This is a genomic window from Sphingobacterium siyangense (genome assembly GCF_023277505.1).
In the GTDB taxonomy this organism is placed as follows: Bacteria; Bacteroidota; Bacteroidia; order Sphingobacteriales; family Sphingobacteriaceae; genus Sphingobacterium; species Sphingobacterium siyangense.
Genome location: NZ_CP080574.1, coordinates 4,668,045 through 4,783,387 on the forward strand (window position 1 = coordinate 4,668,045; position 115,343 = coordinate 4,783,387).

A 115,343-nucleotide genomic window follows, 5' to 3' on the forward strand; every position below is an offset into this window, starting at 1 on the left:
TTATTTTTAAAATCTCCAATAAATGAGTAATAGACTTATCAATTCTCTGCGGTTAGTTTTACTTTGCAGTACGATATATGGGTGTTCAGGATCTGGTGATAATCCCGTCGAATATAAAGATGAAAACGCCAAATCTTATAAAAAGAGCGCTACGCTAGAATTGACAGATTCTTATCTATTACCCGTTGATGAAAATACAGATAGTAAGATCTACGGTATTGATATTTTTAAGGATAAAAATAACAACACGAAGACGATTTCATTTCTGAATCCTTCCTCAAAGTCTATTCTATTATTCGATTTTGATAAGAAAGCAATTATTAAGAAAGTTCCCTTATTTCAGGAAGGTAGGAATAATACAGGAGCAATTAACCTTCCCTCGATGCATAAAGTTATCTCAAAGGATTCAATTCTCTTTTTTAATATGGATTACCTAAATGTATTGAATACAGATGGGGATCTTTTGGATCGTGTTAAATTGGTAACTGAGAATTCAATAGTTGATAACAGCCCAAAACCTAACCCAAGCACCAATTCGCCAATTATATATAAGGACGGAACTGCCTATTTGTTTTGCGCATATAACGTATATTATTCTCCTCAGAATGAAATCAAAGATCTGTTAAAGGTCAATCTTGCTAATAAAGAAATAAAACCATTATTCAATCGGATCAATCTATATAACTATGGATTTTGGGGCCATAACATGAACCTTTATTACTTATATGGAACTCAGAACTTCAAAGAAAACAGCTTAGTAATGGGTTATGCAGCTGATCCCCATTTATATACATTCAATTTGAATGACGAAAAAGTGACACCTGGTCAATTTATCGGAAGCGAGAACTTCAAAAGTATTGATCCATTTTTATCTAACAAAAATGATAAAACTCTCAATCCTAGTCATGATGACATGGCTAAGTCCGCAGAATTTGAACTGACCAATCCTTCTTATTATTCAGTTTTTTATGATGACATAAATGACGTGTATGTTCGTTTAGCTTATCTACCAAGGACGAAATCAGAATATAGAGATCCATTAACCCGCTATAAATTTAAATATAGCGCAATAATCATGGACAATAACTTCAATAAAATTGGAGAAACCATTTTACCGGACGCAACGGAATTGGATTACAGAATGATCTTTTTTGATAATGGATATATGTATGTATTCAATAAAAAGAAATATAACGAAGATAACAATAACCTATATTTTGATAGATATAAACTGAAAAAAGATGCGAATATTTAAAATAACAGCTTTACTCCTATTATTTGCCTCTTGTTCCGAAGGAAACAAAAATAGCGGCTTGTATAAGAACGCCTTAAATCAAAACCACATCGAGAATCAAAAATATGTAGTGGTAGTCCCTGGCGCAGGGTGCGGCGGATGTATATCTAATGCAACTTATTTTTTAGTGAATAACTATAGTAAAATAAAAGATAGTGTTACCATAGTATTTACAGGAGTAATGGACAAAAAACTTCTAAAAAATGAAGTCGGAGAAGAATTTCTAAAAAATTCTAATGTTAAGATTGATCAGGATAATTATTTCTTGGCACCGGAAATTGTCTCCAACTATCCGCAAGTTATTTCTTTCAAGGGAAATGATGGAGAAATTGGTGAGATTCAAAATTTTGATGATAATACGTATAATTCCATTATTCAATAATGAACAGGAGGATAGCATATTTTCTTTTTGCTTCAATCCTATTTTCTTGTTCTGGAACGCAAGAATCTGAGGTAAAAACGGCCAAATCCACTAATTCCGAAAAACCGGATAAGAATATAGTAGTACACGCTAAAAAAGTAGATGAATCCGATCTTTCATTTTCAATCTATTCGAATGGGAAAATAGTTTCTAAAAATAATTATACTATTTATTCCCCAATAGATGGTATAGTTCTGAGGTCTGAATTAAAGAATGGAAAACATGTGCAGGAAAATAGCCTGCTTTTACAATTAAGAAATGACGAACTGGACTACAGCCTACGTAAAACAAAAGCCTCCTTATTTAATAACAGTTTAACGTATAAAAGTGATTCAATAAGCCAGAGCAGATTAAACAGCATAGATGGGCGACAGTTTACAGACACAGTATTGAAACGGCTTGAAATCGAATCTGGGGTCGCAATTTCTCAAATCGAACTTGATGAACTGAAATCAAAGCAAAAAAAACTAGCGATCGTTTCCCCGGTTACCGGAACGATCTATGATACCAAAATAGGAAATAAAAGTGTAATCAAAGAGGGAGACGAATTATTCAAGATCTATTCAACGTCCAATCTAAAATGTTCTTTTAGAATCATGGAAAGTGAAATCAAATTGATAAAAATCGGAGATAACATTAAAATTGTCCCACAAGCATTCAACGGTACTTTTCAGGCCAAGATCTCAGAAATTAATCCAATAGTTGACGAGAATGGTACTATTGAAATTATTGCAGATATACTAAATCCAAATCGCCTTTATCTCGGAATGAATGTAGATGTTGAGGTTTTAGTCAATCCACAAAGGAGTTTATGGGTACCCAAAAATGCGTTGGTAAAAAGGTCAGGAAAGGATATTGTATTTACTTATGAATCTGGAAAAGCAATATGGAATGAGGTAAAGATAGGTGTGGTCAATGGCGACCAGGTGGAAATAAAAAATGGTCTCTTACCGGGAAGTTCTGTAATTGTCTCCAATAACAATTATCTTTCCCATAATTCTAATGTGGTACTAAATTAAGGCTACATTATGATGAAGTTTCTTTTGCATAAATCCCTGGCCGTATACCTTATTTTTTTAATTGCAGTTGTATGGGGTGGCTTTTGTTTTTTCAACATTCCCGTCTCTTTACTACCTAATATTGAAAAACCTGCCATACAGATAAAAATAAACTATCCAAACCATGCGGCACAATCTGTTGAATCCAACGTTACAAAAATTATTAGGGAAGGGATAGGTTCTGTAGGATCAATCAAATCCATAGAGAGCGAATCATACAGTCACTTTGCATTAGTAAACTTATCGTATGAATTCGGAACAAATATGAGTGATGAATTCATTAAACTAAATGAACGTATTGACCAGTTGCTTCCTGATCTTCCAAGCGATTTTATTAGACCGCAACTAATTAAACAAAATGTTTCAGATGTTCCGATAGTAAATCTACAGATCACACCAAAAGTAGATATAGACCTGTTGGAAGCATCTGATATCACACTTCAACTTATCAAAAGAAGGATAGAAAAAATAGAAGGTGTTTCCCTGGTTGATATCAATGGCTTAAAGACTAGAAGTGTCAGAATAATTCTGGATAAAACAAAGATCAGATATTTAGGGCTCGATGAACAAAAGATAAGGGAAACGGTTCAGACAAGCGGCTCTTCTTCTGGTGCTTTAACAGTAAAAGACGGCAACTACTCCTATCTGGTCAAGATGGCAAATAATATAAGTGACATTGACCATTTAAGGGATATCTCCATTCGGCTCGAAAATAATCGTGTTATTTCATTGAGAGATATTGCAAAAATTGAATCGGTAGCGGCCCAGGAAGTTGGCAAGCATTTGTTCAATAATGAAGAGGCAATTGTATTAGCGATTCACAAACAGGCAAATGCTAGGATGAATGAGGTAATACAGTCTGTCCATGATGAATTGGATTTAATCAGGAATGATTATACCAAGCTAAATTTTGATCTCACTCAGGATCAGACCTATCTCCTAAATGCAGGAATAGAAAACTTGACACAGGACCTTATTTATGGAGGCATCTTATGTGTATTGCTTCTTTTTCTATTTGTCAATAACATATCGTCTCCTATTTTAATGGGCATAAGTATTCCTATATCACTATTGCTGACTTTTATCTGCTTCTATTATTTCAAAATATCATTCAATATCATTTCGCTTTCAGGACTTGCATTGGGTATTGGAATGCTCATTGACAATTCTATTGTTGTTATTGACAGTATTTCAAGAAATTATCTGGATTTTGATCTTGAAGAAGCTTGTATTAAAGGTGCTGGAGAAGTATTCGTCCCTGTTCTGAGTCAAGTTTTAAGTACAATTGTAATCTATGCCCCACTTATTTATTTAAGTGGAATAGCTGGAGAGCTGATTTATGACCAAGCCATTGCATTGACCATTTCCTTGTTAGTTTCGCTATTTGTAGCGTTTATTCTAACGCCTGTCTTATTTTATAGTTTTAATGCAAGAAGTAAAAAGCGAATTAAATCTGGGCAGGAAACCTTTCTATTTAAGTTTATCATGAGATTTTATGATGTTTTATTCGAAGTGATATTTAGAAACAGGAGGAAATTCGTTTTAGGCATTTTAATATTGATTCCTTTAGGTTATCTAATAGCAGTCCGCATTCCGATACGGATCATGCCACAATTTGAAGAGAACGAAACGTCTGTCAATATAGATTGGAACGAACCGGTAGGGATACAAGAAAATGAAAATAGAATTAACGATCTCTCAAAATTACTGCATGGCGCTGTACATTGGGAAGCCGACATCGGTATAAGCGACTTTATGATAGATATAAAAAGACGCAATATCAATAGTTCGGATATTTACTATAAATGTACAGACACCGAATCAAAAAATGCATTAGACAAGAAACTGTTAGCATATTTTAACGTAAATTATCCAAATGCCTTTATAAAAATATCAGGCGCTAAAAATGCCTTTACACATTTATTTGAGAACGATGAGCCACAAATGGAAGTTCGGTTTCGACAGGATGCTTTTTTAGATAGCGGAGATAGCGAAAATAACGTCCAACTTGTTAAAAATGCCTTACCAGAATTGAAATGGGAAAACTCCAGCAATCTATCTAAAGTTACGAATGTAAACCTGCATCTTAATGAACGAAAATTAAGTAGCTATCAGCTGGAAAAAAGTGATGTCATCCATCAATTAAAATCAATCTTTAATGACAGTGAAAAAATTAAATTTACAGGGAACGGTGATGTCTTCACATCTCAGATTGTCGATACAGCATCCTTAAACCAGAAATTTAAAATATCATATTTAAAGAATAGCAACGATGGATACTTTCAGTTGCAAAACTTTGTATCATATGACTATTCAGATGAAGATCAATCCATTTCGGCAGATAAATTCGGATACTATAAATCAATATTCATAAATGAGATCCCAAAAGGGTTTAATATTGATAAGATTCAAAAACAATTAACTAAACTTATTGAGTCCAAAAACTTAAATGCATCCCTTACCGGAGCATTCAAAGCTGAGAAAGAGATCAAAAAAGATCTATTCATAGTTGTTATATTATCCCTAATTCTTCTTTTTGCCCTGCTAGCCATACAATTTGACAATTTCTTACATCCGTTTGTTGTTATGTCATCATTGCCTTGCGCACTGTTTGGTTCATTCTTTACGCTTTGGATTATGGGTGGAGAGTTCGATATAATGGCCGGTATAGGAATTATAGTCGTACTAGGTATAATAGTAGATGACCCTACATTAAAGGTTGAAACAGTCAATAGGTTAATTAAGGAAGCAAAAAACCATGGCAGAAAAATTGATAGGGAGAACCTCATTTCACTTTTACATGATGCAGGGAGAATTTGTTTAAAACCTTTAATCATGGTTTCCCTCACCACAACATTAGCATTGGTACCCGTTTATTTTTCACACGGTATTGGAAATGATATCCAGCGAAATTTTGTAAGTGTCGTTGTGGGAGGTTTAAGCCTTGGAACGATACTTTCATTCTGTTTCATACCATTGATTTATTATGCAGTAACAAAGAAAAATTCATGAAGCTACTGAAATACATTATTATATTTTCTTTTTGCTCGGCAACTAAAGGATATTGTCAGAGCTCGGCAAATGATTATACGCTGGAGAATATCATCGAAATTGCAAAATCAGAATCAATTGCCAATAAAATCTCAGTGGCACATCATCAAAGAAATATTGCTCAATATAATAGTTACAAAAAGCTTTTTTTACCTGAAATCGGCTTTACATCTAATATATTGGATTATAGTAAAGATTACTTTAGTGTAATACAGCCATCCGGTACTATCTCATTTCAATCAAGGTCGCAAAATTATTCCACTCTAGGGTTGGCAATCACACAGATTGTTCCCCAAACCGGAGGAACTGTTTCAGTATCCTCCAATCTTACACGGTTTGATGATTTTATTTTGAAAGAGAAGCAATATAATGGCATTCCCATAAATTTATCTATTCGGCAACCCATTAATGCTTACAATGAATACAAATGGTTAAATATAATTGAACCGATAAGACTTGAAAATACAAAGAGAAGAAGTGTAGCGGAACTAGCGCAAATATCGTTATTAACCACAAAATTATACTTCAATGTAATTGAGGGCAAATCTTCATTCGATCTTTCAGAAGAAGCATACAAAACTTTTCAACGATTATTAAATGAAGAAAAAGAGAAAGTGAAATTCGGGACTACATCTCTCAACAAATATTCCCAGATTGAGATCCAGATGCTAGATGCCGAGAAATTAAGAAATGCTGCATTGGAAGATCTTAATAATTCCATTGTCGAACTATCCGATTATATTGGTATTCACATTTCGAAAGACAATGAACTTCGCTTACCTTCCCAATTGCCTGAAATTAAAATTGACAATATAGACCTGGTATCCAGCATGGAAAAAAACATGGCTGAGTATACCGAATTTAAAATTAAAGCTCTTGAAGCTCAAAGAGATTTGGAAAAAGTCAAAAAAGAAAGATATAAGATAAATGTTGGACTTTCAGTCGGATATAATTCTACCGATAATCATTTAGGCAATGTGTATAGTCGGGCAAATCCAAGACAGAGCGCTACTTTATCTTTAAATTTTCCGATTCTCGATTGGGGAAGATTAAAAGAGACCGCTAAAGCTGCTGAATATAATTTAAAGGAGGTGGAATTAGCTATTGAAAGCGACAAAAAAATAATCCTCCAAAATATGCGGCGCGCAGTTAATGGTATTGAATATAGTTTAAAAGATATTGAAATTTCAAGGAAGATGCTTGAAATTGCCAAACAACGATACTCTTTGCTAATCGACCAATTCTCAACAGGAAAAATTACAGTTACAGACCTGATAAACTCCCAACAGGAAAACAATGTAGCAAATCAGTCTTATATAAGATCATTAAGGAAATATTGGGAGAATTACTACGAGCTAACCGTTTTTGTAAAATAACATTATGGAAAATACAAACAACAATACCGAATCATTTCAAGAAGACAGTTATAATAGGCATTCCAATTGGTATACAAATCTCTTTCCCGAAAAAGAACAGAAGATAGCTTTGTTAAATGGAATAAAGACATATAAAGGAACCATAAATCATTGGTTGCAGAATCAGTTTTTTGAATGTGTTAAACCTATTACAAAATATAAAAATGCATCCTGGTTGACCGTAGGTGACGCTTACGGGCATGATGCAAACTATTTAATCGAGAATGGCGTCCAAAACGTAATTGCTTCCGATATAAGTGATGAATTTCTTGCCGTATCTAAAGAGGTTGGCATTGTTGAGCAATACTCCGCTGAAAATGCAGAAAATCTCTCCTTTGAAAATAATAGCATAGACTATATTTTATGTAAAGAAACTTATCATCATTTTCCACGGCCTTATGCCGCTCTTTATGAAATGATCCGAGTAGCAAAAAAGGGGATTGTTATTATCGAACCGCAAGATCCGATTATGAAAATGCCTTTCTTGTTATTTATTAACAATGTTTTAGAAAAAATAAAACATGGCTTAGTAAATAAGATATGGAAAAACCGCTTTTCTTATGAAGCAGTTGGCAACTTTGTATATAAGGTTTCTGAGAGGGAAATGGAAAAGTTTGCAGCTGGTATTAACTTACCAATGGTAGCGATCAAAAATTTCAATCCGAACTTCTGGTTCCCCGGAAGTGAAAAAATTCCGGCTGTAAAATCAGAGAAGAAGTTTAGAAAAATTCTCTTCAAAAAAGGTCTTAGGGATTTTTTATCAAATTTTGGCATTGTACCAAGTCAGTCTTTAAGCATAATAATATTTAAAACCCTTCCTGAAGTCGAATTACGGGAATCTTTAAAAAAGGATGGGTACAAATTAATTGAAATACCAAAGAATCCATATTTATAAAGTTAAATAACGAGGGAATACTTCTCGTTATTTAACTTTCTTTAATTTCTTCCAAAAGGATTAATTGGAACCCCAATTGAAAACCCCAAGATTCCTTTATCTTTTATTGGAATGTTACTTATGTTATCCCTAATATCAGGAATTTCATATTTCAATGTTAAACTTGCGATATCTTTTTCATTTTTAGTAACAGGAACAGTAACTCCAAAACCTGCATCTAAAGATTTCAGATCTTTAGTTAATGTCTGTTTTCCATAAGTACTTAATCCAATATAGAAGGTTTTGGAAATAGAAAACAAAGTCATTAGGTTATAATTTATACTGGCTGTATTTTCCACTATTAGTTTTCCTTCCTTAACCCTTTTTGTGTCAGAAGATACCTCCATTGTTTTTCCGTTACTATCTGTAATAGTTTCAAAATTTTTAATATTTACAGATTTGAGGAGGAATAATTATGATCATTTGTTTTATACTCAAACCCAGCCTTACCAATAATAGAGAAAAACTTTAAATATCGTCTAGATGGAAAAAAATATAAATTTAAATCAGTCTTTGCAACAAAGCTATTTAGATTCTCCTTACTAAACTTATCTTTATTCAATAGTGCCAAATCATTATTATAAGTTTCTAAAGTAGCATAATTATAGCCCGCCTTTGTATTTAACCATAACCAAAATATTTGGGAGGCATCATAAATTGAAGCATTTTCAACATTTCCTTTATACTTATCCTCAATTGTGTCAGTGTAAAATTTGGTGGTAGTAAAAAAGAAACGGTTAAAATTCAAATTGACTCCAAGATCAGGCAACCAAGCTCCATTTTTAATTAAAGGAGTAAAATCGTTTAATGAAGCAACTTTTCCATCAAAATATAATTGATTAAACATTCCTGGGATTACAGGAACATTTAAAAGCAACTCAGGACTTTTTGAAATATCAAACACAAAACCTCCTTTTGGAACGTTCGTTTTAGTTCCTAAAACTTTTGTTATGAACTCTTTTAGGTCATCTGTCCGTCTTTTGTCACTTTTCTCCTCGGTCTCTTGAGCATTCGCACCTAGGCAGGTCGCAAATACTATTGTTGTTAATAATATCTTTCTCATTGTTTTAAGGCTAAAATGGTAATGTTAATTTACCAAAAAACAATTAATTATTCAAGTACAACAGATATTAACAATTATGATTTTTATATATTTAAAACAACCTTAAATGATATGAAAGCAAATATAAAAATAGGGAAAAGCTTTCCCTATTTTTATATACTAGCGTCCTCTTTTAGTTTGTTGCTCATTATTTGGACCTAAATTCTCTATCCATATTATATTGGCTTTAGGTTGGGCATACTGGCCTTTTTTAAGACCAGATTCCAAAAGGAGTTTTTCAGGAATATTTGAATTTAAAATAATTTTATCGGGCCCTAGTTTTGGAATAATTTTATCTCTTATCAAATTCTTGATATGTTCGATCCCCTTAATATTACTTAGGAATTTTTCCATCGAGTGATTGAAAGTAAAATAAGAATACGAATCATTTGGAATACCATAGGCAATTCCATTGTCGGTTATTTTAGCAAGTTTCTTATTGAATTTTTCGAGGTCTTTTTTCTGTAAATGATCGTAAAGTAGATCATTAATTTTCTCCTCCAAAGCCATATTGATAAAACGATCATCCGGTTTTTTAAAAGATTTCGCATACTCTTCGGCCTGTTTTATAAGATCTTTTCCTTTTGCATCTTTTTCGTAATAATTCGTTTCGCCACCATGCCCTGTATTTTCAGCATATCCGGCATGTTTACCATTAATATATAAAGAGGCTGTAAATGCCTCCGTCTCCTGACTTAAAGAAGGAAAATGTTTAATATTTTTAAGTTCAATATTCATAAAATATTATTTAAAAGGTGAATAAATCCATAAGTTTGAAGGCGGTTAATAATTAATCTTTTTGGGAACTAAATACTATAGGGCGGCAAATAATTTGTGGAAATTCAGAAATCCTTTAATAGGTTTATGAGTTCGAAGGGCGAACCGTTTACCAGAAATCATCTCAAAATAGTTTAGAGAAAACTTCTCAATCAGTAACACAAGACTTTGCGAGTCAAATTCTATTTTTATCAGATCATCATTGATCTGAAATTTTGAGTCAATAGCACGGCTCCAAAGAGCAATCTTGCAGTCGAAGATTTTCCCAATCAAACTATTTTCAGATATAAGATGGATTTTCGCATTAGGGAACTCATAAATGAGTTCCCTATAATTTTCTCTACTTGGTAGATATCCTACCGAAGCAAAAGCGATAGATAGTGCATTATCAACATACTGTGGAAAAAGATGTGCAAAACACAAGATATCTGTACAAGTTGAAGCGATAAACAAATGAATTACAGAATCTGGTATTTGATGATGGGCTTTCCAGATACCACTAGCGACCTCGTTAACATACCCGTTGCTATTCCAAATTTCCTTTGGCTGCTCTGAAAAATATCTATAGCTGAACTCAAAACCGGCAGAAGATCTTTTAAAGAATGGTTCAAAGAATCGGATCACATCCTGATCCAAATCACCTGCATTCATTAACGGGACGATGAACGTCCATATCCCCTAGACTCTTGATTTGGGATATGTTTATTTATTAATTGCTGAATGGTAACATTAGAATCCACTACATTTCCTTTTTGTTTCATATCAGCAATGGCCTGATTATACCCATTAGTATAACCTTCTGATTGAAATTTAGCAGCACGGTTTTTCAGGGCCTGAATCCCTCTATATACAAGGTACGAGATACCAGCATCAAACAGGATCGAAAGTGCGAGTCTTTTGTTATCCGATTTTAATCCCTGAGGGTTAAGCGCTGTATGCTGAAACCTGGTACCATCGGATAATTCCACAATCTGACCATTTTTAAATTTTTTCTTTTGTTCTTCTGTTAGCGTCTCTGAATTTACTGTTAATGGGGCATTTACCTTTTCAGGATCATAGGAAATAAACTCTTTGGTCTGTTCATCATATTCGATGATTATTTTCCTGACCTTACCCTTTTGTACTTCTTGCTCTTTGGCAATATTATCAATCTCGCCATTTTGCAGTTTCTGGCTTTCGTTTTCATCCAAAAGCTCATGTGCTTTTGCCACCTTGTATATTGGATGCACATTCAGGCTTACACTTCCGTCCTGATTTTTCTTTAAAGATAGTTTGGCATCAAGTTCGGGAATAGAAAGCCCATCAAATTTAAGATCTTTAAAATTTGTCATTTCGGTCCTTCTACCCATAAGAAGTGCATTGATATTGTCCCTGGAAAGAAGTATCCGTCCCTGAATATATAGTCCCAATTTTTCAAGTTCACCAAGGGGAAGTTCGTTGTCTTTAAATTGATTCATGCTATTTTCTTGTTATAGAATTAACGTTTTAAACCATAAGAAGCTTTTTGAACTTCTTCATTGCTATTAGAAATTGCTGGAGATTTTATATCATTGCCGTTTTTTACATCTAGCAGCGATTGATAGAGCCTGTCGTTTTTAGAGAGTACAAATTTCTTTCCGGTGTCCTCTACTTCCATCTGAAGCCTTCCTCTTTTCAGTTGACTGGTTACTTTATAAACAGACTCCTTGTACGGAATGGTATCGCCAATAAAGAGTTTGGATTCATTTTTTTGCTGGCTTTTATTAGTGGTATGCTGGTTAAGTTCACGTTTACGCTCAAAATCCAGCAGATAAGAAAATATCTTTTCTGCATCCGTTGCCGCCGCATGGATTTCATAAGGATTATTTTTTAAAATTTCGATCCACCCTTTTACATAAGCAGCATGCTGGCCCGGATCATGACCGATCTTGAACTCATCTCCGATCAACATCGAGGCAATCTCGGCCCTTAATTCTTCCCGTGCGTAACCCTCACTCCCAAATCTGTTAAAAAGGGACCTGTTGAGCCTGTCCTGATGTCCAGTCCAATGTCCAAGCTCATGAAGGAGGGTAGCATAATAGCGGTCAGGAGAGGTAAACTGTTCTTTTAAGGGCATAGTTATACTGTCAGAACGGAGACTATAATACGCCTCATCACCTTTTCTGTGATTGACCACCGCGCCGGAAAGGAGAACCAGATCTTCCGCACGGATTATTGGGTCCCAATCAGATTTCAATTGGGGCTTTAACTCTAATTTAGGAATTCCACTGACCTGTTCAGCATTAAAGACCCAAGCTGCTGTGACAATGGCACGTTCCAAAGGTGTCCTTACTTTTATGCTTTTACCGTTTTCATCAAGGACTTTTTTCCCATTTTCATCTAATTTTGGGATAAGATCATGGGTTTTGACAAATTGAACAAGCGTACCTTTTTCACCCTTGTTTATTTGCCAGCCTTTGGAATCAGCTTGCTTAAAAGTCAACCATCGGGGGTCTTCCCTCCCTGAATTCAGCAGTGAAAAGATATTGATTCCTTTATATCTATTCCCGGTAATTGCGTTATAAGGTAGACTGAAATCGGTTGAAGCGGAATTCCAAGGTTTCTGCCAGGGAGCTGTTCCTTTTTCCAGTTTTTCGATGAGGGCTACGGCAACCTGTTCGTGCAGTGATTTTACCTTATTGTTCATCCTCCTCTCCTTCCTCGCTATTTTCCTCGTCAAAAGGAAATTCGTCACCATAAGATATGCCGTATATGACGGCCTCTTCGGGCGTAAGCCCAATTTCTTCGCCTTCTTTCAGAATTCTAAGTTTCTCGTTGAGGCTTTCAAAAGATTTATTCATTTTTTTTGCTCGTTTAAAGGATTTAAGCTGAACTCATTGAGTTTTTTAAGAAAAAGAATGGGGTCAATAAATTGACCCCGGATTTTGACTGAGAGATGGAGATGCTCTCCGGTCGCCAGACCTGTTCTACCGCTTACACCAAGAAGATGACCGGGCAGTAAACATTCGCCTTTTTGGACCAATAGTCGAGATAGATGTCCGTATATAACCTGGATTTCATCACCTGATTCTATTACCAGAAATTTACCCAGCGTAGGACTTTCCCCGGCATTCACCACATATCCTGAAATTATATTAAAGATGGGTGAACCTCTGGCGGCAAGATCTACACCATTATGATGAATAGGTTTTAATTTTATGGGATGTACCCTAAAACCATAAGGCGACGTAACCCTCATTTTTTCAAGCGGGAGACTAAAATCTATAGATTGCCCAACAGCATTTAAGGAAATAAAAAGCAATAAGAATATCCAGATTATTAGTCTACGGTAAACTGGATAAACGGGGCAACGAATATTTTGCATAGTGAAATTAAACGGGTGATCTGAAAATTATTCCGATGATTTTTTGTATTTATCCGTTAAGGATTCCGTTTCGGTAGGCTGCGTATACCGAAATCCGGTAACCGCTTCGACAACTGAATTAACCTCCTCTTTGATCTTTTTGAAATTTGACAGCAGTATCTGTTCTTTTCTCTCTCCAAAATCATAGAATATGGGCAATTCTCTATAATGCTGTTCTTCCTGTTTTATCGCACCAACATCAATATTTATCCGGCAGTTAACAGCTGAGGTCCTGAATTTTCCGGTAAATTTCTCTATTGCATCAGAAGCGACGAGTCCTACCATCTGGCCAGCAGGGAGTGCTGCGATTTTACCTGCAGGGATAAGAGGTTCGAGTTTTTCTGACAGGGATATGGAAGTTTTATTCCTGTCGATACTGAGGCTTTCGCTCTGCTGTTTTACCTTTCCAAAGATCCGTTCCAACCACTCAAGTGTATCTTTGTTCTGTACGCTTCCTGATAGAACGTTTCCCACGACTGAAGTAATCGTCGCGGATGTTTCTTTGCCATACTGCTGCTGAAACTGCTGTAAACTCTGGATACCCAGGACTGTTGCCACAAGATTACTTCGGGCCTGGCTAAGGACCTGTTCAATACGGTATAAATATAAACTTGGAGCCTCATCAACGACTATTCCAACAGGAAGGTTTCCTTTGGAATTCACCAATTTTGTAACACGGTTCACGACAACTGATAAACATGCGGAATTGATGCTCTGGGTAGCGGGATCATTAGCCAAGATCAGTATTCCGGGATGTTTGGGATTACTGACCTGTAGTTCAAAGTCATCTCCCCCAAACACCCAGAACGTTTCTTTTGTCGCCAGCCTGCTGATAAAGATTTTTAATGTTCCGACCTGTCCCTCCAGCTGCTCAAAAGCACGAGCCTTATAAGCTGTCATAAAGGGAGACAGAAGCGAATTAAGTTCGTCGTTGCTAAAGAGCGTGTCAAAAACATCTTCATAGGACAGGTTCAAAAATGCCAGAACATGTGGCAAGGTTGAATAGCGTCCATTTTCATACTTACAAAAGAAGTAGATACAAGCCGTTAAGAAATTTACAGCAGATTGGGTAAAAAACTGGTCGCTTCCTCCGCTCTTATCACCCTTTTTAAGGGCCTCTACCAAAGCCTCGGCAGTTTCGTTAGCATCAGCAAGGGTCTGCAAATATTCCGGCTTAAATGGATTTGCCCGGCGGCTTCTGGATGGGTCATTCAGGTTAATGACATGAAATTCATAATCCAGCATTTTTCCTTCCTGTTTCGCCAGCAGGTAATGATAGTAGGCAATCTTTCCAAGATCAGGATACTTTAGATCATAAATACACATGGTGAATGAATTGGCGATCATCTGCCTGATAATTGGCATAATGACCCCAAAACTTTTACCACTTCCCGGAACTCCGCAGACCAAACAGCCCCTAAATAAGTTTTCCAGTGGAATATAGCCTTGATTAACCTTTCCCTTATAATAAAACAACATTGGAATATTGACAGAATAAGGTGTGATTTTCGCCTGCGTGGGCTGCATAAAGGATTCTTCCTCGATATTCCATTTATCTTTCCCTAATCTAGAGCTGATAATCTTTGAAATGTTGTCTAGTGCAACATGGATCAGGACAATCCCCAGAAAAGAGCTGAATACATAACCAAGATCATAATAATTCAGCCCATATAGAATCGGTTTCCCCTGATGACCGTGCAGCCATACCGCAAGCGCAATTATTATGAATCCAAGCGTGAGGGGATAAACAATTTGGTTCTTGGGGTTTAGATCTTTCTTCTTTTTACTCAGGGTACCTATAGAAACCAATACGACCAAAAAGACAGTAAATAGCTTACTGGCAAGCAGCCCCGAATAAAAAGGCATCCTTGCCAACTTGGTTGCAAAAAGTAAATTTGTCTTGTTTAGAATCCCATATTCAAGGGATTTCTCAACATAAAGAAAGAGATAGAACTCTAGAAAAATGGAAAGATAAATGGCAAACTGGAAGAATCTATAAAGGCCCTGCTGCTCTTTTGTTTCTTCCATATTTTTATTGGTTATAGAGAATCGGCATTCAGAATATCCTGGTATTTGATTTTCAGGTCAATTGCCCTGCCCGATAGCTGTTTTTCAGTGAGACTTATCCGCAATATTTTACTGCCCGGAAATGTTACTTTTTTAAGAACATAAATATTCCGGTTCTTTTTCTTTAGAAGGTCGAATGGCTGAAATTGCCAGATGGGTTCTATCTCAACCGACTGGACATTTGTTGCCTTGGTGATTCTTTTATCTTCCACAAAAAAACGTAGCTGATCTGGCCTAAATGAAAGGTTCGTTTTATTGACAAATGAAAGATCAAGAAAAATGAAATCCCCGATCGTTCTGATACCGTTCAGATAGATCCCTATTCCAAACTTCTCTTCCTTCCTCTTTGGACGGTTTCCGGATTGGGTTAAAAGAGTATAGGATAAGGACCTCATCTGACTCCTGCTTAGGTTGTTTTCCAAAGGCTCCAGCGGGACCGTAGATAAAGGATTTATTTCATAAAGGACGGGCGAATGTGCTTCAATGTCCTGACCAGATTTCAAGGCTCTGAACTGTGTCATGAAATTTTCTCCGACCACTGTAATGCTGCCGAGTTCTGTCCCTGAATCATCTAGATCCATGCTGTCCGGAACAATTTTAAGCCGAAGCAGATTATCAATAGGAAGATCTGCCGCTACTTTTTTTGAAGATATATCCACGTACTTGATCGGTTCCGGTGAAAGAATGTGAATTGTATTTCCTTTGGAAAACCTGATAGATTTAAGGTCGCCAAGTAAATGGTCACCTCCTGTCTGTGCCATTGTCGGGGTTACGGCGAACAGAAATATTGCCGATAAAAACAGAAATAGATTTCTCATAATTGAAAATGATGAATGATTATTTGTATTGTTTTTGATTTTCACGAAGTGCTTGTGGGTCTATCAGATAGACCAGCGTATTATATTTGATTTTCGCCCTGTTTTTTCTGATATACCTGGAAACTGCTGTAGTAGTCGACTGAAACATCCTTTGGATCACGCCCATAATAATCTGGTTCTGGTTTTCTCCCCCCTGCATTGAAATTCCCTGAGAAGAATTTGCGCCAAGTTCTTTGCTGAACTCCCTGAAAGCGGATGCGGGCACATAAAGGCCCTGAAGACCATCATTATCATACAGATCAAGTTTTATGGGCAGGATCTTACCTCCCTGCATAATTGAGGTAATGCTCAAAAGGACACGTTGGCCGGTAAATCCACTTATCTTTGCGTATAAATAGCTGCCTTTGTGGATCAGATTGCTTCCCACCAATAAATCATCCATGAGCCTGATCCGCAACCTGGAATCCACATATCCGGTCATATTCTCGTCAATTATGGCCTGAATAAAAGAATCGTTCGGATTGTCTCTTACCGTATTGAAAACGGATTCGGTATCGTCGGCCTTTCTGACTTTAAGCAATGGCATTTCAGCTTCCGCTTTTTTCGCCATTTCAATCCGCTGCCTCTCCTCTCTTGCTGCTCTTTCTTCCGGATCATTTGCCTTTGCCAGACTATCGGCAAATTCCATCTGCCGGCGGAACAGGAGCATCGGATCTTCTTCTTTCCGTTTTGGTTCTTTTCTGGATTCTGGATTGGATTTAGGGACAAGGGAACCCAGTACACGGTCCAGGTCTTCATTTCCATGCACAGCCTTTGGTGCATCAACTGAAATTAGCGATTCCTGTTTAAGCTTTTCCCTTATGGAATCTAACTTGCGTTTTTCCTTATCATTGTACATTTCATCAAAACGGAATCCAACTACTTTGTCTTCCTGTAATTGATTCACAGCGGTATAGCCATCTCCTCGACGGTACATTTCCCGGTAAGCATTAAGCTTATCGGTTAAAGCTTTATTTTTCACCTCTGGGGAGACTTCCGAAATTTGTTCTTTTAGCTGGGGCCCATTATCTTTTACAGCACTCTCTTTTGAAAATGCGGATTGGTAAACGTAAAAGAAAATACAGATAAAAGGCAGGGCGATAATCGGTATGATATATTTGGGCCTTTTTAGGTCTAATTTCATAATATAATTTGATTTAGAATTGAGAAATACTAAGCGGGTATAGGGAAAAAATGCTGGATCAATCTTTGGTTATCGAATCCTTCCCATTATGGTTTTCCAGCGACAAAAGCCTATCCTTTATCTGGATAAGGATCATACTGTCCTGTTTATCCAGGTTATCCTTTTTTGAAATCTCTTCTAGGACAGCCTGGAGTTCAAGTACTTCTTTTAGATCGGAGATTGAACCAAATATATTTCCCACTCCATCCGCAATAGGCGCCGATAGTTTCGCATTTTTCCCCATTTTTACTTCCTTTTGCCTTGGCAGCATAAAAAAAAAGCAGATTGAAATCACGATACATAACACCATGAACATAAAAACCTGTTTGGGATATGTGCTCAATTTTGACCTTACACATCTTCTAAGATGGACTGTATATCTGGAAAATTCATTGCCAATCTCTTTCCAGATACTACTTTCGGATTTATTAGAGGTTATTTTTTTGAACATAACTGAGGTCTTTATTTTCCAATGTTTTCCATCTCGTTATCAGAACTGCATGCGCGTTGTTGTCTGTCCTAATTTTAAGGTCCCTTAAATATCCTTCTGTAATGAGACTACGAACGACGGTTGAGCTCCGTCTGTCTATGGTCTGTTTACCATAAAAGCGAAAATAGTTTCCTTCAAGGTGGATTGAATCCGTCTGGACCGTAAGTACCGCACTGGAAGACAAGATGGAATTAAAAAATCCTTTCTCACGGAGGTTATTGTATTGTAAAGCACCTGATTCATCAATCAAATACATCGCCCGCTTCATCTGGTATTCTATAAACTTCTCGTCCGGTGTCAGCGTAAAAAAAAGACTATGGAATAAATTTATATGCGTTCGGTACTCGGCTGAACGGTTCATTTCAACACTGGTCTGCTGCGCGGCCAATGGCACATTATTTATATCCAGTACATATACTGACTTTCTTGCACTTTCCACCTGTTTGAAGGCAAAGAAAGAAACTATGGACACCAGCAGAAAGGCCGTTATTAAACTCCCGACGGCAATAAGGGTTGCCAGACGAATCTTTGATTCTATATTTTTGATAATCATGTTCTTTATTTAAGTTTAGAATTTTGCGATCACTCTCCTAGCTGTTCTTGCCATACCGGATGCCCCACGGCCCATTGTACCCGCGGCAGAAGTGATTCCAGAAGTGGATACAATCCATGTACTGATACTTGGCACTGTGAGCATCGTAAGCCCGCCGATCAGGAAGGTTACTATGACGATCCCAAATGACATTATCCCATTTCCGGCAAGCCAGCCAAGTTTTTCGAGCCTATCGCCAGAAGTCGATAATAATTCCTGATAACGGGTGATCTCAGCTTCTAAGGCATACTGCTGAAAAAGACTGGCTATATGCATCACTAGATAGGCAATCCCAGAATATAGGTTTACGGAAACAAAGCGTGCTATCCAAGTTCCAAAGGAATCCCTGAAAGCTGGAAGAATACTTACCGCAACGGAGAATGGGCCTAAAATGATCAGAATGGTCGAATAGAGTATCTGGATCATGAATATGATATAAACACAGATACGAAGTACCCAGACTGCCAAGGTTTCCAGTGTATAGGTTGCCCACAATTGCAAATTGATCTGCATCCTGTTTCTTAGCTCCACAACATTGTTCCAGACGGAAGTAAACCCATCTTTCACGGTTGAGGTGACCGCATCCCACGCTTTTCCGTACCAGGTATCCGCCTCATTTTTTGCAACTTCGGTTTCAGCCTGGATTTGAGTCAAAGAATTGGCTATGTCATACATGAGTTTTGCACGTTGGAGCCGAAGGCTATTGACTTCGGTCTGTCCGCTATCGAAGAGGCTTTCCGTTTTGGCAGCGACAATATCCGTTGGATAAGCGATCACCCTTGTGAAAGCTCCCCACCAAATAATGACCATGACCAGTCCAAATGGCCTGAGCAAGGGCATAATCTCCATTTTTTTATCGCCGGACATCATTTCATAGCTTTTTATGGCAAAAAATATGAGCATAAAAATTGCCGCTAGTGCCTGTGCGTCTGTAATAAAAGTATCGTAATGGGTCCATATCGTATCTTTCATCCCTTTCAGGAAGTGCATTACCCCTTCCTCGTATACCCCATTTCCCTGCAGGAAAGTGAAAGTATCCTTAAATGAATCAGGCCCCCCCACTGGAGATGCCTGTAAAAAAAATGTGTATGTCATAAAAAATTAATTTATCATCTGCTCTTATTTAGGATTTTGTCCGCAATTTCAATATCAGATTTTCCAGTATGTGGGAACGGCATGACCGGATCTATCTCCTTAATGGAAGACAGGTCACTTGATAGGGATAGAAATTTCAGGGCATTGCTTTTCTTGGATTCCCACCCCGATTCAAGAACCCTATATTCCGACAATAGGCGATGATAGCCCATAATCCTGCTGCCCCTTTCAAGATCTGTTGTTTTAAGGATTTCCAGACGTTCTATGAGGCCCGATCTTTCACTGGTATACCATTCATAAGTACCTTTATTTATCAGATATTCTTTTACCTCTGAACTGAGCCCTTGAAGGATTAGGGATTCATCCTTTTCTAGGGGGGCGAACTCATGTTTATAGTATAGCAACCAAAGTGGATCTGCGGCACTCACAACCCCTGAATAGTTGGTGAGTTCCTTTATAGCTGTATTTCGGATGGTATCGGACTGCTTTTTATAGGAATCATTGGTCTGCTGCATGGCAATCACCAGCCCCATCCGCATGGTCTGGGGGCCGGAACCTGAAAGGGGACGCCTGTCCAGCTTGGGATAATTGGGATGAAGGCCCCAGGTGAGCCAATACTGATAATTCAGTCCAAGAAAGCCAGAGGTCGGGGTAAATTTCTTTCGGTCCCATTGTTTATGTACCATACGCTCCTGCTGATTGATAATATGTTTATCGGTTTGGCGCTTGATCCGCTGCCCAATGACAGCTTTAGATCCAAGCAGTAAAATAACAACAGTTAATATTCTCCACATAATTCAATGTTTTACAGCTTCATAATTCCTTAATATCTCGTTTGCTTTTTGGATGTCCTTATTGACAAAATTTTTAAAAGGATTCACCGTTTTTAATAATCCGTTTATTTTTGTCCAATAAACCGAACGTTCCATACTGAAAAGAAGCGCGCGCATCACCTTTAGTTCGATGATGATCTTCCGCAAAAGAAAATCCCGTTTTTCATAATCCATTAAGACATTTTTGCCTTCCTTGAGAACAAAATCAGAAACTTCCGTAGCAATATTTATCCCCCTTTCTTTTAGTTGCCTAGCTGTTCCTTCCGCTACTAAAAGCAGCCAGGGTTCTTCTTTTGAAATCTCGATAAGGCTATTGGACTGTTTAATAATTTCAGCGATCAGAGAAGAAACCTGTAACACGGATCTACCGGACTTCAAAGCATTGTTTACCTCCGTTAGTGACCTATGGATCACCTGCTGAACGATTACCAGGGAAGACAGGTTGAGATTGATGTCTTCAACATTTTGATTGATCTGCTTTAGCATACTGTTATGCGCCGATTCGGAGGCCAGCCTGACCGCACCGTTTTCATTTACGATTGCCAGATGTTCGGTATCTGAAATTATTGTCACATAACTTTGCCCATACAAAAAATCAAAACAGAAAATAATCAGTGTTATGAGAGAATACTTCATGGTTTCTTTTCTAATTGTCTTAATATATTTTCTACAATTCTTCTGTCGGTGTTTATATACTCGCTAAAGGGATTTAGACCATCCAGTATTTTCTTCTTTGTGGAGTAATAAAGGGTAGATGCCAGTGCCCTGGATACTCCTTCTATCTGTCGAAGTTCAGTCAGTATATGCGCATAAAGCGAACGGCGATCACTGGCTTTCATCTGGTTGAGTTCCCCAATTGTCAAAAACAGGCCGGCAATATATCTTCCCAATTGAACTGACCTATCTACGATTTCCTTTTCGCTATTTAAGGCCAGTGAAATAAATTCAGGATGGTCAGATGCGATACTTATTATTCTGTCCTGATGGGCAATAATCCGTTCAATGATCGGTCTGGATTCAATACCCATACTCAGTCCCTGCAATGCAGTATGCAGGATACTGAACCTTTTCTGGATCTCCCGATACCGCTTTTTGAGCGTTGTGGTGCCCGCAGTATTTACCTGCTCATTTGCCGTGGTTACGCCCTGACGGTCACGGGCCTCTTTCTGCCGTTCATACTCATCCTTGCTGTGACCTACCAGCTGGTGCAAAAGCTGTACATTCAGCTGGCAACTTGCAGTTTTGGATAAGCAGAGAATACAGAAACAAAAGATAATTCTCCATTTCATTGCATTACTTCTTTACAAGTCTAGAATTTCTGATAACATCATCCGCGATCTGTTTATCTATATTGATAAACCTCGCATAGGGATTTAAGGAATTGAGAATCCCGCGCTGTTTTGCCCAATACATATTGCGGTGCATTCCATAAGCTACACCTCTGAGAATGGTCATTTCCGTCTGTATCCGGTTGAGTAATTTTGCCCGTTCACCGGAATCCATCAGATTATCCTTCCCATCTTTGAGTACAAAAGCCCCTACCTCTGTGGCAAGGTTTGTCGCCCTGTTCTTAAATTCCCTTGCACCGGCTTCGGCAAAAAGTAAAAGCACAGGATTCCCCTTTGCAAGTACCATTGCTTTTTCGACATCCTCAATAATATCGACGGTAATTCCAGCAATCTCTTTTATGCTCAGCAGCGATCTGACCACAGAAGAGACCTCGGAGAGTCCTTTATAAATTTTATCCTGTAGATCATTGACGATCTGCAACTGCCCGGTAACAGCAAGCTGGCCCCGCTGGATCAGTGTCAGGTTATCGTTGACATGATCCAATTGCCTATTCATCACCGAGGCATGCGCTCCCGTTGCCGCTGCTACTGCCGGATCGATATAGATCTGTGCTTTCACTGACAAGCTTGGCAATAAGATCAGCAAAATCATAATTAGTCTATTCATTGGCCATAAGATTTAAAGTTTGAATTCCCTTTCTGTTAACTTCCCCAACAAAATCGTTCAGGGCTTTGCCAGAATATTCCAGATCTTTGACGAATGCGGTAAGGCCATCTTTGTAATTTCCAAAATGGTCCGCATAGATTTTTACAGCACTTTTTTCTGGTTTTTCGGTGGTAAATGCGAGATACTGAAATAAGGATACTTCCACGCCATATACTTCGCCCACCGTCCCCCTTCGGATGTAGACTTCCTTAAAACGGGACCTGTCTTCTTTATTCTGTAATTTATTTATGGTAAAGATCTTGCGTCTTTCTACATCGGTAATGGACAGCAGTTTTGCTATTTCATCATAATTGGACTGAAATTTAGACTGGTCAAGTAAACATATTGTATCCGAATTTGCCAGAATGCTGTCCTTGACTATTGGATTGCCCAAAATATCGCCTAGTTCTTGCGTAACGACCATGATTTCACCATAAAATTTTCTTACCGTTTTATACAGGTAAACTATGTAACCAGCCATTAAGGGGCTTGCAATGGCCTTCCATGCTTCTTCGATCACCAAGGCTTTACGCTGGAAAGTCCGGTGTCTCATTTTCTGTAGGAATAGATCCATAATAACCAGCGTAACAATAGGAAAAAGAGTCTTGTTCTCTTTCAAATTGTCGATTTCGAACACCACAAACCTCTCTTCAAAAAGGGAGGAGTCAGCGCTTTTGTTGAGAACGGTACCAAATTCCTGTCCGGTAAAGAATTTCTTCAAAACATACCTGTATTCATCCAGATCAAACTTTAAGGATTCATCTTCCATTATATCCTTGATCCTGTCAACGGAATACATATAAAAAGAATCGAAACTCAATCCGTTTGGACGCCCAGGATTTTGCGGACCGGGATCGAGGTAAAAATATTCATAATAATAGGAGGATATAACGTTTGATAAAAGTGTATCCTCTACCTGGGACAATTTTCCGTCGGCTCCCTTCCAGAGCAGCGCTACCAGGGTTTTTAAGAAATCCTTTTTCTCTAGGTTAAACTCTTCCTGAGTCAGGGCAAAAGGATTCATGGATATCGGGTTTTCCTCAGTATAGGTAAGGTAAGTTCCGCCTAGAAAAGTACAGAGGCCCTGATAGGAATCGCCGGTATCGACGATGACAATATCCATGTTATACCTATAATACTGTTCCAGAAGCGCATTCATGAAGAAAGATTTTCCGGTACCACTAGGTCCCAGCGCAAATTTCGAACGGTTGGAAATACGGTTTGTACTCAGGTCAGCAGGATCAAATGCAAGTGGTATCCCCTGTCGGTCTGTAAACCGGATCAGAAAATCGGTTTTTTCATCGCAGGGCAGTGATTCCTTAAAGAAATAACAGAGCGCCGCATCTACCGGAGTCAAAAACCAGTCATAAACCTGTAGTTCTACGGCATTGCCGGGTAATGAAGACCTGAATAATTCGAACTGGTTGTAAGCATTTCTGTTCGGAATAATCCCCTGCTGAAATAGGGACGATTCAATAAAATTCGATGACCTTTCCAGCAGTTCAGAATCGCAGCCGATCAAAATCGAAAAATGTGTATTTACGAGCAACTGATTGTCTTTTGCCACATCGGCCAATAAATTATCAATATCTTCAACATAGTGCTGATTGGCCGGATCGGGCATATTGGAATGCCTTTTCCTTTTAAGTTCCAGTTTGTTCAGTGTAAACTGCTGAACTGGAATTTCAATCACCTGATTATAGATCATGACCTTATAATCTGGCACCCTGTGCAGAAAAAATAAATTGTCAACGGGAAAATCCATCAAGCCGTTTGTTTCATTCCGTATCGCATACGCACTGATCGTGTCAGGCAATTCAACAATATCCGTATCTATGAGACTAATGCATCTGATGGATCTTTTCCCAAGATTTATCTGATTGTCCTGACACTGATAATTATCCAATACTGTTTCCGTATCCTCAAAATCAAATGAAAGAATCCTGTAAAAAAGACGATTGATTTCTACTTTTCCAAGAACCCTTGGATGAAGACCTGCACCACTTAATACCTCAATTACTTTACTTAGATCCCTTATAAACTTATAGAGCATCTTCTCATCGAAAGTATAGAATGTGCCTTTCTTTACCTGTTTGGTAAAGGTGATGTAGCTTCTGATTTCGGTAAATTCCCGACCGCTAAAATGTTCCTGATATTTTTGTTCCAAAAACACTTCCGATGGAACTGGACGATACTTTCTACGGATAAATACATCCTGCTTTTGGATTATATGTCCTTCCCCCAAAAGTTTGACCACACTGGAGAGTGCATGGTGATAGGCGGAATACTTGGTTTCATCGGCATCATATTGGATGACCGGATTGGTAATACTAAGGATAATTGAATAGTCCCCCTTATCCCCAAAGAGGATCGGGAAACCCATAAATTCATCAATGCCCGCAAAGGGTAGATTAAAGGCATGCTTACTTTGCTTTTTCATTTCTGAACAGTGTTTTGGAAGGATGGATAATAATTCCGTTGTGACGGGTTTTGTCGAATAGCCCCTTTTTCTGCTTACTGATCGTATACACCATTCCCAGAGTCATGAATAAGAGGATGCCCAGACAGCCAAGTATCATGTTGGTAAATGCGCCAATAAGACCTCCGCAGAGCATGCCGCCCATGATGGATATGACAGCGTAATAGATAAATTTCCCTTTAAAACCCCTGTAAATAAGGGGCTTTTGGAGCCCCTTATAAAATTGATAGTTTTTCTGGATCATACGCCAAAAAATGCCTTGATGACCACACTGACTAGAATGAGAAATAGACAGGAACCGCCCCACGACATCAGTTCTTTCGAGATATCCTGGTCTCCGCTGTTCCATTTGATATAGACCCTGATTCCCCCTATCAGCCCGACGACAGCCCCGATACTCAGTATCAATGTCGATATGGGATCGACATAGGTATTTAACGACGATGTGGCGGCGTCAATACCAACTGTTCCTCCTTGGGCGAAGGAACGTTCCGCAAAAAGGCAGATTGCGGATAAAACAAGTAACTTGCTTACTTTTACTCTCATAAGAAATAGGAATTAAAAAAGTGAATGGAAAAAAAGATTGGCGTTTTAGCTGATTCCATAGAGTGCTTTTAGGGATGCACTCAGTAGGGAAAGAAAAAGGCAGGAGAGAAACCAGGCCATGACCTGGGCATCAATATGATGGTCTTTTCCGCTCTGCCAGTTGTAGAAGATCCGAACCCCTCCTATCAGGCCACAGATAGCCCCAAGGACCAGGGCGAAGTCGGAAAAATTAAAATACCAACCCCTGATCTCGGAGCTGACCTGCCTGAATTCGGAAAGGCCCGGCTGAGCGATTAGGTTGTGGACAAAAAAAAAGACGGCAATTGCCGTCCATATCGTTTTCTTATTGTTCATTATTGATTAATAAGCAATTGCTTTAGTATATTCGATCAGGTCATTTTGAGCAAGGGAGAACAATTCTTTGATGGATACGCCACCAGAACTTTCTATCGGGCCACTTGTGATCGCATCTGCATTTTCGAAGCTGTCGTCCAGAATATCTTCCCCCGGTAGGTCCACTTTCGTAGAGGAATGAAATTCAGGAAATGAGATTTCACCATTTCGGACGTTTTTAGGTTCATCACCCCGCTTATTATTGCGATAAAAATCATACATGAGGTTCAGTCCATAGTATCCAAGGTAAAGGGTGGAGAGATAGAGTGTAAATTGAATCCAGTTCATAGTTCGAGATTTTTTAGGGTTTCTTTGATATGATTTGCAATTTGGGGATGTTTTTGGAGGAAGTATTGAAGGGAATAGGAAATGATCTTGTTCATGTCAATTCCTTGGGTAACCTTGAGCTGTTTGAGAAGAAATATGGTTTTATCGTCGAGCCTGATCAGCAGCTTTTCTTTTCCGATCAGTTTATGGTCCCTTATTCCCTCGACGATAGGATCTAATGCGTTTTTTGGGACAGGTTTCTTTTTAGGGACTGTTTTGCCTGTTCCTTCATTATTATCTCTCCGAATGGTTTCCCTCAGTTCATCCGCTAGTGTTTTAATATTCATGGGCATTAGTCACTTTTAAGAAAATGGTCATAGATATGGGAAAGCACCGGATAAGATACCGGACGGATCGTTTCGGGGGTATGTACTGTTGAGACCCTTTGAAAATCTATCCTGTCCGAAATCTCCGAAAGGACTGTTCCAAAATTTCGCAGGACCTTCTGGACTTGTTCTTTGGTTTCGTATTTTACATTTGTCTTGATCCTGTTGGGGATAAAAAGAACCTGTGCCCGGCTGTTCAGTTTTTTGACGACCATTGAAAAGAGCACCGTTGAATCGACTGAAAATTCGTCATATGCAAATGGGCACAGAAAAAGGTCGGCGGAAGTGAAAATTGGAACGAGGCCATCATCATCCATCTTTCCGGGAAGATCAATTAAAATGATGTCCTTTGGAGATTTTAGAAGTCTCTTCTTCATTAATGGAAAATCTTCAAGCGCTGCGGGAACAATTTCATAAAAAGGGTCATTTTCCAGTATTTTAGCTTTTTGCGATTTCGCAAATAGGGACTGTTGATAATCCATATCAAGAATGGTCAGGGGCTGACGTTTCTCTATTGCCAAAAAATTGGCGAGCAGAAGCGCAAGCGTACTTTTACCGCATCCTCCCTTCTGGTTTCCGATAAGTACAAGCATAATTTTAGAGTTTGGTCAATAATGTTTTGCTAACGTGTATTGGTGCGGGATTTTCTTTTACGTCTCCGATTTCTTCCATGAATTGCCTCATCATCGACGTCATCCCGGATGTCGATCTGAAAATCAGGTACAGGAAAACTGCCATTTTCCGCTATGTCATCGAGGACATTTGAATTTTCAGCGCTAAATGATTTATTAGCCGGCGAATTAAAACCGTCTCGCTCGAAATCTTCGACTCTGACAGGTTTTAACGTTTTATCGCTATTATTTGCGGAGATAAATTCTGAAAGTGGCATCAGGTCACCACCTTTATATATGGACCTGCACGCATGGTCAATTACCGTATATCCATAAGGAGGTTTTCCGGCTTTTCCATGAAAATGGATCTGAATACCAAATTTTGATTTGAACAGTTCTGCCAGATCGGATGTGTAACCAACATCAAAATTTCTTTCCCCACCGGGGTTTTCCTGATACAAAGTTCTCACAGATGGATCATGCGCCAATTTATAGCGGTGGAAAATTGCTCGAATCTGGGATAATCTATCAAGGTTTTTCTGAAACTGTCCGATTTTATTGTCAATAACATCCAGAGGTACTTCACCAAGATTTTTACCGAATTTGGAAACCTGATAATTTCCCGCATTAAGCGTAATACTGTAGCCCTGATTTTCCAATATCATCATAAACTGTGCCCGTGTGGAAAAGCTGTATTGAAGGGCATTTCGTATGGATTTCGAAGCTTCGATTTTTTCGTCGTTTCCCATCAGCCGGTTGAGGACTTCATAGGAACGAAGTTTCTCAAAACTATCGCTGATTTTTTTCCCGTCCCTGCCGACACGTGTTGAGACGATATGGATATGATTATTTTTAGTATCCTTGTGAAATATCAGCAAGTAGGGTTGATCTTCATACCCCATTCCTTTTAACCACTTCTCCGCGATTTCTGCTAATTCTTCTTTACTATGGCTGCGGCCCTTACATGAAATCGCAACATGAAATTGTGGGTTCTTTATTTTTTTGTTCGCACTGGTCTGTAGTTCGAGATAATTGATATAATCAGATGGGCGTAAGCTGGTCATGGCTCCAAGCGCACCGAAATTGGCCGCTTTTACCAGTTCACCTTTATCCTGTTGGATCTTGTCCGTATTATAACGGACACCGCCAAAACTTTTAGCTGAAGATAATATTTTAACAATCATCACTGCCCTTTGATCAATCGCATTAGATTTCTGAATTCCTGTTCAATCTGCCGTTGATATTTAATATAATCAGCAATTAGGGATGGGAATCGGGACAGTTCATCGGGTTCCAATTTACCCTGTAGCTTCAATGTATTGATGTGGCGGGCGAGCTGATTGATATTATTTCCAGATCTTCCCAGCTCCAATCCTAGCGTATCGAGCATTTTGAGTATGGTTTTAGAATCGACCAATATCCTGGATGAATGGGATAACACCCTATTGCGGACGATTTCCGACCGGTTTATCCCTAGAGACTTTTCAAGGGCCAAGAACTGTGCTTTCTCGTTTTCTGTTAGCCGCAGTTCAAACCGGCATACTCTATTATTTTTTTGGGTTTCAGTTCTGAAAGGTTTGTTTTTTTCCATATTTCGGTTCTTTTAAATACCAACTGCCTCAATGGCCCTGAAAATCTCATAGGCAACCTGGGGAACTATGGCATTTCCATAGGCCCTGCTGCTTTCCTGTTGCCAGACAGAAAAGGAGATTCCGTCCAGTTCACTGGAAATCCCATCAACTCCGCTAAAAAACGGGGACTCACTAGGCCAATGTTTCCACGAGGGAATTTTGTACCCGAAACCTGTTCCTTGGTGGGCAGTACTCTCAAAAGCATTTCTTGGATTTCGAAAGGCATGGTCTGGTTTAGCTTGGCCGGATCCGTCGACAGTGCTATCATAGCGTGATAGATCAGAAAGTCCGTTAAAGAAATCTGTCCCCCAGTCCCCTTTTCGTTCTTTCTGTCCTTTAGTGGCTGTCTCTCCCTGACCTGTTTCAGGGTTGCTCCCATATTGCTCCTTGCCGTGGCTGTCGGAGTAGGCAACAAACCAAACCCGGTCCCGTTGATGCGGCGCACCAACGGCAGCAGCCGGAATACAGAGAACGACTGGTGTGCCATCCTGCAATTGGGAAAGTACATATCCCGCTTCACCAATTTCTCGAATAATACTTCCGATAACTCTTCGTTGGAGCCGTATGATGGTTTTATTTGCCTGTTGCCTGTCGTCTTCACAAAATAGCTCAACCGCTTCGATTTCCATCTGAGATAGACTATCGGGTTCGAGAATGGTGAAGAGTCCAGTAACATTTTCAAGAACAATCCAGCGCGGTCTTGCTTCTTTAATAATTCGGCAAGTTTCCGGGAAGAGATAGCGCTCATCCTGAATGCCCTTTCTTTGTCCAGCCTGGCTGAATGGCTGACAGGGGAATCCTCCGCTGAGAATATCGAGTTTTCCCAGATACTGAGTTGCCTGTAATTCAAAGATGTCTTCATAGTGTTTGGTTTGGGGCCAATAGTGTTCTAGGATCTTCCGGCAGAATGGATTCTTTTCACAGGAAAAAACATTCTCCCATCCCATCCAGGAAGCAGCCAGATCAAAGCCACCTATTCCCGTAAATAGGCTACCGTGTTTTTTTAACATGCTGTTGGGATTAGATGTATGAAAAATGCCCCAGAAACAAGGGGCAAAGATTTAGAAAGTAGAAAAATGGAGTTGCGACATTTTTCCTTCCCTGTTATGGATCAGCCCAGCGGGTAGATCTATTTCAGGGCAAGTTCGTTTTTGTGGGTACATGATTTGAGCAGCAAATCTGTACGTACAAAGACACAACTTGCCCAAAACAAAACAAGAAACGATAAGGTGGTTTATCTGCGGCGAAATCCTTTCAAAGGATCAATCGGATCAAATTTTAGTCTGGGCTTTGGGAATAGGCTCGGTATAAGTGCGGAACTTGGCAAGTCCCTATTATTCGTATAATTCCGGTACTGTGTAGGTTGGTTGGCGGCAATAGAAACTGCCAGCCTGGAGATCCTTATTCCTGTTCCAATTCCATCCCTGATATATAATTTGCAACTTATGGGATGCTTAAAACGGTTCGAAACAATAGGAGTTTCCAGATAATATTTATTTACATTATTCCCGCCACCAGCTGAATCTGAATAGAGCATTTTTAGGCATTGCGCCAGATCTTTATTTTTACAAAGGGGATGATTATTTTTGATTAAACTAAATGGTCCTAAGTATCTTTTTTCGTTCATCAGACGGACAAAGGATTTAATAGCATCTTCCATATTTTTTCTTTTTGTTCTTCATTTATATACTTAGGTCAGTTTATCTGAATATAAATAAATTCAGATAATTAAACAGCCTGATAAAGGAACATCTGTCGATTTGTATATATGGTCATATACATATTTGGTAATAAATATTAACTTACCCCAATATATTCATCTATAAAATTTCATAACGGAATAGATATTCCAATATGCAGATCATTGAATATACAGAAATCTGATTATTTATAATTCCAGATAGCTATCTATTTTTACGGCTATAGTGATACTTAGTCGAGTCCATTAACATTTCGTTGTAATCCTTATACCCTGAATAGGCATTCGCACGGTCACTCGCATAAGGGTAAGACGCTTTTATCGTTGAGGTACATTGCCGCCCAACTTCATCATTATCCAGATAAAGATCTATCTTATTGAATTCACCCATACACTCAATTGCACGTTTGACCAGAGAAACCGAATTAAGCACAATAACAGTGGGCGGATCACTCATTTTAGTTAATCTCAGCCAGCTTAAAAAATCAAGAAAACCTTCAAATACGGCAAGATGATCTACCTTTCCTCGTATGATTGAAATATCTTTATTTCCGATACTGGCTTTAAATCCCTTTGGGCTGGATATTTCCCAATTGTCTTTTTCATTTTTCCACCCTATCGCATAAAATAATCTCGTAGGATCGGAATAGAGTTTATTAGTATAGTAAACTTCCCAAATCAGTCCGTTTGCAACAGAATCTACTCCCCTTTCTTGTAGGTACCTGAAAAGAACATAATTTCTCCCCAATTTCTGGCTGTGCGAAAATTCTAGGATATTATATGTTTCCCGATCAGGAGCCTTACTGGACTCAAGGGCTGGCATTTCTGCTTTTTCAAAATGCTCAAAAGTAAAGTGGATCTTCTGTAAAATTTCAAAATAAGAATGGTTCGGCCAATAAGCCATCGCAAGTTGGACAATCCCACCGCCATGAATTCCGGTATGATTAGCGCCACCATGATCCATCCATTTTCCTCCTTCGTCCCATACAGTTAGGGACGGTGTGTTTTTACCGGTTTCCCGGAGCATACTATGGTAAAAAAATTCCCTGCCAGATTTTTTGACAGGGAAGTATCCCAACCGTCCGAGAAAATCCACAATGGACAACCCTTCGAAATTTTTTCGGTCGATATAATTTGTCATTAAAAAGATTGGTTTATAGCGGAAGAAAAATACAATTAGGTAAACTGCCCTGTACTTCTATTTTGGACTCTTTATAACCTTCCCGATTTTCATCAAAATAGAATCTTACATTGTCATAACTACCAACTCTTTTGATTGCGGCAGAAATGAATTGTGGAGAGTTAAGCACTAAGATGGAAGAATAGAGCGCATACAATTGATCCCTGTTTTTCAGATAATCTGTAAACTCCTGAAAGATGGTTATATTTCTAGTCGATGCCTGAAAAATGCTCATCCCTTTAGGCCCAATACATGATCTAAAGTTTTTTGCATAGACTTCCCATCCTCCATTTTCGTTTGGCCAGCCTGCTGCGCAAAAATCTTTTCTCTTGCCCATCTGATCAATAACATAATAATGGACCTCAACAAGATTGGAGTCTGCAAATTCCCAAAGTTTAGATTCGTTCAGGAAATCGAAAACTTCACCTGAAAGTTCTAGCTTTCTAATTCGATCAACTTGATAATGGGGCAATTTTATGGGTTTTCGTTTCCTTCTCGGTTTTTCTTTTATCGGAAATAAATGATGGTATTTAAAATTATCAGAAATAGATCTCAATTTCTCATTAATCTCATCTGCATTCAATGTTGGCCAATAATGTTTAGTAAAATCTACTATATTACCTCCTTTTCCCAACGTCTTATCAAACCAGGCATCTAGAACATGGTCTAACCTGAAACTCTTTGGAATAAATTTAGCTGCTTTAAAAATATTAGAATAAAAACTTTCTTTATCATTTGATTCGATGGGCTTAAATCCCAGATGGTTCAATAAAGATTTGATGGATAACAAGTGATTAAGGGAATTACCCTCATTTTGGATATTCGTATTTTCTGTCATATCTAAAGGTTTAAGATTTCTTATAAACTGGAAAGATTGTCGATGGATTCAATCTAGAACCGGCATTGGGTAACGAGCCCAAAGGATTCTTTCATGCCGGTTTGTGTTTTTTCGGGATTACTCACGTCAGTCTGTACAGACCGGGCTGCCAATTGCCTGCCTACGCGTTCTCAGAAAAAAAGTCAACTAGAGTTGGTCTTCTATTTCTTTCGCATAATTTCCTTTTTTATCAGGATAATGCTTCATCCCCATACGTCAAAGAACAAAATCGTCCTGCCCTCGCGGCGGACTGTTTACCTCTCAATTGCTTACTAGTAGGTAGTCTGACCGCAGTGGACAGATGAGTCCGACGGCATATTGTTCGTTAAGTTTTTAGAAGTTGTTTTTGAGATTGGAATTAGGCTCACTTGGATCAATCCTTCGCCATTGGGTCTTCTATTATTAAGCCGGATATTAAGACTAAGGCCAAGTTTTGAACCTATCGTTTCACAAACATTTGCGAGAAAAACAGGGATTGATTCTGACGAAAAAAAAGATAGCACATTCGTTCTCATAACTTCATGGATTTATTGTTCCATTGGTTGCAAAGCACGAAAAATGAGCAAGACGGAAACAGTGAAAGGGGGTGAAAAGAATGCCTTCACCCCACTTAAAAAACCCGTTCAGAAGAATGTTGAATTGGATTTTATTACAAAAAAAGAAATAGGAATATTATCAAAATTTTGATAAAGTAGTCATATTGCTACAATGGATAAATCGCAATAAATGGAGATTGCCTATATTTATAACTGAACTAGTAAAGTATGCACAAACAAGACTTTTTGTGATTGGTATTCCTTAATTTTAGAACTATGACGACGCCAACAATTAACCTTTCTTCCTTTGACTTTGATAAGGAATTTTTATTTCGAGCTCATAAATTAGGTATTACCACAGTCGAAGATATTATGAATGTCAATCTTCCACTTTTACGTAAAAACGAAAATTTCAATTACCATTGGTATTTTGAATTACTACAATTTTTGGAGAATCAGGGTTTAATGGAACAGTTTGTGAGAAAACAATTATAATTCATTATAATTTGAGGTATTATAATGTTCATTAATCCAGTTTACCATTCCAATTAAGTGTCCTTTCATTTTTCTTGCTGTAGAGAATTCAACGTCTAATGATTTCTTCTGCAAACTATCGGCGGAGATAAAACTTGTATTAGGAGTTCTGAAATGTTTAGCATAGTAACTGAATGTTTTTCCGATATCCTCCTTGGGAATTAGACCCTGCTCCATAAATAGGCGAATTAGAAACCCAATTTGAGGGACAGGAAGATTTATTTGAGCCTTCTCATTTTCTTCCCAAAGTTTGGAATCTTGGATTTCCGACCTTCTTAATTCTATCCGTTGTTTGATATTGTCCTTTTTCTCTCGATAAAAGATCTTTAATTGTTCCCTTATTGATTCATCATCCAATTTAAATCGCTGGCCACTCGACATTGGTATTTCATTTAAATAGTCCTCCATAGCGATCAGTAACTCCATTTGAAAGTGCAGACTTGAGTTTTTGAGCAATAGATCGCTACAGCGTTTGGCATGATAATTAAAAAATTCGGGCGAATTAAAATCATAAGTGATTAAAAGCTCTTCAACGTTTTCAGAAACTAAGAAATCAATATTTAAAAGTTTACCTAATATCATATATGCGTATTTTAGCTCTCCTCTTTTAATCTCTTTTCGTTGAACTATGCTAACCATACCATTTATTATCACTTGAGTAAGGGAAGGATCTAATGAGGTATTTTTTAGTTTCGATTTTACTATCTCGACGTTATTTTTAAATATCCCCTTTCCAACAAATGAAGCATATCTCGTTAATGACAATTCACGTAACAACTTTTCATTTAGTTTTTCACAATCATCTAATAGAGATTCTATTATTGATAATATTTGAAGATACAAATTGCGAACTTGAAGGCTCTTCTCAATCTTAATTTCAATCTTTGATATGGTGATTAAATAGGAATATATCTTATCACTGGTCAAAATAAGCTGAGACATCGCAGTTTTTGCCTTTTTTGTCGTCGTTCCTATGATTTCTGTAAAACTAGAAAGAAAATAGATCATCTTCGTTTTAAGCAATTCCAAAAATTCAGTTTGAATGACCATCATATTTTTATGATCAGAATATTCTAGAGGACAAAACACTTCTTCAATTTTAAATAACCATTCACTTGTGGACCAATCGGAATATATAATTTCTTTAGCAAATTGCATAGGTTTAGAATTTGTTAGTCTGATATAATTGAGTATTCGAGTTAAGATTAACCTTCCTAATTTTAATGGGTTAATGCTTTTCGGGAAGATTCTTTTAACATGAGTAAGATTTGCCACTATTGAAGGCTGATCTCAATTTAATTCATCTTTATCGATAAAGTTGGCTTCTAGGTCTATAAATACAGAAAAATGTCAACCTCATATTTTAGAAATCGACATTAATATTCCCGTTATATAAACCGTTATTGATTCGTGCCATACTACTTCGAATACCCTAGTTCTTGGTTACTGTGATCTTAAGGTACATGGATATAAGATTCCATATGATGAAGTAATCCGCTTCCATTTCATTGTCATTGATTATAACACATAAAGAGTCACGAACCAACTTTTCTCGTCAAACTCAATTTTCACCCATCCAAAACAATAGAATTACTCGACAAACTGGAAAAACACAGAAAAAACACCCTTAAAACCTACAAAACAAAGAAATAGGGTAAAATAGGTAGTTCATAATGGTCAAACACGAGTTTGACGAGAATATTTTTTTCGAGTGGATAGTAGGCAGATTTTAGTGAAAAATATTAGTCACTAAACAATAAAAATTATGGAACTATCTAATTCAGAAATTGAACAATTTTTAAAAATTGAAAAGGAAATTATCGGAAGTGCAGATTATTCAAATAGTACAGGTAAAGGAATTTTTGACGAGACAGATGAAACTGGTACAGTCACAATGACAACTTCCTATTCATAAATGATTATTTATTAAAATTTAACATGATGGAGAATGGTTTTTCATGTATACTTATTGAAGATGAAGCATTAGCGATTGAGATGCTACAAGACTATATTAGTCGTAGGAATGATCTAATCCTTATGGGAACTGCTATAGAGCGATCAGAAATCCAAAGTCTACTGAGAATTTGTTCTCCTACAATAATTTTCCTTGATTTAGTTATACCTTATGGAGATAAAAATGATTTCAATTATTCAAAATTTCCAGAGTCCTCAATTTTTGTTATAATTTCTGCTACACCAATAAGCCACTATAATGGAGAAATTCCCAGTGGGGAAATATATGAACTATTGAAGCCGATTTCTTTCGAAGATTTCAATAAATGTATAGACAAAATTTTAAGAAATATTAAGGTAACTAATGTATAGGCTTGTTAAACCTGCAGATTTCTTTATAATTAGAAACCCAAGATTGCCAATTAGCTTTTTCGATAGAGTGAATAATTGCAAGACTGAATTGGAATTTTGGGATTTTATCGTTGAATTTTTCAAAGATCCACAGTTGCTTGATGCAATTGCTATAGCCAGTCAAGACCTTTTCAATCAATTAGAAACATTATTAAATAAACCTTTTACACAGGAAACTAGAAATATATTGCCTTCAATATATAAATACATCAGTAGAATGTCCAACCGCCCTACTCCATTTGGAAAGTTTTCATCTATTTCTATTGGGAATATTTCAAATGTAAATACCAAACTTGTTTTAAACAACAAGTTTCTTTCTAAATACCGCTTGGATTATGCGAGCCAGGAAATAATAAATAAACAGTTATTAAACGATGAAATTACGATTGAGAATATAATCTTTTATCCAAATTCAACGCTCGTCGATAATGGCGACAACTTCTCATACATCGAATATACAGAGCATTTTTCTGACAGAAAATTTAACTGGTCCAGGATTAACTCAAACATTTTAATTAAAACAGTTATTGCCAATGCCAGCAAAGGGCAAACAATCAAACAAATAATAAATTTTATCGGACAGTTTGGGGTAAAAGAAATTCAGGCTAGAAAATTCATATTTGAGCTAATCGAGCATAAAATTCTCATACCAGAAACCGATCCTATTACTACAATTGATAGCTTAAATAATTTTTTCAATAGAGCCCTTAATATATCTAAGGGAACAAATTTTTATAATAGTATTATTGAACTTTCGGAAATTTTAGCTAACAGTGAGTCAGAGGGAATCAGCTCATCGAAATGTATTATCAAGGAAGCTTTTTCGAGTTTATTTCACAAAGATCCCAAAAATTTGTTCCAAGTGGATTCTATGAGAAAAATGACCGAAGGCAATCTAAATGATATAGAAATTTCAATTATAATACGCGAGATATTTGAATTAATACATTTAAATCATAATAAAAAAGCTGACGATCTACAACTTTTCACAAAGAAATTTTACTCACGATATGGAGATCAGGAAATCTCCTTGATGGAGGCTTTAGATTTTGAACAAGGTATTGGATATGGTACTCAAGCCTCAATCTTAGAAAGAGAACTCCCACTGCTAAATGGACTAACTGGCAGTCAAACAAACAATATCCCCGATTATTCTGAATTTGTTGAATCAATTGTAGAAAAGTATTCTGAAAAGCCAGATTATAGTAAACGTTCAATAGAACTGAAAGAAAAAGACTTTGAGATATTTGGGACGAAGAATAATTCAGAAAAAAACAAGTTACCCCTTGGCTTATATATATTCGGAAACCTATTAGAAACAAAATCTGATATTAAGGATTTCAGATTTCATTTAAAAGGTTGTGGAGGCTCATCGTCTTTACCGTTGCTCACCCGTTTTTCATATCTTGATGAGACACTAAAGACCAAACTTTTAAAGCTTGCACGAGAAGAACAAAACCAATTAAATGAAACTATTCTGGCAGAGATCGTATTTTATCCTAAATCCAATGCCGGAAACATTCTTGCAAGGCCAAGTTTATACGAATATGAAATTCCTATTATTGGTCAAGCTGCCGTTGATAAGGATCATACAATACCATTAAGTGATATATATTTAAAAGTAGTAAACGGAAAGGTAATTTTAAGATCAAAAAATCTAAATAAACGTGTACTTCCTAGACTCAGCAGCGCTCATAACTTCCATTATGGAATGACTATTTATAGATTTTTATGTGATGTTCAACAACAAGAAAATTCCATTAAAATTTCTTGGGACTGGCACCCAAACACAAAAAAAAATTTCTTTCCCAGAATATGCTATAAGCATCTTATTCTTTCCCGTGCCGAATGGCATATCCCACATATAGAATTTAGGACTTTGAATCTTAGGGATGCTAATGAGAAAATCGAATATTTTATAAAAAAATACCAGCTTCCTACAAAAGTTTTAATCGCCAATGGAGACAATGAAGTTTTAATTGATCTAGGTAACGAAATTGGGAAACAGATCTTTTTAAAAGAATTGAATCATAAGGGTCTAAGGCTAATTGAAAATATTTATGATGAATTTAGTAGCCCAGTTATTAATTCTGACGGCGAAGTATTGTCCAATGAAGTGATTATTCCAATTATTGGAAATTCCACTAGAGGTTCCTCTTCCCTGCCTATTCAGTCCGAAAGTAATATTAAGCGAACATTTGTTCCGGGAAGCGAATGGCTATATCTCAAAATTTATTGTGGTGAAAGAGAAAGCGATAGGATCATTCAAGAAGAATTGCAACGGATAGTTCAAGGGCTAAAGCAACATGATAAAATTCAAAAATGGTTTTATATCAGATATGCCGATCCAGAACCGCATCTGCGCGTACGATTTCAATTAAATGGAGAATTGGGAAGTACATTTCTAATTGTCTCGAAAAGTATCAACAATATCTTGGAGCCACTAATTACAAGTCGCCGTATTTCAAAGTTCATGCTTGATACTTATGAACGGGAACTTGAACGCTATGGTTTCTCCAACATTGAAAATTGCGAATCTATATTCCACTTAGAGAGTGAAACGATTACCAAATTATTACCCTATGTTAAACGTGAAGGTGAGGTCCTTAGATGGAAGCTGGCATTAGGAATGACAAAAAATCTTCTTTCAGCATTCAATTATACAATTGCTGAACAAATATCATTGCTTAATTTATGGAGAGACAGTTTTCTTGAAGAATTTGACACTGTACCAAAATTAAAGTACAAACTGGATAAAAATTTCCGGGAAAAGAAGGATGAGATTTCTTCATTTATGAAAATAGAGAACATTAATTACGGCTCGATACTCAACGAATATAAGGCTCAAATGACTTTAGTCGCAGATCAATGCAATAAGAATAAAGATTTTCAAATGATGACCGTTAGAATAATTGGCTCTCTGACACATATGCTTTTGAATAGAATTTTCTTCACCAAACAAAGAGAACAGGAAATGGTAATTTACCATTTCCTTGCTAAGATCTTAAATAGTGAGTTCAAGAGAACTGGATGTTAAAAAACAATTATCCTCCAGTTAATCCCAATCGTTTAAACAATTCTGCTTTATATTGACCACCAATTGGTACATCGTCTAAACTACCTTTCATTTTTATTATATTACCCTCAACTTGCTTAGCATAATCTAGATTAATGATGTAAGATTTGTGTACTCGGATAAACTGCTTTGCATTGACCAAGGATTCTTCCATTTCCATCAGTTTTTTCCACACATGGTATGTTTTTTCCAATGTTTCAACCCAAACGTAATCCTTATCTGCCTTGATTGAATATACTTCATCATAAGGTGTAATGATAATATTTGACCTATCTTTAATTATAAGAAAGTTCAGTTCCGGTTTGGTTCCCTTCTCCAAGTTTAAGTACGCCTGGGCTTTTTCTATAGTCTGCAAAAGACGATCTACACCAAATGGCTTAAGTATATAATCTAGGACATTTAATTGATATCCTTCGATAGCATGTGATGGATCACCAGTAACAAATACAAATAAAGGAGGATTTTTAAGGCTTTTAAGAAAATTAACACCATCCAAATCAGGCATTTGAATATCACAGAATACCAGATTTATTTCGTTTGATCTTAACACTTTCATTGCATCAAATGCATTATTAAATACTCCCACAATTTCTATATCGGGAATTTTCTCTAAATGAGACACGAGTATTTCCTGTGCCAGTTGTTCATCATCAATTACAATACATTTAATCATTTTTCAAGATTTATTACAATTCAATTTCAAGTACGACAGTGTAACTATTCAGATTATCAGATAAGTCTAATTTATATCTATCCTTATATCGAAGTTCCAGTCTCCTATTAACATTTTTCAATCCAATGCCACCTTTTGGTGGTTGAGTACTGCTTTTATTTACTCCATTAGCAACTACGAATTTCAATACACCTGCATCAATTGTTAATGAAACATCAACCCATGCATCTGCTCTGCTTCTTTCTGGTCCATGTTTGATCGCGTTTTCGATAAAAGGCAATAACATTAATGGGACTATTCGATAAGGTTCCTTTATCTTCGCTATATTAAAATTCAGATTTATGTTATTACCAAATCTGATCTGGATAAGGGCCAGATAATCATTTAAAAACTGAATTTCTTTTGCGATGAATATTTTATCGTCATTGGTCTGATAAAGCAAATACCGTAACATATTAGACAGTTTCATTATGGTATTAGGAGTACTGGGTTCTCCTTTTTCAGCCAGCCTATATATGCTATTTAACGTATTAAATAAAAAATGCGGAGAGATCTGAGATTTAAGAATTTCTAATTCCATCTTAAGGTTATCTCGTTCCAGATTTGCTTTATCTAATTCAAGATTAGTAGTCTTTAATTCTAAATTTGCTTTTTCAAGTTCGAGTTCTGCCTGATTCTTTTCTAATAAGAGCATCTTGTTGCCTTGAACAATAAGATGCTTAACCAATTTTGGTGTTAATGGTAGGGATACAAGGGTTAAAAAATCAGGAAATGCACCAGGAAATTTTTTAAGTTGATAAATACCGAAATAGCCATCACTGGTAAAAAATTTCACATACTTATAAATGCCACTACCTTCCTTTAATTCAAAATCAGTAAGAAAGTCACATGCAAAATAAGTAATATTTAACCACCAGATATATGATAGGATAATAAATATTATGAGGGGAAGTACTTTTCGTTTTTCTATCCATTTTGAAATAAGCCAAATACCGGAATAGAACAAGGATGTAGTTACAAAAAGTTCTTTTGCTACTAAAATCCAGATATAGCTCCCTCCTAGCCTTCTATAAGTAAAATAATACGTAAAAATGACCAACATCCAAAAAATTATATGCACGATCACCCTAACAAAAGACGTATACCATTTCCCCCAAATAATTTCACTTCTCATGTAATATTGATTGATTAGTTATATCATATTATTCAACATGTGGTCATAAATTTACTAAATATAATAAAGAAAGATCTTAAAGAAACGTAATCGGAACATAACTTGATACAGGAATATTTTACGTAAAACTCAACAACCTCTAGCTAAAGCAATTAAAAAAAATATCCACTTTTTTGGTAAGCTTAAAGATTCCAAATCGTTACATTTTAAAATATCGTGGTATTCTAGTGATTTGACAAGGTCAAAATAGCGTTGGACGAGAATATTTAATATTGAGGTTCTATCAACGTATTTTGCCTGGCTATAAATTGATGTTAGAATTTTTATCCGCATCGATCAATTTTTGGATAGAACTCTAACTTAATTATGTTGCACCCTTTTTATAGCAATAAAGGCATGGAGCAGATAGTAATCATAGAACCTACTGAAGAGAAATGTGGAAAATCAGTTCCCAAAATAATTCGTCATAAACCGAATAATTGCAGATTTCCTATGACTGGTCTGCCATGGACAATAATTGAAACTCCAAAGGTTATTATTTCTGAGCAATCAAGAAGTTTAATGGGGGCAAATATGCAACTTTTTGAATTTGAAGTAAAGCAAGAAGCATCAATCCTATTTAGACTGACAAAACCAACGACATTTCTTTTTTTTCATTTGTGCGGAGAGATTGAATACTTTAATAATCAAGGTGAAAAGCTTACAAAAATGCGCAAACCAACATTTTATCTAACCTATGGTCCAGCGGCCAGATATAACATGAAATTAGAGAACGGTCATCATGCTATTCTAGGTATCGCATTGGAACAGCTTTGGTCTTTTTCAATGGAAGAACCTCTTTCGATTTTTGATGAATTATACAATGCCTGGTTGACTAGATCCAATACACCGATAATACTTCCGCATAAGAAGATTACTAAAGAGATATGGAGCATATTAGGGGGACTAAGGCTGACTGTAGTAAAGAACATGGAAGACCATATAGGTATACTACAACAGATTTCCACCTGTTTGACAACTTATCATAAATATATTATTGAAGACCACAGAAATACGAATAGAGCAGAAGAGACAATCGGCAATAACATCAAACTTTATTTATATAATCATTATATGTTTGATGAGGAATGCAGGCTTACTATTATCCAAAGAAAATTTAAGTTATCTGAATGGCAACTTCGAAAAATTACTAAAAATATATTAGGCTGTTCAATTGGACAATATCTCAATAATCTGCGTTTAGAAAAATCAATTCAACTTTTATTGGAAACGGATTTGCCCGTAAATGAAATAACGGTTCAAGTTGGTTACACCTCCCCTACAGCGTTTTGCAATTATTTTAGAAATAAAACAGGACTGTCGCCTACATTATACCGTAAATACAAAACACCTATTCAAAATTGAGAGAAAACGGATTACATTTTTCGATTCCTCTCAATTTCAAACAGGTTTTTCTTATATACCTTATTTAATTTTGGTATAGAAAGATAAAAGTACAAATGATATAAACGAATAATTCGGTTTCAAGGAAACTGAATTATTATTAAAATAATCTACTCGATAGCATTAATGAGAGTTAAAACCGAAATGTTTGAATAAATAAAAAATTTATAAACACTAAAATTTTCAATTATGAAAACGGTTAAATCAAAAATTGTAGCAGGTGTAACAGCTTTTATGCTTTTATTTGGTGCTTTCTTTATGGTCAAAGCAATCACAAAAGAAGAAAAGCAGCCGATTATAAAACTAGCAAATCAGACTTGGTATTTTCATGGTAAGGCGGGTGATTCTCGTACGGACGCTACTAAATATCAGTTAACACCTAATCCTGAAACACCATGTGGTGATGCCAGTGAGGAAGTCTGTAAAATATCTGCTCCAAACGATGGATCAGGTAAACCTAACATGAGTGCAATCGTAAGTGGTAGCCAAACTGTTGCTCAAAGAATCAATGCCGCATTCTCTAGTACTCCATCAACAAATGAAACTGTTGAAAGTCTAAGATCAATTCAGGAATAAAAAATGTTCTAAGTACAAAGCCTCAAAAAATTAATCCTGAGGCTTTGTACTTTTTATCTATCTCTTGTTTTGAGGGATTCCAGTTAATTCAATAATCGACTGAGGTATAAGAAATACAAATCTGTTATCATTTGGAGGCAATACAAACGTTTCTACATCTTCCTCATTTGTTCCATAAATTGTATGCCTAATATTCGTTGCAAATCGAGTGTCCAAATTTAATCGCCTTATGTCTGTCCATCTTGTTCCTCTAAATGGGAGTTCTTTCCTTCTCTCTTCCAACAATATATGAAGAGCCTCAGTTTCATTATCTGCAATATTTTCTATATAAGACCCGCTTTCATATCGGTTCTTTAATAAAGTATTCAGTAGATTCAGCCCTTGTTTTAACTTACCTAATCTAATATTACATTCAGCCGCATTAAGGTATATCTCATCAATTGCGATACCAGCAAAATATCCTGTTGATCCACCACTGTAATATCCTTTAAATCGAACTCTCTGAGGTGTTCTCATAGAAAAGAATGCCTTTTTTCTCAAATCGTTATCCTCATATTTTTCATACAAGTCTAAACTAACATCAGCTCTCGTCGGAAGTAATAAAGAGATGGGGCATTTTCCATAATATAAAGTCTCCGAATTCAACGGAGGAAAAGGAAAGGCTTTAGCAAGATCTATATTATTATAATCTATAAGAGTGCTATTTAATGCCAAACATTTTGTTGCCGCCTCTAAGGCACCTTCATAATTTTGCATAGATAATAATACCCTAGACAATAATGCATAAGCAGCGGCTTTATCAGGCCTAGTTTTGTTCCCAACTTTCTCTGGTAATAAATTGGCTGATTCCAGTAAGTCACTTAATATCTGATCGTAGGTTTCTTTAACTGTTGATCTTACAGTTTTTTCACTCACATCCGAACTAAGGCGTAGCGGTATTCCCAAATTAGAGTTTTCAACTGAAGGATCGTAGACAGGAGAAAATGCTTGTGCAAGATTAAAGAAACGATAGGCACGCACAAAGAGAGCATCTCCTTTTATCTTATTTCGCAACGTTATGTCCCCTCCTCTAATTCTTTCTAGACTTTCAAGAACAATGTTAGAATAGAGTATTGTTTCATAAGGACGTTGCCAATTTTCACCCATATCTAATTGAAGATATAATGGATAATTTTCCCATCTAAAATTATCCCGTTCAAAAACTGTTCTTCCATCAAAAACAGAGCGTACCAATTGATAGTCATCTGCGCCAATTTCGACAAGACCACAATAATTTTCGTTCATTTTTGACTCATAGCTTAACATTGCCTCCAAGTCTTCTAATGTTTCAGGAGTGCTAATTGCATCGTCAGGCTTTAAATCAAGGTATTCTGAACAGGAAGAAAGTATTATACAAATACTGGAAATATAAGTTATGATTTTTTTCATATTAGTATGCTTGAAGTTTAACACTTATAGAATAGCTTCTAGGATTTGGAAGACCAAGATATTCAGGATCGAGACCAGCTTTATTTTTTCTCCAAAGCATACCGACATTTCCAATCATAAATTGCCCTATCATTTGCCATTTTTTCCCCATTTTAAATGGATAGGAGAAACTAATATCTTGCAATCGTATATTTGAAGCAGATTCAATACTTTTTTCAGAATACGCATAAAAAAGATCACGGTTTGAATCAGAGGGATAGATCATACTTGGTATATCTGTTATTGCTTCATCTCCTTCTTTTTTCCATCTTTTAAGGATGTCCGGATGAATATTCCACCCTCCAAACATATCCGAATAATTCAACATTGGTCTATAGAAGTAATGCCCCAATTTGAATATTACATTAATATTCAGAGTCAACTTGTTATATGTAAAGCTATTCCTAACCGCTCCATGATACGGTGGTATTGCGGAACCAAAGTAGGTTAGGTTATTTATTGGCTCAGATACTAATCTAGTATAGTCAGTGCTTTTGTCACCATTGAGGTATCCCAATGGATTACCTTCTTTATCGAGCCCCTCATATACAAATCCGAAAAGTGGATATAAAGATCTATCTTTTATTGGATCTAATGAGGTACCATGATTCCCAAGATAATATAAAGCATTACTTTCTGTTCCATAATATTTAGATACTTTATCTTTTGCCATTGAAAAATACAGATCTGTATTCCATCGAAATTTTCCAATCATATTCTTTGTGGATATTCGGAAATCAAATCCATTTCCAGAAAGTTCAGCGACATTCCGCATCATTCTGTCGCTTCCAGTTGTTGGATCTAAAGGGTCATCTGCTAGAAGATCGGTAGATTTCTTGTTAAAGTACTCAAAAGAACCTCCTATTCTACCTTTTAAAATTGAAAAGTCTAATCCCAGATTAAACATTCGGACATCTTCCCATTTCAGATCTTTGTTTGGAAGACTGAAAAGGTATGCTTGCTGAACTGGATTCAACACAGACGAAGAAATTGGGAGGTAATAAATTATAGGAAGTGAGCTCCCAAGCCCTCCTGAATTACCACTATGTCCCCAAGTCCCCCTTAATTTAAGATTATCAAATTGATCTATATTCTTGAAGAAATCTTCCTGCGATATTATCCATCCCATCCCAATGGACCATAAAGGATTCCAACGTTTGTTAGTAGCGACACCAAATGTATTTGAAGCATCCCGCCTTGCAGAAAAATTGAATAAATAGCGATCTCTAAAATCATACCCTATATTGGTATAGAAAGAAGCCATTCTATCATTTTTTGAAGTAATACCATTCCCTTTAGGGATAAAGCTATATCCAAATATTCCTTCAAAAGTTGGAAAATTAGTAATGTAATCTACTGGTTGTTCTGTCTTTCGTATTTCATCATACCCATAATACCTAAATGATCTACTATCAATTGGCCTATCAGAAATCTCAGCTCCAGCTATTCCTGTAAAATGGTGTGCATCATTCAGTTTACGATCAAAATTAAGTAAGAGTCTTCCTGTTTGATGGATCGCTTCTACCGTTGAATAATCCATGATGGCTCCATTCGGTATTGCAGATGTTACGTTTCCTTCAATAGATTGAGAAAATTGATTTATCAGATTCCTGGTATAATATGAATTCTCTCCATAGATATTTTCCATCGTTGTTTTTTCGGAAACAATATTATACCTAGAATGGATTGATAGTCCCTCAAAAATCTTAAAACCAATATCAAGGTCGGCTCTTAATGTTTCGATGTTTCCTCTGCTTTTAGACTCATAGGTATCCTTTAACGGTGTATAAAACCAATCCTTGAGATACTGTCCTTTATACTTTTCAAGCCATGATTCAGAATACCCCCTTGGAATATTCAGTGGGTCTCCTAATTCATTTGTTAATGTTGCATAAGGATAAAAATTGTCTGTCAATTTTTCAGAAGAACCTTTTATTTTTTGTGAATTATAGCCGAAAGAATAACTTAAAGAAAGTTTCCTACTTGGTTTTAGATTTCCAGACCATAAGATTCCGACTCTATTATAACTATCAGTCGGTTCAGATTTGTTTTTGAAATCCGAAGTAATTGAAAGTCGATTATTAAAACTCTCATCCCCTCCATTTATTCCGATTTGATATTGTTGAGTAAAAGGAAAACGATAATAATCACTCAATAGATCATTCCTATAATCATGATTTTCCCAAATATATTTTTCTCTCTCCACGTCCTGCTCAGAAATATTCCCCGAACGTAGACTGCCCAGCATTTCTATATAAGGAGTAAGAGCCTTATAGGCTCCCCCATTTCCCTCCAGATAATTATCATAAAAGCCTTCATCAAAAAGAAACTTCTCAATCTCCATAAATTCTTTAGAATTGATTGAAGGCTTAGCAAATAATCTTGGTTTTTGGTCAATTGAAGTATTGAAACTTGCTTCAACTTTTACTTTACCAGCATTTGATTTTTTTGTAGTGATCACAATCACACCGTTACCCGCTCGTGCCCCCCAAATTGATGCTGCTGTTGCATCTTTGAGAACAGTTATTGAAGCCACATCTTGGGGGTTAAGACTTCCTATATCGCCTTCAAATGGAAAATTATCTACTATTATTAATGGCGCCATTAAACCTGGTGACATCGTATTGATCCCTCTTATATGCAATTCTGTTTGCCCCGATCGTTTGTCAAAAAGTAATCCTGGAACAAATCCTTCCATTTTCTCAATAATATTTGTAGAAAATCTTTGATTAAGTTCTTTTTGTCCAATAGCTTCAAAACTACCTGTAGACCTCTCTCTTGTTAGCTTTTGATAACCTGTGCTTACTACTTCGATCTCTTCTAGCGAATTGTTTCGCAAATTCATTACAATTTCTTGGAGTTTATTAATTCTGCTCACATCTATTCTAAGTGTATCATAACTTACATGTGTAAATACTAGGGATAATTGGTTATTAATAAATAATTCAAATTGACCATTTGATTTAGATTGTCCCAAAATTACACCAGACTGATCCAAAATACTTACTCCTGAAATCGGCTTTCCTTCCATGTCAACAATTCGATTCTTCAATCGCTCTTGACCATATGAAAGGCTATTAAAACAACAATAGTACACTAAGATATATTTAATAGATTTCATTGCTCTCCTCCTTTTAATATATATGGAGGAACTAAACTTCTATCCATAAGATTTCTGAAAGTCTGTATTTGAAAGTATCCACTTGCATTGATCCAAATATAATTTGGGTAACCTACATGTCGGAATTGTGCTTGAAGGGATTCATCTAAAATGATAGACTGGAAACCATCTTTGAAAAATTCGTCTTTATGTAACTTATAGAATTTATCAATTCTTGGCAGGTTGTCTTTTGTCATTATGGAATTCACCATTAGAACATTTAGATCATTTTTGTATTTAGTCTTATATAGGCTAATTTCCTTTTGATGAGAAAGGCAACTTCCGCAAGTTGACGACCAAAAGTCCAGCACAAGCAGTTTGCCTTTATATTCTTTAAGCGACCTTCGAATTGTATCTCCATTGTTAAAGAAAAGATGTTGCTTAGTCCAAAAATCATTGGAAACTTTTTGACCAACTACTAATGGTACAATATCCCTTGCTCCAGCCTGCGCTTTTGCAGGCTGGGCTTGAGACAATAAACTAAACATAGAAACAAAATAAACGATTAGAGCAAGTGTTTTAAATTGTTTATTTTCAATGGCATGATGTAGGGAACTTCGATTTAATTTCGTTTTTATTTGGACATAGAAATCCCATTTGCTTAAATTTCGCATCACATTGGTTTTTAGGAAAAGCTGGATATTTTATAGGTAGGATCTAGCTCTTCGAGTTTATAATCGTTATTTAATAAATAATGGTATTATTAGCTTAATAATACAAATAAACCATTTGAAACACGAAAAATTATTCCGGGGACTTCTTAATATTCTTTAATAATTGTTTTTTCATCTGCTCACTATTTTAAGAATGAGCCTCACAACAAGAATATAAGTGTTACAAAAAACAATAGGGCCGGCCCTTACAAAGTCTAATGCAACTGGCTCTGACAAAGCCAACCCTTCCAAAGGAAGGGGTCCCCATTAGAACATAAGCAGGTACCGACCCTATTGAAATATAGGGTCAGGTAGCACTACTCACACTCGCAGGGTAAATTGTCAGATTTGTTGTGCGAGGCTCGTATAAGCACCTATTATTAACAATTAAGTGCTTAAATCTAATTCATTTTTATGTAATATCCCATTTTTACATTAGGAATATTAATCAAATATAACTAAACCGTTAAAAAATAGTATAGTTAGATCAGGTGTAAAATACACCTCTGGGCAGAATAGTTTAACAATGATATCCTAAAAATTTAGTATATTCGTAATATAATTTTTCCTTTGTTATGTACGATTTTGCTAAAAAACATATTGGTCAAAATATCCGAAAAATTCGTTTATTAAGAGGAATGAAACAGGAAACATTTGCTAAGGAATTAGGCATTGCCCAACAAAATGTATCGAAAATGGAAAATAAAAAAGAAATAAGTGAGGAACAATTGAAGAAAGTTTCTGAAGTGTTACAAGCGAGTGTAGAAGCTATTAAAGGTTTTGATGAAAACGCTATCATTAATAACAATATCCTTAACGATCAAGTGAATAATTATAATATCCATCCTGTTGAGGAAATCGTTAATGTATTTAAAGGTATTCTTTCTTCAAAAGATGACGAAATCGCTCAGCTAAAAGCCGAAATTCTGAATCTCAAATCACCATCGAATGGAAATAAAAAAAATGAAGACACAAACGTGAGAAACATTAAAGAGGCATAATATCTTTAAGTAATTCAATAAAAAGGTCCTTATACATATGTATAAAGACCTTTTTATTGAATTACTATCTGGTTTTTTCAATTATAAACAATTTAAACAACTCAAATATCCATAATTTAGATATTTAGAAGCATTCATGAATCCTTCAACTACTACTAATAAAATTCACTTCGAAGATTTAGCCCCTCTTAGATTTGAGGACCTGGCGGTTAATTTATTAACTAGGGAAATTAATCATACTAAGATGTTTCATTATGGATCTTTGGGGAATGATGGTGGCGTGTGCATATTCCGGAGTAAATTGACCCCATGATTCCGGTACGTTGCACTGGAGTATATGCGCAATTCCATTGAGTTATCGCATGCCATTCCGGCAGATGTTGACCCCTTTATAAGATTTAGATGAACTTATTTCGGATCATACTGACCCCCTTGGTTATTTTGATTTATTTGGGATAAGATTTTTAAGAGTTATTCCAATGGCCGGTAAATCAAGACCCATGAGTCAGATAAAACAATTGATAAGATTGAAACAGCAGGGCTATGCCATAAAAGCGATAGCACGTTGTTTATCAATGAGTAAGAACACCGTAAAGACCTATCTTTTCAAGATCGGTCAGGCAAAGCTCAACATGAACGAGCTGCTGGAACTGGAGGATCCGATTCTCGACGGGCTTCTTAATGCTGGTAATCCAGCCTATCGTGACGCCCGGTTTGAGGATTTCAAAGAGCGGCTTTCCTATTTTCAGCAGGAACTCAGCCGTCCGGGTGTTACCCGTAAACTTCTTTGGGAAGAATATAAGCAGAGTGTGTCGGATGGCTATGAACTTTCACAGTTCTGTTTCCACCTGGGGCAATATCTCAAAGTACAGAAGCGCAGCTCGATGGTCATGGAACATACACCAGCAGATAAACTTTATATCGACTTTTCCGGCAAGAAGCTTCATTATATCGATGGCAATACCGGTGAGATCATAAATTGTGAGATCTTTGTGGCCTGTCTCCCTTTTTCCAATTATTGTTACGCCACAGCTGTACCAAGCCAGAAGACACCCGACTTTTTGGATGCGCTGGATAGATGCATACAGTTTCTTGGCGGGGTGCCAAGATGTATCGTTCCGGACAATCTCAAGTCTGCGGTTATAAAAAGTGACAGGTACGAACCTGAAATCAACCGCTGTATGGAAGACCTGGCCAATCATTACGCTACTGTTATCATCCCTGCGCGCGCTGGAAAGCCCAGAGACAAGAGTGCCGTAGAAAACCATGTAAAGATCATTTATACGCAGGTATTTGCCAAACTTCGAAACAGGAGCTTTTTCTCATTATCATCCCTCAACAGCGCCGTTGAAGACTGTGTATTGAAGCTGAACCAGACGCGTATGCAGAATAGGAGCTATTGCCGGCAGGAACGGTTCCTCAGCTGTGAAAAACATCTTCTGTTGCCATTACCCGAGCATCGCTTTGCACTAAAATATTATGCGGAGCTTAAGATCGGTGAAAACGGGCATGTCTATCTGGGCAGGGACAGACACTTCTATAGTGCACCCAGTTGCCATATCGGAAAGAAAGCACAGGTTATCTACACCAAAAATCTCGTGCACATCTTTGTTGGAGGAAAACAGGTCGCCCTGCATCAGAGGAGCCCAAAACAGAATGCTTATACCACCCTGGAGGAACATTTGGATGCCAAGTACCGTGAGTTCAGAAAAAAGAACCCTGCCCATTACCTGACAAGAGCAAATGCCATATCCCCGGTATTCAGTGAACTGGTACAGATGATCTTTGACCAGAAACGCCATCCTGAACAGCTTTACAGGACATGTGATGGGCTGTTCAGGCTTCAAAGGACCTACAGCGACCTGTTTATAAAGGCCTGTCGGGTGGCTATTACTCATCGCCAGCTACGGTATAAGTTTGTTGAAGGTCTTTTAATAACCGGTATGGTAAACTTTCCGGAGCACGGCGGGGCACCGACCGAAAAAAAACTTCCCCTGCACGAAAATATCAGGAACCGGGGGTATTATTCATAACATAAAAATCAATTACAGTGAACATCGAACACAACATGAGAAGTCTCCGCCTATTGGGTATGGAGCGTAGCTGGAAAGCATTGGTAGAAACGCGTCGTATGACAGAACTTAACTTTGAGGATGGATTGCAGCTTCTCCTGCAGTCAGAGCTGGACAGCAGGGAAGAAAAACGGTTTGACAGACTAAAAAAGAATGCTGCCTTTCGTTATCAGGCATCGATTGAGGAGCTCAATATGGATCCCAAACGCGGTATGGACAAAGCCCAGATTGCAGACCTGATTACTGGCGGGTATATTGAAAGAGGTGAGCCGCTACTGATATCGGGCGCGACGGGGTGCGGAAAAAGCTTTCTGGCCTCAGCCCTTGGGTTAAAAGCGTGCTCACAGGGAAAAAAGGTCTTATACTTCAACCTACAGAAGCTGCTCCAGCGAACTAAGATTGCCAGACTCGAAGGATCAATGCACAAACTTCTAGACAGGATTGCAAAATCTGACCTGCTGATCCTGGATGACTTTGGTCTTGTAAATCTGGATCAGCAGCAAAGACTGGACCTGATGGAAATTATTGAAGATAGGCATGCTAGGTCATCCACCATTATAGCCAGTCAGCTTCCGGTCGCAAGCTGGTATGATGTGATTGGGGAAGATACAATTGCGGACGCTGTATTGGACCGGATTGTACATACTTCTCACCGAATTGAACTTAAGGGTGAAAGTCTAAGAAAAAAAAGGTAATATTGTCAGGCTATTGGTAATAATCCCCAGATAACCAAAATCTGAGGGGTCAGTATCGCCGGAAAGGGGTCAATATCACCGGAATATGCAGCGTGGATATTGAATTGATAGAAAAATTAATCGGAGAGAGAGAACAACGAGTATATGTTCAATGTAAACGATATAAGCGTTTTTCAACAAAAGATGCTGAAAAAGCTATTAGCTCAATCTTAGAAGCTAGCACATTACCAGACAAATTAATTTTCATTGTTACTTGTTCAGTCAGTAAACAAACGACAGATTTTATAAAAAAAAGCTGTGAAAATTTATCCATCTCATGGGATCTTTGGGCAGCCTCAAAACTAGAATCTCTTTTATATTTTAAACATCAAGATCTTCTTAAAACTTATTTTGGAGTCGATGTAAAAACCGAGGAAGATAATATAATCAGTGCTATTGAGAGACGTAAAAGTATGAGAAATACTTTTATCAATGAATTAATGAAGGACTTCAATCCTAGAGAACCTATTTTAGGAGCGCATAGATTCGAAAATAGAAAATTTATTATCCAAACTCCTGAATTCAAGTATGATCTACCGAATGAACCAAATGAACATGGATGGTATCCATACTTTGGAGTGAGACCTTATAGTATTAATGATGAAGGAATTCAAGTTGATTTCTATTGGGGAAATAATTTATATCACCGTGGAACAATTTTGTATGATGATATTTGTTCTTATGATTTTGAAAGCGATAGTGGAAGACCAATTTTCTATTGTCGCTATAAGGGAGAGAATGGTCCATTTTCGGCCATTACATGGATCGACAACGAAAATCTCTAAAATCTCTTTGATATTTTGGCTTTATTTCTGCAATAGAATAGACCGTATAAAGATTTGAGAACCCGGTCTCTGTGCGAAAGTGCGGGGGCCTTTTTTAATAAATATGTGAATAGAAAATAGTCCTATCCACATATTTATTGTACTAATACTCTCGAATTGCTGATTTAGGCTGAATTAAATCCATATTTTGCCTTACATATTCAAATAGCCATTTAATTTCATTTTCAGTGAGTTTCCCAGAAAGAATTGAATGTCTGTATTCGTCGTGAATATATACTTCGCCAGCAGGTAAATGTGCTGTCGCTATTCTACAACAATTTCGTCCGCTTCTGATACAGAGATAAAGATCCAAATTTTCACCTCTCTCTTGTCCAATTAGCAGCGTTTCATCAGTAGGCACTCCGCCTGAAAGTGCCTTGTTGATATTTGGATCATTGAATTTTATACTAGCCATTCGATTGAACCACTGGATACCTTCATGTGATGCTAGACGATTTGCAAACTGCACCAGTTCGATTGGTCCCCTCGTATTTTCTAAGCCGAATAATACGCTCTCAACACTAAAAATCAGATTAATTCTCATAATTTAAATATTTTATGTTCTACATTTTTTCCCTGACCAAAAAGTAAGTGAATCGCCAGTCTCGCTTCCAAACTACAATGTTCACTTTCGGCATATTGAATTAGACAATTTGAAGTAAATACAGCAAAAAATCCATAAAACAATTGATCTGCAAAGACCTTTGGATTACGGTATAATGCGACATTAAATTTCCTCAATAAATGTTCGATATCAGTGACCAGATTGTACCAAAAACCGACCGCTATAAAAGTTTTACTTTGCCAATTATTTCGGTAATATTCTTCCTCACTTCTAAAATATTCGGTTTCATTTTTTATAAAATCTACCCATTCTTTGAGTAATTCAGGAAATAGTCCCGCCAGTACATGTCCCTTGTCTACAAATGTCATTTCTTTTAATGCTTTCATCTTTTTAATTTTATTTTGATTTATAATTATGTTTTTATGATTTCCTTCTAGTTAGTCCCGCTCAATGAATTTTTCTATGATCGTAGCTATGTCACTATTCGTTAATTCCGCAAAGGCTGTGGCAGATTTCCTGGTTTTAAAGATCCTACCGTTCACCTTCCATTCGATTTTTTTACCGTAGATATACATAGGAATACGATAGGCATTGAAATTTGTCCATTTAATCTCTTCGTCACGCTCTACTTTCGCCGGTTGGATAATTACTACATCGGGTGCCCCCTCAAACTGATTTGTTGTTAGAAGTAATTTTTTGTTTTTGTCGAAGATCTCGAACCGAACAAAGTCCAAATCATGAAGAATTATTTTGAACAATTCTTCGGTATCAAAGTGGAAATTCAATAGTAGATTTTCATCGAATTCTCTAAATGTCAGTACTCCTATATTATTCTTATTAATTCTTGTTTTCATCTGTCTGAATTTTATAGGCGACCCAAGATCGGATCGCCTGGTTGAAAAAATAATTATGATTCACGGAAAACAAAGCCATCTTCAAACCAATAATCGCTCATGAACAGATCTCTTGCGAATGCCTCGTAGTCAAAATATTGTTTGGCAATTGAGGGTAGATCATACAGCTCTTGAACGATCTCCCTCGCAAAATCCTCTTCATCATCGTAACCGCCTTGAAAGTCTTCTTCAAAATTGGATATGAGGTCATAAATTCCTTCCTTGGCCAAATTCCTACTACGGTTATTGCACCATACAAAAAATGGTTCTTTATGATTTTCATCCATTCCTTCTATTGCTTCAAGGACTTCAAAAATGTTTGCACTAATACCATATTCACTAATTAGCTCATCCGGAAGATTTTCGTAATCCTGGTACATGTATTCTGGATCTTCCTCGTCTGCGTGGAGGTCCTTACAGGCATCGTAAAATTCTTCTATGTCTGAATAGTCAGATAATTCAAGCCATTTACCATATAATGATCCAGTATTGTACTTATGGAATGTTCCAACATACACCCTAGCTTCTGAGATATTTAATTGATGTGTCATGTCTTTAATGTTTTAATGGTTCGTGAATGGATTTTTTGATTTATTCGGCAATGAGAGGAGGTGCTTGTTTTCGTTTTCTTTTTTGTTCTGTTTCCAATGCATTTTAATTCCCATAGCTGACATTTTTTTTATTCGTCTAAAGAGCCGGAGTATGCTTTTGCTTCGTTTTCAGGAACAGAAGAAGGTTAGTGTCTAGGAGGATAAAAGGTTTTTGGAAAAAAAATACTACCCAAAGGGCTGGAGATTATTTTTTCAAAACTCGCTATGACCTTTAGAATCCGTAACACGTCTTACCTTCGTTCTTGAAACGAATCAAAAAGGGCATACTGGATCTTGACAGATTAAGTGGAAGCAAATGGGAATTGCTCTGGAAATGAAACAAAAAAGATATTAACTCTTTTTCGGGTGAAAAAGGTATTACGATAGTAGTTCGATTGAAGCAAAAGCATTCAGATCGAACTCAATCCAGTATTATCTTGGGTAGGGCATTCTATAGTTGAATGTCTCTTTAAGAAATTTTAGTATAAATTATGTATAGTCTTCAAATATAATTTCAAATGAATCATCAATTTCTTTGATATTATTCTTTATACCTATTGATGAAATCGCATTGTAAAATGGAATAGCTTTGTTGTCGTTAAACTCGCTTTTGTCAGCAGAGACAGAAGACGCAGAATTTGCGAATTGCGTTACAATTCCAACAATATATCCATTGGCTGAAATTACTGGCCCTCCACTATTACCAGGCCTAACGGTGGACGAGATAGTGATGGATTCACAACCACCCCAATCTGTACAGAGGGCATTTATTTCTCCTTTTTGGGTGATAAGAGCAGCTTCTCTCATCCCTCGAAGTGGTGGGTATCCCATTGTTATGACATTATCTAGTTCAAAAGGACTTCCAAAATATGGGAAATATTCTAAGTCGACTATTTTTGATAATTTTACAATACCAATATCATGCTTTTCATGTACACTAGTACCTTTTATCTCTAATTCTTCTTCACCTAAATAGCATTTAAACTCTTTAAGATCCGTTATGTTGTGTTTACAAGTTAGGATAGTAAATTGATTAATGAGTACACCTGACCCTGTCCCTGATTCACCATTGGAATTAATCCCTTCAAATCTCACAACATGATCTTTAAGTTTATACATTAGATAGTTCTCACCTAAATACTTACTTAACCAAAGTCTATTTGTCGACTGAACGTTGGTCAGTTTTATGTAAGTATAATATTGGTGATTCAATGGAGGGCTACCCACTGCATCAAAGCCAACAAGATTTAAAGCTCCTTTATGAACTAGATTTCCGATTATTCCAGAAATATGAAAAATATAATTGATTGCGTTCTCTCCAAATGAGGAATTCTCCTCCAAATAATGAATAAAGTCACCGTACGAAAATGGTTTAGTGACTGTACCGGGATTCCTTTTTAATAAACTGCAGACCGAATCATAGTTTTGTGGAGCAAAAAACCAAAGAAGACTATACGATATTTCCTCAAGTTCATCATTTGTAAGTGGTTTAAACACTAAGTTTATTTTCTTCATCACGGAATACGATTATATCCAAATCTTTATTTAAGTTACTTTATTTTTCTATATTTTCTGTTTCCATATGCGGTTATTTCTTGTTCCCCGCTCCGTCTTACTGTAATCGTACTAATCCCCATACTACCGATCAACAAATGCTTTTTACTGTCGTAAGTCAACTTCTTTTTACCCAGAAAGCCACTTACATAGAAATAGGACTCGCCCTCTTTAACGATCTTCAAGGGAACTTCTTGTTCTACGTCACTTTTCCATTCACCTACAAAAAAATCTGGATCATAATAGGCATCATATGCTTTCTTGTATTCTTCCGCTTTTTCCTTAGAAACTTTAGAAAAATCCGCTCCTTTGTTCCCGATGCTCATTTTCATTTTATCGGTATCTTCTAACAGATTCATCAAAATAGTAATCGAGGCAAGACCATTGGTTATTTGAGCGCTAAGTGTCTTTTCATCTTTATTATATGTAGCAGGCGCATCTATGTCTTTGCTACTGAGATACAGCTTATCACCTTCCTTTTTTATTTCTAACACTTCGGAGTGTTCTTTCCCATCTTCAATCCAATAGCCGATATATTTATCTTCCCTGGATTGGGAACAGGAATAAAAAAAAGATAATACTGGTACAAAAAGGATTGTTAAGATTCTATTTGTTTTCATTTTGAATTATAAGGTTCAGTTTCGTTGTAAGTATATATCTTATTAAATATATCCCCAAATATTCTCGACAAACCAATAATCGACCCATACCAAATAGGTGATTTACTCGATCAATTACATATTCAGAAAAACAGAGCTTAGAAGGAAGGGACTATTGAAAAGTCCAGTCGAGAATGTTCCAAATAGACTTTTCAACCTGCTCAATACATTCCTTACTATTGAAGTCCATATTATAGAATATACTAATTTCACTTTTGGATTGCAGAACATAAAAATGTAGGCCGGACAAAAGAACAGATATAAGAGTTCTCAAACGTAAATTATCATCATTGATAACTTGCGAAAAGGGGAAAAATAAATTCCATCGGTAGTGTAAATTGAACTGTGTCACATCACTCCTTTTAGGGTTCGTTCTCGGAGGCTGAAAGCCTCGAGAGCGAACCCTAAAAGGAGTTGCCGAAGGCTTTAATCCTGTCCCCAAATTTAATATGTAATTGTTGCATTGTCAATCCCCAATTCCGAATAGGCATGGTCCATTTTTTTGATATATCCTTGATGGTCAGGTAAACTAGCTTTAATAGAGCCTGATCGGATGTAAATGCTCCCTTGGTTTTTGTAATTTTTCTGACCTGCCGGTGCATCGCCTCGATGGCATTTGTCGTATAGATAGCTCTGCGGATATCGGGCGAATACTCAAAGTAAGTAGAGAGGTTCCCCCAATTATCCAGCCATCCTTTTACAGATAAGGGATATTTCTTGCCCCATTTCTCATCAAACTCCAATAGTTTTTCGTAGCCCTGATCCTGACTATTTGCTTGATAGATAGGCTTTAAATCTGCAACAACGGCTTTTTTATCTTTTTCCGGAACATACCGCAGACTTGAGCGTATCTGGTGAACTATGCAAAGCTGTACCTGGGTTTTCGGATAAACAGCTTCGATAGCATCGGGAAAACCCTTTAATCCGTCGACGCACGCAACCAGAATATCTTCTACGCCGCGCTGCTTCAGATCGGTCAGTACCGAAAGCCAGAACTTGGCCCCTTCATTTTCCGAAAGATAAATGCCGATCAGGTCTTTACGACCATCCCTGTTTACCCCAAGTATATTGTACACCGCACGGGTCTGGACACTGCCATTGTCTTTAACTTTATAATGCATACAATCCAGAAAAACAAAGGGATATACCGATTCAAGCGGACGGTTTCGCCATTCGTTCAGGGCAGGGATAACCTTGTCGGTAATATTGGAGATCTCCGTAGCAGATATATCCATGGCGTACATCTCCTTAACATAACCCGAGATATCCCGCGTACTCATGCCCCTGGCATACATCGCTATAACGTTGCCTTCCAGTTCGTCAGTGATAATCAACTGTCGTTTAGGAACTATTTTTGGCTCGAATGTACCGTTTCGGTCCCGGCCGCTCTCCAGTTCAAAATGTCCTGATTGAAGGCTCCTGACCGTTTTTTTCGTCTTCCCATTTTTACGGTTGATCTCTCCGGAAGCTCTATTCTCCTGTAGGTGGTGGTCCAGCTCTCCCTCCAACATGCTTTCCAGAAGGTGTTTCAGCATCGGAGCAAAAACTCCGTCTGTACCGCCCATTTTCTTGCCATCATAAAGGCCTTTCATTGCTTCCTCTTTGAAGCTTTCGAAGTCAAAATTGTCTTTACTCATATTCTGTGTCTAAATATAGAAATTCTTTATTTGACACAGTTCAGTTTACACCCTCATTCCATCTCTTTTCTACTCTTATTGAAAGGTCATCCAGATCAGGATTATTTTCTTGTAGGGTAGACATAATAATCCCGTGCATTTCTTCATCATGTAAAAAGATCTGAAAAAGACTTTTCATGTATGCGTTAAGAATTACATTTGATTTAGTTTGATTAGATTTTAAAAGATTATTCAGTGTTATTAAACCGGAACCGCCCCAATGATCTTTAACTTTAAAATATGTATTTAAAAGAGATATCGCAGAATCAATATTGATAGAGAATTCACCGATAGAATTTTTATTGGCAGAAGATTTATTCGATATAGAAAAGTTTGTTAAATCTATATCGCTTACAACCTCTTCCATTTTCTCAACCAAATTTTGAGTTACTCGTTGTGAGTTTTTCGCTTTTAAATTATATATCCTTCCTTTCATATCTCCTATTTAAATTAAAAAATATATTTGGCTACTGAAAATGGCTTAATACTAAAAGTGTGTATTAGATTTCTAAATATGCGAAAGAATTAATCTCTTCGAAAACATATAAAATTATTTTACTTTTTTTTAGGGTTATAAAATCCATTTACCGATGCAGTCCTCTGATTCGCAAAAAATAAAACAGCGTATAATATGGCAAATGAGTCTTTTGAGTTGTACAAATACTCAAAATTTGCGCCGATAGTACATTAACCCTACCTTCAAAAGTAGAATATATATATATTAAACCTCCAAATTTCGGAAATTATTCCCCGTAATTTGGAGGCTGCAAATTCTGTTTGACGGATTCTAGTGTACAGTTTTGTATTATGGAAGAGTCAATCGGAAGATATATCCAAAGAACGTTACGATACAAAGGTATTTCAAATGAAGTTGCTGGTCAGGCAATAGGCATATCCGAATCTGCTTTTGAAAAAATTCTGACGAAAGATGATATTTTACTGAGTCGCCTTCTTAAACTTTCCAAATGTGCTGGAGTTAACTTCTTAGACTATCTAAATGATAAAGATCCTATAGCAGCATTCAAAAAAGAAGAGCAACAGAGATCATTGGAGGAAATTGATATACTCAACCAAAAGTTGAAATTAAAAGATGAAATAATTCTAGAAAAGGAGCGCACTATTTTGCTCCAACAGCAATTGATCGACGAATTACGAAAGCAAATCGTTTAAAATAATCCATTTCCATACTAAAAGGCCAGTTGGATTATTTAATCAGATATAATCCATCCGTTCTCTGTCTTAAACAGAATCCGACCGTACCTTAAATCTTCCTCATTAAAAAATTCGATAGCATCATCCAAAGTAATCAAGTCGTCCTCAGCCAACGGTGTAATTGATACATCCTCGATAATTTCTTCTAATGATTTTTTTGAAGGGTGATATGCATAACTATTCTTCTTTCTATATAAACAGGTATACCCGTCCTTTCTTAATTTGATCAGCTCGTCTCGTATCATAAATATGATGTTTCTCAATAAACCTACAAAGCACGCGAATAGTTTTCAACACTTAAAATAAATTTTATAGGACTAATAATCAATTAAATAGGACAATAAGACAATTTATTATTCTACAATTTACTAAAAATGTTAGTAATTTTGATTAGGCAATCTTCTTGAAATTTATTGAAAGTCAAGACCTTAAACATTGCCAAAAATTGTATGGAACGGAATATTGTGCATTGTGATCTTGATACATTCTTCGTATCGGTTGAACGGCTACAGAATAGCAAACTTTTAAAACAACCGGTTCTCATCGGAGGAACCGGAGATCGAGGAGTGGTAGCTTCATGCTCCTATGAAGCTCGAAAATATGGCGTACATAGTGCAATGCCCATGAAACTGGCATTAAGAATGTGTCCCGAAGCCATTGTAGTAAGAGGCGATTACGATCAATACAGCAAATATTCCAACATAGTCACAGAGATTATATCAGAAGAAACGCCAAGCTTTGAAAAGGCCAGCATTGATGAACATTATTTGGACATCTCCGGTATGGATAGATTTTTCGGTTGCTGGAAATGGACACAAAAGCTCAGAAACCGCATCATGAGAGAAACCGGGCTTCCGATAAGCTTTGGACTGTCTAACACCAAGACAGTCTCGAAGATTGCAACCGGTGAAGCAAAGCCCTGTGGAGCGCTACACGTAAATAGCGGAACCGAAAAAGACTTTTTGGCTCCCTTATCCATTCGCAAAATACCAATGGTGGGTCAAAAGTCCTACACATTATTGAGGAATATGGGTATCTCCAGAATTATCACCCTACAACGTATGGAAGTTTCTACCATGCAAAAAGTATTGGGTGAAAATGGGATAAGCATTTGGAAAAAAGCCAATGGTGTTGATGAGAGTCCTGTTTTACCCTACCGTGAACAGAAAAGTATGAGCAAAGAAACCACCTTTCAAAATGACACAATTGATATGGATATCTTGAAAAAGACGCTCATTGGCATAGTTGATATGCTTGCATTTGAACTGAGAAAGGATGAAAAACTTACAAGTAATGTAACTCTTAAAATAAGGTACAGTAATTTCGATACGCATACTCAACAGATAAAGATAGCTTATACCAATTCTGATCAAAAGCTAACGGAAGTTGTTTTATCACTTTTTAAGAAATTATATAGTAGAAGGATGCTTATCCGCCTTATCGGAGTCAAATTCTCAGGATTGATCTATGGCTCCTATCAAACCGATTTATTTAATGATTCCGTTGAAGATGTGAATCTCATGCAGGCGATGGACAAAATAAGGAAACGCTATGGGACGGAATTTTTGATGAAAGCCATCTGTGCCCCAATTCCAGAGAAAGGAGGTCGCTATGCTCCTAAATCTTCATAGTTACTATAGCTTACGGTATGGTACTTTAAGCCCGAAGGAACTTATTTCAGGGATGCTTGCCAATGGCTATGATACAGCTGTCTTAACGGATATAAACAATAGTTCCGGCTCATTAGAATTTATCAAAGAGGGACTAGCCGCCGGTCTCAACCTTTTAACCGGGATGGATTTTCGTGAGGGTAGTCAACAAAGGTTCATAACCATAGCAAAAAATAAAGAAGGCTTCAAAGAAATCAATGAGTTCCGTACAAAGCTCAATATGGAAAATCGTCAAGTTCAAGAGCGGAGTCCAGAATTTGACAATGTCTTTGTCATATACCCATTATCCTCAGTTGGCAAATTTGAGTTACGGGAATATGAGTATATTGGCATAAAACCGTCAGAGCGGACGAAAGTCATGTTAATGGAAAAGCGGACTGTCGAACGCTGCGTTATCTTGGCGCCAGTAAGTTTTAGAAAAGAAGATTATACCCTTCACCGACAGCTCCGTGCTATTGACAATAATCTGCTTATCTCCCAACTTGATAGTGAACAGATCGCTCCTGATGACGAATGTTTTATCTCCAAGGCAAAGCTAATGAGATTGTTCGCTGAGCTACCATTGATCTTGGCCAATACCAACAGGTTATTGGGCCAGTGTTCTTTTAATTTCAATTTTACAAGTGTAAAGAACAAAGCAACTTTTACAGGTAATCGCTACAATGACAAACAGCTCCTACTTAAATATTCAATGGACGGTTTTCAACGGAGATATTCAAAAAATGACAAGATTGCCATTGAACGTATTAAACGGGAACTGGAGATTATCGAAAATCAACGTTTCTCTTCTTACTTTTTGATAACCGATGATATTTGTAGATACGCACGTTCCAGACAATTTCATTATGTAGGTCGTGGATCTGGTGCGAATTCCTGCGTAGCATATTGTCTTGGAATAACAGACGTCGACCCTATTGCATTAAATTTGCCTTTTGAACGATTTCTGAACCCGAAACGAAAATCACCGCCAGATTTTGACATAGATTTCAGCTGGGCTGAACGAGACGAAATGTACGATTATATCTTCAATCGTTACCAAACAGGACATACTGCTCTCATGGGAGCTATGAGCACGTTTCGTTCCCGTAGTATCCTCCGGGAACTTGGAAAAGTATATGGTCTACCAAAAGCCGAAATAGATCGTCTGGTTAATGAACCTGAGCATCTTCTCAATAAAAATGAAGTGACAAATACGATATTGAGCGTTTATAACAAGATGGCGGACTTTCCTAACCAAAGGACTATCCATGCCAGTGGCGTATTGATTTCAGAAGAACCTTTAACCTGTTATTCGGCGATGGATAATCCGCCGAAGGGACTTGCGACCATGCAGTTTGATATGTACCTCGCAGAGGATATTAATTTTGAAAAATTTGATATTCTGTCCCAGCGTGGCATAGGACACATCAAAGACTGTAAATCCATTGTCCGTGAAAACTTAGGTAAGGTCATTGACACAGATAATCCCAAACGATTTTTTTCGGATCCCAGAATTGCGGATCAGCTTCGTTCGGGCGATACGATAGGATGCTTCTATATAGAGAGTCCCGCAATGAGGCAACTTATCACAAAACTTAAGTGCGATGATTATCTAACATTGGTAGCTGCATCAAGCATTATCCGACCAGGTGTTGCGTCCTCAGGTATGATGGCAGAATTTATCAAACGGCATCATAATCCAAGCACAGTTATCTATCCACATCCTGTATTTAAAGAGCAGCTTGAAGAGACGTATGGAGTAATGGTGTATCAGGAAGACGTAATGAAAATTGCAAACGCCTTCGGTGGACTGGACATGGCGGATGCTGATGTATTGCGCAGGATGATGTCAGGCAAGTATCGAAGTAAAGACCACCTGATCGAGATCGAAGACAAGTACTTTAATAATTGTAGAGAAAAAGGATACGATGAAAAAATCAGTCGGGAGATATGGCGGCAAATGGAAAGCTTCGCAGGATATTCATTCAACAAAGCACATTCCGCTTCTTTCGCTGTTGAATCTTACCAAAGCTTATTCCTGAAAACATATTTTCCGTTGGAATTCATGGTATCAGTTCTGAACAATTATGGTGGCTTTTACAATCGGAAAGTTTATGTGAATGAAGCGCGCGTTTCAGGAGCAAATATCTGCTTGCCATGTGTCAATAAATCTAATTATAACACGGCTATTTTTGGAAAAGATATATATCTCGGATTCGACTGCCTCCAAAACCTAGAAGGCAAGTTAGCCACAAAAATAGTCGAAGACCGTGAGCTAAATGGTGAATATCATAATTTGGAAAATTTTACTAAAAGAACTGGCGCCGGATTGGAGCAATTGGTAAACTTGATCCGTGTTGGTGCTTTACGATTTACCGGTGATAGCAAAAAGCAGCTCCTTTGGGAAGCGCATCTACAAATGAGTAAACATAAACCTGTGCCGGCAGGTAATTTATTATTCGAAACAGAATCCCGAAAACCGATTCTTCCACCATTGGAAGAAAATACATTGGAACATTATTATGACGAAATCGAATTACTCGGTTTTTGTGTAACCGGAACATTATTCGACCTTGTTAAAAGTGAATTTCGTGGGGATGTTCTTGCAACTGATCTTTGTCAATATGAAGGAAAAACGCTCCGTATGGTCGGGGATTTTGTATGTGAAAAGTTCGTCAAAACTAAACGTGGTGAGCTTATGAAATTTGGAACTTTTTTAGATTCTCATGGAAAGTTCTTTGACACTGTTCACTTTCCCAAAACGCTGAACCAATATCCCTTACGAGGAGCGGGGATTTATCTCATCGAAGGAAAAGTAGTAGTAGAATATGGTTGTCATTCAATTGAAGTGCTCCGATGTGCCAAAATGCCTTTGAAAGCTGATCCACGGAGTGAATAATTTAAACAATCTAGGATACATTATAATGCGAAGATAGATAGCGGTTTCATAAAATTAAGTAATTAAACAATTAATAACTGTAGCGTTTTTCTATTGCAAACCGTAATATTCATAATCAAATACACCATAATTATGAGGACGATAATATTATTTTTAGCAATCATTTCCATTGGACTATATTCCTGCGACAAAAACGGGAATCCCTTACCAAGTTCAAATAAACTGGAAATACAGAAAGATGGGATTACTTATGTAGATGCAAGACATATAATACTCACACCTGGGGCACCTAATAGTCCATTTCTAACTTACAATCCCCCACCAACTGAATCATATCAGCAGTATAAGGAAAACGTCACATTATCGGCATCTCCATATACAAAAGGTGAAAATCCCAAAGGATTTAACATTTCCATTTATTGTCCTGTAACCGGAGGAGTTGTTTTAAACAAGAAATATGAAATAAAGCCTAATGCTGGAAAAGAAAGAATCCAAATTGAAAGAGGAGACAGATATTTTGATGATTGGGACAATGCATTTATTCGATACTCTGAAAATGATAAATTTTATTATTATGGAACAGGTTACATCATGTTCACTCATTTTGATGATGGTGGAAGTCCAAGTAATACCAAAGGTTCGGGAACTATAGAATTCTCGATCCCAAATGAAAACGGCGGCAGAACATCTTTGAAAGGAACATTCAAGTTATAGAACCTCCAACCTGAGAGTTAATTTACTTTACATGAAAAAAAGTAAAAATCAATTTGCTCATAATAAGTCAATAATAAATGCTCTAAAAATAGCATTCTAGTGATAAGAAAATAAAAAAAACCACTATTGGATTTCCCCTAATAGTGGTTCATTATAAAACCTAATTATGAAAGATAATTTTTTTTTGAGGTTTTCCTATTCAGCCAACTTGGCAAGTCTGACAGAAATAGGATGACCAAGTTGGTTTTTTGAAATCTCCATTCCATTCACAAGTATTTGTGAATAACCTTTAGAAGCACCAGAACTCTCAACTTTTAATTTGATTGATATTTCTGCATATCCTTTGACTACTAATATACTTTCTGCATAACCATCACTTTGCGGAGTAAGATTTCCAAAAACTTTAAGTACTTTCTCTTTTAGGCTTTCTTCATCCACTATATCCATATGTTTAGGAAGGTCTAGATTCGAATTATTTTGAATTTCTCTTTTACCTTCTTTGTTTACATAATATAAATCCAGATCACCTATTCCAAAGGACGCTCCTTTTGACTCAAAGATATTATTTCCATCTTCGTCTGACAAAGCTAAACGCACTTCGCTATAAACATTTACACTGTTAATTCCTTCTTCCTTCTTACAAGAAAATAATGTGAGAAGTATTATCAATAATCCTAGTTTTTGCATATTGTAATTATTTTTTAATTGAATATACCATTCCTCTTTTATATTGGAAATTTAATCCATTTCCAGCATCCGCACTTGCAAATCCAAACCAGCCGTTATTAGATCCTCCCCATCCCCAATTCATGTGAAAATAAAGGAAAGATGCACCTCCTGTCCAAGTACCATCGGGGTTTTGCTCACCACAGCTTGTACCTCCTCGGACTCCATCTACAACCCAAACATGTCCACCATCATAAGTATGAAAAATAAATCCACTTTTATTGCTATAACCACTTAAGATAACAGGACGGTTAGCTTGAATTTCACTTTTTACAGTATTATAATTAAAATCAGCGGCAGTTGCAGTAACTGAGTATCCAAAGGTATTCTCCAAAGCGTAAGGAATATCATTCAGATTAGCGGCAGCCCCAGTTCCATTACAGTCCGGTTTAGAATTCACTGAATTTGCAACATCACGCATCAACTTAGAAATTTCATCTGCACCTGTAGAAACATCCCAATAGCCAGACACAGCATTAGGCATAATACTATAATTATATGTAGATGGATATTGGTGATATCTCATCACTTGGGCCATCGCCGTCGCTACACAACCGGTATATGCTTTAGCGTTACAATAATAAGGTGTACATGCTAGATCAGGCATTAAATTATTATAACCGCCACTCTGATTCCAAGTTGTTTGTAAAAGAGGGCCAATTTCAAAACCAGTTGGTTCACATCCTCCTGCAGGAGGGAAAAATCCAGCAACTTTATCAGTAGATGCTCTTTTCACATTAACTGTTGGAACATCTCCTCCTAAAAGCTTGACGTAATTTCCCTTTTTCAAGAGGTTTTCTCCATTCACATTTTCTCTTGTGCCTGATTTTAGCTCCTCTATCTGAAGTTTATTTTCATATAACCACGCTTCCGTTGCGGCTGGTATGGTGTCGGATGGAAAGTTTGTCTCATCGGAATATGCTAATACCGGATTAGCCCGACGATCTGCGGCCAAAATTATAAATCCCCCCTTCCCATAATTAAAAACACGCATTAAAGGAGTCCCATCTTCCGATAAAATTTCCTTTTTTAAAGTTGCATTGGTATTTCCAATATTTAATTTAGTTGATGCCTTTTTATTTGCGTCTCCTAAAATAAAATAATGTAGTGAGTCTGCGACCTTAATACTTTCACTTAATGGGATATAATACTCATCCTTGTTTAAAGCATCTGGTTCAATACCTTGATTTTTACATGAAACCAGTAAAAGGCTACTTAAAAATAAAAAGTTTCTTCATTTAGAATAATAAAAGTTAATATGGGCCAAAAGTATTTATATCAAAGAGTATCCAGAAAAAATCTCGACAAACTGTAGTTTGACCTAGATAAAATGTATTATATGCTAGATAACCGAGGGAATTAGATTAAATATACACGACAAACTGTGTTTCGACCAATTCAGCTTATGAATATTCCTAAACGGAATGTCAAACCAATAGTAAGCTTTAACTTATTTTGCACGTTAATAATTGACAGTGAATATTTCAAAGAAGTATATTGATAATAAACATTTAGATATAAATGAAAGTTGATAACTTTAATAAATGCTTTATAATCCGTTTATGCAATTGACCCAAAATTCCTTCCATGAGCTGGTCGAAACAGGTTATAATTATTTTATTTTCCAGCGTTTTGAATGGCCCGATTTGAAAGAAAAATCAGGTTTTCTTTTAACTCCATACGACGATCAGATGCCGGCCAAATTACATGCCCACCACCTTGATATAAAAGAGGGCAAGCTATTACAGCTTCCTGAAGATGCTGAAAAAATAGAAAAATTATTAAAAACTGGATCGGGTTATCGCATTTTTCTCAATCAAATCAAAGAAGGGAATTGGAGTACAAGAATGCTTAAAATGTATGATAAGAATATTATAAACTACCTCAGGACAAAAACAAAATTTCAGAGAAAAAATCCAATTGATATTACTTTCACTCTGGAATATGGGAGGGTGATAGCGGTCATAACAGATGGTCAAATTACCAAAAAAGTTGCCGCTTTGGAATTATTGAAATAGCAAAATATAAATTCCATCATTTTAAATCTTATCGAAACCGACACCTAATCCATTATTGTTTGTTTATATTAGGATAATATATAGAATTACACCAAAATATAGAAATTATGTGCTGGGACATTAGCTTACATACAGATATAGAAATTGTTAAATCTGCATTCCCAGGTTTGAGGGATGAGCGCCGACAACTGGATTATAATTATGATTATATGGAGAATGTACAAGCCATAACATTCCCAGACTATCCAATTATATATAAGGAAAAAGATTCTGAACAGCTTGCTATCAGAGAAATGCAATGGGGTGTTCTGCCTACTTATATAACTGACCCCAAGTTGCAAACGGATAGACGTCGAAATATGATTAACGCGCGAAGCGAAAGGATACTTGAAGATAAAAAATCATACTGGTATAGATTACGATCCCAAAGATGTCTGATTCCAGTTTCTGGAACATTTGAACATCGTGCAATAAATGGATGGAAAAAGAAAGTCCCCTATTATATCGGACAGGAAGGGCGGGAGATATTCTATATCCCTGGGCTATATCAGTTTCATGAATCCTATGACCAAGAAGGCGTGGTCGAAAAAGTAGGATCATTCGCCATGTTAACAAGGACTGCAAACGAACTAATGGCAAATATACATAATGATGGGCCTAACAAACATAGAATGCCTTTATTTCTTACACCTGATTTAGAGAAGAAATGGATATCCAATATAAATGAAGATGATATGGCCTCCATTTTTGCCTATGATATACCGAGTCTAGCTTTAGAGTCATACCCCGTTTATACTCTAAGAGGATATCCAAACCGTCCAGATGGCAAACATCGTTACGACCCATTTGAAGGTTGGGAAGGACTCCCTCCATTGGGTAATGACAATTTGCAACAATCATTATTTTAACAAGAAACTTGAATTCAACTCATTATATTGAAAAAAAACACTGCTAGAATCATCTAACAGTGGTTTTTATCTACATCAACCATCCTGTTATAATTAGGAAATACAAAAGGAATAAGTTGTCATAATTAATCTTTCGGAACGAAACTATGCTGGTACTATTTCAACTTAATTTTTAACTCGCTTTTATTTTTAATATTTCCAATTAACCGATCAGTATTAAAATAAAATGAAAATCTATTCTTCCTAATTTCACTACTAGCTTTTAGTGCAATTGTTTTCTTTTCTAATCCTAGAATCCAAGCAATAGCTGGGTCATCTTGTACCCCAAAGTCCGTATCTGTATCGTCATTTAGGGTGACATCAGCTTTGATACCTTTGAAATAGTTGCTTTCCCTATTGGCATTTTTGAGTTCGTACATCCCTAAATACAGATCAAACTGACCCACTGGAATTCCAAATGATCCAACTGGCTTACCGTAAGTATATACAGCAGAAAGGTTATCCTCTGATACGCCTATGACCTGAATATCCATATACGGTTTTAGAATATTGATCAGTAGCTCACTTGCAGATGCAGTTCTGTTGCTCACTATAAAGTAAACTTTTTTTAAATCCGTCAACCCGTCATCTTTATGAAAATATGTTGTATTGGCTTCTACGCTATAATCAATATCATAAAGGCTTATCTCTTTACCATTAATTATAACAGGCCGATTATATTCATCATACAATTTGTAGTTTTCTAATACTTTTGAATTCCCTTCCTGCATTTGCCTGTTATAATGTTCAGTATACATAATCTTTGCATCTGCATTATTTGGTGCAACCAGATTCGCAATAAAATCAGCTGTAATCTGATATCCCCCTTGGTTGTACCGAAGATCAATGATGAGTTCATTAATTTTTTCTTGTGTAAAAGAAAGAAAAATTGGAGTGAGATATTTTTGCGCATTTTGAATTGGGGTGAAACTATTTAATGCAAAATAGCCGATTTTCCTCTCTCCATTTCTCAATATATTTCGCTTTACCAACGGATTTATCTCATATGAAGCCGCATTCAAACGCACTTCCCGCTTTTTAATGCCATCCTCTATCACTTCTAACTTTATGAACGACATGGAAAGTGACTTTTTCCATTGCTCTAGAAACGAATCTTCTGTTAGCACATTTTCCCCATTTATGGATAAAATTTGTGTACCACGCCTAAGCCCGGCTTTGCCTGCAGGTGAATTGGGGTCAACATATAATAAACGGAGACTATTATTTCTAACTACAACAGAAAGACCGAACGTATTACTCACATTATAAACACTTTGAGATTCTTTTTCTTGGAATTCCCTAAATACAATACCGGAATACTTGGGTCTATTCAGATCTAATGGATTCTTTTCGTAGAGTTCGCCTGTTTCCCCGCTTTTCGCATATTGTGTAATTTCAAATATTTCATTCTCGTAACACCGAAACTCACTCAACCCATCATTATAAAACCGCGAGGGGTTGAAACGATCAACCGATGGAAGTTGATCGTTCCATAAATATACTCCCTGCGCAAGAAGAAAAACAGAGTCCAGATTTTCACTTATCCTCTGTTGTTCTTTAGACTTTTCAGGAATGTCTTCATTCTTTTTATCGCAAGATTGCATTAAAAAGATGACCGACAAAATAAAAATTCCAAGACTCGTTTGCTTCATTTTGATTTCAAAATTCTAATTAGGATATGCCTCACCCTTCCTCTGTGCCTTGTAATGGTCAATTATTCGTGGAAGAATATGATAATTTTCGCTTGCAACCATATCAAAATGACAATAATCTCTAGATATCGTCGCATCTGATCCATAACGAACATAATAGAATACCTTTTTATTCTCAATTAATTGATCAGATGTCGGGTACTTCCAAGTTACACTTTCTGTTCGTTTCCCGTCATTCCAAGAACCGACCCAATTAGAAGTACTTAATGAACCATAATCCCGTTCATATTTATAGTCAATAAAAATCGGAGCATCACTATACTTTCGATTCGCCGTTGGATCTTTATAAAAACTCATGTAGATATCTGAATAAGTAAATTTTGGATTTGAAGATGAATTAGCCTCCCAATTGCTATTCTTGTACTCAATACGGACGTAAGGCTTGTCAAAAGGCCCATAATTGATCTGAAAAGGTGCTTCGACCAAACCGTTTCCACTGTTCAGGTAAGCTAGTTGAAAAGCAATAGGGACACCTGGACTTGCCTTGGAATACGTTGTATTAGCGCTCAATACTTGAATAAAACCATTCAGGCCTGCAACAGCTACTGCAGGTGACGTATCTGTGCCGATCCCCGTATATTTAACTTTTATCGTTGCTGAATTTATAATATCTTTCTCTTCATTAGTTAACGAGGTACCGATGCCAATCAGATTTTTCAATATTCCGAGTTGTTTATATACAGCGTTATACAATTTAGTCGAACTATACGAAGATTCGATTACCATAATACCCATGCGACCGTAGGTCACGCTTTTTACATAGACTGGAGTTACCCCACCAGTTATAGCCTGCATATCCAGACCTGTAGGATCAAATAATTGAGTATTATTTTGAGGAACGTCCATATCAATTGTAAAATTGTGCTGGAAAAATTTAATCTTAATTGCCGATGTAGAGGCAATAAGGTGGTTCTCTCCTTGCTGTGTTGTATTGGTGTTGATCAAAAATGCATCTAAGCCTTTATTAAATCCATAAATCGTTTTTAATTCCTCATATACACGGAAAGTGTCCAACTCCACTATTAAGGAAGCAGCACCGACCTCTCCGGGATTTGTATTCTCCAAATCCGTCAGTGCGGCATTGTATAATGCAGCTTGAGAAGTCGGACGGGGAAGACTGGTTCGAGCAACCGCGGAACCAGAGACAGGCATGGAAGTAGATATGGTAATCGGACGAATATTATTGGAAATACCTGTCAACATTTGAGGCGAAAAAATACCTTCAATGCTCTGGCCCTTTAATATTGCGCCAGGATAAATATTGAGTCCCATTGATTGATCTGTAATAGTGAACATCTGGGATTTATATTTCTGATAGAAATATAGTTTATTTGGATCAGGCGTTGGAGCATTACTGCCATTAACAATGATCCCGGGGCCATCTTTATAACCACCTGAACCTGCTTTTGGCTTAAAGGGATTATCTTCATCAGGAGGAGTAGTCACGTCAGCTCTTTTCCCTCCTGAAGATCTTTTGGCGGAAGAATTATTGTCTGGATTAGATTTTGAATCAACAGTAAAACCTTGGATCTTCGGTATTCGTAGTTTATCAAGAGCTTGTTTACCGTTGCCACTGTCAAAGTCGGACTCCAATTTAGAACAACTGGCTACTAAGAATAGCATCAATAACAAAGGGACACCCTTAATGATCCTTTGCAAAAAATAATTTGTTCTACTTTTCATATTTTTAAGATTTTATAGGCATAGGTCTCCCTGGCATACAGGAAACATGATGCTTATTGGTTTAAAAAAGTGTTATTGATTAATTTAGATCTTTATTACCAACCTAGAATTCTATTTATTAGGAGATTAACTACCAAGTGGCATTCCATTACTTATTGCCCATTTTCGGCTTCTCTTCTCTTTTAACTGCCCCTTTTCATCATAGATATTATAACTAGCACTTACCACATTATTCTGAATATTGTAATCGGTAATTTTCACAGAATAATCTGCCGGAATATTATTTGTCTCCTTTAGGTTATCTCGCCAGATCACAACCTGCTTTCCTGCCCATTTGTCCTCTACACTGGTGACTATTTGCATCCGACCCACGTAGCCGTCATTTAAGAACAGCATATATTCATAGTTGTTAATAGGAATATTCCATAAATTACCAGAAGGATAGTAAGCATCAGAAGCATCAATATCCTTGGTATAACGAATGGAAAAATCTCGCTCATAACAGACCAACTGCGTACCGCGCTGTCCCAACCCCATATATCCCCCGCCTCTATTGAGGTCTTTATCCGTGCCCTCCCGGACCAACAACGAATTACCATACCACTGAACCAAAGAATAAGGAAAAGTTACATAAGCCCAATCCAGAGGCTCTTCTACCTTATACTTTTTGGTATAAAACTTTTTGCTGTCAAGATCAATATTCGCCAAAAGCTGGATGTATTTGTTCCTAGTCTCTAGATCATCAAGCACTATCTCCAATGATAAGGTGGCTTGATCTCTGTTAATAAACCTGTTTGGAGCAACCAAATCAACAATCAAATTACGCATGTCCTTAGGTATTTCAGTAGAATCAATTGTCGGGCAAGCTTCTGAAAAAATGGTCTTCCCATCCTTATTATCGACCCTAATCTCTAATGTATTGTCCAACGTATTTACCACATAGTATTGGTTCCCCGTACTATCTGTTTTAGCTTCGGTTCTCCATTTTTCATTTTTCTTCTCAGGAACATCTGGAGTATCTTTCTTACATGAGAATAAGAAGCATGCCATTAGTAAACATACACTTAAAATCCCTAAACTCTTTTGTCTAAATGTTGTATTCATCATCATAAATATATTTAATGGTCAATTCTAAACGTCGTTTTAAATGGCGAGTTATCTTTTAGATATTTTGCAGTATAATGAATCGGCACTCCTGGATCACTCGCAGTAAATGTACCTACGTTTTGTGCGATAAAATCAGATACGCCATCAGGACTTGGATTTATCAGTAGTTGTATCACATTATTTCCGATAGTACTTCCCAAAAGATAAATCGTTATACGACAACTTGCAAAAAGATTTGTTTCTTCCTGAGTATAGGATTCCGTAGTTTTTTTAAGAATCTTCTTCACCATCTTCTGAAAAGCACTTCTCATTTCGGAACTATTGTTGTTAGATTCAAGTACCAATAATCCAAACCTACCATAAGTTACGGAATTAATATATACCGGAGAAATACCATCAAAAGCGTTGGCGGGAATAGAAGCCATATCAATCAACTCATTAGCAGTAGGATCAGACATCGAATAGGTAAAATTCTCTACTGTATAACTGGCCATGAATTTAGTGGAATAGTAGGTTCCGCTTGAATAAGAATCGAAATTTGTATTGGTCGAAGAAAACAGCTTATGTTGATTTACATTGTAACCAAAAGCATATTTCACTTCCTCATATTTTGAAAATGCAGAAAAATAGTCTGAGTAATTTAGTATTGTATTCCCTGAAAAATCGGGTGCCAAAAGTGCATTTCGTAAAAATATCCGGCTATTTGAAAGACTTGGAATGGAGATGGTACCAATTGATAAACTGGAAGGAAATGATAATTGGACACTGATCGGTGCAGTTTGATAACCGGAAAAGGTTTCAAATTGATCCGATGCTATTGACGCCGCCTTTAAAAGTGAGCCGGGATAAATGTAACTTAGATTTCCCGGTGTTACGACCATCTCATCAGATTCATAAAATGAGCTTGTTCCCGACCCATTTGTCCATACACTATCCCGAAGATGTATCATTCCGGCAGTTTTCTTGCGGTCAAATACTGTTTTGATGTCTTTATTTTTATTCCTCAGATCAACAATATCCAAGGGCGCAATACGAAGTTTGCTAAAATATTCCGAGAGCAGTTTCCCATCGCCTTTTTCAGCAGACGATGGGTTTTGAATTTCTTCTTTTTTACATCCTATAAATGAAAGGAGGAAAAAAATGGCTATGATTATTTTGACTCTCATACCAAATAAAATTTAAATGACCTAATTGGCAATATTAATCTTGAACTGATTCCTAAAGGTGGCAAAATCATCGAGATAATTTAAAGAGTAATAAAGAATATCCCCTGGACTATCTTTTGTAAAGCCACCATTTGCCGCCAAAACCTCTGCAAAACCTGTTAGACCGGTTGTTATTGCCTTAACGATACTCTTTCCATCAGCACCGATAATATACACTTTCATCCGCGAATTATTTATTATAGTTTTCTGCGCATTAGTTAGTCGCAAGTTCAATGCTGCCGAAAATGATGGACCTAGACTGTCAGTCGACGAGACGTTTAACATTTCTGCGGATAATGTTAGCGCGACATTAAGTGTTTTTTTGACCGCGTTGTAAGAGGAATCTGACTCCATGATAAAAATCCCCTTTCTTCCGTAAGTTACTGAACTGACAATTACAGGTCTGATACCATTGAAAATAGAAGGATCAAAATTGCTCTTGAGAAAAGGCTCATAAATTGGAGGTTCGATAGCGATGGAAAAGTTCTCTTGCGTAAATTCAGCCCTTACGATTGTTGTAGCAGTTGAATTTTCAAGAGTATCCAGATAATTAACAGTTAAAATTTTAGCAAGATTCAAATTTGCGCCAAAAGACTTTTTTAGTTCCTCGGTCTTTCTAAATTGACTCTGCTCATAAGTAAACGATTGGATCTGGTTTCCTGCTGCCGAACTCAATGCAGCACGTAGATAACTAAGATCTTGTATTTTCGAAGGTATTACAGTCCTATAGATACTGTCAGTAGGGAAATTGGCGTACATGGTAATTGGGTTTCTATAAGTTATTGGTACGAAAACCGGATTCACATTGTCTACATCAATTGCCGTCTCCCCCTTTAGAATAGCACCCAGATATAATTTTCTTCTCGTTTCTTCAAGAACAGCTGGAATATCGGTAGTTTCATAGAATGAAGTTTTTCCTGCATTATTGGGCCAAATACTGTCCCTTAGAAATGTAAGGGAATTTTGTTTGCCTTTTTTTGAGAAGCCTTGTATTCCGGCCGTATCAAAACTTGAAAGATTTATCTCAGTAGGTTTAAATGTGTAAGTTTTCAGACCTTTCAGTCCAGAGTTGGGCTCAATGGTTCCTCCCGGAACGAGATCTTTGGAACAGGAAGTGATTAAAACCACAAATGTTGCTATTAAAGCAATACAATTTAGTTTCTTTTTCATAATCGGTAATATATAAAGTTTAAAATTGGACAATTCATACCCAAACTTTCCCCTTCTTCTTTTATAATATCAACGAATATATCTCCCTAATGATATCCAGTTGGAATAAAAAGCAGTAATTTAAAATACTTTCATTTCGAATTATAAAAGGTCTTCTTTCCCTAATTATTGATAATTCTAAACCTTATATAATTAATTACCAAATTAACTCGACGAACGAAGTTTCGACCAATACAAACACGCCAATTGACACGATGAAAAAATTAAAGCCTAATGTTTTTTTCTCTTTGTTAGTAGATTCTAAGCCAAAAAATGAATAGTTAGTGAAATTGATTTTCGGCAAACTCGAGCCTCTATAGTATTGAAGAAAGATATCTTTAATACTACCCTTGACCTCTCTCCAAAAAACTGGAGCATTTAAAAGTAGAGAATACGGACTTGTTTAAAAACACTTCTTTTTAATCGTTTTTGAGTATTTTTATCATTTCTATAAATAAGATATGATAATGACTGTTTTTGGTGTATTGGGAATCCCATTCGTTACGGACCTATTAAAGGGAGCTGTCACTTTGGGATATCAAAAACTAAAGGATATAAACGAATTTCATAAATTTTTGGCAAGTTATGACATCGAAAAACCTAAAGATGAGGACAAATCTCTCTATATACACACTTTAATGCTCTTTGAAAGCAGAATCAATCAGAGTGATTTTTCCCATATTTTAATAAAAGAGGGTTCTTTTTCTATTTTTAAAAATAGCTATATCCACAGTAAAGATAAAAATACCTTTATTCGGCACGTCAATAACGAGTTGATGAAGAGCCAAGATGGTACAACTGACGGATCTTGGAACGAACTCTTAGTACAAAAAATACTGGATGACTTCTTTGTTACTTATGATATTATGGTTAGGCAGGTAGCGACTCCCGTTCAGAGTGAAATGCTTAACTCCATAGCTGATTTGAAAGAACAGTCTCATCAGCAAGCTACAGTGATTTTAGAAAGGATACAGGCTCTTAATGATGACAGCCCAATAGTAAAAGAGCAAATTAAATATGCTAATGCATTCATTGAAAATAAGCAGTTTACTTTAGCTCTTGATTCGCTCCTTATATTGGAAAATAATTTTCACTCTATCAGATCTAAGGATCACAAATCAACGGTCTTGACCAATATTGGGCATTCTTATTTTGAACTTGGTAAACAAGACGAGGCTCATAATTATTTCAAGAAAGCATATGAGATTAACAATGAAAATTATGCTGCTTTATGTAATTACTCCCAAGTTCTCCTTCATCAAAATGATTATATCAAAGCAAATCAACTAATTGAGAAAGCAATTCAGTTGTTTGGTGAGAAAAATCCAGAAATTTGGGAAGTATACATCATTATTAAGAAACAATCGGTTCCCATAGAGGAAATCTTAAAAAAAGTGCCAAAGGAATTTACGGATGAACCCAAAGTTAAAAGAGCCATCTCTCTTGCTTATAGAGATCAAAATCATTTCGAGGATTACTATCGCACCGTTAAAGAGGTTTTTGAAGTTGCTTCTGACACAGAGATTATTAAAATCACCTATATCGAGAGTGTCATTCATAGGTATCAATCGGATTACAGAATATTTAATATCCGAAGTATTAATAAAGAGCTAACAGAGGAAATAGAATGTCATCTAAAATTGATACTCGAATTGTTAGAATCTGAAAAAGAAGCAACTAAAAGTAAGCTTTTTTTACAACAAGCAAGAATTATTCTGCTCTACCTTCTTCGTAAAGAACAGGATGCTATAAATATTCTTGAAGAATTAGAATCTGAGTACTCTCTTGAACACCAAAAGTTGTATCGGCTTAAAGCAATGATACATTTTATTTTAAAGGATTTTGATAGTGCACTTGCCACTCTTGACAAGTATTTCTTAATATTCAATGAGATTGAAGACAATCTCATGCTTATTGAAATCAGTTCGCAAGCTAATAGAGTTGCCGTATTAGAGGGTTATTACGAAAAGCTAATATCAAGGGAAGGGAACGTCTTTTTAAACCAAGCCGCTAACTTTATTGTTGATCGATATATTAAAAACGAAGATGTTGAGAAATTGACCTATTGGCAATCCAAAATCAAGGAATATAAAGGGTTGGACTTTAGACTTATTGAGGCAAGAATTTTACTGCATTTGCAGTCTCCTGATCTTCCGGCTTTACTTTCAGAATGCCACGAACAAATCAATGATGAAACCAGATTTAGTTTGATTTATCAATTGTCAGAATTATACGAAGAAACCAACTATTTTGAAAAGGGGATAGAGCTATTGGAAAAAAGAGTACTCACCTTTGATTATGATGCCATAACCGATAATTTGATAAGATTAATTGAAAAGAGCGGTGATTCATTTAAATTGATAGAATTATTGGGTAGAATAAGAGACAGTCGAGGGATACATCCCAAGTACACTATAATGGAATGTAACGCGTATTCTTCAAATTATCAATATGATAAGGCTATTTCTATCGCTGAGCAATATTTAGCTGTTTATTCTGAACGGATTGATATTAAGATTTTTATCATTTCATTATATTTCAAAACACAGAACTTTGAGCAACTTGATCGATATCTAAATTCTAAATTAGATTATGAGGGATTAAATTTTGACGACTTCAACAATTATTTAGCAATTTTAGCGTACCGAGGTCGGATGACAGACTGTATTGATATCTTATATGAATATCATAGAAAGTATAACAATCCCCAATCAAACGATTTATATTTAACATTCTGTCTAAAATTTGATGTATTTTCTCATCTTCCTACCCCTACTTTAATTTCAGAGGGTACATATGTAGTACTTTATGACGGTATTCGTGAAAGAATGAATCTATTATTTGAAAACCGTAGTGTTTCAGATTTAATTCAGTCTAAAAGCGAGGTGTCAATTGAGGATGAATTATACAAACTTTTGGCAGGTAAACAAGTAGGGTCTGAGATAGTATTGCCAAATAGTTTTTTGGAAAAAAAGTGGACTGTAGAGTCTATAAGTAATAAGTATCTCCAGCAGTTCAAACAATGTCAAACTGATGCAAGTGGCATTTTCAAAAGAGAAGGAGCCGTAAAGACATTTCACATAGATGATCTTGTCAATTTTATCAAAGCTGCGGGTTTGGAACAGAAAAGTCAAGAGAGCCCATTTGATATAGCACTCTCTTACTATACCAGGGCAGAAGTAGGGATAGGACTTCTTTCGGAGGCATTGAATGAGAATCCTATCAAAATTCGGGACATAATAAGACAAAAGGGATATAAACTGATAGCCTCTCATGGATTTTTTAAAGAGTTTGTTTTGTCAAAAGAAATTGATTTTAAGAGTGATATAGTTCTTGATATATGCGGAGTTCTTACGTTGTTTGATTTGAATTTACTGGAAATCGTAAGTTCAAAATTCGAAAAATTGACAATAACACATAGTACTTATGACTTGATTTATGATTACCTACAACAAAACATATACAACATAAAAGATGGTGAAACTTTAGACAGTTCACCGCTATTAGAGGTTATAAATAAGTTCTTTACGATAGAAAGTCCTAATACTTTAAAACTTAATAATAATGAAAAAGAAAGATTGTATAAGGAGTTTGGAAGATCATTTTATGACTCTGCCTTGTTAGCTCAAGAAAAAGATGCCTTATTGTTGTCTGATGATCTTGTTTTTAGAAAACAAACAACAAGATTGATGAATAATGTGGAGTTAGTTTGGATAATACCTTTGCTAAAACACTTAAAAGAAGATAAAGCTATTGAAGATGAAATCTATCATGACTGTTTAATTAAACTCATCGAACATAAATATAGTTTTATATCCATCAATGAACATACTTTGTTCCATTGTTTAAAATGTGACGGATATATAGTTACGGACAGGTTTATATCCTTGACTAAAATGTTGTCTGGTACAGTTTCTACTACTGAAAGCGCAACACATACAATGTTTAAATTTTTTCACTTATTAATTGTATTAGGCAATTTAGGGGTTGAAGAACTTGTAAATATCTCTATGGTTGTATTGTCTTCGTTATCAACAGAAAGAAATTTGGATGAAGTTGTAGATTGCTATGAGGCAATTATGGAAAAATACAATCATATCCCACACTTATATAAATTTTTAGAACTAATGCTGTTTAAATTTCGTCGATTGTATAATTTTTGACCAATTCCAAGAATACCTTAATAATTTAAGAATAAAAACAATGTTAGAAAGAAAAAATGGAAGAAGCCTATTCCTCAGTTCGAATTATATGGTAAAACTTAAATTCTCTTCTTCAGCGTATCCCTTGCATGCAGACAGAATTTATTGGTATATTCCTTAAAATAATACTTTTGTTTTTCCTGGTCATAATCCAAAAAATATTCCTGAAGATCCATAATATGGCCAATTTTTTTCTTCATAGGTTTTTAGTTTTAGAGACTTACAACTTTTGAGCATGTTGTATTAAAGTAGAAAATAATACTACAAAGGACTTTCTTCTGGCAAATCATCTTGACCAAAGTTAAATCGATCGTTCAAAAATTGCCTTAAAGAATTGAAATTTGGAAACCGACTTTTATTTTCCAATTCCCATCGGCGTAAAATAAGTACAAGCACATTATTTAGTTGAAATTCAAAATGTTTGTCCATGAAAAAGTCCAAAGGAAATTCAACATACGTTTGCTGTTCATCAACCTTACCAAGTTCCCAAAAGACTTCCTGAAATCGTTTTTCAAACTCCTTTTCACTGCTAAAATCCCTCTGTCTTACATATCCTTGAGTTTTATAGTTTAAGATATGGTTATACATCGCTAAGACAATTTGCCAATCTAACCAGCCTTTTTCTCTAAGCTGCTGTATAAATTGGTTATATCTAGGATCTTTCTTGATATTTTCAAGGGTTAGATAAATTTGCTTTTCCACGTTCTTGTAACGACCCTTAATAAGCTCTAACGACTTTTCAATTGAATATTTACTGCTTATATTTCCCTCCCAGGCCAGTGCAGGCGATTCAACTATCTCAGGATATATCTTTTCTCCTAAAAATTGAGCCCGGTCGGGATCTTCAAAACCTTCCTGGACAAACAAGTTTCTGTATAGTCGTTGATAGAGATAGCCTGGTAATGTCTTGCCAGCCAGGTCTTCTTCTTCAAAAAATCTGGTAAACTCAGCTTCAAAATCTGCTTCTGGAAGAAGGGATAATTCGTCAAGAATAAATTTTAGATAAATGGTTAAATATGAGGCTTGTAATCTGATATTTTCTGGCGTAGGATCAAGTACGGGCCTGCTAAAGATTTTCCACGAATAGCTGTCATTTGACGGGAGCTGTTCCGGCATTTTATGCCTGTCAGAAGGTTCAACTATTATAGTGACTTCACCTTTTAAAAAATGTATATCATTTTTGGCAACAGCAAATTGGAGTAAGATGATTTGTAGTGCCGCTGCTATTTCTTCGCCCAAACTTGTTTCAATCCATTTATTATCAAATGTCACTTTCCAAGTGGTACCCAATGCTTTCCATTGGATGATACGCTTTTCCCCGGCATCGTTTACAACAGCGTCACAACATTTAACATTTATGAAGTCTTTGGGATTTTCTCCGACCATTTCATCGGCCTTTTCTTTTAAATGCTTAAGTTCCTCCTCATACAAATTTCCCATTTGTGCAATGGTCGATTCCACTACTTGTAGACCGTCAGTTAGGATTTTTGGTAACACCGACAAGATGGACGAAATAATAACAAAAGATTTCATCAATAACTCGTCCTTAGTTACGTCAATAACAGGATCTTTGAAATCAACTCTGGATCTGATATACAATCTAAAAACTTCTATGCAATTGAACCAGTTTCCCTGATCAAAGTCATAATGTAAGATCAGGCCAAAGCCGTCCGATATTCTTTTTTGTAATTCCGTTTGTTGGGTTGACTGCCAAACAGCACTTAATGCATAATATTTTGCAGCATAATTATTATCAGTTGCCGAATACAATTGGGAAATGGCCAATAAAGCCAATATATAACCCTCCATTGTCCCGTCATTTTTATAAAGTTCTTTAGCTCGATGGAAATAATTTAAAGATCTTAGAATTGACTTAGGTTCTTTAGATTGCAAATACTTGAAACCACGCTCAGAATAGAGTTTAGCGGTTGAGAAGTTTCCATTAAGTTTGTTCACCAGGGGCATCAATTCATCAGAAAAGTCCTCCAACCGCTCAATTAAGCTTATATCTGCATGATGGTGGATCATCAACTTTATATAAGCATCAATACGATTGCCCAACCTTACAACATCATACATATTCGCCTTGTCGGCTTGCGCAGCTATTGATTTGAAATGATCAAAAAGTTGATTTATTGTATTCTCATCTGCTTTCATTGCCCGCTGCATAAGCAGTCCGACTGCAAGCTCATGAAAGTAACAGGACTGGTTTGCATCCTGGTTTGCCTTCAATCCTTGCGAAACCATTTCTTCAAGCTTACCTTCCCATGTTTCGACTTCTGATAGTTCTATATCTACCTTTTTGAATGCAATTGCCGCCTTTACTACCCCCAAAAGATTTACTGCACCTTCGATTTGTTCATGTTCCTGATAGTCACCGATAGAATCATAATAAGTTCTTATCATTTCTTCGTATCCAATCAAATTGCCATCCGGGGCGTTAAACCGTCTGACAGGAAAATTAAGCCATAATAATTCGTATACCGCTTTCCGTCGGAAAATCTGCGGAGTAGCAGCCAGATCAATATATTGTTGTAACAGTGCGGTCCACATGGGTGCATGATGCGCCAGATATTTGGTCAACCTGCAATAATTTGCAGCATGAAGTATCTGATAAAATTCTGATGCCAGAAAATAGTCGATCTTGTCGACTTCATGCCATGCTTTATAATTTTGCTCATACCATTTATCATCTTTGTCACCTACAGACAATAGAACAGAATCAAGAAGCCTTGCGTCGAGCAATCTTTTACCTGGGTCTGCATCCGTAGACCTTTCAGATACTTGGTAATAGAGGCTTGCAAAAACACTTTCTTTATCAGCCTTAGCCGATGCAAATCCAGTAGCTTCAATAAGCTTTAGACAGTTATCGATTACCGATTGCACAGCGGCATCTGCATCCACACTTGCAAAATCCCACTTTATAGACTTAACAAAATCTTCCCAAACCCCATCAGGCAGTTCCCCAACAATAATCTTCGCATCTTCGATTTCCTTGGCCAAAACCTCATCTTTTACTTTTTCACCAAACGGTTTGACATATTCGGAAACCATACTTTTAACCTTTGCAGCACATCTTTTGAGCAGATCCTCAGACATTGCATCTTGATTATCTTTCCATTCTTTCAAAAGTTCCGCATCATTATTTCCATATTTTCCAGCTACTGAAACATTAGTTTCGAATACAAACTGGATCTCATCAAACTTATATTCGCCTTTAACAAAAAGCATAAAAAAATGACTTATGGCCTTTTTTACCTCAACACTGTCAAATGAAAAATTTTTTGAGGAGTACAATTTGAGCTGTACAAACTTTGACGTCCAGCTATCTAGGTTTCTCAAAAAAATGTCCTCTTCGTAATCACAATAAATTATCTCATTTTTCCGCTCGGTATAACTCTGTAACCATGTTTCAAGCGTACGTAGCTTTTGATATTCATACCCCTTAACAGTCTCCGCAGCATCAGTATCCTTGCTGAAAATAGATAATTTAGACAAACTCATATATAATGATCCTAAAGTAATGCTATAAGATATACAAGTTTTGTGTAAATCGAAAGGATATGTTTTGTAAATTTCAATAATTCTCTGTTGAAATTATATCAGAAATGCGCTTTAAGATAGTTAACAAAAAATGCTAAAAAATAAGATAATTGATCTTATAAGATCAAAAAGAGAGGGGGAGTTTTGGGACTTTAAAGAGAAACCCCACGAAAATAATGCAGCATTGCTGCATGATATATTGAGCCTTTCAAATAGCCTTCATAAGGGGGAACGCTATTTAATTTTTGGCGTCACAGATCCATCTAACGATTGTACAATTAATGGTTTGTCCTCTGGACAGGCCAACCGAAAAAAGCAAATTGACTATATTGATTTCATCCGGGCCCAAAAATTTGCCGGAGACAACCGACCTGTCTTGGAATTAAAAACCATCGAAATCGATAGTTTAGAAATCGATGTTTTGATAATTCAGGATTTGCCGCACAAGCCATACTATATAACGATGTCTTATCGAGACAAAGACAAAGAAGTAAAAGCCAATCATATTTATTCGAGAACCCACGATACAAATACGCCCATAGACAAGTCGGCTGATATTAATCTTATAGAAAAAATGTGGTATCAAAGATTCGGGCTCGATCTAACGCCATATGAAAAGATGAAGCACTATCTAAAAAATCCAGGACAGTGGACAAAAAACATAGGTAATAGCAGCGTACTTTTTCATAACACTTTTCCAGAATACACTATCGAACTGAGTGAAGTCGAGAAATTTTGGGAAGTATATAGTTATTTCTTTACGAATGAGAAATCGTTTTTAGGAACGGCAAAGTTCAAATGCCATCAGACAGAATTATTTGAGCTAGAATATATGTATTGCGATGAGATGAGGATAACTTTACCAGTGCCACAATCAGCATATCTGCGCGTTGATGGTGAGGACAATTGGTATTACTATTATGATAGGAGCTCCAACGACGGTCTATTTTTGCATTTTCTTACTGATGGAAATTATAATCTTGTGTCCCGCGGTACGGGTGCGCCATTCCTATTGTTTAACGACCAGGATGCCAGAAACGATTTCAACCAGTATGTATTAGACAACTCTACGGAACTCGAAAATATAGAACCTACATTTTGGGGCCAACACGCATTAAAAAGAATGACACAGGCGGGAAACGAATCTGTGATCGACCCATTGTTCTTAGACCGGATATATCAGCTCTATCAGGCCTGGATACTAATAAACATTTAAAGGATGATTTTTAACTCAGATATAACATTCAGTAACGAGGCAAAACAAGTTCAGGAGACCTCATATAAATTTTTGGAAAGATCTTCATGGAACCGCTGCAAATTAGCGAGGACCCTCATATCAATGTGGATGAAAGATTTGACCGATGATTTAGAATTTATTAGCCAGATCAGATCTAAAAGCGACAAGCAACATGATGCAGCTATTTTCGAACTCATTGTTTATACATTTCTAAGCAAACAGGGCTTGACAGTAGACAAACATCCGATCCTTTCAAAAGCGACTACGCCTGACTTTACAGCTAAAAGTGATACGGTAGCTTTGATGCTCATTGAATGTACGCTTTCGTCAAACTCATTTGATTCGACGGAGGAGGAGAGACGAAAAGAAGCTGTCGAAGATATTATCAGGCAAATTCACTATTACCCATATTTCATCAACCTTGGTTTCAAAAGAATATCAAAAATCAGTGTCACGCCAAAAAAGCTAAAAAGATTTATTGAACAAATAAGAATATCAAGTGAAGGCTTTGAAAACGAACAGTTATTTTATCGTAAATTCTTATACAAAGAAAATGAATGGGAAATTGAAATCAGTCTGCTAAAAAAGTCAAATAACGAAATAAAGACCAGCTTGGGTGCTGTATTTCAGGATGCAAAAATCTTCGATAGCAAAAAAGCTATTCTAACAGCGCTTAATGATAAGAGACCGTCTAAATACGGTATCAGCGATACTCCTTATGTAATCTGTATTTGCGTTAATGATATGTTTTTCCATACTGATGAAATGTATAGTGTATTATTCGGAAATGACTGCGGCACCCATATTAACCTGACATTTCCCGGAAGCAGTGGCTTTCTTTATCACAACAAACCAGTAAATACTTCTGTGTCTGCCGTAATTCTGTTTAAAAATACAGACATCCTAACATTAGGAAGTGCAGAATGGAGTGTTTGGCACAACCCATTTGCTAAAAACCCATTAGAGTTAAAGTCTCTACCTATTGATGAATATCATTTTACAATAGAGGGCAATTGGCTCTTAAAAAGAGTAATAAATAAAAATGCTAACGTTTTCGAATTATTACACGTCGACGAGCTTGCCTATAACACTGATCCAAAGGGCACGGATGAATCCTGTTAACAAAAAAAGTCAACTGACAGCTCGACGGGTTGAGGCATTTTCCTTTTTAAGACAAGCCTTGACAAAGGTAACCTCTTCAAAGGGAAAAACTTCCCCAATCTTCATTCATGGACGTACATCAATCTGCAAATCGATAAATGCAGGAGAAGCGCGATAGACGAGACGAAATAGTGTTTAACTGCCCTTTTTAAAATCTTACTTGTTTTTTCAATTATTTTTTTTACTTTCGGCTAAGGAGTCGAGTGCCCCAGTTGTGAGTGACTGAAACGCGAGGTTAATCAATAATTGACAAGTCAAACAGCATTTTTTTGTTAAACCGCTGGCATGGTTGTCTTTAAACACTCACGAAAACCAAAAAAGTCCAGCAAAAAACAAAATTGCTATGAAGCTTGAAATTACAAAAGCTTGCGCGGATTCTTTACGCGTCTTTACCCAAAACAATTACGATATCCCACTAAAATCGTCCCATGCACATGAACTTGTGGCGGCTTATTTTGGCTATTCTTCGCGTGCCGCCATGCTCTCGGACGATGAACGTCCTATTTGTAATCTGACGAATGCGGAACTGATTATCTTAAACCATCCAACGCACCGGATAGAACAGCGCCTAAAAACCTTGGCAAACCTGCCATTAGGACTTCCTTCCAGCGATATTCTTGCTGCGACAATTGACAAGACAATTGTCACCAATGAAAAATTACCAGGGAAGGTCTGGACAGATTTCAAAGAGATGGCGATAGCCTATGCCGAAGACAGGGTATTTCATAATGAGAAAATGATGAGAATGATTGGGATAGACGGCGGATTTGATCAAAGGGAGCTGGACTGGCTTATCCAGGTCAATATCAAAACAGAAGATACCAATGTGCTGATGACCGTCACGTACGATTACCCTGCAAAGGCAAAAAAGCCGATGAGACATGCCTCTGTGGCGGTAACGCTTCCACGTATTTCGGGAAATATTGGTTATGGTGAACCCCAAGTGCTGCCAACTTTTTATAACGGCCACATGAGCGATCCTGACTTCAGGTTAAAACACGGAATTGACTGATTATTGGACAAAAAAACATTATAGTTTTTTAAGCGATCCAAAGCTTCAGCTGTTATTCAAATTTAACATGGGAATAAATCAAGTTATTGACCCCGCTTGAATAGAGTGGGGTCTTTTATCTGCACAATGAATCACTTAATTTTGTGTGAACAATACGTCCGTGGGATTGTAAACCCGTCCCGATCCGACCTCCGCCATTCAACGTAATAACTGCCGATGTTATTTATACATTTTACCAATCAGTAGGTTCAATACGTTCCAATTTTATCATAACCTTTTGCCTCAATCTTGGTGACGAGAAAAAGAGGCTTCTTTTTTCGACCACTTTGAAGTAACATCCGTCGTCGTTCATATTTTCATTCTCACATTGTAAATATATTTCCTCCCCATTATCTGGTATATTAGGAAGCACATCGAATGACTTTACATCAATAGCGTCACCCTTATAATAAAATTCTAATTCAAACGGTTTAGTCATCTTCTAATTTTTAAAGCTTTAGTAAATATAAGAATATTCATTTGTACATGAGTACGAAAAAAGGCTTAACGATCCTCCCCCCTTAAAAAGCCGTAACGAATACATAACGGAGCAAAATTTTGTGGTTTCAAAAAAAGTGCTTAAATCGCTTCTATAAGTCAGAAACGATATTTTTTGACCCAATCCGGATGGATAGAGTGGAAGACTCATAAACTGAATGGCTAAGGCGCTGAAAATCAGGATTGCATAGTTAAAATGGCTTTCCTTTTGACAAAAAGTTTCAGAGGATTTTGGAACTTGAAAATTTTGAGTAGATTTGTCGAAATTTGACAAATAAAATAACGTAAGCGCCTATAGATCAGTTGGTTAGAGTAGGAGACTCATAATCTCTTGGTCGCTGGTTCGAGCCCAGCTGGGCGCACAAAACACCATCTCTTAAGAAATTTCGAGGTGGTTTTTTTTTCATTTCTCTGAGCCGATTTCATCGGTGAAGCGGTCGAGGGTAAACCACCCTACAGACTGGTTTTACATAGTTTTTTGTTGAACTTCACGCAAAAATGTAACAAATATGTAACAGCATTTTGCGTGGTAATTGGAAAAATTATGGCAACCGTAAGCGCAAAAGTTTATGCCCACCACAAGAAAGCCGACGACACTTACAATGTGAAAGTTTGTGTTTATCACAAAGGCGAAAGAAAGTTTATTGACACTGCACATTATGTGGTCAAAAAACAACTCACGAAAGATTTGAAAATCAAAGATCCTTTCATTCTGGAAAAGATCAATGACGAGCTCAAAGAACATCGGAAGACGATTAGTGACCTCGATGATCGACTGGATTACTTCACCGCTGAATCATTAAGGGATTACCTTCGTGACAAAGATGAGGACGTGGACTTTATCAAGTTTTGTGATAAGCACATCGAACTTCTTAGAAAAGGAGGACAAAAAGAAAAAGGAACGGCAAAAAATCAGAATACTGTCCGTAACAGTCTGGTGGATTATTTCAAGCGTCTATCCGTATCCATCAAAGAGATCAATTCAAATATGTTGGTGGCGTATGAACGTTTCCTGCGGTCAGAGCGTACGATGACACGCTACAACCAGGACGGTAAACCTGTTCTCTCGACCAAAAAAGGTTTAAGGGATAGCGGACTACATAATCACATGCGTGATCTGCGGACGCTATTCAATGCTGCACGGGAAATCTATAATAACGAAGACCTTGGCATTTACCGCATCAAACATTACCCGTTCAAGAAATATAAGGTCGGTTCCCCGCCCCTCACTAAGAAAAGGAACAATACGCTGGAACAGGTGCTAACCATCCGCGATTGTGTGACCAAACCTGGAAGCCGGGCTGAATTGGCTAAGGAACTTTATATGCTTTCGTTCTACCTCTGTGGAATGAACGCGGTTGATCTTTACCAACTAACGGAACGGGACATTAGAAATGGCCGCATAGACTACAACCGTTCCAAAACCGAGGGCAAGCGGAAGGATAACGCTTTTATTAGTATTAAGATTGTTGACGACTCCAAACCTTTATTAGAGAAATATATAGGAAAGTTGCGTGAACGTTATTCCAGTAGCGACTGCCTCAATTGGGCATTGTGCAAAGGTATGGAACAATTGCGCAAGTTAACAGGAATACCTGATCTCACCCTGTATTGGGCCCGTCACACCTTTGCCAATACAGCAAGGAATGATTGCCGTATGAGCAAAGACGATGTGGCTCTTGCGCTCAACCACGTTGACGAGGGTAATCGCACGACAGATATCTACATTGCCAAGGATTGGAAGATTGTGGATGACGTACAACGGAAAGTCATTGCAGAGCTTAAAAAAACCGAAATTAAGGTGATGAAGAAAATGCAAAAGGAAAACCAAACAGAAAAAGTTGCCGCCTAATAAAAGAGAATGAATTACATGGGACAATTTTCTCATGTAATTCTTTTTAAGTATTTAAACACGTAAATTTGACTAACAATGAAAAATGTAATTTGGTTTTTTATTACCTGCATCATTGCAACGGTAGGTTTTTTTGCCGCATTATCTATGAAAACTCCGTGGATTGGGTTTGGTGTCGCTTTTGGTATATGGTTTATATTTATATGGGCTACAACGAAGCCAAGAAGACGTAGAAGATGATTTCGATTTTTTGTTAATACAACTTTTAAAGGTTGGTCATTTATTTCTGTAAAAATATTCCTCTCGAGGAAGGACACTTAAATAAAGCTGATAGAAATGACATACAAAGCTCTGTACGATTCTCCCACTGTAGAAAAATACCGATTTCTAAGAGAGACTTGCGGGCTTTTCCCAAAGTCAGAAAAAGCTGCAACAATAGCAATAAAAAATTCACTTTGCAGTGTTGTCGTCTTAGATACAGACAGCAAAAACGAAGTGAGAGGTATGGGAAAAGTGGTTAAGAATTATTAAGTCACTTTACCAATTAATCTTAATACAGCCCCCGAATAAACCCATACTTTTTGTTTCTATCGTTTTCTTTGTAACCAACTTCGGGCTTTTTATTAGCAAAAATCGTTATAAAAATTAGGTTGAGACACTGCGCCACAATTGCAACTAAGCCAAATGCAAGCCTTCTTAGTATTGGAATAAAAAGGACAGACTAAAAACGTTAACCCGTCCTTTGCTTTTTCCTTGTGAAATTATGCAGATAGATAATCTTCGGTACTCTTTATCTCCGCATAGAAAAACGCTAATGCTGCTAAAAATGCATAGTGCACATCATCAGCTTTTACCGTTTTACCGTTAATTTCCAAGTCTCTTGACGCACAAGTATCGCCGATAACCGTACATTTATAACCGAAGTCAAATGCCGCACGTGTGGTGGCGTCCACACACATATGAGTCATCATTCCGGTAATAACCACTTCGGTTACGTCATTTTCCTTTAAATAGTCTAAAAGCCCTGTGTCTCTAAAGCTATTTGGATAATACTTTTGAAAAACTTTCTCCCGAGCAAGTGGCTTCACATTTTCCTGGATTTCTACACCGGGAGTTCCTTCAACAAAAATCGGCAATGCTTCGGGATCAGCCGATACGTGTTGGATGTGTGCAATGGGTAAATTGTTTGCTCTGAAATGGTCCAAAACCTTGCGGGCATTTAGACTTGCCATTTCAGGGTTTACCAATGGAAGTGCTCCGTTTTCAAAATATTCATTCTGGATGTCGATGACAATCAATGCTTTTTTGCTCATAATCATTTATTTTTTGTATGACAAAATTAGCAAACACCGTTATGACCGATTATACCAAATCATTAAGAAATGATACCATTTTGATAATCGGCTAAAAATTCAGTTGTTGTCATCCCAGTTTGCTTCTTAAAAAAACGCATTAGATGGTTGGGTTCCGAAATATTGAGTTTGTAGGCTATTTCCGAAATGGTCAATTCAGAATGGATGAGGTAATCTTTGATTTCTACCAGCAATCTTTGCTTTAACAAATCTGTTGCTGTCAGATTGAACTGCTCTTTTACCGCCTTATTTAGGGTAATACGACTGATGCCCATTAGATCTGTATAATCGCTGATTCGCTGTTTATGTTCGATATTTGTTTCAATCAGTTTTTTGAATTGAAATGCATAACTTGTGTCTTGATTTTGTAATGATAATTGATGCTTTTCGGCATACACTCTGTTCAACTTCTGTAAAAGGTAATAGATTAGGGAACGGATGATATGCACACTGTCTATTCTGGTTTTCCGTAATTCTACTTTAATTTCTGATAACAAAACACAGTACATATCCATGTTTTCTTTCTCAATCTGCATATTTAATGGAAATTCCAACTGGTAGAAATAAGATAAACGGTAGGTAAACAGTTTGTCGGAGAAAAATTCATTTAGAAAATCTTCTTGAAAAACCAAGGACGTAAATTCCAGGTTATCTTCATTAAGATTCCATTGACGTTTTTGAAAAGGGGAAATAAATATAATACTATTGTCCTCGATATTTATTTTTTGGTAGTTAAGTGTAAGCTGACCGCTCCCTTTCTTGATAAAAATGATTTCAAAATAATCTGTATTAAACAATTTTTGACTAATATATGCTTCACTGACTTCATCAGAAGGAAGTACGTTGAGCAGAAAATCTACCCCACATTCTGTCTTGTTAAATTTTATTGTTTTCAACTATTTCTTTCTTTTATTATTAAAATAAAACTGAAATCACACAATTTTATTTGTGCGTCTTTACCTGTACAAAGTTAATTTATTTCTGTACAAATTTTCAAAATGGTAGCATTGGACAGGCAAAAGCCAGCTATATCTTCTATTCACTAATAAGTCTTTCAATTTGCTTCACAAATTTGTCGGAGGCGTAATTAGCAAATCCTGTGTGATGAAATCTGATTTTTCCGTTTTTATCGAGCACAAGGGGTGTTGGCAATGCACCGGAGTAAATTTCTGCCGGAACATTGCCATACCCTTAATTACTTTCCACCAATTCTTTAAGACCCTTGATTATTTCAGGGGCTGTATAATCCCTGCCGCCTTCCATACGAGCAATGATATCCCCGCTTTTGTCAAGAATGACCGTAGTAGGAATTGCATCTGCTAAATAATCGGACGGAATATTACTTGCGGGAACATATACAGGCAGGTCGTACTTTTTCTTCTCCATAAAGGCGGTGGATTTGTCTATCTTGTTATCCACATCAACCATCAGGAACACGATGTCGTCATTGCCTTTGAACGTTTTTTTCAACTGGTTAATAGAGGGCATTTCGTGAATACATGGCGGACACCACGTAGCCCAAAAGTTGATAAAAACTACTTTGCCTTTTAATGAGCTTAACGATACCGTTTTTCCGCTCTTGTCTTTAAGCAGGACATCGTTATCGGCATATTCCGAGAATGATGTAGTTTCTTCTTCCACTATTGGAGTGTGTATGGATTGCCCCGCTTTTTCATTTTTCCCATTGCTATTACAGGAAGCAAAACAAAAGCCTCCCATTGCCACAAAAATGTACGAGAGCATTGCTCTTTTATTCAATCTTACTTTCATATCCTTATATATTTTTGTTAGTTTATTTTACCCTCTTTGATTTCTTCCGATGGTTTCAGAATGATGTTGTCCTCCGTCGAAAGATTACCGAACACTTCTGTCAAAGTATCCAAACGAATACCTTCTTTTATGGGGATACGCTTTATCTCGCTGTCGTTTAATGACATAACGTATGCTCCCGACTGCGTATTTAAGACACTCTTGTTCTGCACCCAATGCGAGGGGTTTTTACGTTTTAATTTCAGTTTGACCTGTGCATAATCGCCTCCTTGCAATTCACCTGCTGGGTTGCTTACGTCAAACTCCAATGTAAGAGAACGATCTTGCTGGTCGAGTAAGCCCGATGTACGGGAAAGTTTGGCATCAAACTTTTTACCCGGCTGTGAGCTTATGGTAAACGTTGCGGGCATACCCTCGTGTACAGACGATGCGTGTTTTTCAGGCAGGGATAAAGTCAGACGGAGCTTATTGCTCTGTGCCATCATAAATAACGGGGCGTTACTTCCTGTTCCCGCCAATGCGCCGACTGAAACATTCTTCTGAGTGATAACGCCGTCAAACGGAGCTGTGATACGTAGATACTGTTGCAACTGTGAAGAATGTGCGGTACCTGCTTTGGAAGCATCATAAGCAGATTTTGCACTTTCCATTGCACTTTTAGCCCTGTCCAGCTCAATATCCGCTACGGCTCCCGTTGTCTTGGAGGCATCCACTAATCGCTCATATGCTTGTTTTGCGTATAGGTAATCACTATATACCTTTTGTTCTGTGGATTTGTCGGAAAGGTACTGCTGTTCCATTTCGGGTGCTTCGAGTATTGCTAAAAGCTGTCCTTTGCTGACCCGGTATCCTCGATCAACGTATAGTTGTTTTACAAATCCGGTAACCTTTGCATATACCGCTACCTGCTCATAAGGTTTCAGTTCTGCCGGAACGGATATTTCATATTCGGGATTAATGAACTGCACCGGAGCAGTAGGATAGTTAACAGGTGATGCCTTCGTATTTTGCTCCTCTTCGTTTTTCTGTCCGTTTTGGGAACAGGCTGTAAAAATCAATGCAAGCGTGGTTGCCATTGCCAATAGTGTTACTGGTTTTCTATTTATTGAAATGCTTTGATACATTGTATTTGATATTTTAAAGTTTATGACATCGTTTGTGTTTCGGATTGTGTTGCAAAATATCGGCTCTCATCATCATCTGGATCTAATGACGGACTGACGATAGAAGTTCTTGACATTAGTGAAGAAAAGAAATGTGGAACTAATAACAGAATGGTCACCGTCGAGGCAATCAATCCCCCAATAACGGCTCTGCCTAACGGTGCAACCTGTTCTGCTCCATCGCCTAAACCCATTGCCATTGGCAACATTCCCGCAAACATTGCAGCGGCTGTCATCAATATAGGTCTCAATCTGGATGAAGCTGCAAGCCTTGCTGCATTTACAGGTTTTAAGGCCATTTTTTTACGGTAATATTCGGCTTGATTGACAAGCAATACCGCATTGGATACCGACACGCCAAGCGACATAATAATGCCCATATAGGATTGCAGGTTGAGTGTGCTGCCTGTTAAAAATAAAATGATAAGGCTTCCCGCAACTACAGCAGGCAATACCGAAAGGATAATCAAAGGTACTTTGAACGATTGGTAATAAGCCGATAGCATCAGGAATATGGCAATAACAGCAACACCCAAACCTGCCAAAAGACTGCCCAACGTATCATCTAAAAGCTGTAATGTGCCCTCTGTCCAAATGCTTGTGCCACGAGGCGGTTCTCCCGCATCTTTAATGGCTTGTTTTACTGCGCCTGAAGCCGTACCCAAATCTATTCCATACACATTGGCTACAATGGTAACATAGCGGTTCGGTCCTTTACGGTTTACTTGAGCCGGAGCCGTAACCCTACGTATGGTTGCCACATCTTCAAGCACCGGGCGAAGACTTCCTGCTTTCAATGGAAGCGAACGCAGTCTTTGCTCCGACATAATACCCTCTGGTATCTGTACCTGTGTCTGAAAAACCAATCCCGATTTAGGGTCAATCCAAAGGTTCTTATCTGTGAAACGGGTAGATGATGTAGCCGTAACAAGGCTGCGGGTAATATCCTGCATCGTCAGTCCGAACTGCCCGGCAAGGTCACGGTCTACCTCGATTTCCATATTGGGATAGGCAATGGGTTCCGCAATTCGGACATCCCTCAGGTAAGAAACTTTTTTCAGATTGGCTTCAATCTTTGATGCGTGTGCAAAAGCATCTTTCACCTGATTTGCACCTATTTTTACCTCAATCGGGGTCATCGCTCCCTGTCCCATAATCTTTTCGGTCAGCTCCATCGGTTCAAAATTGAAAGCGACTTCGGGGTGGTTCCCGATAATCTTTTGACGGACTTTCTCTTTAAAATCTTCCATTGAACAGCCATAGACCTCCTGATTGACGGATATTTGCAGTATAGCTTGGTGTGAAGAATTACTGAAAAGGAATATTGGGTTGATGGGCGACCCTGCAGGATGCATACCTACAAATGCGGAGGTAATATTCAATCCGTTTTCGGGCAATTCCGCTTTAATATCTTCTGTAATTTCTTTAACGATCCGTTCTGTTTTTTCGATCCTGCTTCCCTGTGGCGCATCTATACGTATCTGAAAATCTCCGTTATTGGAAACGGGCATTACATCCGTACCAACGACGGTCAAAAGTAAACCTGCAATAGCGCCTGCTACTAACACGTACACGGCAAAAAGCGGCAAGGCTTTGGTGGACCATTTACGCATACGGTAGGAATAGTTGACACGGAATTTTTCGAAGAACGCCCGCTTTCTCGGTGTATTAGCTTCCTTGTTATGCTTGTTCTTCATCATCCAATTTGCCAGTATCGGAACAAAGGTCTGTGAAGCCAAAAAGGAAGCAATCATCGCAAAGGCAACCGCCATTGACAAAGGCATAAACATATCTTTCGGAATGCCTGTCATAATAAAGGCAGGGGTCAATACCGCAAGAATACAGAGCAATATCAGCAATTTGGGGATAGAGATTTCAAGCAGGGCATCCACAATCGCCCGCTGTTTCTTTTTACCCATTTCCATATGCTGGTGTATATTCTCTATGGTCACCGTGGCTTCATCAACGAGAATACCGATAGACAGGGCAAGACCGCTCAATGTCATAATATTGATGGTCTGCCCTAAAAGGTACAATACCGTAACCGCGGATAGGATAGCAATCGGAATAGTAAATACAACTATGATAGCTCCACGGGTATCGCCTAAGAACAATAATATGACCAATCCCGTGAAAACCGCTCCCAAAATCCCCTCGTGGATAAGGTTGGAAAGTGAGCGTTCGATATAGCTTGATTGGTCAAATTCATAGCTGACCTTTACATCTTCAGGCAATTGGTCTTTCAGCATTGGGATGGCATTTTTTAAGTTCTCCACGGCATCCAATGTGGAAGCATCCGCTTTTTTGATAATGGGCAGGTAAACCGAACGTTTGCCGTTTATCAAAGCGTAACCTACGGTCTGGTCTGCTCCGTCCTCAACACTGGCAACATCGCCCACATATATGGTGCGGTTATCACTTGTTTTTACCGGGGTCTTCAATAGCTCTTCCGGACCTTTGGCGATGGAGTTAATGGGAGCCATCAGGTTTTCTTCTCCTATGCGGATATTTCCGGCGGGTGAAGGAAGACTGTTCTTGGTAATAGCAACCGTAATGTCTTCGGGACTTAACCCGTTCGCCTGCATCGCTTCGGGGTCAATGTTGATGACAATGGAACGGATATTACCGCCAAAAGGCGCAGGGGAAGTAATACCCGGAATTTGTACGAACATCGGTCTGATTTTGGTCAGTGCCAATGTCTGTATTTCATTAACGGAACGCTGGTCGCTTTCAAAAACGAGGTTACCTACCGGAAGCGAACTACCGTCGAACCGCACCACCATTGGCGGGACGGCTCCGGGCGGCAGGAAGCCCATTGCTCGTGAAACGGACGTTGATACCTCTCCGGCAGCCTGTGACATATCGGTTCCTGGATAAAAGGTCAGTTTCATCAGGGTCAAGCCCTGTACACTTTTGAAATCAATATTTTTTACGCCACTCACAAACAGGAGTACCTTTTGGAACTCGTTTGCCATAAATCCGTCCATATAGGCGGGGGACAGTCCACCGTAAGGCATAGCGACGTACATCGCAGGTAATTCCACTTCGGGAAATATATCTACGTTTATTTTTTTTACGGTATTGTAGGAAAAGAAAGCTATCGCCAGTACGACAACCATAATCGCAATGGGCTTTCTTAACGCAAATCTTATTATGTTCATATACGATTAATTAAAGGTTGTTAAACAAAAAGTCGAAATCTGCAGTCAGTTCCGCCTCGTAGGCAAGCAAGAGCCAATAATCACGCGAAGCATCTATGTGGGCATTCTCCGCCCGTTCGAGCAAAGTGCGTATCTGCAACAGTTCGCTAAGGGTGATTAAGCCACTTTTGTACCTTGCCAGATACATATTGTAAGCATCCTGCGACTGCTTTACGGCAAGCTTTGTTTTCTGAAGCTGTTCGTGCTGCTGTATGATTTTCGCCTGTGAAGCGGATAAATCTGCCTGCATCGCCTGTTCATATTGCGAATAAAGTAAGTTGGTGCTTTCTGCTTCTTTGAAAAGTTGTTCTCCTTTCAGGCGGTTCATATATAGGTTTGTCAAGTTCCAAGTAATACCGATACCCGCAAGAAAATTATTGGTCGTATTGCTAAAACCGTCGTTCCACGCTCCCGATACTGCCCCATTCGGGCTTATACTCGTACCCCGATAGGCATAACCGCCCAACAGATTTATAGAAGGCAAAGAAGCTCTTTTTTGTGCTTCGCCACTCAACGTGTAATATTCGGACTGCTTATCCAGAGCATCTAAGATGGGGTGAGCGGGATTGATGGTATTTATCTTGCTTAAATTATTTCCAGTGGGATTGCCAAAACGTTCGGCAGATGCGATATAACTAACGCTATCATCATCGTACAGTTCTAATAGTTTGATGTAAGAGGCATTTTTAAATCCGTTCCACTTATCGTTTTCGCCCATAGCCTGTACATACGATGATGAAGCGAGCAGACTGTCTGCGGCAGGTCTTAAACCCGAAGCGGATAGCCCTGAGGTTATCTTGCGGATGTCATCCAATCGTCTGGCATTCCTTTCCGACCATTTCAGTTTCGCATTGTTGTATAAAAGAACAATGTACCGTTCTGATAGGATCTTTTTCAGGCTGAGCAGATAGGCATCTTTTTCGCTGACCGATTTGTTGTATAACGCAGCCGCAGCCTCGTTCTGCTTGCGGAGCTTTCCGAAAGCAAACAGTTCCCATTCTATGGTGGCGGAACCAAAAGTATTGGCTGCTGTAGAACTGCCGTCCAGTGGCACAGCCGAACCACTCACATTGAAAAAGCCTGCCTGTGGAAAAAATGCACCTGCACTTCCTTCATACGTTCCGTAAGTATTTTGTGCCTGTGCTTTTACCTGTGGAAGCATGTTGCTTTTTATTGCCCGTTCATTAAGTTTTGCGACATCAATTGCCGATGTTTTTACGCCAACGCCCGGGTACTTATCTTCCACTTTAGACCACAGACTGCCTAAAGTGTTTTCTCGTTGCTGTTGCGCATATAGCGGAAACGTAGCAACAATGGTAAGCCACGTGACAGTGGTTACCATAATATGTTTTATCATATTAGTATACGATTTTGGAGAGGTCGTACAAAGGCGACCTAAGATTATTCTGAAATGAAAAAAATAGAAATTCAATCTATCGAACCTGTGCAGTCAATAGGGAAAAGAGATTAGTGGGAGAAGTGGATGATAAGTTTCCTGTATTCCAAAAAGAGAGGAATAGCGTTTCGGATTTTTCCACTACAGCTATAAAGGGGGTGTTTGTTTTCTTTGCTTACTGGACGAAAGCCGAACAGAAAGAGAAAGGTTGCCGTAAAAAGGACTACGGGTAATAGGTCGTTCGCTTTGAAAGAAATCTTCTGAACGATTTGCGTGTCTGCAATGTCAAACTCGGCACATTTGTCTCCGGTATTTACAGAGAAATTTTGATTGCCTTTTGGTAAGCCGCGTTCCGTATTCGCAGGAATGCCTGCCAACGTTTTGATACTGCCCTTGATGGCACAGGACGTAAGCAATACCAAAAGCATTACGGAGAATACAAAGAAGTATCGCTTACAATTTGCTGAAATATTTAGTATAGTCCTGTTCATCAATTTGCTAAAATAGTCTTATTTGTTTAGGGGTGCAAGAGTAAAAACTACTTTTAGACTTTTTTAATACGAAAAAGCCTTTATTTAACCAATTCATTCTTTTGTTCCGTCCATTCATTGATACCTCCCGAATACATTTTGAGATTTTCCACGCCGTTTCTTTTCAATATGGAGTATGCCATTGCAGCCCTTACTCCGCTTTGGCAATGTATAATGACAGGTTTGTCTTTACTGATTTTGTCTATATTGTTTTCCAACGAAGTCAGCACCATATTTTCCACACCTTTAATGTGTCCGTTACGATATTCGCTTTCGGTTCGTACATCTACGATTTGCATGTCTTTTTTGTCTAAATGCTTTTTCAGTTCCCCAATACTGACGAGGTCGGATTTTTCCAGTTCGACATTCATTTTATCCAAACCGGTTACAAAACCGTAGATATTATCCATTCCGATACGCATCAGTTTACGGGTCAAATCTTCGGTATGGCTTTCATTGGTTATCAATACGATTTGCTGCTGGTAATCTAATAAAGAACCTACCCAAGTGGAAAGTGATTTTCCGTTTTCGATATGCAGGCTACCCTGAATGTGTCCTTTGGCAACCTCATCTTTGCTTCGGGTATCAATAATCAGAAGATTATTATCTATTGCTTTTTGAAAGACCGTCTGATCAAGTCTCGGGTGTATAGGAACCTGGATAAGCAACGGACGTTCAGCTTTGTTCAGTTGCTTCATCATTGCAAAATATTTGGGTGGGGTTAGCTGTCCGTCCATAATGTATTTTACAAATCCTTGTTCATCATTTTTAAATTGAAGAGCTTTGCTGTTCTGCTTTTCTTCCTTTAACGTAGAATGTGGAATGGTGCTCAAACTTTTACCACAAAATGAACCAGCTCCGTGTCCTGCCCAAATTTCCAAATCATCAGGCAATTTTGAAAACTTATGAATGGAAGCATAAAGCTGTTTTGCTCCAATCTCTTGCGAGCCTATCTGCCCGGCTGTTTTTTCCAATAAATCTGGACGGCCGACATCCCCAACGAAAATAAAATCTCCCGTAATGGCTCTTTGCGGTGTGGCTGATGCTTCCATATCTCTTACCAAAAAAGTGATGCTTTCGGGTGTATGCCCCGGCGTGTGCATTACTTTCAATTCCACCTGCCCGACTACAATAATGCTTCCGTCCTTCAGCCCTGTGTGCGGAAACTGATATTGCCAGTCTGCTCCGCCCTCACCGGACAGTAACAATTCTGCATTGGTAACGGCTGTCAATTCTCGGGAACCGCTTAAAAAGTCTGCGTGAATGTGCGTTTCGGTAACTTTGGTAATTTTGAGGTTGTTGGTTTGCGCTATTTCCAAATAAACATCAATATCCCTTCTGGGGTCTATTACAATGGCTTCTTTGGTGTTCAGATCACCTATAACATAACTTGCCTGTGCCAGCGTTTCATCATATACACGCTCGAAAAAATAGCTTTGTGCTTGTAATTTATTTCCCTGTAGAAACAGCATAACAGACAAGAGTATTGAAATTGTTAAGTTTGTTTTGTTCTGCATATCATCCTTTTTAGAAGTTCTTAATCTACAAAGATAAAATAACCTTTATTCTTGTATTGTTACTTTTGTCACATAACGAGAATGATTCGCGGTTATTCTTTTTTTTGTGGTTTTCATTGTAATAGGTACTACCAATTTTATTATCAGTTTCATTATTGGAAAATTTAAGAGGATAGTCTGTAAAAATAAAAATATTAAAAGTCATAAAACCTGTTAAATTAAATGGGTTTTATGACTTCATAATTATTGTTTACTACCTTATTTTGGCAAACGTCACTTTTCTAAAACCATTCACTTATTAGGCGGTAATTGTGAAAAGCAATAAGAAAATTTAAGGGGTCAGTATAATTACTTCTCCATCTTCTGGAATCATCAATTTGTCTGGACCGATCTTCAAATTGGCGGCTTTATCTTTTAAAGAACTTCTGGTCGTGCGGCAATGATCCAATGCATCCATATGGACTGCTATAACTTTTGCTTTTCCGCTCTCACTTATTAAAGCCATTGTTTGGGCTTCGTCCATAATAATTGGTACATTTTCAAAGCCTTGAATGCGTGCTCCTCCAGAATTTACAATGATATAATCAGGCTTAAATTTTTTAATAGTCTTTTTAATATCTTCTGTCCAGATAGCATCTCCAACAATATAAACAGTTGGCTGGTTTTCTGCTTGCAATACAAATCCTGAGGTTTTGCCCATCATTTTCAATACCTCACCACTTCCGTGTTGTCCCTCTACTCGATGGATATTTATACCATTCCATACTTTATTGTCCTCTAATACAGTTGCATTGGTAAAGTTTTCTTTTTTGAAAAAATCCGCATCGGCTGGCTGTATAATCAAGTCTATGGATTTGTCAAGGTTTTGACTTGCAAATTTGTCAAAATGATCTTCGTGACTATGACTTACAATTACTAAATCAACGTCCTTAACGATTTTTTCAATCGGCATTTTCAATTCAACAGTAGGATTTTTTTGGATCCCGGCCCAAGAGTCAATTGCTCCCTTTGGCGAAAACATGGGGTCAACCAGGATTTTTTTCCCGTTGTACTCAATAACTAATGTTGCATTTCTGATTAGCTGAACACTCGGTTTAGTATCAGAATTTATTTGTCCGAACGACAATACAGATGATAGCAAAAGTGCCATCGCGACAATTATTTTTTTCATACTATTTTTGTTAAATTTTAATAATTTCTCAAGTTCTTTTTATTACTTTCCGAACAATGAGTACGTTGCAAAGGTCATGATAACCAAACATTTTTATGGTATCAAAAACACATTATTTAGTACCATTTTGATAAGTAGATACTATGGTTGATGTTTTAATCTCTTAAATTTCTTTCAATCTCTATATTAGGCATATTGTAGGCATCTGCTATCAATTTTGCAGAATGCAATATACCTTCGAGGGAGTGCCCCAGATTGGCAATCATCAATTCATTTGCTCCTGAAATCTTTTGAAATTCATTTAACCTACTCACTACTTTGTCGGCAGTTCCGTAAATCATTTTTTGATGCCAACTTTCCAATACAAGCATTTCTGAGCTATTGTAATCATAGTTCTTCAATTCTTCAGGAGATGGAACAACATAGGATTCTCCTTTCATCATACGAAGCATACTGTGTGCAAAAGTTCGCGTTTGAATTCTTGCCTCTTCTTCACTATCTGCTGCAAATACAGAGATACTTGCAATGGTATATGGTTTATCAAGAACCTTTGATGGTTTGAAGTTCTTTTTATAAATATCAAACGCAAATAACATATTTTCTGGTGCGAGCTGTGCAGCAAATGCAAACGGCAGTCCGAGTTTTCCAGCCAGCTGTGCAGAATAACCAGAAGATCCCAGTAACCATACTGATGGGCTTTCAGAAGAACGGGCTATACCGTTTTCACGATCTTGTCCTGGTCCTGGAACGGCAAATACCCTACCTTTATAAGGGTGACCTTCAGGAAAATCATCATCAAGAAAATGTAGTAATTCTGTCAACAGTTCAGGAAAGTCCTCAGCTCCCAGATTGTTACCACGAAGCGCTGAGGCTGTAAGTCCGTTAGTTCCCGGTGCTCTTCCTATTCCGAGATCGATACGTCCTGAAGCCATTGCCTGAAGCATACCAAACTGTTCAGCAACGACTAAAGGTGGAAAATTTGGCAACATCATACCCCCTGATCCCAATCGGATATTTTTTGTTTCGCCAATTAGTCTGGAAAGCAACATGGCAGGTGAAGATGTAGAAACAGCAGGCATACTATGATGTTCGGCCACCCAATAGCGGGCAAAGCCACGTTGATCTGCAAATTTTGCCAACGCTATACTGTTACTAATTGCTTCTGCGGCAGAATATCCTTTACCTGTGGTTGCTACATCTAGAATTGATAATGGAACTGGAGCATCTCCTTGCTTTACAAGCGGTGTAAAAGAAACCGATGTATTTTGTTTTATATCTTTATTTGTGATTTCATTTTTCATTTCCATTTACCTTTAAAATTATTTTACAAAATTACCTTAGTAAAAATGGAAATCGGATACCAAAAATTATCTAAAGACTACCTTTTTGATAACAATTATTCACTAACAGAAAATCATAAACTGATTTAACAAAATCAAAATATATGATCGCTTTAATGCGGCAATTTCTCTCTGAGCAAACCATAAACCCAAGTTCCTGCAATAGCACTCAATAGTGTGACAGCAACGACAGTAGCCCCTGTCCCGATTTGTGCAAAAAGCGGTCCTGGACACGCTCCTGTGATCGCCCAACCAAAACCGAATAGCAAACCGCCATAGATTTGCCCTTTATTAAATGTTTTTGGAGCAATCTCAATGGTTTGTCCATCAATGGTTTTGATATTGAATTTCTTTATCAGAAAAATCGAAATCATCCCTGTAATGACTGCACTTCCGATGATACCGTACATATGAAAGGATTGTAAACGGAACATTTCCTGTATGCGAAACCAGCTTACTACTTCCGATTTTACGAATACAATGCCAAACAATATTCCAATTATCAGATATTTGAGGTTATCGTACCATTTGGGTCTCACTAAATTTTTGTCTGTATCTGTAGATTGTTTCATTTCTTTTTTTATTATAATGAAAGTATTATTGGGAGTATCAAATTTGCCATAATAAAACCGCCGATCATAAAACAAATGGTGGCAATCAGCGAGGGTAACTGTAAATTAGACAATCCCATAATAGCGTGTCCGCTTGTACAGCCGCCCGCATAGCGTGTACCGAAGCCGACCAAAAAACCTCCGACTACCATAAGCAAAAATCCTTTCAGTGTAAATAGCAATTGCCAGTTGATGATGTCTTCGGGAATTAGATTACTGTAATTGGTAATGCCGTAGCCTGCCAATTCTTCTGCCAATTTTGGATTGACCTCAACAGGGCTGGGATTTGACAACAGATTAATGGCAATTACCCCGCCTAAAAATATGCCGAATACGAAAAAGAGGTTCCACGCTTCTTTTTTCCAATCGTACTTGAAAAATGGAATATTTGCAGGCATACAGGAGGCACATATATGTCTCAGTGATGAACTGATGCCAAATGATTTGTTACCAATGATTAAGAGTGCAGGTACGGTAAGCCCGACCAGTGGGCCTGCAACGTACCACAGCCATGGTTGTTTCAAAAATTCTAACATTTGTATTTTTATCTGTTTTCGTTAATCAATCTTTCCAATTCATTTGCAGGAAAAATGCCTGATTGTCTCCAACGGATTTCTCCTTTTTTAAATATAATAAGCGTAGGTACACCCCGAACCTGATACGCTGCTGCTGCTTGTGGATTCTTGTCCACATCAATTTTAATGATGCTTGCATCATCGCCAATACGCTGTTTTAATTCTTCTAGAATGGGTGACATCATTTTGCAGGGGCCACACCATTCGGCAAAGAAATCTACCAATACCGGTTTATCACTGTTAATTATTTCATGAAACGTCATATTGCTTTTTGTCTTTTTTAAATATTGATAATAGCAGCCCTCCGATGATCGAACCGTAGAGAGTGCTGTTTATTGGGTTGGAAGTAATGGTACAACTGCCTGTATTGCATCCGACAAATTTCCAATAAAAATAGCCTGTGACTGCACCAATAGCCATTCCTATTATAGTGAACAAATATTTCTTACCGAACTTCTTCATACGATATATCTTCTATTTTTTTATTGCTTTTCCGAACTGGCGTATTACAACCTGATACACCACAGCAACCTATATTCATTAATGGCATTAAAGAGAACAAGCTGCCCAATCCCAAGAGCAACCATTCTTTTTGCATAATGCCCTGTACAATAATAAAAATGCCCAATGTTAATCGAAGCACCCGCATTAAATTCCAATTTCTTACATATCCTTTCATTGTTTTTATTTTTTTATTGCCAAAACCCTTACAACTGAAGCCACACCCACGTGATAATTCCCTTCTTGTAGTTCTGTGTCTGTTTTATAGATTTCTATAAATTCAAAGCCCCGAAAATCGGTTTTCAGATCCTCTAAATCATACAACATTGTTGCTTCTTTCGGCCCGCCAGCATTCGGGTTTTGCTTTTGTTTTTCAATATGCTCTTTACCAAATCCCTCTATGATGAGTAGTCCTCGTTTTTTAAGCAATGAACTCAACTTTTGATGATATCGCCTACGCTCATTTAACGTGAAATGAGCATAAACTAACACCAAAGCATCAAATGACTTTTCGGTACAACTAAAATCCGCTACATCTGAAACAACGTATTCAATCTGTACTCCGTTCTTTTTAGCCAGCAATTCTGCTTTCTTTTTACCTTCACTACTTTGGTCGAAAGCAAAAACATTCCAGCCTAGGATTGCCGCAAATACCGCATTTCTTCCTTCGCCTTCCAGAGGAAATAGTATTCTTCCTTTTGGAAAACCTGTTAACTTGTTTTTCAGATATTCATTCGGAGCTTCGCCATAAGCGTATTGTTCCTGTCCGTACCGTTCATCCCAAAAACTTTGATTTGTTTTACTCATTAGTAGTCTGATTTACATTTTGCCACGTTCCGCCATTGATCACATTCAGAAAACCATTTTGTTCCAAAATGCTTTTTGCCTGTCCGCTTCGGTTTCCGCTACGGCAAAAGACAACAATCCTTTTCTTGTCTTTGAATTTAGGTAATTGGCTCGACACTTTATCCAGCGGAATGTTTACCGCACCCTTTACACTACCTGCCGAAAACTCGGCAGGTGTGCGAACGTCCACTAAAAATGCACCATTTTTTACAGCTTCTTTCAATTCGCTGTTGTCTGTTGGTACAAACATATTTTTTAAAATTCCAAACATTGCTATTGCTGTTATTATGATGAAAATTAGTTTAACCCTTTGCTTTGGCATACGAAATTGTTTTTGCCTTGTGCCTGCAACCATTCTTTCATTCCGCCCGAAAAGTTCATAACGTTTTCAAAACCGTTTTTAGCAAGGATAGCATACGCTATCGCCGAACGGTCACCTGCCTGACAATGAATAATCACTTGCTTGTCTTTACTGACTTTATCCAAGTTGTCCTGCAAGGTTCCTACAAAAACATTTTCTGCTCCGGCTATGTGGTTGGCTTCGTATTCTGATGCTCCCCGAACGTCTATTATCTTTACATTGTCTTTTCCGATGTAGGTTTTAAATTCGTCCAAAGAAATCACGGCTGCTGTTTGTAGCTCAATACCCAAACCGTTTACATCTGAAATGTAGCCGTACATATTATCCAAGCCTATACGCATCAGCTTACGTGTAAAATCTTCCATTTGGCTCTCATCGGCTACCAGTATAAACTGCTCCTGATAGTTCAACAACCAACCGCACCACGTAGAGAAAGAGTTATTTCCCTGAATGTTCAGGCTTCCGGGAAGAAAGCCATTGGCAAAATCTACCTTATTGCGGGTATCAATTACCTTGATGCCTTTTTCATGGGCAGAAATAAACTGCTCCTTTGATAGCTTCGGATGTTTCGGAACTTCAATCAGCAATGGACGATTTACTTTATTCAAGTGTTTCATCACTGCAAAATATTTAGGTGGTTCGGGTTGATCGGTCAATAGGTAATCGGTAAACCCTTTTTCATCTTCTCCATACTGAAATGCCCAATTGCGGATCATTTCATATCCAACTGTAGAGCTGTGCACTGCTCCCAAAGCCTTTCCACAAGCGGAACCTGCTCCGTGTGCCGCCCATACTTGGACGTATTCCGGAATTGCAGCAAACTTTTTCAACGATTGAAACATTTGTTTTGCTCCGGCTTCTTTTGTTCCGATAATCCCTGCGGCTTTTTCCAACAAATCAGGACGACCTATATCGCCTACAAATACAAAATCACCTGTAAAGAGCATAACGGGTCTGTCCGTTGCCGGTTGGTCGGTCAGTAAAAAACTTATGCTCTCAGGGGTGTGACCCGGCGTGTGCATCACCTCCAAAGTGAGGTTCCCCACCTTGATTATATCTCCGTCTTTCAGACCTTTGTGCGGGAACTGATATTGCCAGTCTTCGGGTCCTTCGTCAGACAGGTACATTGTTGCTCCGGTAACGGCGCTTAATTCCCTTGAACCACACAGGAAGTCTGCATGTATGTGGGTTTCGGTGATGTGCGTAATGCGGAGATTATTTTGATTTGCAATTTCGAGATATACATCTATATCCCTTTGGGCATCAATTACGATGGCTTCACCCGTAGCCTGACAGCCTACTAGGTAACTGCCCTGTGCCAAACTCTTATCATAAACATGTTCAAAAAACATAATCCTTTATTTTTAAAATGGTAAATACTTCTTTTGACACTGCAAATTTCCGTGACTTATTTCTCCTATACAGCTACTTTTGTCACACAAGCGAAATCTATTTTAATATGGTCTCTTTTATGATAATATAAACCCCCATTATCAGCACAAACCAACCGAAAGCAGTTTTTAATTTGTCACCCTCAATTTTTGTAGAGAAATAACTGCCTATCAGTATACCGATGATGGCAATAGAAGTAATGCTTAATAAAAAGCCCCACTTTACGAAAGTGTGGGACAGGGAAAACAAAAATCCCATTAAAGAATTGATGGAAATAATAACCAATGAGGTGCCTACGGCGGTTTTAATCGATAATTTTCGCAGCTTTACCAAAGCTGGAATTATCAGGAAACCTCCCCCTGCTCCAATCAATCCGGTTATCACTCCGATAAAAATTCCCTGTATGAGAATTTGCAGGTAATTGAATTGTCGCTTTTGCGATGCTTCGTCACTTGCTTTTCTGTCTCTCTTTATCATACTGAGCGATGCTGCAATCATCAGTATGGCAAAGAGCAACATCAACAAAATATTCTTGGTTATGGTGTAGCTTCCAACAGTAAAAATGTCATCCGGAATAACTAGAAGTATATACTCCCTGGTAAGAAAAATAGCAGCAACGGACGGGATCCCGAAAAAAATAGCAGTCTTGATATCTACCCATCCTTTTTTGAAATAGGAAAATGAACCTACAAGGCTCGTTGAGCCAACGATAAAAAGAGAATAAGCGGTTGCCAAAACCGCATCTATGCTGAACAGGTAAACCAAAACAGGGATGGTCAGAATACTGTCACCGCCGCCGATTAACCCTAATGCTATACCTATAAAAATTGATGCTAAATATCCCGCTATATCCATAAGATTTCTGAATTTGATACTGCAAAATTGTATCAAATTCAAATCCTATACAGCTACTTTGGTCACATAAGGATGATTTTGTTTCTGCCCAATTTAACTTTACCTATGTCTTCCAATTGCTTTAATAGTCTTGACACTACGGTTCGGGCAGTACCTAATTCGTTGGCTAATTGTTCGTGGGTAATGTTTAAAATATTATTTCCTGTAAGTTCCTGCTTTTTGTACAGTAAGGACAGTAAACGGTCATCCACTTTTTTGAAAGCAATAGCATTGACAATCTCTAAAAGCTCTTCAAAACGCTTATGGTACAAGCGGAAAATATAATCCAACCACTGCGGGTATTCTTTGATGAACAACGCTACTTTATCCATAGGCAGAAACAGAATTTCGGCATCTTCCTCCACTTCAGCTTTTACCTTGCTTGTTTCATTGTGCATCCCACCCAAAAAAGACATAATGCAACTCTCTCCGGCTATGATGTAATACAGCAAAATCTCCCTGCCGTCTTCTTCCGTTCGGATGACTTTCAGCGTTCCTTTGGTAACAATGGGAATAGAACGAATGGAAGCATTTTCATTCAGGATAATACTTCCTGCCTTGTACTCTTTGCGTATGCTGTATTGATAAAGTTTCTCTATCAATTCAGGAGAAGACTTAAATTCTGCTATCTGTTCCAGTTGTTCCATATTTTTTATTGTTTTGCAAATAGATGAAGTGGTTGAAATGAAAGTTCAAAAGTACAGAGAAAATACCTTACTGTTTACTTTTCTATTATTGAAAAATAGGCGAAAATGTCTGTGAATCTATTTGAGAGAAATTGGAATAATATACGGCTATTTTATCTAATACCTTTCTCTTTTTTCCATTTACGTATTCTACTTCTTGCGTTGGTGTATGGGGAAGACGTGTTGAATTGTATCATTCTTCCTAAAGTCCATTTTTCGTACCAGCTTACTTCGTATACTTCCTGGTTCGATTTATTTTCTATCAATTCCAAAATCTGTTCAACGGTTTTGTTCAATTTTTCAATTAAACTATTGAAATCTTCATCTTTATAATCTTCATAGAATTTTTGGGCAAGTTTGTCGAGCTCGTTCCATTTGTAACCAGTTTCGGGAAAATCAACAACTTCTTTATTATCTTTCTTTACGTTCCATTTCAAAACCAACTTGCCCCAACCGAGAAGATAAGCAACCAAATTATTAATGCTCATCAAAGTATTTTTGCAATGTCCTTCCAGTTCTTGAGCAGTCGTCATTTCATAGGGAATGGTAGATAGTTCTTTATTTAATTTGGAAAAATTTTCCGTAATTGCTTTTTGTAATTCTGCTTTATTGGTTGGAACAGCCATTTTTTTTAAATACTTTTTTTGTTTAAATATATAAAATTCATCAATTCAGGCAAGTTCCGAATTCTGTTATCTGTGCTGTTCCATTTCATTAAATTCGTTCCCTTTGAAAGTCCAACTTCAAAATTTTAGTCGCACTTGCCATCAACCGTACAACTATCTCCTTCCGTAACTTCTAAGGTTGTTTCAGGGTTGGATTTTCTCCATTCTGTAAAGGACTTTTCCAGAGTTTCTAAAAAGGATTCAGATGGCTGTGCCCCTGAAACCGCATATTTTCTGTCGAACACAAAGAATGGAACACCATTAACGCCCAGATTTTGAGCTTCCTGAATATCCTGGGTTATCTCATACTTGTATTTTTCGTCATCCAAACTGGCTTTTAGTTCACTTTCTTGCAAACCGAAATCCTTGCCTAGCTGAATTAAGATCGCTGTATCTGCAATGTTTTTGCCCTCGGTAAAAAAAGCTCTAAACAGATGTTCTTCTGCTTCGTTGCCTAATTTTTTGGATTTTGAAAATTGTATCAATTGATGGGCTTTTTGCGAATTAACGATTACAGATTGATCTAAATGATAATCTAATCCTACTTGTGATGCCATTTCTGTTACATTACCCAGCATTCCATTGACTTTCTCTACAGCCATTCCTTTTCGTTTTACCAAATACTGGGCATAACTTTCAGATGCCACTTCGGGAATTGACGCATCCAATTGGAAACTTTTCCATATTACTTCAATATGTTTTTTATCTGCAAACTGCTCCAAAGCGGTTTCAAAATTTCGTTTACCGATGTACAGAATGGACAGATAACATCACTCCAAATTTCTATTTTCATTTTTAAGCTGTTCATCATTTTATTGAGTAAGTTTAGACTTTAGTTTATAGCTCTTTTTTCACTAGGGTAACCAATTCTGAAGCAGGAAAAACGCCCGATTGCCTCCACTTCAATTCCCCATTTTTAAAAATCATCAACGTGGGAACACTACGAATCTGAAGCTGAGTTGCAAGTTCTCTGTTTTGGTCAATATCAATTTTAATAACGGTGACGTCATTGCCCATACTTTGCTTGACTTCATCTACCATAGGACCTTGCATTTGACATGGACCGCACCAAGTTGCAAAAAAGTCAATTAGTATAGGTTTGTCCTGATTTATTATTTCCTGAAAAGTCATCTTCTTAAGATTTAATGCTTTAAAATGTCACTTTAAAAAAAGCCGTCTTTTCAACGACTTTCTTTACGTTATTTTAGCGATGCCTTCAAATTAATTTCTACACTAAGCGCATTTCCTATTGTACACATATCTTTGGCCTTACCCGCAAACTGTTGAAAACGATCGTTATCAATATCAGGGATTTTGGCTTCAAGATTAAGGTTTGAGCTCTTAACTACATTGTTTTCTACTACTAGTGAAACACTCGTTTCAAGACTGTCAGCAGAAATTCCGCTTTCCGAAAGGATGTAAGCTAACGTCATCGCATAACATGTGGCGTGAGCTGAAGCCAGCAATTCTTCCGGATTTGTAAAGCTACCATCACTTTTTGCAAAAAAAGGTTTAAAACTTACGCCATTCAATTCAGAATTCTCTATACCCAATTTTCCGTTTCCTTGCTTAAAACTTCCCTTCCAAACGGCTTTCATATTTATTGCCATAAAATCTATTGTTTAAAAATTATTAACTATACAAAGTTACGTGTGTAAAAATTTGCAGACAATGGACATACGGCACAATGTATAGGACATTTTGCCACCTGCTATTCGGGAATTGCTATTCTTTTAAATTCAAATGGGGATTTCCCTGTTTGGATTCTGAAAAAGCGGACAAAATAAGATTGATCATCATAGCCGAGCGGAGCGGCGATTTCCTTTACTGTCAGATCTGTATTGATCAGTAACCGATATTGAAAAAAAACAAGGTATCCTGCTCCGCTTTATACTCAACAAAGTCAGAAATAACAGTACTTCCGGTCCCCGCAAAGAGAAGAATGTAACAGTCGCCCGATTTATGGCAGGGCAACGAAACACTATCAAATGGAATCGTTGTATCAAATTGCAGATAGCCTATTTTCTTTTGTCCGAAAGATCTTAAAATTTCCATAGTTTGACTATCGAATTACTTCTTCTTTTCTTATGATTTTAAGATCAGAACGTATGTAAAGTTGAGAAAATATCCACTTCCATACAAGTACGTACCAATTTGCAGGATACCTACAAATTGGTTAGAATAGCTGGTTATCAATACATAAGGGTATACAAATCATCAGTTATGATGGCTTTTTTCTTGCTTGGATAGCCTGCTTATGTAGTAAGAATATTTTACGAAAAGCATGGTCGATACCAGTAAAAACAGCGTTGCAGAAGTGAATAAGGCTCTTGTTATTCCTTCGAGATATGAATTTTCAGGATATGCATTCAGTAAAATCAGTGTACCCATTATAAAGATTATGACAGACGAGATCATAATCTTTATTCTTAAACTTTTCAGAACTGATTGCCCTTTCACTTTTTCAGAACTTACAATGCCAGATGTTATTTCTATAGGTTCAAACAATATTGATTGCCCACGCATAAAAACATGTGTTTCACGGATAATAAGGATTGTTGCTATTGATAAACCATGCTTCAATCCGTTTGAAAAATCAGTGTAATTTTGTAAATAATAAGTGTAAAACAGAAATAACAGAACCACAGAAGTACATATTGCTAATGAAAAAAATGTCATTAGCCGATAGAACCGTATTATATAATCAAACATAGATAAAAATATTTGAATGGTTGGGGATTATGCCTCACTCTTTAAACTTGTAATAAAACTGAATTTATTAGCTTTTTGATTACGTAATGTTTCGATGACCTGACTTACTGCCGGGAATTTTACATTACCGTCTGCCTTTATTAATATCTTCAATTGTTTGTCGTGCAGGCCATAGTTTACTTTTCTTGCTGTGGAAATCCAATTGAAAAGTTCATTCGACATATTAGTTGTCGTATCGACAGCGATACCGGGATTAAATGACTTGTCCAAATGTTTATCAGTAGATAAAGACAAAAATTGCTTTAGCTGCCTTAGCGGAACACCTAAAGTTTCCAGTGCTAAAAATTTTTCCCTTTCTTCAGGCGTCAGTCGGATATTGTATTTTTCAATCATAATATCCAAAGTTTGTTCTTTTACATCTCTTTCCGCAAAAGATAAAAGACATTTCCCATCATTGCTCACGGTTATCATTGCGAAATTTTCGTCGGGCATTTTTTCCGTTACCACTGAGGCTGGAACATCTATAGGAATGGGTTCTGGAGTTTTGAATACTGCTGTCATTACAAAGAAGTTCAATAAGAGAAATGTCACATCAGACATTGCTGTCATATCTACACTTGGTGCTGTTCTTTTGATTTTAATTCTTGGCATTGTTGTACAAATTAATTATACAATAGTAAGCATTGTTGACTAATATTAGTCAACAATGCTTACTATATTAATGCGATATTACATTAATATGACAAGGCCAAAAGATCTGCTATTTTTTAAGAAGCGAAGAAAGAGCAGTCAGGCTATCAACTATGGATTTCCAGTCACCACCTTCGGAAATAGTCTCGATATATTTGCTAAAACGTAAATGGGATTCTCTGACAATTTCCTTTCCAAGGTCAGTTAAAGTGATTTTTGAATACCTTTTATCCGCTTCAATAGGCTGTACTTCAATGATATTTTTTTCTATCATATTTGAGATGATGCGGCTCATAGCCTGCTTTGAAATCTGTGCCTGTTGAGCCAACAATTTATTTGTAGTCCCGTCCTCGTCAATATATATCAGCACCTGCATATAGGATAATTGAAATTTGCCGGGCCATAGGTCTTGCAAATTAGCTTCAGCCCATTCTTCAATATCTTTTTTAAGGGCGTATATTATTCTTATATATTGGACAGGCTTTAGAACTTTATTCATATCCATACTATTTCGTGAAACATTTAGACAAACATAATAACTTGGTCAATAGGTACCAAATACTATAAGTCCGTGTCATTCTTGATATGCCATTATTGATGGTTTGCGTTTAGACCGACTTTTTTTCAATTAAATTTTCCAGTCCGAATTCAGCTAATTTATCAACAATAGGCAAGGTCTTAAATCCTAAATCAGTTAGCGTATACTCTACTTTCGGAGGGATTTCAGGATAGACTTTTTTGTTGACTAACTTATTTTCAACAAGCATATTCAATTCTTGAATCAACATTTTTTCGCTGATGCCTGTAACAGCTCTTTTCAGTTCACCATACCGCATTACACCTTCGTTGATTTGAAACAATATCATTAATGTCCATTTACCACCCAGTAAAGTTAAAGATGCTCTCACAGGACAGCTATCATCGCAAGGAGGATTTATTTTCAAGTTTTTTTCCATTGATAATCAGTAATTCTAACCATTTAGTTATGTATCATAACATAGGGGTAAGTACACATGCAAAGTAAGCAATAGTATATTTTTGAACAATATTATTTTAAAATAAAGCAGGGTGATGCAGACAGAAAATGACAGACAGATAGCTATTACGGCTTACAATCCAGTCCTTTCAGATGGGCCTGGCGGCAGACGCTGTCTAAAAGCCTTTTAAAAAAAGCCCGACACTTTTTTGAGTATCGGGCTTTTTTGTTGTCCCTTCAAGGGTTTGTCTTGTATAACTTCGTCACAGCCTGAATAAATCACACAATAATTGAATCGGATTAGAACTGGTAAATCTATAAAAAGTAGTACATACAATCACATAATTTTCATACGAAAACTTCTCCCATCATACGAATTAAACTATCAGCTATCGATCTTGTTTAAGAAGTTCTATTGACGTTGAGATTTCACAAACGAAGGTGCAACATCACCACGGAGTTTAAATATGATCCGCTCTTAGATTGGTTATTAAACTGAATTTATTAATCTTCTGTTCCTGTAGTATGTTTATCACCCTTTTGGCATCAGGGTATTTCATTTTGGAATCGCCTTTAATTGAAAATTTCAGCTCATTGTTCCTAATTTCTTTTTCCGCGTACCTTGCCTGTAAAATCCATTGACTTAGTTCCGAAGGTTTGTCTCCCACCGAATCCGTAGGGATGCCTATTTGAAGTTTACTCTTTTGTTGTTCATTGACGGTTAACCTCAAAAAGCTTTTAAGAACTTTCATTGGCACTCCAAAACCTTCTGTTAATGAGAAATTTTTCTTTTCAGCTTCGGTAAAACCTACTCCATACTGTTCGGACATTCGTTCTAACAGCCTTACTCGGACATCCTGTCCCGGTATACTGAAAAAAACCTTATCAGTGGCTACCGATAAGGTTGCAATCCCATTATCTGGTACTTTAATCTGAACAGTAGATGCAGGAATATCCACTGGTAACGCCTCAGGGGTCTTAAACTGCGAAGTCATAATAAAAAAATTAAGTAAGAGGAAACAGACGTCGCACATTGCCGTCATATCTACCACTGGTGTATGACGCTTCACTTTTATAATAGCCATATTGCATTAATTAGTAAACATAGTTGACTACAAATATGAATAAATTAACTTTACAGTAAACTTAGTTGACTATTTTATTTATGCAAAATGACACTGAAAAGACAATTCATCCCATTTTTACCATTATGGATCACGGCAGCCAAACAGCTTTTTAAGCGCCTATATCATATCAAATACCTCACTATCAGCAAGATATACCCTTATATACGATGCGTTGAATAAAAAACACTCTCTGTTAAGTAGGGTCTAGGGTTGAGCACGATCATAGGAAATTTCTATAGTTTCTAAGAAAACAAGAAGAAAAAAAGGATGAACAATATTGCTCATCCTTTGCGTTTACCTAAACCAGACCTTTCAAATCAATCAGGTTCATTTTCATGTGATTTTAAACACGTAAGCCGGTTGCTTTTTATCCATAGTATCCGGAAACGTCACTGCTAGACCAT

113 protein-coding genes, 1 tRNA gene and 1 pseudogene (1 of these 115 only partly in view) are annotated in these 115,343 nt (G+C 37.2%); 28 read left to right on the forward strand and 87 right to left on the reverse strand.

All coding sequences use genetic code 11. The features are described 5' to 3' along the window. Positions 1–22: 22 nt before the first annotated feature. Genes K2F45_RS19565 through K2F45_RS19590 form a run of 6 tightly spaced genes read left to right on the forward strand, consistent with a single transcriptional unit; the run spans position 23 to position 8,134 of the window. Complete coding sequence (locus tag K2F45_RS19565) at positions 23–1,255, forward strand: DUF4221 family protein (RefSeq protein WP_248932154.1); 1,233 nt, start codon at positions 23–25, stop codon at positions 1,253–1,255. Beyond that, entirely contained in the window at positions 1,242–1,676 is a 435-nt protein-coding gene (locus tag K2F45_RS19570; RefSeq protein WP_120262034.1) for a hypothetical protein, read from the forward strand. Before K2F45_RS19565 ends, K2F45_RS19570 begins: the two co-directional genes overlap by 14 nt. Next, a complete protein-coding gene (locus K2F45_RS19575; RefSeq protein WP_248932155.1) occupies positions 1,676–2,734 on the forward strand; it encodes an efflux RND transporter periplasmic adaptor subunit in 1,059 nt (352 codons plus the stop codon). Before K2F45_RS19570 ends, K2F45_RS19575 begins: the two co-directional genes overlap by 1 nt. A gap of 9 nt (positions 2,735–2,743) precedes the next feature. Then, complete coding sequence (locus K2F45_RS19580; RefSeq protein ID WP_248932156.1) at positions 2,744–5,785, forward strand: efflux RND transporter permease subunit; 3,042 nt, start codon at positions 2,744–2,746, stop codon at positions 5,783–5,785. Further along, positions 5,782–7,200, forward strand: coding sequence for a TolC family protein (locus K2F45_RS19585; RefSeq protein WP_248932157.1), 1,419 nt, complete (start codon positions 5,782–5,784; stop codon positions 7,198–7,200). Before K2F45_RS19580 ends, K2F45_RS19585 begins: the two co-directional genes overlap by 4 nt. 4 nt (positions 7,201–7,204) lie before the next feature. Beyond that, entirely contained in the window at positions 7,205–8,134 is a 930-nt protein-coding gene (locus tag K2F45_RS19590; protein ID WP_248932158.1) for a class I SAM-dependent methyltransferase, read from the forward strand. 41 nt (positions 8,135–8,175) lie between these two features. Here the strand turns inward: K2F45_RS19590 and K2F45_RS19595 are convergent, their stop codons facing one another. From K2F45_RS19595 to K2F45_RS19745, 31 genes are all read right to left on the reverse strand, one after another. Then, the gene (locus K2F45_RS19595) at positions 8,176–8,520 is read right to left on the reverse strand and encodes a hypothetical protein (RefSeq protein WP_248932159.1); all 345 of its coding nucleotides are present in this window, start codon (positions 8,518–8,520) and stop codon (positions 8,176–8,178) included. A gap of 44 nt (positions 8,521–8,564) precedes the next feature. Next, on the reverse strand, positions 8,565–9,236 hold the full coding sequence (locus K2F45_RS19600; protein ID WP_248932160.1) for a hypothetical protein: 672 nt from the start codon (positions 9,234–9,236) through the stop codon (positions 8,565–8,567). A 159-nt stretch (positions 9,237–9,395) separates the two neighbouring features. Further along, positions 9,396–10,013, reverse strand: coding sequence for a hypothetical protein (locus tag K2F45_RS19605; RefSeq protein WP_248932161.1), 618 nt, complete (start codon positions 10,011–10,013; stop codon positions 9,396–9,398). Between the two features lie 75 nt (positions 10,014–10,088). Continuing rightward, positions 10,089–10,703, reverse strand: coding sequence for a hypothetical protein (locus K2F45_RS19610; RefSeq protein ID WP_248932162.1), 615 nt, complete (start codon positions 10,701–10,703; stop codon positions 10,089–10,091). Next, positions 10,703–11,509 carry a DUF4099 domain-containing protein gene (locus K2F45_RS19615; protein WP_248932163.1) on the reverse strand — a complete coding sequence of 269 codons (807 nt, stop codon included), beginning with the start codon at positions 11,507–11,509 and terminating at the stop codon, positions 10,703–10,705. Before K2F45_RS19615 ends, K2F45_RS19610 begins: the two co-directional genes overlap by 1 nt. Before the next feature lie 20 nt (positions 11,510–11,529). Beyond that, on the reverse strand, positions 11,530–12,717 hold the full coding sequence (locus K2F45_RS19620; protein ID WP_248932164.1) for an ArdC family protein: 1,188 nt from the start codon (positions 12,715–12,717) through the stop codon (positions 11,530–11,532). Further along, on the reverse strand, positions 12,707–12,871 hold the full coding sequence (locus tag K2F45_RS19625; RefSeq protein ID WP_248932165.1) for a hypothetical protein: 165 nt from the start codon (positions 12,869–12,871) through the stop codon (positions 12,707–12,709). The genes K2F45_RS19620 and K2F45_RS19625 overlap by 11 nt, the downstream gene beginning before the upstream one ends. After that, positions 12,868–13,269 (reverse strand): M23 family metallopeptidase, encoded by a 402-nt coding sequence (locus K2F45_RS19630; RefSeq protein WP_248932166.1) that lies wholly within the window; start codon positions 13,267–13,269, stop codon positions 12,868–12,870. Before K2F45_RS19630 ends, K2F45_RS19625 begins: the two co-directional genes overlap by 4 nt. 153 nt (positions 13,270–13,422) lie before the next feature. Further along, complete coding sequence (locus K2F45_RS19635; protein WP_248932167.1) at positions 13,423–15,462, reverse strand: type IV secretion system DNA-binding domain-containing protein; 2,040 nt, start codon at positions 15,460–15,462, stop codon at positions 13,423–13,425. Between the two features lie 11 nt (positions 15,463–15,473). After that, positions 15,474–16,319 carry a conjugative transposon protein TraN gene (gene traN, locus K2F45_RS19640; protein ID WP_248932168.1) on the reverse strand — a complete coding sequence of 282 codons (846 nt, stop codon included), beginning with the start codon at positions 16,317–16,319 and terminating at the stop codon, positions 15,474–15,476. Between the two features lie 19 nt (positions 16,320–16,338). Beyond that, positions 16,339–17,502: a conjugative transposon protein TraM gene (locus tag K2F45_RS19645; RefSeq protein ID WP_248932169.1), complete on the reverse strand. Its 1,164-nt coding sequence runs from the start codon at positions 17,500–17,502 to the stop codon at positions 16,339–16,341. 58 nt (positions 17,503–17,560) lie between these two features. Continuing rightward, entirely contained in the window at positions 17,561–17,785 is a 225-nt protein-coding gene (locus K2F45_RS19650; RefSeq protein WP_248932170.1) for a hypothetical protein, read from the reverse strand. A 184-nt stretch (positions 17,786–17,969) separates the two neighbouring features. Then, on the reverse strand, positions 17,970–18,584 hold the full coding sequence (traK, locus tag K2F45_RS19655; RefSeq protein WP_165308865.1) for a conjugative transposon protein TraK: 615 nt from the start codon (positions 18,582–18,584) through the stop codon (positions 17,970–17,972). Positions 18,585–18,599: 15 nt separating this feature from the next. Then, complete coding sequence (locus K2F45_RS19660) at positions 18,600–19,718, reverse strand: TraJ family protein (RefSeq protein WP_248932171.1); 1,119 nt, start codon at positions 19,716–19,718, stop codon at positions 18,600–18,602. Between the two features lie 14 nt (positions 19,719–19,732). After that, the gene (locus tag K2F45_RS19665) at positions 19,733–20,512 is read right to left on the reverse strand and encodes a hypothetical protein (RefSeq protein WP_248932172.1); all 780 of its coding nucleotides are present in this window, start codon (positions 20,510–20,512) and stop codon (positions 19,733–19,735) included. Between the two features lie 3 nt (positions 20,513–20,515). After that, a complete protein-coding gene (locus K2F45_RS19670) occupies positions 20,516–21,187 on the reverse strand; it encodes a hypothetical protein (protein ID WP_248932173.1) in 672 nt (223 codons plus the stop codon). After that, positions 21,184–21,840 (reverse strand): hypothetical protein, encoded by a 657-nt coding sequence (locus tag K2F45_RS19675; protein WP_248932174.1) that lies wholly within the window; start codon positions 21,838–21,840, stop codon positions 21,184–21,186. The genes K2F45_RS19670 and K2F45_RS19675 overlap by 4 nt, the downstream gene beginning before the upstream one ends. Before the next feature lie 4 nt (positions 21,841–21,844). Further along, positions 21,845–22,507, reverse strand: a complete 663-nt coding sequence (locus tag K2F45_RS19680) for a hypothetical protein (RefSeq protein WP_248932175.1) — start codon at positions 22,505–22,507, stop codon at positions 21,845–21,847. Beyond that, positions 22,500–24,986 (reverse strand): TraG family conjugative transposon ATPase, encoded by a 2,487-nt coding sequence (locus K2F45_RS19685; protein WP_248932176.1) that lies wholly within the window; start codon positions 24,984–24,986, stop codon positions 22,500–22,502. The genes K2F45_RS19680 and K2F45_RS19685 overlap by 8 nt, the downstream gene beginning before the upstream one ends. Beyond that, positions 24,970–25,269, reverse strand: coding sequence for a DUF4133 domain-containing protein (locus tag K2F45_RS19690; RefSeq protein WP_165308872.1), 300 nt, complete (start codon positions 25,267–25,269; stop codon positions 24,970–24,972). The genes K2F45_RS19685 and K2F45_RS19690 overlap by 17 nt, the downstream gene beginning before the upstream one ends. Beyond that, a complete protein-coding gene (locus tag K2F45_RS19695; RefSeq protein ID WP_248932177.1) occupies positions 25,266–25,571 on the reverse strand; it encodes a DUF4134 domain-containing protein in 306 nt (101 codons plus the stop codon). The genes K2F45_RS19690 and K2F45_RS19695 overlap by 4 nt, the downstream gene beginning before the upstream one ends. Before the next feature lie 45 nt (positions 25,572–25,616). Then, a complete protein-coding gene (locus K2F45_RS19700; RefSeq protein WP_165308874.1) occupies positions 25,617–25,925 on the reverse strand; it encodes a DUF4134 family protein in 309 nt (102 codons plus the stop codon). Positions 25,926–25,931: 6 nt separating this feature from the next. After that, positions 25,932–26,252, reverse strand: coding sequence for a hypothetical protein (locus K2F45_RS19705; protein WP_248932178.1), 321 nt, complete (start codon positions 26,250–26,252; stop codon positions 25,932–25,934). Continuing rightward, a complete protein-coding gene (locus tag K2F45_RS19710; protein ID WP_248932179.1) occupies positions 26,249–26,578 on the reverse strand; it encodes a hypothetical protein in 330 nt (109 codons plus the stop codon). The genes K2F45_RS19705 and K2F45_RS19710 overlap by 4 nt, the downstream gene beginning before the upstream one ends. A 5-nt stretch (positions 26,579–26,583) precedes the next feature. Next, positions 26,584–27,210 carry a nucleotide-binding protein gene (locus K2F45_RS19715; protein WP_145330650.1) on the reverse strand — a complete coding sequence of 209 codons (627 nt, stop codon included), beginning with the start codon at positions 27,208–27,210 and terminating at the stop codon, positions 26,584–26,586. 29 nt (positions 27,211–27,239) lie between these two features. Further along, complete coding sequence (locus K2F45_RS19720) at positions 27,240–28,412, reverse strand: relaxase/mobilization nuclease domain-containing protein (RefSeq protein WP_248932180.1); 1,173 nt, start codon at positions 28,410–28,412, stop codon at positions 27,240–27,242. Beyond that, entirely contained in the window at positions 28,412–28,819 is a 408-nt protein-coding gene (locus tag K2F45_RS19725) for a plasmid mobilization protein (protein WP_248932181.1), read from the reverse strand. Before K2F45_RS19725 ends, K2F45_RS19720 begins: the two co-directional genes overlap by 1 nt. Before the next feature lie 12 nt (positions 28,820–28,831). Next, a complete protein-coding gene (locus K2F45_RS19730; RefSeq protein ID WP_248932182.1) occupies positions 28,832–29,869 on the reverse strand; it encodes a DNA cytosine methyltransferase in 1,038 nt (345 codons plus the stop codon). 224 nt (positions 29,870–30,093) lie between these two features. Then, the gene (locus K2F45_RS19735) at positions 30,094–30,519 is read right to left on the reverse strand and encodes a hypothetical protein (RefSeq protein ID WP_248932183.1); all 426 of its coding nucleotides are present in this window, start codon (positions 30,517–30,519) and stop codon (positions 30,094–30,096) included. A 244-nt stretch (positions 30,520–30,763) separates the two neighbouring features. Next, complete coding sequence (locus tag K2F45_RS19740; protein WP_248932184.1) at positions 30,764–31,699, reverse strand: toprim domain-containing protein; 936 nt, start codon at positions 31,697–31,699, stop codon at positions 30,764–30,766. A 13-nt stretch (positions 31,700–31,712) separates the two neighbouring features. After that, positions 31,713–32,576, reverse strand: a complete 864-nt coding sequence (locus tag K2F45_RS19745) for a hypothetical protein (protein WP_248932185.1) — start codon at positions 32,574–32,576, stop codon at positions 31,713–31,715. 851 nt (positions 32,577–33,427) lie between these two features. Here K2F45_RS19745 and K2F45_RS19750 point away from each other — a divergent pair. Then, positions 33,428–33,646, forward strand: a complete 219-nt coding sequence (locus K2F45_RS19750; RefSeq protein WP_248932186.1) for a hypothetical protein — start codon at positions 33,428–33,430, stop codon at positions 33,644–33,646. On the opposite strand, the gene K2F45_RS19755 is transcribed toward K2F45_RS19750, so the two are convergent. Then, positions 33,641–34,843 (reverse strand): hypothetical protein, encoded by a 1,203-nt coding sequence (locus K2F45_RS19755; protein WP_248932187.1) that lies wholly within the window; start codon positions 34,841–34,843, stop codon positions 33,641–33,643. The genes K2F45_RS19750 and K2F45_RS19755 overlap by 6 nt on opposite strands. 607 nt (positions 34,844–35,450) lie before the next feature. On the opposite strand from K2F45_RS19755, the gene K2F45_RS19760 reads away from it, so the two are divergent. Genes K2F45_RS19760 through K2F45_RS19770 form a run of 3 tightly spaced genes read left to right on the forward strand, consistent with a single transcriptional unit; the run spans position 35,451 to position 39,086 of the window. Then, entirely contained in the window at positions 35,451–35,600 is a 150-nt protein-coding gene (locus tag K2F45_RS19760; protein WP_248932188.1) for a hypothetical protein, read from the forward strand. Between the two features lie 23 nt (positions 35,601–35,623). Continuing rightward, the gene (locus tag K2F45_RS19765; RefSeq protein ID WP_248932189.1) at positions 35,624–36,010 is read left to right on the forward strand and encodes a response regulator; all 387 of its coding nucleotides are present in this window, start codon (positions 35,624–35,626) and stop codon (positions 36,008–36,010) included. After that, positions 36,003–39,086, forward strand: a complete 3,084-nt coding sequence (locus tag K2F45_RS19770; RefSeq protein WP_248932190.1) for a lantibiotic dehydratase — start codon at positions 36,003–36,005, stop codon at positions 39,084–39,086. Before K2F45_RS19765 ends, K2F45_RS19770 begins: the two co-directional genes overlap by 8 nt. 7 nt (positions 39,087–39,093) lie before the next feature. Here the strand turns inward: K2F45_RS19770 and K2F45_RS19775 are convergent, their stop codons facing one another. Continuing rightward, positions 39,094–39,798 (reverse strand): LytR/AlgR family response regulator transcription factor, encoded by a 705-nt coding sequence (locus tag K2F45_RS19775; protein WP_248932191.1) that lies wholly within the window; start codon positions 39,796–39,798, stop codon positions 39,094–39,096. A 13-nt stretch (positions 39,799–39,811) separates the two neighbouring features. Continuing rightward, positions 39,812–40,972 (reverse strand): sensor histidine kinase, encoded by a 1,161-nt coding sequence (locus tag K2F45_RS19780; RefSeq protein ID WP_248932192.1) that lies wholly within the window; start codon positions 40,970–40,972, stop codon positions 39,812–39,814. A gap of 396 nt (positions 40,973–41,368) precedes the next feature. Between K2F45_RS19780 and K2F45_RS19785 the strand changes: the two genes are divergently transcribed. Together K2F45_RS19785 and K2F45_RS19790 are read left to right on the forward strand one after the other, a co-directional pair. Next, the gene (locus K2F45_RS19785) at positions 41,369–42,376 is read left to right on the forward strand and encodes a helix-turn-helix domain-containing protein (RefSeq protein WP_248932193.1); all 1,008 of its coding nucleotides are present in this window, start codon (positions 41,369–41,371) and stop codon (positions 42,374–42,376) included. Positions 42,377–42,604: 228 nt separating this feature from the next. Then, on the forward strand, positions 42,605–42,991 hold the full coding sequence (locus tag K2F45_RS19790; RefSeq protein WP_248932194.1) for a hypothetical protein: 387 nt from the start codon (positions 42,605–42,607) through the stop codon (positions 42,989–42,991). Between the two features lie 57 nt (positions 42,992–43,048). Here the strand turns inward: K2F45_RS19790 and K2F45_RS19795 are convergent, their stop codons facing one another. From K2F45_RS19795 to K2F45_RS19805, 3 genes are read right to left on the reverse strand one after another with little or no spacing between them, the layout of a single operon-like run. After that, entirely contained in the window at positions 43,049–44,419 is a 1,371-nt protein-coding gene (locus K2F45_RS19795; RefSeq protein WP_248932195.1) for a RagB/SusD family nutrient uptake outer membrane protein, read from the reverse strand. A 1-nt stretch (position 44,420) separates the two neighbouring features. Further along, positions 44,421–47,579 carry a SusC/RagA family TonB-linked outer membrane protein gene (locus K2F45_RS19800; protein ID WP_248932196.1) on the reverse strand — a complete coding sequence of 1,053 codons (3,159 nt, stop codon included), beginning with the start codon at positions 47,577–47,579 and terminating at the stop codon, positions 44,421–44,423. Next, a complete protein-coding gene (locus K2F45_RS19805) occupies positions 47,576–48,232 on the reverse strand; it encodes a TlpA family protein disulfide reductase (RefSeq protein WP_248932197.1) in 657 nt (218 codons plus the stop codon). Before K2F45_RS19805 ends, K2F45_RS19800 begins: the two co-directional genes overlap by 4 nt. Before the next feature lie 614 nt (positions 48,233–48,846). Here K2F45_RS19805 and K2F45_RS19810 point away from each other — a divergent pair. The 4 genes from K2F45_RS19810 to K2F45_RS19825 all read left to right on the forward strand — a co-directional run bounded on the left by K2F45_RS19810 (position 48,847) and on the right by K2F45_RS19825 (position 52,863). Then, positions 48,847–49,272 (forward strand): helix-turn-helix domain-containing protein, encoded by a 426-nt coding sequence (locus K2F45_RS19810; RefSeq protein ID WP_248932198.1) that lies wholly within the window; start codon positions 48,847–48,849, stop codon positions 49,270–49,272. Between the two features lie 500 nt (positions 49,273–49,772). Further along, positions 49,773–51,305: an IS21 family transposase gene (gene istA / locus K2F45_RS19815; protein ID WP_248932199.1), complete on the forward strand. Its 1,533-nt coding sequence runs from the start codon at positions 49,773–49,775 to the stop codon at positions 51,303–51,305. Positions 51,306–51,322: 17 nt separating this feature from the next. After that, positions 51,323–52,039: an IS21-like element helper ATPase IstB gene (gene istB / locus K2F45_RS19820; RefSeq protein WP_248932200.1), complete on the forward strand. Its 717-nt coding sequence runs from the start codon at positions 51,323–51,325 to the stop codon at positions 52,037–52,039. A gap of 92 nt (positions 52,040–52,131) precedes the next feature. Continuing rightward, positions 52,132–52,863 carry a hypothetical protein gene (locus tag K2F45_RS19825; protein ID WP_248932201.1) on the forward strand — a complete coding sequence of 244 codons (732 nt, stop codon included), beginning with the start codon at positions 52,132–52,134 and terminating at the stop codon, positions 52,861–52,863. A 142-nt stretch (positions 52,864–53,005) separates the two neighbouring features. On the opposite strand, the gene K2F45_RS19830 is transcribed toward K2F45_RS19825, so the two are convergent. The 8 genes from K2F45_RS19830 to K2F45_RS19865 all read right to left on the reverse strand — a co-directional run bounded on the left by K2F45_RS19830 (position 53,006) and on the right by K2F45_RS19865 (position 59,275). After that, positions 53,006–53,446, reverse strand: coding sequence for a hypothetical protein (locus K2F45_RS19830; protein ID WP_248932202.1), 441 nt, complete (start codon positions 53,444–53,446; stop codon positions 53,006–53,008). Then, the gene (locus K2F45_RS19835) at positions 53,443–53,853 is read right to left on the reverse strand and encodes a hypothetical protein (protein WP_248932203.1); all 411 of its coding nucleotides are present in this window, start codon (positions 53,851–53,853) and stop codon (positions 53,443–53,445) included. Before K2F45_RS19835 ends, K2F45_RS19830 begins: the two co-directional genes overlap by 4 nt. Positions 53,854–53,904: 51 nt before the next feature. Further along, positions 53,905–54,321, reverse strand: a complete 417-nt coding sequence (locus K2F45_RS19840; RefSeq protein WP_248932204.1) for a hypothetical protein — start codon at positions 54,319–54,321, stop codon at positions 53,905–53,907. A gap of 53 nt (positions 54,322–54,374) precedes the next feature. Further along, on the reverse strand, positions 54,375–54,911 hold the full coding sequence (locus K2F45_RS19845; RefSeq protein WP_248932205.1) for an antirestriction protein ArdA: 537 nt from the start codon (positions 54,909–54,911) through the stop codon (positions 54,375–54,377). Between the two features lie 528 nt (positions 54,912–55,439). After that, positions 55,440–56,465 carry a S1 family peptidase gene (locus tag K2F45_RS19850; protein ID WP_248932206.1) on the reverse strand — a complete coding sequence of 342 codons (1,026 nt, stop codon included), beginning with the start codon at positions 56,463–56,465 and terminating at the stop codon, positions 55,440–55,442. Positions 56,466–56,500: 35 nt separating this feature from the next. After that, the gene (locus tag K2F45_RS19855; RefSeq protein WP_248932207.1) at positions 56,501–57,124 is read right to left on the reverse strand and encodes a hypothetical protein; all 624 of its coding nucleotides are present in this window, start codon (positions 57,122–57,124) and stop codon (positions 56,501–56,503) included. A 443-nt stretch (positions 57,125–57,567) separates the two neighbouring features. After that, entirely contained in the window at positions 57,568–58,800 is a 1,233-nt protein-coding gene (locus K2F45_RS19860; protein WP_248931878.1) for an IS256 family transposase, read from the reverse strand. 40 nt (positions 58,801–58,840) lie between these two features. Then, positions 58,841–59,275, reverse strand: coding sequence for a hypothetical protein (locus tag K2F45_RS19865; RefSeq protein WP_248932208.1), 435 nt, complete (start codon positions 59,273–59,275; stop codon positions 58,841–58,843). Positions 59,276–59,646: 371 nt separating this feature from the next. Here K2F45_RS19865 and K2F45_RS19870 point away from each other — a divergent pair, with 371 nt between their 5' ends. After that, entirely contained in the window at positions 59,647–60,009 is a 363-nt protein-coding gene (locus K2F45_RS19870) for a hypothetical protein (protein WP_248932209.1), read from the forward strand. Between the two features lie 38 nt (positions 60,010–60,047). On the opposite strand, the gene K2F45_RS19875 is transcribed toward K2F45_RS19870, so the two are convergent. Next, a complete protein-coding gene (locus K2F45_RS19875) occupies positions 60,048–60,296 on the reverse strand; it encodes a hypothetical protein (RefSeq protein WP_248932210.1) in 249 nt (82 codons plus the stop codon). A 204-nt stretch (positions 60,297–60,500) separates the two neighbouring features. On the opposite strand from K2F45_RS19875, the gene dinB reads away from it, so the two are divergent. The 3 genes from dinB (at position 60,501) to K2F45_RS19890 (ending at position 65,313) form a co-directional block, all read left to right on the forward strand. Continuing rightward, positions 60,501–61,682, forward strand: coding sequence for a DNA polymerase IV (dinB, locus tag K2F45_RS19880; protein WP_248932211.1), 1,182 nt, complete (start codon positions 60,501–60,503; stop codon positions 61,680–61,682). Continuing rightward, a complete protein-coding gene (locus K2F45_RS19885) occupies positions 61,663–64,599 on the forward strand; it encodes a DNA polymerase III subunit alpha (RefSeq protein ID WP_248932212.1) in 2,937 nt (978 codons plus the stop codon). The genes dinB and K2F45_RS19885 overlap by 20 nt, the downstream gene beginning before the upstream one ends. A gap of 132 nt (positions 64,600–64,731) precedes the next feature. After that, positions 64,732–65,313 carry a hypothetical protein gene (locus K2F45_RS19890; RefSeq protein WP_248932213.1) on the forward strand — a complete coding sequence of 194 codons (582 nt, stop codon included), beginning with the start codon at positions 64,732–64,734 and terminating at the stop codon, positions 65,311–65,313. 195 nt (positions 65,314–65,508) lie between these two features. Here the strand turns inward: K2F45_RS19890 and K2F45_RS19895 are convergent, their stop codons facing one another. Then, positions 65,509–66,000, reverse strand: coding sequence for a hypothetical protein (locus tag K2F45_RS19895; protein WP_248932214.1), 492 nt, complete (start codon positions 65,998–66,000; stop codon positions 65,509–65,511). A gap of 7 nt (positions 66,001–66,007) precedes the next feature. Further along, positions 66,008–67,243 (reverse strand): C10 family peptidase, encoded by a 1,236-nt coding sequence (locus K2F45_RS19900; protein ID WP_338055438.1) that lies wholly within the window; start codon positions 67,241–67,243, stop codon positions 66,008–66,010. A 358-nt stretch (positions 67,244–67,601) separates the two neighbouring features. Here K2F45_RS19900 and K2F45_RS19905 point away from each other — a divergent pair, with 358 nt between their 5' ends. Continuing rightward, a complete protein-coding gene (locus tag K2F45_RS19905; RefSeq protein ID WP_248932215.1) occupies positions 67,602–68,057 on the forward strand; it encodes a hypothetical protein in 456 nt (151 codons plus the stop codon). Positions 68,058–68,164: 107 nt separating this feature from the next. Further along, positions 68,165–68,965 carry an SOS response-associated peptidase gene (locus tag K2F45_RS19910; RefSeq protein WP_248932216.1) on the forward strand — a complete coding sequence of 267 codons (801 nt, stop codon included), beginning with the start codon at positions 68,165–68,167 and terminating at the stop codon, positions 68,963–68,965. 155 nt (positions 68,966–69,120) lie between these two features. On the opposite strand, the gene K2F45_RS19915 is transcribed toward K2F45_RS19910, so the two are convergent. The 5 genes from K2F45_RS19915 to K2F45_RS19935 form a co-directional block, all read right to left on the reverse strand. Next, positions 69,121–70,656 carry a S41 family peptidase gene (locus K2F45_RS19915; RefSeq protein WP_248932217.1) on the reverse strand — a complete coding sequence of 512 codons (1,536 nt, stop codon included), beginning with the start codon at positions 70,654–70,656 and terminating at the stop codon, positions 69,121–69,123. A 15-nt stretch (positions 70,657–70,671) separates the two neighbouring features. Continuing rightward, on the reverse strand, positions 70,672–72,399 hold the full coding sequence (locus tag K2F45_RS19920) for a thiol-activated cytolysin family protein (protein WP_248932218.1): 1,728 nt from the start codon (positions 72,397–72,399) through the stop codon (positions 70,672–70,674). Between the two features lie 126 nt (positions 72,400–72,525). Further along, on the reverse strand, positions 72,526–73,449 hold the full coding sequence (locus tag K2F45_RS19925; RefSeq protein ID WP_248932219.1) for a hypothetical protein: 924 nt from the start codon (positions 73,447–73,449) through the stop codon (positions 72,526–72,528). Between the two features lie 68 nt (positions 73,450–73,517). Continuing rightward, positions 73,518–74,672: a thiol-activated cytolysin family protein gene (locus tag K2F45_RS19930; RefSeq protein ID WP_248932220.1), complete on the reverse strand. Its 1,155-nt coding sequence runs from the start codon at positions 74,670–74,672 to the stop codon at positions 73,518–73,520. 21 nt (positions 74,673–74,693) lie between these two features. Further along, positions 74,694–75,881: a thiol-activated cytolysin family protein gene (locus K2F45_RS19935; protein WP_248932221.1), complete on the reverse strand. Its 1,188-nt coding sequence runs from the start codon at positions 75,879–75,881 to the stop codon at positions 74,694–74,696. Positions 75,882–76,381: 500 nt separating this feature from the next. On the opposite strand from K2F45_RS19935, the gene K2F45_RS19940 reads away from it, so the two are divergent. After that, entirely contained in the window at positions 76,382–80,083 is a 3,702-nt protein-coding gene (locus tag K2F45_RS19940) for a tetratricopeptide repeat protein (protein ID WP_248932222.1), read from the forward strand. A gap of 98 nt (positions 80,084–80,181) precedes the next feature. Here K2F45_RS19940 and K2F45_RS19945 read toward each other — a convergent pair whose 3' ends face one another. Together K2F45_RS19945 and K2F45_RS19950 are read right to left on the reverse strand one after the other, a co-directional pair. Next, complete coding sequence (locus K2F45_RS19945; protein WP_248932223.1) at positions 80,182–80,322, reverse strand: hypothetical protein; 141 nt, start codon at positions 80,320–80,322, stop codon at positions 80,182–80,184. 61 nt (positions 80,323–80,383) lie between these two features. Further along, a complete protein-coding gene (locus tag K2F45_RS19950; protein WP_248932224.1) occupies positions 80,384–83,626 on the reverse strand; it encodes a dsDNA nuclease domain-containing protein in 3,243 nt (1,080 codons plus the stop codon). Positions 83,627–83,756: 130 nt separating this feature from the next. On the opposite strand from K2F45_RS19950, the gene K2F45_RS19955 reads away from it, so the two are divergent. The 3 genes from K2F45_RS19955 to K2F45_RS19965 all read left to right on the forward strand — a co-directional run bounded on the left by K2F45_RS19955 (position 83,757) and on the right by K2F45_RS19965 (position 87,075). Further along, positions 83,757–84,881: an ATP-binding protein gene (locus K2F45_RS19955; RefSeq protein ID WP_248932225.1), complete on the forward strand. Its 1,125-nt coding sequence runs from the start codon at positions 83,757–83,759 to the stop codon at positions 84,879–84,881. 129 nt (positions 84,882–85,010) lie between these two features. After that, complete coding sequence (locus tag K2F45_RS19960) at positions 85,011–86,024, forward strand: hypothetical protein (protein ID WP_248932226.1); 1,014 nt, start codon at positions 85,011–85,013, stop codon at positions 86,022–86,024. A 382-nt stretch (positions 86,025–86,406) separates the two neighbouring features. After that, positions 86,407–87,075: a hypothetical protein gene (locus K2F45_RS19965; RefSeq protein ID WP_248932227.1), complete on the forward strand. Its 669-nt coding sequence runs from the start codon at positions 86,407–86,409 to the stop codon at positions 87,073–87,075. Positions 87,076–87,307: 232 nt separating this feature from the next. Here K2F45_RS19965 and K2F45_RS19970 read toward each other — a convergent pair whose 3' ends face one another. Beyond that, positions 87,308–87,553, reverse strand: a complete 246-nt coding sequence (locus K2F45_RS19970) for a hypothetical protein (RefSeq protein ID WP_248932228.1) — start codon at positions 87,551–87,553, stop codon at positions 87,308–87,310. 347 nt (positions 87,554–87,900) lie between these two features. On the opposite strand from K2F45_RS19970, the gene K2F45_RS19975 reads away from it, so the two are divergent. Further along, positions 87,901–87,974: transfer RNA gene (locus tag K2F45_RS19975), tRNA-Ile, on the forward strand. 182 nt (positions 87,975–88,156) lie between these two features. Next, complete coding sequence (locus tag K2F45_RS19980) at positions 88,157–89,464, forward strand: phage integrase SAM-like domain-containing protein (RefSeq protein ID WP_248932229.1); 1,308 nt, start codon at positions 88,157–88,159, stop codon at positions 89,462–89,464. A 761-nt stretch (positions 89,465–90,225) separates the two neighbouring features. On the opposite strand, the gene K2F45_RS19985 is transcribed toward K2F45_RS19980, so the two are convergent. From K2F45_RS19985 to K2F45_RS20130, 31 genes and pseudogenes are all read right to left on the reverse strand, one after another. After that, positions 90,226–90,777 carry a cysteine hydrolase family protein gene (locus tag K2F45_RS19985; RefSeq protein WP_248932230.1) on the reverse strand — a complete coding sequence of 184 codons (552 nt, stop codon included), beginning with the start codon at positions 90,775–90,777 and terminating at the stop codon, positions 90,226–90,228. A gap of 62 nt (positions 90,778–90,839) precedes the next feature. Then, complete coding sequence (locus K2F45_RS19990; protein WP_248932231.1) at positions 90,840–91,712, reverse strand: AraC family transcriptional regulator; 873 nt, start codon at positions 91,710–91,712, stop codon at positions 90,840–90,842. Between the two features lie 295 nt (positions 91,713–92,007). Next, positions 92,008–92,586, reverse strand: coding sequence for a TlpA family protein disulfide reductase (locus K2F45_RS19995; RefSeq protein WP_248932232.1), 579 nt, complete (start codon positions 92,584–92,586; stop codon positions 92,008–92,010). Between the two features lie 17 nt (positions 92,587–92,603). Next, positions 92,604–93,710 (reverse strand): efflux RND transporter periplasmic adaptor subunit, encoded by a 1,107-nt coding sequence (locus K2F45_RS20000; RefSeq protein ID WP_248932233.1) that lies wholly within the window; start codon positions 93,708–93,710, stop codon positions 92,604–92,606. 20 nt (positions 93,711–93,730) lie between these two features. Continuing rightward, complete coding sequence (locus tag K2F45_RS20005) at positions 93,731–96,910, reverse strand: efflux RND transporter permease subunit (RefSeq protein WP_248932234.1); 3,180 nt, start codon at positions 96,908–96,910, stop codon at positions 93,731–93,733. A 10-nt stretch (positions 96,911–96,920) separates the two neighbouring features. Next, entirely contained in the window at positions 96,921–98,306 is a 1,386-nt protein-coding gene (locus K2F45_RS20010; RefSeq protein ID WP_248932235.1) for a TolC family protein, read from the reverse strand. A gap of 110 nt (positions 98,307–98,416) precedes the next feature. Further along, positions 98,417–98,836: a hypothetical protein gene (locus K2F45_RS20015; protein WP_248932236.1), complete on the reverse strand. Its 420-nt coding sequence runs from the start codon at positions 98,834–98,836 to the stop codon at positions 98,417–98,419. A gap of 80 nt (positions 98,837–98,916) precedes the next feature. After that, positions 98,917–100,392, reverse strand: coding sequence for an MBL fold metallo-hydrolase (locus tag K2F45_RS20020; RefSeq protein ID WP_248932237.1), 1,476 nt, complete (start codon positions 100,390–100,392; stop codon positions 98,917–98,919). A 331-nt stretch (positions 100,393–100,723) separates the two neighbouring features. After that, positions 100,724–101,563 carry an MBL fold metallo-hydrolase gene (locus K2F45_RS20025; protein ID WP_248932238.1) on the reverse strand — a complete coding sequence of 280 codons (840 nt, stop codon included), beginning with the start codon at positions 101,561–101,563 and terminating at the stop codon, positions 100,724–100,726. Positions 101,564–101,718: 155 nt separating this feature from the next. Further along, positions 101,719–102,864, reverse strand: coding sequence for an LLM class flavin-dependent oxidoreductase (locus K2F45_RS20030; RefSeq protein ID WP_248932239.1), 1,146 nt, complete (start codon positions 102,862–102,864; stop codon positions 101,719–101,721). A gap of 152 nt (positions 102,865–103,016) precedes the next feature. Beyond that, the gene (locus K2F45_RS20035; protein WP_248932240.1) at positions 103,017–103,475 is read right to left on the reverse strand and encodes a DUF6691 family protein; all 459 of its coding nucleotides are present in this window, start codon (positions 103,473–103,475) and stop codon (positions 103,017–103,019) included. 11 nt (positions 103,476–103,486) lie between these two features. Further along, complete coding sequence (locus K2F45_RS20040; RefSeq protein WP_248932241.1) at positions 103,487–104,050, reverse strand: YeeE/YedE family protein; 564 nt, start codon at positions 104,048–104,050, stop codon at positions 103,487–103,489. Positions 104,051–104,058: 8 nt separating this feature from the next. Beyond that, a complete protein-coding gene (trxA, locus tag K2F45_RS20045) occupies positions 104,059–104,352 on the reverse strand; it encodes a thioredoxin (RefSeq protein WP_248932242.1) in 294 nt (97 codons plus the stop codon). After that, the gene (locus K2F45_RS20050; RefSeq protein WP_338055409.1) at positions 104,339–104,551 is read right to left on the reverse strand and encodes a DUF6132 family protein; all 213 of its coding nucleotides are present in this window, start codon (positions 104,549–104,551) and stop codon (positions 104,339–104,341) included. The genes trxA (K2F45_RS20045) and K2F45_RS20050 overlap by 14 nt, the downstream gene beginning before the upstream one ends. Further along, entirely contained in the window at positions 104,535–104,768 is a 234-nt protein-coding gene (locus K2F45_RS20055) for a hypothetical protein (protein ID WP_248932243.1), read from the reverse strand. Before K2F45_RS20055 ends, K2F45_RS20050 begins: the two co-directional genes overlap by 17 nt. 5 nt (positions 104,769–104,773) lie before the next feature. Then, entirely contained in the window at positions 104,774–105,397 is a 624-nt protein-coding gene (locus K2F45_RS20060) for a class I SAM-dependent methyltransferase (protein ID WP_248932244.1), read from the reverse strand. Next, positions 105,390–105,707 (reverse strand): rhodanese-like domain-containing protein, encoded by a 318-nt coding sequence (locus tag K2F45_RS20065; protein ID WP_248932245.1) that lies wholly within the window; start codon positions 105,705–105,707, stop codon positions 105,390–105,392. The genes K2F45_RS20060 and K2F45_RS20065 overlap by 8 nt, the downstream gene beginning before the upstream one ends. A 26-nt stretch (positions 105,708–105,733) precedes the next feature. Beyond that, positions 105,734–107,149, reverse strand: a complete 1,416-nt coding sequence (locus K2F45_RS20070) for an MBL fold metallo-hydrolase (protein WP_248932246.1) — start codon at positions 107,147–107,149, stop codon at positions 105,734–105,736. 97 nt (positions 107,150–107,246) lie between these two features. Beyond that, positions 107,247–108,044 carry a sulfite exporter TauE/SafE family protein gene (locus K2F45_RS20075; protein WP_248932247.1) on the reverse strand — a complete coding sequence of 266 codons (798 nt, stop codon included), beginning with the start codon at positions 108,042–108,044 and terminating at the stop codon, positions 107,247–107,249. Positions 108,045–108,106: 62 nt separating this feature from the next. Further along, on the reverse strand, positions 108,107–108,730 hold the full coding sequence (locus tag K2F45_RS20080) for a Crp/Fnr family transcriptional regulator (protein ID WP_248932248.1): 624 nt from the start codon (positions 108,728–108,730) through the stop codon (positions 108,107–108,109). Between the two features lie 152 nt (positions 108,731–108,882). After that, complete coding sequence (locus K2F45_RS20085) at positions 108,883–109,395, reverse strand: ClbS/DfsB family four-helix bundle protein (RefSeq protein ID WP_248932249.1); 513 nt, start codon at positions 109,393–109,395, stop codon at positions 108,883–108,885. A 125-nt stretch (positions 109,396–109,520) separates the two neighbouring features. Beyond that, complete coding sequence (locus tag K2F45_RS20090; protein WP_248932250.1) at positions 109,521–110,156, reverse strand: DsbA family oxidoreductase; 636 nt, start codon at positions 110,154–110,156, stop codon at positions 109,521–109,523. Positions 110,157–110,271: 115 nt separating this feature from the next. Next, positions 110,272–110,568: pseudogene (trxA, locus tag K2F45_RS20095) on the reverse strand (thioredoxin); the annotation flags it as partial. Between the two features lie 65 nt (positions 110,569–110,633). Continuing rightward, on the reverse strand, positions 110,634–111,044 hold the full coding sequence (locus K2F45_RS20100) for an OsmC family peroxiredoxin (protein ID WP_248932252.1): 411 nt from the start codon (positions 111,042–111,044) through the stop codon (positions 110,634–110,636). Positions 111,045–111,145: 101 nt separating this feature from the next. Then, positions 111,146–111,283 (reverse strand): helix-turn-helix domain-containing protein, encoded by a 138-nt coding sequence (locus K2F45_RS27525; RefSeq protein WP_410240478.1) that lies wholly within the window; start codon positions 111,281–111,283, stop codon positions 111,146–111,148. Next, on the reverse strand, positions 111,280–111,489 hold the full coding sequence (locus tag K2F45_RS20105; RefSeq protein ID WP_248932253.1) for a hypothetical protein: 210 nt from the start codon (positions 111,487–111,489) through the stop codon (positions 111,280–111,282). The genes K2F45_RS27525 and K2F45_RS20105 overlap by 4 nt, the downstream gene beginning before the upstream one ends. 684 nt (positions 111,490–112,173) lie before the next feature. Next, complete coding sequence (locus K2F45_RS20110; protein WP_248932254.1) at positions 112,174–112,797, reverse strand: ExbD/TolR family protein; 624 nt, start codon at positions 112,795–112,797, stop codon at positions 112,174–112,176. A 109-nt stretch (positions 112,798–112,906) separates the two neighbouring features. Then, positions 112,907–113,341, reverse strand: a complete 435-nt coding sequence (locus K2F45_RS20115; protein WP_248932255.1) for a MarR family winged helix-turn-helix transcriptional regulator — start codon at positions 113,339–113,341, stop codon at positions 112,907–112,909. A gap of 103 nt (positions 113,342–113,444) precedes the next feature. Beyond that, a complete protein-coding gene (locus tag K2F45_RS20120; protein ID WP_248932256.1) occupies positions 113,445–113,792 on the reverse strand; it encodes a winged helix-turn-helix transcriptional regulator in 348 nt (115 codons plus the stop codon). Positions 113,793–114,273: 481 nt separating this feature from the next. Next, positions 114,274–114,897: an ExbD/TolR family protein gene (locus K2F45_RS20125; RefSeq protein WP_248932257.1), complete on the reverse strand. Its 624-nt coding sequence runs from the start codon at positions 114,895–114,897 to the stop codon at positions 114,274–114,276. 375 nt (positions 114,898–115,272) lie between these two features. Beyond that, positions 115,273–115,343, reverse strand: partial view of an alpha-L-fucosidase gene (locus K2F45_RS20130; RefSeq protein ID WP_248932258.1) — the 3' portion only. 1,564 nt of this gene lie beyond the right edge of the window; only the last 71 of its 1,635 coding nucleotides appear in the window; its start codon lies off the right edge, out of view; the stop codon is at positions 115,273–115,275.

What these genes read in the sequence shown, in the direction of transcription:
- K2F45_RS19565 (WP_248932154.1), top strand. Translation starts at nt 23, where the DNA reads ATGAGTAATAGACTTATCAATTCTCTGCGGTTAGTTTTACTTTGCAGT.
- K2F45_RS19570 (WP_120262034.1), top strand. Translation starts at nt 1,242, where the DNA reads ATGCGAATATTTAAAATAACAGCTTTACTCCTATTATTTGCCTCTTGT.
- K2F45_RS19575 (WP_248932155.1), top strand. Translation starts at nt 1,676, where the DNA reads ATGAACAGGAGGATAGCATATTTTCTTTTTGCTTCAATCCTATTTTCT.
- K2F45_RS19580 (WP_248932156.1), top strand. Translation starts at nt 2,744, where the DNA reads ATGATGAAGTTTCTTTTGCATAAATCCCTGGCCGTATACCTTATTTTT.
- K2F45_RS19585 (WP_248932157.1), top strand. Translation starts at nt 5,782, where the DNA reads ATGAAGCTACTGAAATACATTATTATATTTTCTTTTTGCTCGGCAACT.
- K2F45_RS19590 (WP_248932158.1), top strand. Translation starts at nt 7,205, where the DNA reads ATGGAAAATACAAACAACAATACCGAATCATTTCAAGAAGACAGTTAT.
- K2F45_RS19595 (WP_248932159.1), bottom strand. Translation starts at nt 8,520, where the DNA reads ATGGAGGTATCTTCTGACACAAAAAGGGTTAAGGAAGGAAAACTAATA.
- K2F45_RS19600 (WP_248932160.1), bottom strand. Translation starts at nt 9,236, where the DNA reads ATGAGAAAGATATTATTAACAACAATAGTATTTGCGACCTGCCTAGGT.
- K2F45_RS19605 (WP_248932161.1), bottom strand. Translation starts at nt 10,013, where the DNA reads ATGAATATTGAACTTAAAAATATTAAACATTTTCCTTCTTTAAGTCAG.
- K2F45_RS19610 (WP_248932162.1), bottom strand. Translation starts at nt 10,703, where the DNA reads ATGAATGCAGGTGATTTGGATCAGGATGTGATCCGATTCTTTGAACCA.
- K2F45_RS19615 (WP_248932163.1), bottom strand. Translation starts at nt 11,509, where the DNA reads ATGAATCAATTTAAAGACAACGAACTTCCCCTTGGTGAACTTGAAAAA.
- K2F45_RS19620 (WP_248932164.1), bottom strand. Translation starts at nt 12,717, where the DNA reads ATGAACAATAAGGTAAAATCACTGCACGAACAGGTTGCCGTAGCCCTC.
- K2F45_RS19625 (WP_248932165.1), bottom strand. Translation starts at nt 12,871, where the DNA reads ATGAATAAATCTTTTGAAAGCCTCAACGAGAAACTTAGAATTCTGAAA.
- K2F45_RS19630 (WP_248932166.1), bottom strand. Translation starts at nt 13,269, where the DNA reads ATGAGGGTTACGTCGCCTTATGGTTTTAGGGTACATCCCATAAAATTA.
- K2F45_RS19635 (WP_248932167.1), bottom strand. Translation starts at nt 15,462, where the DNA reads ATGGAAGAAACAAAAGAGCAGCAGGGCCTTTATAGATTCTTCCAGTTT.
- traN (WP_248932168.1), bottom strand. Translation starts at nt 16,319, where the DNA reads ATGAGAAATCTATTTCTGTTTTTATCGGCAATATTTCTGTTCGCCGTA.
- K2F45_RS19645 (WP_248932169.1), bottom strand. Translation starts at nt 17,502, where the DNA reads ATGAAATTAGACCTAAAAAGGCCCAAATATATCATACCGATTATCGCC.
- K2F45_RS19650 (WP_248932170.1), bottom strand. Translation starts at nt 17,785, where the DNA reads ATGGGGAAAAATGCGAAACTATCGGCGCCTATTGCGGATGGAGTGGGA.
- traK (WP_165308865.1), bottom strand. Translation starts at nt 18,584, where the DNA reads ATGATTATCAAAAATATAGAATCAAAGATTCGTCTGGCAACCCTTATT.
- K2F45_RS19660 (WP_248932171.1), bottom strand. Translation starts at nt 19,718, where the DNA reads ATGACATACACATTTTTTTTACAGGCATCTCCAGTGGGGGGGCCTGAT.
- K2F45_RS19665 (WP_248932172.1), bottom strand. Translation starts at nt 20,512, where the DNA reads ATGTGGAGAATATTAACTGTTGTTATTTTACTGCTTGGATCTAAAGCT.
- K2F45_RS19670 (WP_248932173.1), bottom strand. Translation starts at nt 21,187, where the DNA reads ATGAAGTATTCTCTCATAACACTGATTATTTTCTGTTTTGATTTTTTG.
- K2F45_RS19675 (WP_248932174.1), bottom strand. Translation starts at nt 21,840, where the DNA reads ATGAAATGGAGAATTATCTTTTGTTTCTGTATTCTCTGCTTATCCAAA.
- K2F45_RS19680 (WP_248932175.1), bottom strand. Translation starts at nt 22,507, where the DNA reads ATGAATAGACTAATTATGATTTTGCTGATCTTATTGCCAAGCTTGTCA.
- K2F45_RS19685 (WP_248932176.1), bottom strand. Translation starts at nt 24,986, where the DNA reads ATGAAAAAGCAAAGTAAGCATGCCTTTAATCTACCCTTTGCGGGCATT.
- K2F45_RS19690 (WP_165308872.1), bottom strand. Translation starts at nt 25,269, where the DNA reads ATGATCCAGAAAAACTATCAATTTTATAAGGGGCTCCAAAAGCCCCTT.
- K2F45_RS19695 (WP_248932177.1), bottom strand. Translation starts at nt 25,571, where the DNA reads ATGAGAGTAAAAGTAAGCAAGTTACTTGTTTTATCCGCAATCTGCCTT.
- K2F45_RS19700 (WP_165308874.1), bottom strand. Translation starts at nt 25,925, where the DNA reads ATGAACAATAAGAAAACGATATGGACGGCAATTGCCGTCTTTTTTTTT.
- K2F45_RS19705 (WP_248932178.1), bottom strand. Translation starts at nt 26,252, where the DNA reads ATGAACTGGATTCAATTTACACTCTATCTCTCCACCCTTTACCTTGGA.
- K2F45_RS19710 (WP_248932179.1), bottom strand. Translation starts at nt 26,578, where the DNA reads ATGAATATTAAAACACTAGCGGATGAACTGAGGGAAACCATTCGGAGA.
- K2F45_RS19715 (WP_145330650.1), bottom strand. Translation starts at nt 27,210, where the DNA reads ATGCTTGTACTTATCGGAAACCAGAAGGGAGGATGCGGTAAAAGTACG.
- K2F45_RS19720 (WP_248932180.1), bottom strand. Translation starts at nt 28,412, where the DNA reads ATGATTGTTAAAATATTATCTTCAGCTAAAAGTTTTGGCGGTGTCCGT.
- K2F45_RS19725 (WP_248932181.1), bottom strand. Translation starts at nt 28,819, where the DNA reads ATGGAAAAAAACAAACCTTTCAGAACTGAAACCCAAAAAAATAATAGA.
- K2F45_RS19730 (WP_248932182.1), bottom strand. Translation starts at nt 29,869, where the DNA reads ATGTTAAAAAAACACGGTAGCCTATTTACGGGAATAGGTGGCTTTGAT.
- K2F45_RS19735 (WP_248932183.1), bottom strand. Translation starts at nt 30,519, where the DNA reads ATGGAAGATGCTATTAAATCCTTTGTCCGTCTGATGAACGAAAAAAGA.
- K2F45_RS19740 (WP_248932184.1), bottom strand. Translation starts at nt 31,699, where the DNA reads ATGACAAATTATATCGACCGAAAAAATTTCGAAGGGTTGTCCATTGTG.
- K2F45_RS19745 (WP_248932185.1), bottom strand. Translation starts at nt 32,576, where the DNA reads ATGACAGAAAATACGAATATCCAAAATGAGGGTAATTCCCTTAATCAC.
- K2F45_RS19750 (WP_248932186.1), top strand. Translation starts at nt 33,428, where the DNA reads ATGACGACGCCAACAATTAACCTTTCTTCCTTTGACTTTGATAAGGAA.
- K2F45_RS19755 (WP_248932187.1), bottom strand. Translation starts at nt 34,843, where the DNA reads ATGCAATTTGCTAAAGAAATTATATATTCCGATTGGTCCACAAGTGAA.
- K2F45_RS19760 (WP_248932188.1), top strand. Translation starts at nt 35,451, where the DNA reads ATGGAACTATCTAATTCAGAAATTGAACAATTTTTAAAAATTGAAAAG.
- K2F45_RS19765 (WP_248932189.1), top strand. Translation starts at nt 35,624, where the DNA reads ATGATGGAGAATGGTTTTTCATGTATACTTATTGAAGATGAAGCATTA.
- K2F45_RS19770 (WP_248932190.1), top strand. Translation starts at nt 36,003, where the DNA reads ATGTATAGGCTTGTTAAACCTGCAGATTTCTTTATAATTAGAAACCCA.
- K2F45_RS19775 (WP_248932191.1), bottom strand. Translation starts at nt 39,798, where the DNA reads ATGATTAAATGTATTGTAATTGATGATGAACAACTGGCACAGGAAATA.
- K2F45_RS19780 (WP_248932192.1), bottom strand. Translation starts at nt 40,972, where the DNA reads ATGAGAAGTGAAATTATTTGGGGGAAATGGTATACGTCTTTTGTTAGG.
- K2F45_RS19785 (WP_248932193.1), top strand. Translation starts at nt 41,369, where the DNA reads ATGGAGCAGATAGTAATCATAGAACCTACTGAAGAGAAATGTGGAAAA.
- K2F45_RS19790 (WP_248932194.1), top strand. Translation starts at nt 42,605, where the DNA reads ATGAAAACGGTTAAATCAAAAATTGTAGCAGGTGTAACAGCTTTTATG.
- K2F45_RS19795 (WP_248932195.1), bottom strand. Translation starts at nt 44,419, where the DNA reads ATGAAAAAAATCATAACTTATATTTCCAGTATTTGTATAATACTTTCT.
- K2F45_RS19800 (WP_248932196.1), bottom strand. Translation starts at nt 47,579, where the DNA reads ATGAAATCTATTAAATATATCTTAGTGTACTATTGTTGTTTTAATAGC.
- K2F45_RS19805 (WP_248932197.1), bottom strand. Translation starts at nt 48,232, where the DNA reads ATGCGAAATTTAAGCAAATGGGATTTCTATGTCCAAATAAAAACGAAA.
- K2F45_RS19810 (WP_248932198.1), top strand. Translation starts at nt 48,847, where the DNA reads ATGTACGATTTTGCTAAAAAACATATTGGTCAAAATATCCGAAAAATT.
- istA (WP_248932199.1), top strand. Translation starts at nt 49,773, where the DNA reads ATGAGTCAGATAAAACAATTGATAAGATTGAAACAGCAGGGCTATGCC.
- K2F45_RS19830 (WP_248932202.1), bottom strand. Translation starts at nt 53,446, where the DNA reads ATGAGAATTAATCTGATTTTTAGTGTTGAGAGCGTATTATTCGGCTTA.
- K2F45_RS19835 (WP_248932203.1), bottom strand. Translation starts at nt 53,853, where the DNA reads ATGAAAGCATTAAAAGAAATGACATTTGTAGACAAGGGACATGTACTG.
- K2F45_RS19840 (WP_248932204.1), bottom strand. Translation starts at nt 54,321, where the DNA reads ATGAAAACAAGAATTAATAAGAATAATATAGGAGTACTGACATTTAGA.
- K2F45_RS19845 (WP_248932205.1), bottom strand. Translation starts at nt 54,911, where the DNA reads ATGACACATCAATTAAATATCTCAGAAGCTAGGGTGTATGTTGGAACA.
- K2F45_RS19850 (WP_248932206.1), bottom strand. Translation starts at nt 56,465, where the DNA reads ATGAAGAAAATAAACTTAGTGTTTAAACCACTTACAAATGATGAACTT.
- K2F45_RS19855 (WP_248932207.1), bottom strand. Translation starts at nt 57,124, where the DNA reads ATGAAAACAAATAGAATCTTAACAATCCTTTTTGTACCAGTATTATCT.
- K2F45_RS19860 (WP_248931878.1), bottom strand. Translation starts at nt 58,800, where the DNA reads ATGAGTAAAGACAATTTTGACTTCGAAAGCTTCAAAGAGGAAGCAATG.
- K2F45_RS19865 (WP_248932208.1), bottom strand. Translation starts at nt 59,275, where the DNA reads ATGAAAGGAAGGATATATAATTTAAAAGCGAAAAACTCACAACGAGTA.
- K2F45_RS19870 (WP_248932209.1), top strand. Translation starts at nt 59,647, where the DNA reads ATGGAAGAGTCAATCGGAAGATATATCCAAAGAACGTTACGATACAAA.
- K2F45_RS19875 (WP_248932210.1), bottom strand. Translation starts at nt 60,296, where the DNA reads ATGATACGAGACGAGCTGATCAAATTAAGAAAGGACGGGTATACCTGT.
- dinB (WP_248932211.1), top strand. Translation starts at nt 60,501, where the DNA reads ATGGAACGGAATATTGTGCATTGTGATCTTGATACATTCTTCGTATCG.
- K2F45_RS19885 (WP_248932212.1), top strand. Translation starts at nt 61,663, where the DNA reads ATGCTCCTAAATCTTCATAGTTACTATAGCTTACGGTATGGTACTTTA.
- K2F45_RS19890 (WP_248932213.1), top strand. Translation starts at nt 64,732, where the DNA reads ATGAGGACGATAATATTATTTTTAGCAATCATTTCCATTGGACTATAT.
- K2F45_RS19895 (WP_248932214.1), bottom strand. Translation starts at nt 66,000, where the DNA reads ATGCAAAAACTAGGATTATTGATAATACTTCTCACATTATTTTCTTGT.
- K2F45_RS19905 (WP_248932215.1), top strand. Translation starts at nt 67,602, where the DNA reads ATGCAATTGACCCAAAATTCCTTCCATGAGCTGGTCGAAACAGGTTAT.
- K2F45_RS19910 (WP_248932216.1), top strand. Translation starts at nt 68,165, where the DNA reads ATGTGCTGGGACATTAGCTTACATACAGATATAGAAATTGTTAAATCT.
- K2F45_RS19915 (WP_248932217.1), bottom strand. Translation starts at nt 70,656, where the DNA reads ATGAAGCAAACGAGTCTTGGAATTTTTATTTTGTCGGTCATCTTTTTA.
- K2F45_RS19920 (WP_248932218.1), bottom strand. Translation starts at nt 72,399, where the DNA reads ATGAAAAGTAGAACAAATTATTTTTTGCAAAGGATCATTAAGGGTGTC.
- K2F45_RS19925 (WP_248932219.1), bottom strand. Translation starts at nt 73,449, where the DNA reads ATGGCATGCTTCTTATTCTCATGTAAGAAAGATACTCCAGATGTTCCT.
- K2F45_RS19930 (WP_248932220.1), bottom strand. Translation starts at nt 74,672, where the DNA reads ATGAGAGTCAAAATAATCATAGCCATTTTTTTCCTCCTTTCATTTATA.
- K2F45_RS19935 (WP_248932221.1), bottom strand. Translation starts at nt 75,881, where the DNA reads ATGAAAAAGAAACTAAATTGTATTGCTTTAATAGCAACATTTGTGGTT.
- K2F45_RS19940 (WP_248932222.1), top strand. Translation starts at nt 76,382, where the DNA reads ATGATAATGACTGTTTTTGGTGTATTGGGAATCCCATTCGTTACGGAC.
- K2F45_RS19945 (WP_248932223.1), bottom strand. Translation starts at nt 80,322, where the DNA reads ATGAAGAAAAAAATTGGCCATATTATGGATCTTCAGGAATATTTTTTG.
- K2F45_RS19950 (WP_248932224.1), bottom strand. Translation starts at nt 83,626, where the DNA reads ATGAGTTTGTCTAAATTATCTATTTTCAGCAAGGATACTGATGCTGCG.
- K2F45_RS19955 (WP_248932225.1), top strand. Translation starts at nt 83,757, where the DNA reads ATGCTAAAAAATAAGATAATTGATCTTATAAGATCAAAAAGAGAGGGG.
- K2F45_RS19960 (WP_248932226.1), top strand. Translation starts at nt 85,011, where the DNA reads ATGAAAGATTTGACCGATGATTTAGAATTTATTAGCCAGATCAGATCT.
- K2F45_RS19965 (WP_248932227.1), top strand. Translation starts at nt 86,407, where the DNA reads ATGAAGCTTGAAATTACAAAAGCTTGCGCGGATTCTTTACGCGTCTTT.
- K2F45_RS19970 (WP_248932228.1), bottom strand. Translation starts at nt 87,553, where the DNA reads ATGACTAAACCGTTTGAATTAGAATTTTATTATAAGGGTGACGCTATT.
- K2F45_RS19980 (WP_248932229.1), top strand. Translation starts at nt 88,157, where the DNA reads ATGGCAACCGTAAGCGCAAAAGTTTATGCCCACCACAAGAAAGCCGAC.
- K2F45_RS19985 (WP_248932230.1), bottom strand. Translation starts at nt 90,777, where the DNA reads ATGAGCAAAAAAGCATTGATTGTCATCGACATCCAGAATGAATATTTT.
- K2F45_RS19995 (WP_248932232.1), bottom strand. Translation starts at nt 92,586, where the DNA reads ATGAAAGTAAGATTGAATAAAAGAGCAATGCTCTCGTACATTTTTGTG.
- K2F45_RS20000 (WP_248932233.1), bottom strand. Translation starts at nt 93,710, where the DNA reads ATGTATCAAAGCATTTCAATAAATAGAAAACCAGTAACACTATTGGCA.
- K2F45_RS20005 (WP_248932234.1), bottom strand. Translation starts at nt 96,910, where the DNA reads ATGAACATAATAAGATTTGCGTTAAGAAAGCCCATTGCGATTATGGTT.
- K2F45_RS20010 (WP_248932235.1), bottom strand. Translation starts at nt 98,306, where the DNA reads ATGATAAAACATATTATGGTAACCACTGTCACGTGGCTTACCATTGTT.
- K2F45_RS20015 (WP_248932236.1), bottom strand. Translation starts at nt 98,836, where the DNA reads ATGAACAGGACTATACTAAATATTTCAGCAAATTGTAAGCGATACTTC.
- K2F45_RS20020 (WP_248932237.1), bottom strand. Translation starts at nt 100,392, where the DNA reads ATGCAGAACAAAACAAACTTAACAATTTCAATACTCTTGTCTGTTATG.
- K2F45_RS20025 (WP_248932238.1), bottom strand. Translation starts at nt 101,563, where the DNA reads ATGAAAAAAATAATTGTCGCGATGGCACTTTTGCTATCATCTGTATTG.
- K2F45_RS20030 (WP_248932239.1), bottom strand. Translation starts at nt 102,864, where the DNA reads ATGAAAAATGAAATCACAAATAAAGATATAAAACAAAATACATCGGTT.
- K2F45_RS20035 (WP_248932240.1), bottom strand. Translation starts at nt 103,475, where the DNA reads ATGAAACAATCTACAGATACAGACAAAAATTTAGTGAGACCCAAATGG.
- K2F45_RS20040 (WP_248932241.1), bottom strand. Translation starts at nt 104,050, where the DNA reads ATGTTAGAATTTTTGAAACAACCATGGCTGTGGTACGTTGCAGGCCCA.
- trxA (WP_248932242.1), bottom strand. Translation starts at nt 104,352, where the DNA reads ATGACGTTTCATGAAATAATTAACAGTGATAAACCGGTATTGGTAGAT.
- K2F45_RS20050 (WP_338055409.1), bottom strand. Translation starts at nt 104,551, where the DNA reads ATGAAGAAGTTCGGTAAGAAATATTTGTTCACTATAATAGGAATGGCT.
- K2F45_RS20055 (WP_248932243.1), bottom strand. Translation starts at nt 104,768, where the DNA reads ATGAAAGGATATGTAAGAAATTGGAATTTAATGCGGGTGCTTCGATTA.
- K2F45_RS20060 (WP_248932244.1), bottom strand. Translation starts at nt 105,397, where the DNA reads ATGAGTAAAACAAATCAAAGTTTTTGGGATGAACGGTACGGACAGGAA.
- K2F45_RS20065 (WP_248932245.1), bottom strand. Translation starts at nt 105,707, where the DNA reads ATGTTTGGAATTTTAAAAAATATGTTTGTACCAACAGACAACAGCGAA.
- K2F45_RS20070 (WP_248932246.1), bottom strand. Translation starts at nt 107,149, where the DNA reads ATGTTTTTTGAACATGTTTATGATAAGAGTTTGGCACAGGGCAGTTAC.
- K2F45_RS20075 (WP_248932247.1), bottom strand. Translation starts at nt 108,044, where the DNA reads ATGGATATAGCGGGATATTTAGCATCAATTTTTATAGGTATAGCATTA.
- K2F45_RS20080 (WP_248932248.1), bottom strand. Translation starts at nt 108,730, where the DNA reads ATGGAACAACTGGAACAGATAGCAGAATTTAAGTCTTCTCCTGAATTG.
- K2F45_RS20085 (WP_248932249.1), bottom strand. Translation starts at nt 109,395, where the DNA reads ATGGCTGTTCCAACCAATAAAGCAGAATTACAAAAAGCAATTACGGAA.
- K2F45_RS20100 (WP_248932252.1), bottom strand. Translation starts at nt 111,044, where the DNA reads ATGGCAATAAATATGAAAGCCGTTTGGAAGGGAAGTTTTAAGCAAGGA.
- K2F45_RS20105 (WP_248932253.1), bottom strand. Translation starts at nt 111,489, where the DNA reads ATGGAAATTTTAAGATCTTTCGGACAAAAGAAAATAGGCTATCTGCAA.
- K2F45_RS20110 (WP_248932254.1), bottom strand. Translation starts at nt 112,797, where the DNA reads ATGCCAAGAATTAAAATCAAAAGAACAGCACCAAGTGTAGATATGACA.
- K2F45_RS20115 (WP_248932255.1), bottom strand. Translation starts at nt 113,341, where the DNA reads ATGGATATGAATAAAGTTCTAAAGCCTGTCCAATATATAAGAATAATA.
- K2F45_RS20120 (WP_248932256.1), bottom strand. Translation starts at nt 113,792, where the DNA reads ATGGAAAAAAACTTGAAAATAAATCCTCCTTGCGATGATAGCTGTCCT.
- K2F45_RS20125 (WP_248932257.1), bottom strand. Translation starts at nt 114,897, where the DNA reads ATGGCTATTATAAAAGTGAAGCGTCATACACCAGTGGTAGATATGACG.